Annotated in this window: 101 protein-coding genes; 44 read left to right on the forward strand and 57 right to left on the reverse strand. The window is 65.0% G+C overall.

All coding sequences use genetic code 11. The annotated features are described in order from the left end of the window. Window positions 1-27: 27 nt before the first annotated feature. From flgL to AC5P56_RS09650, 12 genes are all read right to left on the reverse strand, one after another. Window positions 28-1,230, reverse strand: a complete 1,203-nt coding sequence (gene flgL / locus AC5P56_RS09595) for a flagellar hook-associated protein FlgL (RefSeq protein WP_111206877.1) — start codon at window positions 1,228-1,230, stop codon at window positions 28-30. Further along, window positions 1,227-3,107 carry a flagellar hook-associated protein FlgK gene (gene flgK / locus AC5P56_RS09600; RefSeq protein ID WP_049439354.1) on the reverse strand — a complete coding sequence of 627 codons (1,881 nt, stop codon included), beginning with the start codon at window positions 3,105-3,107 and terminating at the stop codon, window positions 1,227-1,229. The genes flgL and flgK overlap by 4 nt, the downstream gene beginning before the upstream one ends. A gap of 8 nt (window positions 3,108-3,115) precedes the next feature. Further along, a complete protein-coding gene (flgJ, locus tag AC5P56_RS09605) occupies window positions 3,116-4,315 on the reverse strand; it encodes a flagellar assembly peptidoglycan hydrolase FlgJ (RefSeq protein ID WP_481452420.1) in 1,200 nt (399 codons plus the stop codon). A gap of 1 nt (window position 4,316) precedes the next feature. After that, on the reverse strand, window positions 4,317-5,453 hold the full coding sequence (locus AC5P56_RS09610; RefSeq protein ID WP_041863393.1) for a flagellar basal body P-ring protein FlgI: 1,137 nt from the start codon (window positions 5,451-5,453) through the stop codon (window positions 4,317-4,319). 2 nt (window positions 5,454-5,455) lie between these two features. Next, the gene (gene flgH / locus AC5P56_RS09615) at window positions 5,456-6,148 is read right to left on the reverse strand and encodes a flagellar basal body L-ring protein FlgH (protein WP_014647061.1); all 693 of its coding nucleotides are present in this window, start codon (window positions 6,146-6,148) and stop codon (window positions 5,456-5,458) included. 22 nt (window positions 6,149-6,170) lie between these two features. Continuing rightward, a complete protein-coding gene (gene flgG / locus AC5P56_RS09620; protein WP_005409571.1) occupies window positions 6,171-6,956 on the reverse strand; it encodes a flagellar basal-body rod protein FlgG in 786 nt (261 codons plus the stop codon). 103 nt (window positions 6,957-7,059) lie between these two features. Beyond that, window positions 7,060-7,809 carry a flagellar basal body rod protein FlgF gene (locus AC5P56_RS09625; RefSeq protein WP_032961905.1) on the reverse strand — a complete coding sequence of 250 codons (750 nt, stop codon included), beginning with the start codon at window positions 7,807-7,809 and terminating at the stop codon, window positions 7,060-7,062. A gap of 32 nt (window positions 7,810-7,841) precedes the next feature. Then, window positions 7,842-9,065, reverse strand: a complete 1,224-nt coding sequence (gene flgE, locus AC5P56_RS09630; protein ID WP_014647063.1) for a flagellar hook protein FlgE — start codon at window positions 9,063-9,065, stop codon at window positions 7,842-7,844. Between the two features lie 32 nt (window positions 9,066-9,097). Continuing rightward, window positions 9,098-9,781 carry a flagellar hook assembly protein FlgD gene (locus tag AC5P56_RS09635; RefSeq protein ID WP_014647064.1) on the reverse strand — a complete coding sequence of 228 codons (684 nt, stop codon included), beginning with the start codon at window positions 9,779-9,781 and terminating at the stop codon, window positions 9,098-9,100. A 23-nt stretch (window positions 9,782-9,804) separates the two neighbouring features. Further along, window positions 9,805-10,212: a flagellar basal body rod protein FlgC gene (flgC, locus tag AC5P56_RS09640; RefSeq protein ID WP_005416461.1), complete on the reverse strand. Its 408-nt coding sequence runs from the start codon at window positions 10,210-10,212 to the stop codon at window positions 9,805-9,807. Between the two features lie 3 nt (window positions 10,213-10,215). Next, window positions 10,216-10,611, reverse strand: coding sequence for a flagellar basal body rod protein FlgB (gene flgB / locus AC5P56_RS09645; protein WP_005409576.1), 396 nt, complete (start codon window positions 10,609-10,611; stop codon window positions 10,216-10,218). A 151-nt stretch (window positions 10,612-10,762) separates the two neighbouring features. Further along, on the reverse strand, window positions 10,763-11,707 hold the full coding sequence (locus tag AC5P56_RS09650) for a chemotaxis protein (protein WP_014037130.1): 945 nt from the start codon (window positions 11,705-11,707) through the stop codon (window positions 10,763-10,765). Window positions 11,708-11,966: 259 nt separating this feature from the next. On the opposite strand from AC5P56_RS09650, the gene flgA reads away from it, so the two are divergent. The 4 genes from flgA (at window position 11,967) to AC5P56_RS09670 (ending at window position 14,651) form a co-directional block, all read left to right on the forward strand. Continuing rightward, entirely contained in the window at window positions 11,967-12,623 is a 657-nt protein-coding gene (flgA, locus tag AC5P56_RS09655) for a flagellar basal body P-ring formation chaperone FlgA (RefSeq protein ID WP_032961903.1), read from the forward strand. Window positions 12,624-12,698: 75 nt separating this feature from the next. Continuing rightward, complete coding sequence (gene flgM, locus AC5P56_RS09660; RefSeq protein ID WP_014647067.1) at window positions 12,699-13,004, forward strand: flagellar biosynthesis anti-sigma factor FlgM; 306 nt, start codon at window positions 12,699-12,701, stop codon at window positions 13,002-13,004. Next, window positions 13,001-13,339 carry a FlgN family protein gene (locus AC5P56_RS09665; RefSeq protein ID WP_014037132.1) on the forward strand — a complete coding sequence of 113 codons (339 nt, stop codon included), beginning with the start codon at window positions 13,001-13,003 and terminating at the stop codon, window positions 13,337-13,339. Before flgM ends, AC5P56_RS09665 begins: the two co-directional genes overlap by 4 nt. A gap of 91 nt (window positions 13,340-13,430) precedes the next feature. Next, complete coding sequence (locus tag AC5P56_RS09670) at window positions 13,431-14,651, forward strand: ATP-binding protein (RefSeq protein ID WP_014647069.1); 1,221 nt, start codon at window positions 13,431-13,433, stop codon at window positions 14,649-14,651. A 326-nt stretch (window positions 14,652-14,977) separates the two neighbouring features. Here the strand turns inward: AC5P56_RS09670 and AC5P56_RS09675 are convergent, their stop codons facing one another. Further along, a complete protein-coding gene (locus tag AC5P56_RS09675) occupies window positions 14,978-16,750 on the reverse strand; it encodes an EAL domain-containing protein (protein WP_014647070.1) in 1,773 nt (590 codons plus the stop codon). Window positions 16,751-16,754: 4 nt separating this feature from the next. Beyond that, window positions 16,755-18,857 (reverse strand): sensor histidine kinase, encoded by a 2,103-nt coding sequence (locus AC5P56_RS09680; RefSeq protein WP_032961901.1) that lies wholly within the window; start codon window positions 18,855-18,857, stop codon window positions 16,755-16,757. A gap of 130 nt (window positions 18,858-18,987) precedes the next feature. Between AC5P56_RS09680 and AC5P56_RS09685 the strand changes: the two genes are divergently transcribed. Continuing rightward, the gene (locus AC5P56_RS09685) at window positions 18,988-21,747 is read left to right on the forward strand and encodes a bifunctional diguanylate cyclase/phosphodiesterase (protein ID WP_134808847.1); all 2,760 of its coding nucleotides are present in this window, start codon (window positions 18,988-18,990) and stop codon (window positions 21,745-21,747) included. 124 nt (window positions 21,748-21,871) lie between these two features. Here AC5P56_RS09685 and AC5P56_RS09690 read toward each other — a convergent pair whose 3' ends face one another. The 7 genes from AC5P56_RS09690 to AC5P56_RS09720 all read right to left on the reverse strand — a co-directional run bounded on the left by AC5P56_RS09690 (window position 21,872) and on the right by AC5P56_RS09720 (window position 26,855). Beyond that, window positions 21,872-22,378, reverse strand: a complete 507-nt coding sequence (locus tag AC5P56_RS09690) for a hypothetical protein (RefSeq protein WP_111206874.1) — start codon at window positions 22,376-22,378, stop codon at window positions 21,872-21,874. Window positions 22,379-22,445: 67 nt separating this feature from the next. After that, a complete protein-coding gene (locus tag AC5P56_RS09695) occupies window positions 22,446-22,661 on the reverse strand; it encodes a hypothetical protein (protein WP_014647074.1) in 216 nt (71 codons plus the stop codon). A gap of 98 nt (window positions 22,662-22,759) precedes the next feature. Then, a complete protein-coding gene (locus AC5P56_RS09700; protein ID WP_005416472.1) occupies window positions 22,760-23,950 on the reverse strand; it encodes a methyl-accepting chemotaxis protein in 1,191 nt (396 codons plus the stop codon). Between the two features lie 218 nt (window positions 23,951-24,168). Then, window positions 24,169-24,783, reverse strand: coding sequence for a high frequency lysogenization protein HflD (gene hflD / locus AC5P56_RS09705; protein WP_049439883.1), 615 nt, complete (start codon window positions 24,781-24,783; stop codon window positions 24,169-24,171). Further along, window positions 24,780-25,922, reverse strand: a complete 1,143-nt coding sequence (gene mnmA / locus AC5P56_RS09710; protein ID WP_049403980.1) for a tRNA 2-thiouridine(34) synthase MnmA — start codon at window positions 25,920-25,922, stop codon at window positions 24,780-24,782. Before mnmA ends, hflD begins: the two co-directional genes overlap by 4 nt. Further along, window positions 25,919-26,380 carry an NUDIX hydrolase gene (locus AC5P56_RS09715; RefSeq protein ID WP_014647078.1) on the reverse strand — a complete coding sequence of 154 codons (462 nt, stop codon included), beginning with the start codon at window positions 26,378-26,380 and terminating at the stop codon, window positions 25,919-25,921. Before AC5P56_RS09715 ends, mnmA begins: the two co-directional genes overlap by 4 nt. Window position 26,381: 1 nt before the next feature. After that, window positions 26,382-26,855: a hypothetical protein gene (locus AC5P56_RS09720; RefSeq protein ID WP_014647079.1), complete on the reverse strand. Its 474-nt coding sequence runs from the start codon at window positions 26,853-26,855 to the stop codon at window positions 26,382-26,384. Window positions 26,856-26,967: 112 nt separating this feature from the next. On the opposite strand from AC5P56_RS09720, the gene clpS reads away from it, so the two are divergent. Next, window positions 26,968-27,294 carry an ATP-dependent Clp protease adapter ClpS gene (gene clpS, locus AC5P56_RS09725; RefSeq protein WP_005416477.1) on the forward strand — a complete coding sequence of 109 codons (327 nt, stop codon included), beginning with the start codon at window positions 26,968-26,970 and terminating at the stop codon, window positions 27,292-27,294. 161 nt (window positions 27,295-27,455) lie between these two features. Here the strand turns inward: clpS and AC5P56_RS09730 are convergent, their stop codons facing one another. Next, window positions 27,456-28,268 (reverse strand): APH(6) family putative aminoglycoside O-phosphotransferase, encoded by an 813-nt coding sequence (locus tag AC5P56_RS09730; protein WP_495231561.1) that lies wholly within the window; start codon window positions 28,266-28,268, stop codon window positions 27,456-27,458. A gap of 138 nt (window positions 28,269-28,406) precedes the next feature. Here AC5P56_RS09730 and clpA point away from each other — a divergent pair, with 138 nt between their 5' ends. Beyond that, window positions 28,407-30,692 (forward strand): ATP-dependent Clp protease ATP-binding subunit ClpA, encoded by a 2,286-nt coding sequence (clpA, locus tag AC5P56_RS09735; protein WP_014647082.1) that lies wholly within the window; start codon window positions 28,407-28,409, stop codon window positions 30,690-30,692. 72 nt (window positions 30,693-30,764) lie between these two features. Here the strand turns inward: clpA and AC5P56_RS09740 are convergent, their stop codons facing one another. Next, entirely contained in the window at window positions 30,765-31,139 is a 375-nt protein-coding gene (locus tag AC5P56_RS09740) for a hypothetical protein (RefSeq protein ID WP_141098667.1), read from the reverse strand. On the opposite strand from AC5P56_RS09740, the gene AC5P56_RS09745 reads away from it, so the two are divergent. Next, on the forward strand, window positions 31,132-31,293 hold the full coding sequence (locus AC5P56_RS09745; protein WP_154344210.1) for a hypothetical protein: 162 nt from the start codon (window positions 31,132-31,134) through the stop codon (window positions 31,291-31,293). The genes AC5P56_RS09740 and AC5P56_RS09745 overlap by 8 nt on opposite strands. Before the next feature lie 55 nt (window positions 31,294-31,348). On the opposite strand, the gene infA is transcribed toward AC5P56_RS09745, so the two are convergent. Both infA and aat read right to left on the reverse strand, forming a co-directional pair. Further along, entirely contained in the window at window positions 31,349-31,567 is a 219-nt protein-coding gene (gene infA / locus AC5P56_RS09750; protein ID WP_005409596.1) for a translation initiation factor IF-1, read from the reverse strand. An 86-nt stretch (window positions 31,568-31,653) separates the two neighbouring features. Next, entirely contained in the window at window positions 31,654-32,394 is a 741-nt protein-coding gene (gene aat, locus AC5P56_RS09755; RefSeq protein ID WP_014647084.1) for a leucyl/phenylalanyl-tRNA--protein transferase, read from the reverse strand. A 72-nt stretch (window positions 32,395-32,466) separates the two neighbouring features. On the opposite strand from aat, the gene AC5P56_RS09760 reads away from it, so the two are divergent. Then, the gene (locus tag AC5P56_RS09760) at window positions 32,467-33,735 is read left to right on the forward strand and encodes a hypothetical protein (RefSeq protein ID WP_049439875.1); all 1,269 of its coding nucleotides are present in this window, start codon (window positions 32,467-32,469) and stop codon (window positions 33,733-33,735) included. Window positions 33,736-33,825: 90 nt separating this feature from the next. Here AC5P56_RS09760 and AC5P56_RS09765 read toward each other — a convergent pair whose 3' ends face one another. After that, window positions 33,826-34,950 (reverse strand): GNAT family N-acetyltransferase, encoded by a 1,125-nt coding sequence (locus AC5P56_RS09765; RefSeq protein WP_241886792.1) that lies wholly within the window; start codon window positions 34,948-34,950, stop codon window positions 33,826-33,828. Window positions 34,951-35,143: 193 nt separating this feature from the next. Between AC5P56_RS09765 and AC5P56_RS09770 the strand changes: the two genes are divergently transcribed. After that, on the forward strand, window positions 35,144-36,676 hold the full coding sequence (locus AC5P56_RS09770; RefSeq protein ID WP_241886793.1) for an N-acetylmuramoyl-L-alanine amidase family protein: 1,533 nt from the start codon (window positions 35,144-35,146) through the stop codon (window positions 36,674-36,676). A 78-nt stretch (window positions 36,677-36,754) separates the two neighbouring features. Here AC5P56_RS09770 and trxB read toward each other — a convergent pair whose 3' ends face one another. Further along, window positions 36,755-37,726: a thioredoxin-disulfide reductase gene (trxB, locus tag AC5P56_RS09775; RefSeq protein ID WP_014647087.1), complete on the reverse strand. Its 972-nt coding sequence runs from the start codon at window positions 37,724-37,726 to the stop codon at window positions 36,755-36,757. 233 nt (window positions 37,727-37,959) lie between these two features. Between trxB and AC5P56_RS09780 the strand changes: the two genes are divergently transcribed. From AC5P56_RS09780 to lolA, 3 genes are all read left to right on the forward strand, one after another. Beyond that, window positions 37,960-40,320: a DNA translocase FtsK gene (locus AC5P56_RS09780; protein WP_014647088.1), complete on the forward strand. Its 2,361-nt coding sequence runs from the start codon at window positions 37,960-37,962 to the stop codon at window positions 40,318-40,320. 39 nt (window positions 40,321-40,359) lie between these two features. After that, entirely contained in the window at window positions 40,360-42,297 is a 1,938-nt protein-coding gene (locus AC5P56_RS09785) for a DUF3857 domain-containing protein (RefSeq protein ID WP_049439869.1), read from the forward strand. Between the two features lie 111 nt (window positions 42,298-42,408). Then, entirely contained in the window at window positions 42,409-43,047 is a 639-nt protein-coding gene (gene lolA, locus AC5P56_RS09790) for an outer membrane lipoprotein periplasmic chaperone LolA (protein WP_005413289.1), read from the forward strand. Between the two features lie 311 nt (window positions 43,048-43,358). Here lolA and AC5P56_RS09795 read toward each other — a convergent pair whose 3' ends face one another. Then, entirely contained in the window at window positions 43,359-44,531 is a 1,173-nt protein-coding gene (locus AC5P56_RS09795) for a hypothetical protein (RefSeq protein WP_495231562.1), read from the reverse strand. A 320-nt stretch (window positions 44,532-44,851) separates the two neighbouring features. Here AC5P56_RS09795 and AC5P56_RS09800 point away from each other — a divergent pair, with 320 nt between their 5' ends. Together AC5P56_RS09800 and AC5P56_RS09805 are read left to right on the forward strand one after the other, a co-directional pair. Then, complete coding sequence (locus AC5P56_RS09800; RefSeq protein ID WP_229767350.1) at window positions 44,852-46,129, forward strand: replication-associated recombination protein A; 1,278 nt, start codon at window positions 44,852-44,854, stop codon at window positions 46,127-46,129. A 225-nt stretch (window positions 46,130-46,354) separates the two neighbouring features. Then, the gene (locus AC5P56_RS09805) at window positions 46,355-46,726 is read left to right on the forward strand and encodes a DUF805 domain-containing protein (RefSeq protein WP_111206867.1); all 372 of its coding nucleotides are present in this window, start codon (window positions 46,355-46,357) and stop codon (window positions 46,724-46,726) included. A gap of 74 nt (window positions 46,727-46,800) precedes the next feature. On the opposite strand, the gene AC5P56_RS09810 is transcribed toward AC5P56_RS09805, so the two are convergent. Then, entirely contained in the window at window positions 46,801-47,175 is a 375-nt protein-coding gene (locus AC5P56_RS09810; protein WP_014647092.1) for a hypothetical protein, read from the reverse strand. Between the two features lie 281 nt (window positions 47,176-47,456). Here AC5P56_RS09810 and AC5P56_RS09815 point away from each other — a divergent pair, with 281 nt between their 5' ends. The 9 genes from AC5P56_RS09815 to AC5P56_RS09855 all read left to right on the forward strand — a co-directional run bounded on the left by AC5P56_RS09815 (window position 47,457) and on the right by AC5P56_RS09855 (window position 57,569). Next, on the forward strand, window positions 47,457-48,485 hold the full coding sequence (locus tag AC5P56_RS09815; protein WP_495231563.1) for an alpha/beta hydrolase: 1,029 nt from the start codon (window positions 47,457-47,459) through the stop codon (window positions 48,483-48,485). A gap of 122 nt (window positions 48,486-48,607) precedes the next feature. Further along, window positions 48,608-49,984 carry a YncE family protein gene (locus AC5P56_RS09820; RefSeq protein ID WP_262225156.1) on the forward strand — a complete coding sequence of 459 codons (1,377 nt, stop codon included), beginning with the start codon at window positions 48,608-48,610 and terminating at the stop codon, window positions 49,982-49,984. A gap of 51 nt (window positions 49,985-50,035) precedes the next feature. Continuing rightward, on the forward strand, window positions 50,036-51,082 hold the full coding sequence (locus tag AC5P56_RS09825; protein WP_014647095.1) for a heme/hemin ABC transporter substrate-binding protein: 1,047 nt from the start codon (window positions 50,036-50,038) through the stop codon (window positions 51,080-51,082). Beyond that, window positions 51,079-52,122, forward strand: coding sequence for a FecCD family ABC transporter permease (locus AC5P56_RS09830; protein ID WP_288496374.1), 1,044 nt, complete (start codon window positions 51,079-51,081; stop codon window positions 52,120-52,122). The genes AC5P56_RS09825 and AC5P56_RS09830 overlap by 4 nt, the downstream gene beginning before the upstream one ends. Further along, window positions 52,119-52,880, forward strand: a complete 762-nt coding sequence (locus AC5P56_RS09835) for a heme ABC transporter ATP-binding protein (RefSeq protein WP_111206864.1) — start codon at window positions 52,119-52,121, stop codon at window positions 52,878-52,880. The genes AC5P56_RS09830 and AC5P56_RS09835 overlap by 4 nt, the downstream gene beginning before the upstream one ends. A gap of 63 nt (window positions 52,881-52,943) precedes the next feature. Further along, a complete protein-coding gene (locus AC5P56_RS09840; protein ID WP_262093987.1) occupies window positions 52,944-53,693 on the forward strand; it encodes a hypothetical protein in 750 nt (249 codons plus the stop codon). A 448-nt stretch (window positions 53,694-54,141) separates the two neighbouring features. Further along, window positions 54,142-56,178, forward strand: a complete 2,037-nt coding sequence (gene fusA / locus AC5P56_RS09845) for an elongation factor G (RefSeq protein WP_014647099.1) — start codon at window positions 54,142-54,144, stop codon at window positions 56,176-56,178. A 252-nt stretch (window positions 56,179-56,430) separates the two neighbouring features. Further along, complete coding sequence (locus AC5P56_RS09850) at window positions 56,431-56,703, forward strand: hypothetical protein (RefSeq protein WP_005409616.1); 273 nt, start codon at window positions 56,431-56,433, stop codon at window positions 56,701-56,703. A gap of 110 nt (window positions 56,704-56,813) precedes the next feature. Further along, a complete protein-coding gene (locus tag AC5P56_RS09855; RefSeq protein WP_032961063.1) occupies window positions 56,814-57,569 on the forward strand; it encodes a SapC family protein in 756 nt (251 codons plus the stop codon). Here AC5P56_RS09855 and AC5P56_RS09860 read toward each other — a convergent pair whose 3' ends face one another. From AC5P56_RS09860 to AC5P56_RS09915, 12 genes are all read right to left on the reverse strand, one after another. After that, window positions 57,570-59,897 (reverse strand): ATP-binding protein, encoded by a 2,328-nt coding sequence (locus AC5P56_RS09860; RefSeq protein WP_495231564.1) that lies wholly within the window; start codon window positions 59,895-59,897, stop codon window positions 57,570-57,572. Continuing rightward, window positions 59,894-60,544 (reverse strand): response regulator transcription factor, encoded by a 651-nt coding sequence (locus AC5P56_RS09865; RefSeq protein WP_232503899.1) that lies wholly within the window; start codon window positions 60,542-60,544, stop codon window positions 59,894-59,896. The genes AC5P56_RS09860 and AC5P56_RS09865 overlap by 4 nt, the downstream gene beginning before the upstream one ends. 242 nt (window positions 60,545-60,786) lie before the next feature. Further along, a complete protein-coding gene (locus AC5P56_RS09870; RefSeq protein WP_495231565.1) occupies window positions 60,787-64,260 on the reverse strand; it encodes a DEAD/DEAH box helicase in 3,474 nt (1,157 codons plus the stop codon). A 310-nt stretch (window positions 64,261-64,570) separates the two neighbouring features. Next, window positions 64,571-65,104 (reverse strand): lipocalin family protein, encoded by a 534-nt coding sequence (locus AC5P56_RS09875; protein WP_111206860.1) that lies wholly within the window; start codon window positions 65,102-65,104, stop codon window positions 64,571-64,573. 8 nt (window positions 65,105-65,112) lie between these two features. Beyond that, the gene (locus AC5P56_RS09880; protein ID WP_014647123.1) at window positions 65,113-66,186 is read right to left on the reverse strand and encodes an SAM-dependent methyltransferase; all 1,074 of its coding nucleotides are present in this window, start codon (window positions 66,184-66,186) and stop codon (window positions 65,113-65,115) included. Next, on the reverse strand, window positions 66,183-66,968 hold the full coding sequence (locus AC5P56_RS09885; RefSeq protein WP_241886803.1) for a DUF1295 domain-containing protein: 786 nt from the start codon (window positions 66,966-66,968) through the stop codon (window positions 66,183-66,185). The genes AC5P56_RS09880 and AC5P56_RS09885 overlap by 4 nt, the downstream gene beginning before the upstream one ends. After that, window positions 66,965-67,510 carry a DUF2878 domain-containing protein gene (locus AC5P56_RS09890; protein ID WP_046430505.1) on the reverse strand — a complete coding sequence of 182 codons (546 nt, stop codon included), beginning with the start codon at window positions 67,508-67,510 and terminating at the stop codon, window positions 66,965-66,967. Before AC5P56_RS09890 ends, AC5P56_RS09885 begins: the two co-directional genes overlap by 4 nt. Window position 67,511: 1 nt before the next feature. Then, window positions 67,512-68,771: an SAM-dependent methyltransferase gene (locus tag AC5P56_RS09895; protein ID WP_049405283.1), complete on the reverse strand. Its 1,260-nt coding sequence runs from the start codon at window positions 68,769-68,771 to the stop codon at window positions 67,512-67,514. After that, the gene (locus tag AC5P56_RS09900) at window positions 68,768-69,535 is read right to left on the reverse strand and encodes a DUF1365 domain-containing protein (protein ID WP_014647127.1); all 768 of its coding nucleotides are present in this window, start codon (window positions 69,533-69,535) and stop codon (window positions 68,768-68,770) included. The genes AC5P56_RS09895 and AC5P56_RS09900 overlap by 4 nt, the downstream gene beginning before the upstream one ends. Continuing rightward, complete coding sequence (locus tag AC5P56_RS09905; protein WP_495231566.1) at window positions 69,532-70,809, reverse strand: NAD(P)/FAD-dependent oxidoreductase; 1,278 nt, start codon at window positions 70,807-70,809, stop codon at window positions 69,532-69,534. Before AC5P56_RS09905 ends, AC5P56_RS09900 begins: the two co-directional genes overlap by 4 nt. Before the next feature lies 1 nt (window position 70,810). Further along, entirely contained in the window at window positions 70,811-71,761 is a 951-nt protein-coding gene (locus AC5P56_RS09910; protein WP_014647129.1) for an acyl-CoA desaturase, read from the reverse strand. Between the two features lie 81 nt (window positions 71,762-71,842). Then, the gene (locus AC5P56_RS09915) at window positions 71,843-72,610 is read right to left on the reverse strand and encodes a hypothetical protein (RefSeq protein ID WP_495231567.1); all 768 of its coding nucleotides are present in this window, start codon (window positions 72,608-72,610) and stop codon (window positions 71,843-71,845) included. A 134-nt stretch (window positions 72,611-72,744) separates the two neighbouring features. Here AC5P56_RS09915 and AC5P56_RS09920 point away from each other — a divergent pair, with 134 nt between their 5' ends. The 3 genes from AC5P56_RS09920 to AC5P56_RS09930 are packed head-to-tail and all read left to right on the forward strand — an operon-like array spanning window position 72,745 to window position 74,745. Next, on the forward strand, window positions 72,745-73,368 hold the full coding sequence (locus tag AC5P56_RS09920) for a sigma-70 family RNA polymerase sigma factor (RefSeq protein ID WP_142234702.1): 624 nt from the start codon (window positions 72,745-72,747) through the stop codon (window positions 73,366-73,368). After that, window positions 73,365-74,039, forward strand: a complete 675-nt coding sequence (locus tag AC5P56_RS09925) for a ChrR family anti-sigma-E factor (RefSeq protein WP_495231568.1) — start codon at window positions 73,365-73,367, stop codon at window positions 74,037-74,039. The genes AC5P56_RS09920 and AC5P56_RS09925 overlap by 4 nt, the downstream gene beginning before the upstream one ends. Before the next feature lie 13 nt (window positions 74,040-74,052). After that, window positions 74,053-74,745 carry a Rossmann-fold NAD(P)-binding domain-containing protein gene (locus AC5P56_RS09930; protein ID WP_032961090.1) on the forward strand — a complete coding sequence of 231 codons (693 nt, stop codon included), beginning with the start codon at window positions 74,053-74,055 and terminating at the stop codon, window positions 74,743-74,745. 2 nt (window positions 74,746-74,747) lie between these two features. On the opposite strand, the gene AC5P56_RS09935 is transcribed toward AC5P56_RS09930, so the two are convergent. The 3 genes from AC5P56_RS09935 to AC5P56_RS09945 are packed head-to-tail and all read right to left on the reverse strand — an operon-like array spanning window position 74,748 to window position 79,841. Further along, entirely contained in the window at window positions 74,748-77,147 is a 2,400-nt protein-coding gene (locus AC5P56_RS09935) for a PAS domain-containing protein (RefSeq protein WP_495231569.1), read from the reverse strand. Continuing rightward, window positions 77,140-77,607: a response regulator gene (locus AC5P56_RS09940; protein WP_014647135.1), complete on the reverse strand. Its 468-nt coding sequence runs from the start codon at window positions 77,605-77,607 to the stop codon at window positions 77,140-77,142. Before AC5P56_RS09940 ends, AC5P56_RS09935 begins: the two co-directional genes overlap by 8 nt. Continuing rightward, entirely contained in the window at window positions 77,604-79,841 is a 2,238-nt protein-coding gene (locus AC5P56_RS09945) for an ATP-binding protein (RefSeq protein ID WP_197620884.1), read from the reverse strand. The genes AC5P56_RS09940 and AC5P56_RS09945 overlap by 4 nt, the downstream gene beginning before the upstream one ends. Before the next feature lie 263 nt (window positions 79,842-80,104). On the opposite strand from AC5P56_RS09945, the gene AC5P56_RS09950 reads away from it, so the two are divergent. Continuing rightward, complete coding sequence (locus tag AC5P56_RS09950) at window positions 80,105-80,398, forward strand: hypothetical protein (RefSeq protein WP_014647137.1); 294 nt, start codon at window positions 80,105-80,107, stop codon at window positions 80,396-80,398. 16 nt (window positions 80,399-80,414) lie between these two features. Here AC5P56_RS09950 and AC5P56_RS09955 read toward each other — a convergent pair whose 3' ends face one another. Beyond that, window positions 80,415-80,900: a TspO/MBR family protein gene (locus AC5P56_RS09955; RefSeq protein WP_053494703.1), complete on the reverse strand. Its 486-nt coding sequence runs from the start codon at window positions 80,898-80,900 to the stop codon at window positions 80,415-80,417. 71 nt (window positions 80,901-80,971) lie between these two features. Beyond that, entirely contained in the window at window positions 80,972-83,167 is a 2,196-nt protein-coding gene (locus AC5P56_RS09960) for an AsmA family protein (protein ID WP_495231570.1), read from the reverse strand. 133 nt (window positions 83,168-83,300) lie between these two features. Between AC5P56_RS09960 and AC5P56_RS09965 the strand changes: the two genes are divergently transcribed. After that, complete coding sequence (locus AC5P56_RS09965) at window positions 83,301-83,780, forward strand: GNAT family N-acetyltransferase (RefSeq protein WP_046430525.1); 480 nt, start codon at window positions 83,301-83,303, stop codon at window positions 83,778-83,780. 22 nt (window positions 83,781-83,802) lie between these two features. On the opposite strand, the gene AC5P56_RS09970 is transcribed toward AC5P56_RS09965, so the two are convergent. Then, on the reverse strand, window positions 83,803-84,921 hold the full coding sequence (locus AC5P56_RS09970) for an ATP-binding protein (RefSeq protein WP_495231571.1): 1,119 nt from the start codon (window positions 84,919-84,921) through the stop codon (window positions 83,803-83,805). A 1,415-nt stretch (window positions 84,922-86,336) separates the two neighbouring features. Here AC5P56_RS09970 and AC5P56_RS09975 point away from each other — a divergent pair. The 4 genes from AC5P56_RS09975 to AC5P56_RS09990 all read left to right on the forward strand — a co-directional run bounded on the left by AC5P56_RS09975 (window position 86,337) and on the right by AC5P56_RS09990 (window position 90,013). Continuing rightward, complete coding sequence (locus AC5P56_RS09975) at window positions 86,337-87,434, forward strand: site-specific integrase (RefSeq protein WP_495231572.1); 1,098 nt, start codon at window positions 86,337-86,339, stop codon at window positions 87,432-87,434. A 129-nt stretch (window positions 87,435-87,563) separates the two neighbouring features. Further along, entirely contained in the window at window positions 87,564-88,370 is an 807-nt protein-coding gene (locus AC5P56_RS09980; protein ID WP_495231573.1) for a competence protein CoiA, read from the forward strand. Window positions 88,371-88,597: 227 nt separating this feature from the next. After that, the gene (locus tag AC5P56_RS09985) at window positions 88,598-89,272 is read left to right on the forward strand and encodes a helix-turn-helix domain-containing protein (protein WP_495231574.1); all 675 of its coding nucleotides are present in this window, start codon (window positions 88,598-88,600) and stop codon (window positions 89,270-89,272) included. An 81-nt stretch (window positions 89,273-89,353) separates the two neighbouring features. Continuing rightward, window positions 89,354-90,013 (forward strand): DUF6988 family protein, encoded by a 660-nt coding sequence (locus tag AC5P56_RS09990; protein ID WP_495231575.1) that lies wholly within the window; start codon window positions 89,354-89,356, stop codon window positions 90,011-90,013. A gap of 966 nt (window positions 90,014-90,979) precedes the next feature. On the opposite strand, the gene AC5P56_RS09995 is transcribed toward AC5P56_RS09990, so the two are convergent. Together AC5P56_RS09995 and AC5P56_RS10000 are read right to left on the reverse strand one after the other, a co-directional pair. After that, on the reverse strand, window positions 90,980-91,549 hold the full coding sequence (locus tag AC5P56_RS09995; RefSeq protein ID WP_495231576.1) for a cyclin-dependent kinase inhibitor 3 family protein: 570 nt from the start codon (window positions 91,547-91,549) through the stop codon (window positions 90,980-90,982). 47 nt (window positions 91,550-91,596) lie between these two features. Then, complete coding sequence (locus AC5P56_RS10000; RefSeq protein ID WP_495231577.1) at window positions 91,597-92,076, reverse strand: NIF family HAD-type phosphatase; 480 nt, start codon at window positions 92,074-92,076, stop codon at window positions 91,597-91,599. Window positions 92,077-92,247: 171 nt separating this feature from the next. On the opposite strand from AC5P56_RS10000, the gene AC5P56_RS10005 reads away from it, so the two are divergent. Beyond that, complete coding sequence (locus AC5P56_RS10005; RefSeq protein WP_495231578.1) at window positions 92,248-92,493, forward strand: helix-turn-helix domain-containing protein; 246 nt, start codon at window positions 92,248-92,250, stop codon at window positions 92,491-92,493. Between the two features lie 159 nt (window positions 92,494-92,652). Here the strand turns inward: AC5P56_RS10005 and AC5P56_RS10010 are convergent, their stop codons facing one another. Continuing rightward, window positions 92,653-93,327 (reverse strand): hypothetical protein, encoded by a 675-nt coding sequence (locus AC5P56_RS10010; protein WP_495231579.1) that lies wholly within the window; start codon window positions 93,325-93,327, stop codon window positions 92,653-92,655. Window positions 93,328-93,514: 187 nt separating this feature from the next. On the opposite strand from AC5P56_RS10010, the gene AC5P56_RS10015 reads away from it, so the two are divergent. Then, the gene (locus AC5P56_RS10015; protein WP_495231580.1) at window positions 93,515-94,213 is read left to right on the forward strand and encodes a hypothetical protein; all 699 of its coding nucleotides are present in this window, start codon (window positions 93,515-93,517) and stop codon (window positions 94,211-94,213) included. Between the two features lie 288 nt (window positions 94,214-94,501). Here AC5P56_RS10015 and AC5P56_RS10020 read toward each other — a convergent pair whose 3' ends face one another. The 3 genes from AC5P56_RS10020 to AC5P56_RS10030 form a co-directional block, all read right to left on the reverse strand. Next, window positions 94,502-96,265 carry a hypothetical protein gene (locus AC5P56_RS10020; protein WP_495231581.1) on the reverse strand — a complete coding sequence of 588 codons (1,764 nt, stop codon included), beginning with the start codon at window positions 96,263-96,265 and terminating at the stop codon, window positions 94,502-94,504. Between the two features lie 138 nt (window positions 96,266-96,403). After that, window positions 96,404-97,267, reverse strand: coding sequence for an ImmA/IrrE family metallo-endopeptidase (locus tag AC5P56_RS10025; RefSeq protein WP_495231582.1), 864 nt, complete (start codon window positions 97,265-97,267; stop codon window positions 96,404-96,406). A 2-nt stretch (window positions 97,268-97,269) separates the two neighbouring features. Further along, the gene (locus AC5P56_RS10030) at window positions 97,270-97,668 is read right to left on the reverse strand and encodes a helix-turn-helix domain-containing protein (RefSeq protein ID WP_495231583.1); all 399 of its coding nucleotides are present in this window, start codon (window positions 97,666-97,668) and stop codon (window positions 97,270-97,272) included. Between the two features lie 245 nt (window positions 97,669-97,913). Here AC5P56_RS10030 and AC5P56_RS10035 point away from each other — a divergent pair, with 245 nt between their 5' ends. The 5 genes from AC5P56_RS10035 to AC5P56_RS10055 are packed head-to-tail and all read left to right on the forward strand — an operon-like array spanning window position 97,914 to window position 102,367. Continuing rightward, the gene (locus tag AC5P56_RS10035) at window positions 97,914-98,138 is read left to right on the forward strand and encodes a DUF2188 domain-containing protein (protein WP_495231584.1); all 225 of its coding nucleotides are present in this window, start codon (window positions 97,914-97,916) and stop codon (window positions 98,136-98,138) included. Then, window positions 98,138-99,130, forward strand: a complete 993-nt coding sequence (locus AC5P56_RS10040) for a CBASS cGAMP-activated phospholipase (protein WP_495231585.1) — start codon at window positions 98,138-98,140, stop codon at window positions 99,128-99,130. Before AC5P56_RS10035 ends, AC5P56_RS10040 begins: the two co-directional genes overlap by 1 nt. A gap of 8 nt (window positions 99,131-99,138) precedes the next feature. Next, complete coding sequence (locus AC5P56_RS10045; RefSeq protein ID WP_495231586.1) at window positions 99,139-100,281, forward strand: CBASS cGAMP synthase; 1,143 nt, start codon at window positions 99,139-99,141, stop codon at window positions 100,279-100,281. After that, the gene (locus AC5P56_RS10050; RefSeq protein ID WP_495231587.1) at window positions 100,278-101,900 is read left to right on the forward strand and encodes a ThiF family adenylyltransferase; all 1,623 of its coding nucleotides are present in this window, start codon (window positions 100,278-100,280) and stop codon (window positions 101,898-101,900) included. Before AC5P56_RS10045 ends, AC5P56_RS10050 begins: the two co-directional genes overlap by 4 nt. Continuing rightward, the gene (locus AC5P56_RS10055) at window positions 101,897-102,367 is read left to right on the forward strand and encodes a Mov34/MPN/PAD-1 family protein (protein ID WP_495231661.1); all 471 of its coding nucleotides are present in this window, start codon (window positions 101,897-101,899) and stop codon (window positions 102,365-102,367) included. Before AC5P56_RS10050 ends, AC5P56_RS10055 begins: the two co-directional genes overlap by 4 nt. 110 nt (window positions 102,368-102,477) lie before the next feature. On the opposite strand, the gene AC5P56_RS10060 is transcribed toward AC5P56_RS10055, so the two are convergent. Continuing rightward, window positions 102,478-103,173: a hypothetical protein gene (locus tag AC5P56_RS10060; RefSeq protein WP_495231588.1), complete on the reverse strand. Its 696-nt coding sequence runs from the start codon at window positions 103,171-103,173 to the stop codon at window positions 102,478-102,480. Window positions 103,174-104,500: 1,327 nt separating this feature from the next. On the opposite strand from AC5P56_RS10060, the gene AC5P56_RS10065 reads away from it, so the two are divergent. From AC5P56_RS10065 to AC5P56_RS10075, 3 genes are read left to right on the forward strand one after another with little or no spacing between them, the layout of a single operon-like run. Beyond that, a complete protein-coding gene (locus AC5P56_RS10065; RefSeq protein ID WP_495231589.1) occupies window positions 104,501-105,238 on the forward strand; it encodes a hypothetical protein in 738 nt (245 codons plus the stop codon). After that, entirely contained in the window at window positions 105,235-107,082 is a 1,848-nt protein-coding gene (locus tag AC5P56_RS10070; protein WP_495231590.1) for a hypothetical protein, read from the forward strand. Before AC5P56_RS10065 ends, AC5P56_RS10070 begins: the two co-directional genes overlap by 4 nt. An 11-nt stretch (window positions 107,083-107,093) precedes the next feature. Continuing rightward, window positions 107,094-108,080 (forward strand): ATP-binding protein, encoded by a 987-nt coding sequence (locus AC5P56_RS10075; protein WP_495231591.1) that lies wholly within the window; start codon window positions 107,094-107,096, stop codon window positions 108,078-108,080. Window positions 108,081-109,325: 1,245 nt separating this feature from the next. Here AC5P56_RS10075 and AC5P56_RS10080 read toward each other — a convergent pair. After that, the gene (locus AC5P56_RS10080) at window positions 109,326-109,733 is read right to left on the reverse strand and encodes a BrxR family transcriptional regulator (RefSeq protein WP_495231592.1); all 408 of its coding nucleotides are present in this window, start codon (window positions 109,731-109,733) and stop codon (window positions 109,326-109,328) included. A 181-nt stretch (window positions 109,734-109,914) separates the two neighbouring features. On the opposite strand from AC5P56_RS10080, the gene AC5P56_RS10085 reads away from it, so the two are divergent. Next, on the forward strand, window positions 109,915-110,445 hold the full coding sequence (locus AC5P56_RS10085) for a Wadjet anti-phage system protein JetD domain-containing protein (RefSeq protein ID WP_495231593.1): 531 nt from the start codon (window positions 109,915-109,917) through the stop codon (window positions 110,443-110,445). Between the two features lie 148 nt (window positions 110,446-110,593). Here the strand turns inward: AC5P56_RS10085 and AC5P56_RS10090 are convergent, their stop codons facing one another. After that, complete coding sequence (locus AC5P56_RS10090; RefSeq protein WP_495231594.1) at window positions 110,594-111,811, reverse strand: MFS transporter; 1,218 nt, start codon at window positions 111,809-111,811, stop codon at window positions 110,594-110,596. Next, a complete protein-coding gene (locus AC5P56_RS10095; RefSeq protein WP_495231595.1) occupies window positions 111,808-112,764 on the reverse strand; it encodes a zinc-binding dehydrogenase in 957 nt (318 codons plus the stop codon). The genes AC5P56_RS10090 and AC5P56_RS10095 overlap by 4 nt, the downstream gene beginning before the upstream one ends. Window position 112,765 lies beyond the last annotated feature (1 nt).

Raw genomic sequence — 112,765 nt, forward strand, 5'->3', positions numbered from 1 at the left:
CCTTTCGGGACTGACGCGGGCGGCGCGTCAGCGCAGCTTGTTGAACAGCGACATCGACTGCATCTGCGAGAAGATCGTCTGCGCCGCCTGCAGCGCGGTGCTCTGCAGCTGGTACTGGCTCAGCGCATCGGCGTAATCCAGGTCGCGCATCTGCGACAGCGTGGTCTTCAGGGTCACGCCATTGGCCTCGCGCATGTCGGCGGCATTGTCCAGCGCCTTCAACTGCGCACCGCCTGCGGCACGCGAATCGATCATCCGCTCGGAAGCGCGCGCCACGTCGCGCAGTGCGCTCTGCAGCTGGTTCTGCTGCGCGGTCATCTGCGCGGTGGTACCGGTGTCGGCACCCAGCGCCGCCACCAGGTTGTCAATGGTGGAGAAGATGTCGCGGCTGCTGGCGGCCTGTACGCTGAAGCTGTCACCCGCCGCCGGTGCGCCGGTGATGCGCAGGCGCACACCGTTCACTTCCAGATCGTCGCCGGCCTTGTAGGTGCCGGTTCCGGTCACGTTGCCCGCACCATCCACCACCTCGTACTGGTTGCCAGTGGTGAAGCGCACGCTGAAGCCCTGGCCGTTCCAGCTGTCGCTGCCGTCGCGGGTGATGTTGGTCAGCACGCCGTTGCCGGTGTTGCCGGCCGCGGCGCTGCCGTCGACGAAGCCATCGCCGGTGGGAATGCGCATGAAGATCTCGCTGCCGGGCAGCGCGTCCTTCACGTAGGTATCCGGACCGACTTCGACTTGGCGCTGGGTCTGGTCGCCACGGTAGACCACTTTGCCGTTGATCTTGGCAAACGGCGGGTCGCCGTCGTTGGTGCCACCGAACACGTAGCGGCCGGTGCCATCATCGGCGTTGGCCAGCGACAGCAGGCCGTCGCGGATCTGGTTGACCTCGGTGATCAGCGTCTTCTTGTCCGCCGCGCTCAGCGCCGGATTGCTGGCCTGGATGGTCAGATCGTTGACGCGTGCCATCAGGTCGTTGACCTGTGCCAGGGTGTTTTCCTGCACGCCCAGGCGGTTCTGCACGTTGCCGGCATTGAGCTTCATGCGGTCCAGTGCAGCCAGGCTGCGGTCAAGGCCGACCGCGGTGCCGGCGGCAACCGGATCGTCCTTGGCGCTGACGATCTTGCTGCCGGTGGCAATCTGCTGCTCCAGGTGGCTGAGCTTGGCCTGCTTGGCCATCATCAGCGACACCGACTGGTTGAACATCATGCTGGTGGAGATGCGGCTGCTCATCGGCGGACGGCTCCCAGGATGGTCTGGAACATGCTGTCGGCGGTCGAGATCAGCTGCGAGGCGGCCTGGTAGGCCTGCTGCAGGCGCAGCATGTCCGCCGCTTCCTCGTCCAGGTTCACGCCGGAGACTTCGTCGCGGGCTTCCTGCGCCTTGTCATTGATCACCAGCTGCGCGTCGAGCGAGTACTCGGCCGAGCGGGCGGCGGCGCCGACCTGGGTGGTCAGGCCACCCAGCGCGCCGTTCAGTGTCACCGTTCCGGCGTTGAACGCCTTCGCGCTTTCCACCTTGGCCAGCTTCGACGCGTTGCTGTTGTCCGACGAACCGGCCGGGGTCGGGGTGATGTTGAAGGTATCGCCCACCTTCGGTGCACCGTCCAGCACGAAGCTCCAGCCGTTGGCGCTGATGGTCTGGCCGGGCGTGTAGGTCTGCGGCGGCCCACCGTCGATGGTGTAGGTGGTGGCCGAGGTGAACACGATCGCCGACGGATTGCGCAGGTTGGCGTTGGTCGAATCGGTGACGGTGACACCGCTCAGCTTGCCGGTACCGGTGTTGGCGGTGGCGGCCGCGCCCTTCACCGCTGCAGCGGCGGCGATGCGCGACGGATCGGTGATTGCCACTTCCATGCTGCCGGCCACGCCCGCGGTCGGCTGCAGCAGGAAGCGGTCATTTGCAGCCGGCGTACCGCCGACGACCAGCTTGACGCCGTTGATCACCAGCGGATCGGCGGCAGTGCCGGTGCCGGTCAGCGGGATGCTGGCGCCGGTGTCGGCGCGGCTGGCCTTCCAGTTGGTGCCATCGAACTGCAGCACCACGTTCTGCGCGTCCAGCTTGCCCAGGTCGCCGTAGGTTGCGCTGAGGCTGGCGGTGCCGGTATTGCTGTTGTTGCCGGTGACGCGCGGGTTGCCGATGGTGAAGAAGTCCCCGCCCAGCTGGCCATACAGGTCCACGCCCTGGTGGTGCGCCTGGTTGAAGCTCTCGGCCAGGCCCACCGCCAGCTTGCCCAGTTCAGCCTGGGCAGGGGTCAGCACGGTGTCGCGGAATTCCAGCAGGCCACCGATCTGGCCGCCGACCGCCTTCGGGTCGAGGCGGATGGTGTTGCCCTGGGTCTCCAGCGCCAACTGCAGGCGTTCGGGCTGGTACGGGTCGGCCACGGTGGTGACCTTGGTCGCCGTGGTACCCACCACCAGCGCGTTGCCGCCGGCGGTGTAGACATTCATGATGCCGCCGTCCTGGATCACCGCCGTGCCACCGGTGTAGCCGATCAGCTGGGTGATCAGCTGGTCGCGGCGGTCGAGCAGATCGGGCGCCGCGGTGGCGACGTTGGTGCCGATGGCGCCGTTGATCTGCGCGATTTCCTGCGCCAGGCGGTTGACCTCGGTGGCACCGGCCAGCAGGCCGTTGTTGACCTCGCTGTTGAGGTTGTTCAAGTGCGTGTTGAGCTGCACGAAGCGGTTGGCCAACGCCTTGCCGCCGTCGAGCATGTTCTGGCGGTCGGCGGTGCCGGCCGCGTTGGACGACAGGCCACTGACCGAATCGAAGAAGTTCGACCAGACGCCGGCCACATTGGTGGCCGCATCGGAGAACAGCGCGTTGACCCGGTCGGCCATGCCCGAAAGCTGTTTCAGGCGCGCCAGTTCACCGCTGCTGTCGAGCAGGCGCGAGATCGCCAGCTGGTCGGCAGTGCGGCGGATGTCAGTGATCCGGGTGCCGTTGCCGACCGTGCCATAGCCGTAGTTCTGCGGGTCGGCGGTAGCGAAGTTGACCTTCTGCCGGCTGTAGCCGGGCGTATTGAGGTTGGCCACGTTGTGGCTGGTGGTCGCCAACGCACGCTGGAAGGCGAGCAGGGCACCGGTACCGGTGGAAAGTACGCTGGACATGGGGTTCCTCAACGACGGGTGATACCCAGCGCCGCGGTCGCGGTGCTGGCGAAGGTCTGGCCAAGGCGCGCGCCGGCGTCGGTCACGGCCGCTACGGCACGCTCGATGGTCGGGCCGCCGGCGATCGCGGCGATCTTGGCCGCATAGCGCGGGTCGGTGGCATAGCCGGCGCGCTGCAGGCCACGGGCGAAGCCCTGCACGTCGGTGCCGGCCTGCAGGGCCTGCTGGTAGCGCGGGCTGGTCTTCAGCAGGCGCACGTAGTCGGCGAAGCTTTCGGCCGGCGAGCTGTAGGCGCGGAAGCTGGCGGTTTCGTTGCGGCGTACGCCATCCACGTATTCGTGGGTGCCGGCTTCAACGCGCTGGCCGCTCCAGCCGGTGGCCTTGATGCCGAACAGATTGTGCGAGGTACTGCCGTCGGACTGGCGGATGTGGCGCTTGCCCCAGCCGGTTTCCAACGCGGCCTGGGCGACCAGCGCACGGGCATCCACGCCCAGTTCCCTGGCCGCGCTCAGCGCGTGCTGCCAGATGCTGGCGACGAAACCTTCCGGCGTGTGCGGCCCCAGCTGGGCCACGGCGGTGCGGGTAGCCATCGCATCGGCTTGGCTCATGGCCGTACCGCGGTTACTGGCCGTCGCCGACCACTGGTCGTTGTTGGTGGACCAGTCCTCGCCCTGCAGGTTGCCGATGTACGGATCCTCGGTGCCCAGCGAGCGGTGCAGGCTGCTGCTTTCGCGACCGGCGATCAGGTCCAGTGCCTGTTCCATCGGTGCCAGCGCGGCCTGCGCGCCGTGCTGTGCGCCGGCCGCCATCTGCTGCAGCATGCGCACGGCCTGGCTGCCATCTTCCAACGGCAGCGACGGTGCCGGCTTGTCCGGCGCGTTGAGCTGGTAGGCGCGGCTGGCCTTGGCCGGAGCCACGCGGGTATCCAGCGCCGGGCCGTCGGCGGCCTGGCCGGACAGCTGGCGGCTGATCATGCCGGACAGGCCCAGCCCCTTGCCGCGGGTCATCGCCTCGGCGATCTTCTGGTCGTACATGTCGCGGAACATCTTGTTCTCGCCGGGAAACAGCGAGTCGCCGAAACTGGCATCACGCATGCTCTTGACCAGCATCTGTGCGAACTGGCCTTCCAGCTGGCGTGCGACCTTGTCGATCTTCGCCGGGTCGTTCTGCTGCGCCGGGTGCAGGTCGAATGCGGGATTGATGCGCATGTCAGATCACCTCGAGCTCGGCACTCAATGCGCCGGCCTGCTTCAGGGCTTCCAGGATCGCGATCAGGTCGCCCGGCGCCGCGCCCACGGCGTTCACCGCGTGCACGATCTCGTCCAGGGTGGTGCCGCCGCTGAACTTGAACATGCGGCTGCCGTCGTTGGTGGCGGTGATGGTCGACTGTGGGCTGGCCACGGTACGGCCACCGGACAGGGCATTGGGCTGGCTGACGTTGGTGTTCTCCTGGATCGTCACCGTCAGCGAACCATGCGAGATCGCGGCAGGGCCGACCCGCACCTGCTGGCCGATGACCACGGTGCCGGTGCGGGAATTGACCACGACCTTGGCCGGGGCGCTGCCCGGGGTCAGCTCCAGGTTCTCGATGCGGGCCAGCAGGCCGATGCGTGCGCCCGGATCGGTCGGCGCAGTCACGGCCACGGTCACGCCGTCGACCGCACGCGCGGCGCCTTCGCCGAACGCGTTGTTGAGTGCGGCGACCATGCGCGAAACGGTGGTGAAATCGTTGTTGTGCAGATTCAGCGTGATGTCGCCGCCATTGGCCAGCGGGTCGGGCAGGGCACGCTCGACCGTGGCGCCATTGGGAATGCGGCCCACGCTCGGTACGTTCACCGAAACCCGCGAACCATCCTTGCCCTGCGCACCAAAGCCGCCGACGATCAGGTTGCCCTGCGCGATCGCATAGATCTGGCCGTCGGCGCCGCGCAGCGGGGCCATCAGCAGCGAGCCGCCGCGCAGCGAGACGGCGTTGCCGATCGACGACACGGTGATGTCGATCGGCTGGCCCGGCTTGGCGAACGGCGGCAGCTCGGCATGGATCGCGACGGCCGCAACATTCTTCAGCTGCGGATTGACGTTGGCCGGTACGTTTACGCCCAGCTCGCCGAGCAGGTTCTTCAGGCTCTGCACGGTGAAGGGCGCCTGGCTGGTGCGGTCGCCGCTGCCATCCAGGCCGACCACCAGGCCGTAGCCCACCAGGGCGTTACCACGCACGCCGCCGACCTGGGCCAGGTCCTTGATGCGCTCGGCGCTGGCCGGGGCTGCCACGACCAGCAGCATCAGCGCGACGAACGACGCCACGCGGCGCTGCCAGGAAGAAGAGGGGAGGAGTTTCATGGCCATACTCAGAACGGCGTCAGGCCGGAATTGAAGAAGCGGCTCAGCCAGCCCATCGCGTTGGACTGCGCGACCGGGCCGCGGCCGCCGTAGACGATGCGGGCTTCGGCCACGCGGCTGGAAGGAATGGTGTTGTCCTGGCTGATGTCGCCCGGACGCACGATGCCCTGCACCTGCACCAGTTCATCACCCTGGTTCAGTCGCAGGTTCTTCTGCCCCTGTACCACCAGGTTGCCATTGGGCAGGCGCTGGATCACCGTGACGGTGACACTGCCCTGCAGGCGGTTGCTCTGCGCGCTGTTGCCCTTGCCGGTGAAGTCACGCGCGCCCTTGGCCGTCGCACTGAGGATGTCCTTGCCGCCCAGGGTGACCGGCGCACCGAGGATGGACGGCGTGCCCAGGCTCAGGTTGGATTCCTTGTTGGTGGCCGTGTTGGCGCTGGTCTGCGCGGTGGTGTTTTCCAGCAGGGTGATGGTCAGCAGGTCGCCGACATCGCGTGCGCGGCGGTCCGAGTACAGCTGCAGGGTCGGGCCGGCAGCGTAGATCGCACCGGCGGTCGGCGCGGCCTGCGGCGGCATGATCGGCTGGATCGGTGCCATCGCCGCGTAGGGGCGCACGTCGCCGGCGATCACGCAGCCACCGAGCAGGGCGACCACGGCGCAGGCGAGGGCAGTGCGGGTGAATCTGGAAATGGGCGACATGGCGGTTTCCCGGTTGGGCCGGTCAGAGCTTGTTGTTGAGATAGCCGAGCATCGAATCGGTGGTGGAGATTGCCTTGGCGTTCATTTCGTAGGCGCGCTGGGTTTCGATCATCGACACCAGCTCTTCGACCACATTGACGTTGCTGCCTTCCAGCGCGCCCTGCACCACGGTGCCGAGGCCGTTGAGCCCGGGATTGCCGTTCTGTGCCGGACCGGAAGCGGTGGTTTCCAGGAACAGGTTCTCGCCGCGCGCCTGCAGGCCGGCCGGATTGACGAAGTCGGTCAGGGTCAGCGCACCCACTTCCACTGACGCCGCGCCGTCGGCCATCTTCACGCTGATGGTGCCGTCGGTACCGATGGTCACCGACTGTGCGCCCTCGGGAATCTGGATGCCGGGCTGCACCGGGTAGCCGCTGTTGGTGACCAGCTCGCTGTCCTGGTTGATCTTGAACGAGCCATCACGGGTGTAGGCCGAGCTGCCGTCGGGCATCTGCACTTCGAAGAAGCCGCGGCCGTTGACCATCACGTCCAGCGCACGGCCGGTCTGCTGCTGGCCACCCTGCTCGAAATTCTTGGCGGTGGCGACCACGCGTACGCCGGTACCCAGCTGCAGGCCGGTCGGCAGCTGGGTCTGCGCCGACGAAGAGCCGCCGGGCTGGCGCACCTGCTGGTACAGCAGGTCCTCGAAGCTGGCACGGTCCTGCTTGAAGCCGGTGGTGTTGGTGTTGGCGAGGTTGTTGGAAACCACCGACATGCGCATCTGCTGCGCATCCAGTCCGGTTTTCGCGATCCACAATGCCTGGTTCATCTTCGGTGTCCTGTCTGGGTAAAGCCGGCCGCGCGATGCGGCCCCTGGTAACGGGTGTGCAAGCGGTGTGCCAGCGCCGCGCCCGGGCGGCGCCGGAATTCCGTCAGCTGCCCAGGCGCAGCAGGCTGTTGGCACTGCGCGCGTTGTCGTCGCCGTGCTTGATCACCTGCACCTGCATTTCGTACTGGCGCTGCAGCTGGATCATCTGCACCAGTGCACCGGCGGCATCGACGTTGCTGCCTTCCAGCTGGCCGCTGTGCACGGCCGTGCCCTGTGCCGGTGCGAACGGCTGCAGTGGGTCGGTGTTGCGGAACAGGCCATCCAGGCCACGCTCGAGGCGCTCGTCCGGCGCCTGTACCACCTTGATCCGGCCGATCTGCGCCATGGTCTGCGGGCCTTCGCCCTGCGGGATGATCGAGAGCGTGCCGTCGGCACCGATTTCCATCGCCTGGTAGGGCGGAATGGCGATCGGGTTGTTGTTGTCATCCAGTACCGGACGGCCGCTGGAGGTCACCAGCTGGCCGTTCGGGGTGACCGACAATGCAGCGCCGCGCGTGTACGCCTCACTGCCGTCGCTGGACTGCACGGCCAGCCAGGTGCCGGTCTGCAGGGACAGATCCAGCGGCTTGCCGGTGATGTGCTGCGAGCCGGGCGTACGGTTGAAGCCGGCGTCGACGTGCAGCGCATCCACCCGCGAGGCAAAGCCCGGGCCCTTGATCGGGAACGCTTCGGTGTTGGCCAGCGCTTCCTTGAAGCCAGGGGTGTCCGAGTTGGCGAGGTTGTGGCTGAGCGTTCCCTGCGCCTGCAGGGAGGCGCGGGCACCGGTCATCGCCACGTAAAGAGCTTTATCCATGCGGGGAGTTCCGTGACAGGGTCAGCAGCTCATCAACGGATGTTGATGACGGTCTGGGTGATCTGGTCCTGCGTGGTGATCATCTGCGCGTTGGCCTGGAAGTTGCGCTGCGCGGTGATCATGTTGACCAGCTGCTCGGTGAGATCGACGGTGGACGCTTCCAGCGAGCCGGCCTGGATCTTGCCGAGGTTGGAGGTGTCCGGCATGCCGGTGCGCGGCGTGCCCGATTCGAAGGTCTCCACCCACAGGTTGTTGCCCTTCGATTCCAGGCCCTGCGTGTTGTTGAAGGTGGTCAGGGCGACCTGGCCCAGCGGCTTGTCGTCGCCGTTGGAATAGCGGGCGTAGACCACGCCGGATTCGGACACGGTCACTTCGTTGAGCTTGCCGGCGGCATAGCCGTCCTGCTGGGTATTGCGCAGGGCGAACTTCTCGCCGTACTGGGTGGAGCCGCTGATGTCCAGCGTCATGTTCAACTGGCCGGCACCGGTGGTCGGGGTGAAGGTGCCGAGGCTGACCTTGCCGTTGGCAGGTGCGACCAGCTTGCCGCTGTTGTCGAAGGTGACCGGGGTCGGTGCGCCGGCCGGCTGGCCATCGACGTAATTGCGCACGGTCCATTCGTTGGGGTTGGCGCCCTTGACGAAGTACGAGACCTGGATGTGGCTCACGCCCAGCGAGTCGTACACGGTGATGCCACCGCTGGAGTGGTTGTAGCTGTTCGAATCGGCCGGGTCGAAGGTCGCCACCGTCGGTTGCTTGGCGTTGGCCGGCAGGGTGAAGCCAACCTTCACTTCGCTGGTCTGCTTCGGCGGGCTGTCGGTGGTCAGCAGCTGCAGGTCGACCAGGCGGCCTGCATCGAAGTTGGTGCCATCGGCATTCGGCGCGAACACCTGCAGGCGCGCACCCTGCGGGTTGACCACGTAGCCGGCCGAGTCGGTCTGGAAGTTGCCGGCGCGCGAGTACACGCGCGAACCATTCATGTTCATGGTGAAGAAGCCTTCACCGGAAATGGCCATGTCCAGGCTGCGCCCGGTCTGCTCGTTGTGGCCCTGGATGAACTGCTGGGCGACGTTGGAAACGCGCACGCCCGAGCCGGTCTGGTTCTTCGACAGGCCGTAGCTGGTCGAAGCGAACAGGTCGGCGAACTCCGCGCGCGACTGCTTGAAGCCGGTAGTGTTGACGTTGGCGACGTTGTTGGCGGTGACGCTCAGGTCGGTGTTGGCGGCGTTGATGCCGGACAGCGAGACATTGAAGCCCATGGGATGCTCCTGGTTGATGCGGAAGGTGCGGCTCAGCTGACGCGGAGCACGTAGTCGATCGGGGCCGTGCCCAGGCCCTTGAGGTTCAGGTACAGGCCGTCGGAACCAACGGTCACGCTCTCCACCGGCGCCTGTACGTAGGTGGACAGCTTGGTGCTCTTGCCGGCGGTGTCGACATGGTTGGCGACGATGGAGTACTTGCCCGGCTCCATGCGCTTGCCGTTGGCATCCTTGCCGTCCCACTGGAAGGCGGTTTCGCCGGCAGCCTTGGCTTCCACGCTCAGCGAGGTGACCTTGGCGCCGTTGGCGTCGGTGATGTCCACGGTGATGATGCCGGCCGACGGTGCAGCCACCGTGCCTTCGACATTGCCTTCCTTCTCCAGCACCAGCTTTTCCGACGGCACCAGCACCTGGTGGCCGACCAGCGCAGCGCCACGCAGCACCTGGTCGCTGGCCATCGACTCCTGGAAGCCCTTCACCGTCTTGTTCAGATCGGTGATGCCCTGCACGGTGGACATCTGCGCCATCTGCGCGACCATCTGCGTGTTGTCCATCGGCTTCAGCGGATCCTGGTGCTGCAGCTGCTCGGTCATCAGGCGCAGGAAGTCGGCCTGGTCCAGCGTGTTCTTCTTTTTCGTGGCGTTGCTGTTGGGGGCGTTCAGGCCCAGCGCGGAATAGACGTCCTGGCTGGTCTGGTTGTTGACGGCGGTGGTCATGGCGGTATCCGGTGCTGCGGGCCTCAGCGGCCCATGGTCAGGGTGGCCAGGGCCAGTTCCTTGGCGGTGGTCAACATCTCCACGCCGGCCTGGTAATTGCGCGAGGTCGAGATCAGGTTGACCATCTGCGCCACCGGATCGACATCGGGCTGGTAGATGTAGCCATCGGCGTCGGCCAGCGGGTGGCCTGGCTCGTAGCGCTTGATCGGCGCGGCCTCGCTCTGGGTGATCTCCTTCACCTTCACCGAGGTGATGTTGGGATCGTTCTTGCTGGTGACGGCCTGGAAGATCGGTTCCAGCGGCTTGTACACGGCGTCGGCGGAACCGGCGACGGTGTCGGCATTGGAGAGGTTGGAGGCGATGGTGCTCATGCGCACCGACTGTGCCTGCAGCGCGGAGCCGGCGATGTCGAAGATCGGCAGGTTGCTCATGGCTTATTGCCCCGTGATCGCGGTCAGCATGGAACGCACCTTGCTCTCGACGAAGCTGAGCGAGGCGCGGTATTCCAGTGCGGCGCGGCCATAGGCGGCACGCTCGGCATCGGGGTCGACGGTGTTGCCGTCCAGGCTGGGCTGCACGCCTTCGCGCGCGATCTGGAACGGGTTCAGGCCACTACTGATCTCGTAGTGCTGCTCATGGGTGGTGGCCATCAGGCCATTGGCATCCTGCCCCTGGGCGTGGCGCAGGGCGGCATCGAAGTCCAGGTCCTGGGCCTTGTAGCCGGGAGTGTCGGCATTGCCGAGGTTGCTGGCGATCAGCTTCATCCGCTGTTCGCGCAACGGCATGGCCTGGGCGTGGACGCCCAGGTAGTCGGTAATCAGGTTGCGCACGGTGCACTCCCACGGGAACGTTGCCCGGGAAGCTGCAAGGGGTGTGCCAAATGGAGAGGGGGTCAGATCCCCGCAGGGGCTCTGACCCCGTGGTTGACGCGTTGCGATGCGGGGTCGGAGCCCGTCCCGGGATCCGACCCCTCGGCGGGCCTTACGCCGCCAGCGCCACCTTGCGCAGGCGGTCCAGCACGAAGTCGGCCAGCTCGTGCGGCGAGTACTTGGCGACGAACGCATTGGCGCCGACGCGCTCGACCATGGCGTTGTTGAAGACGCCCGACAGTGAGGTGTGCAGCAGCACGTACAGGCCGGCCAGGCCCGGGTGGCGCCGGATTTCCGTCGTCAGCGTGTAGCCATCCATGGCCGGCATCTCGATGTCCGAGATGACCATGGCATAGCGCTCGGCCGGGTTTTCCCCCGAGGCGTGGACCTGCAGCAGGTGGTCCAGCGCCTGCTTGCCGTCGGAAAGCAGGGTGGCACCCACGCCCAGCTGGTCCAGCACGCTGCGGATCTGCTGGCGGGCCACGCGCGAGTCGTCCACCACCAGCACCTGCAGCTGCGGGCCGTCGGCGGGCATGGCCATTGCCGGGTCGAGTACCGCTTCTCCGCGCACCTGGGCGATATCGGCCAGCACGCTCTCAACGTCGATCACCTGGATCAGCTCGCCCTGGAAGCGGGTCACCGCGGTCAGGTAGCTCGACTCGGCGCCCAGCTCCGGTGGCGGGTGGATGTCTTCCACCGCGATGTTGACGATGCGTTCGACGCCACTGACCAGGAAGCCCTGGATCGAGCGGTTGAATTCGGTGACGACCAGGTAGCCGGGCGAGGTGTCCGCGTCCGGTTCGCGCTCGGGGTGGCCGATCGCCAGGCCCAGGTCCAGTACCGGCACCGAGCGGCCGCGCACGTCGGCCACGCCGGAGAACTGGCTGGGCAGGCCGGGCACCTGGAACAGCTCCGGGCGGCGCAGGACTTCCTGCACCTTGAAGACATTGACGCCAAAAAGCTGACGTCCGCCGAGGCGGAACAGCAGCAGCGCCAGGCGGTTGTGGCCGGCCAGTCGGGTCCGCTGGTCGATCCGGTTGAGCAGGTCATGGGACATGGCTGCTGTATCGGCGTGGTGGGGGCGGAACTTGAGGGCGCTCTGCCGCCCGCGCGGCCCGCACCGCGTTTGTAGAGTCGACTGTCAGTCGACTGCTCTTCGATCCGATCACGGGAAACCCCGCGCTTCGCGCGAAAGTCGACTGGCAGTCGACTCTACCCATCCGGTCGAATCCCCATCCCGGATCCGATCAACGGGACCCGGTCTCTGGCACACCCCTTGCACGCTGCTGGGCCAGATCCCATCGACAGGAGGCGCCATGCGCCGGGTCACATCGCTGTTCGCCATCGCGCTCGCCCTGGCCGCGCCGTGGGCGGGCGCCACGGACTGGCAGCCGGTGGCCAGCATCCGCACTGCGGCGCTGTCGACGCTGCCTGCCGGCAGTGAAGGCGAGGCGCAGGTGGCCGATGCGCTGCGCCTGCCGAAATGCGGCAGCGCGTTGCAGGTGCAGCCCACCGCCAACACCACGGTGGAGGTGAGCTGTCCCGATGCGGGCGGCTGGCGCCTGTTCGTGCCGGTGAAGGTGCGGCGCAACCAGACCGTGCTGGTGCTCAACCGCGGAATCGGCACTGGAGAAACCCTCACGGCCGCCGATATCACCACTGCCCAGCGTGACGCTGCCCGGATTGCCGGCGCGGTGCTGTCCGATCCCAATGCAGCGATCGGCCGCATCGCCCGCCGTCCGTTGCAGGCCGGAGCCCTGCTGTCGAACAACGATCTGGTGGTCCAGCGTCTCATCAAGCGAGGAGACAATGTAGCCCTGGTGTCGCGTCGCGGCTCGGTCGAGGTGCGCATTGCCGGCCGTGCGATGGGTGATGCCGGTGAGAACGAGCGGGTCTCGGTCGAGAACCTGTCCTCGCGGCGGATCGTGCAGGGCACGGTCGACGCCGCAGGTGACGTAATCGTGGCGCGTTGATTTACCGCAAAATATCCCTAAAGATCACGGCCCTGCGGCCGTTATCCCTTGTGAACGGCAACTCCAGGACACCCCATGAGCCAGAAAATCGACGGCAACCTGCAGGTCCCCCAGGCACTGCGCAGCGTGACGACCCCGGCCAGCAAGCCCGGCGTCAGCACCGATGCGGCGGCGCGCCCGGTCGAGGCGGCCGACAGCCTGCGCCTGACCGGCGAGGCCACCAATCTGCAGGCCATCGAGCGTGAGCTGACCACCGCCCCGGCGATCGACGCCCAGCGCGTGGCGGCCGTGCGCGAGTCACTGCAGAACGGCACCTACAAGATCAATCCGGACGCGATCGCATCGCGCATGCTCGATCTGGACCAGCAGCTGCACGGATGACTGCGGCGATGAGCGAGCCGCTGCAGCGCCTCGCCCAGGCCCTGGACGTTGAGCGCCAGGCCCTGGTCGAGCACGACGTGCACGCCCTGATCCGGGCCACCGGCGCCAAGCTGGAAGCGCTGCGTGCGCTGGAAGGCGCGCCGCCGGTGGGCGAGGGCGAACAGCTGCAGGAACTGGCCGAGCGCAACCGCGCCAACGGCGTGCTGCTGTCGCGCCGTCGCCGCGAGGTGAACTGGGCGCTGCGCCAGCTCGGCCGTACCGAAGATGCCTCGGCCTACGATGCCAAGGGCCAGTCGCACACGGTCAGCATCGGCCGGCCACTCGCCGTCGCCTGACGCGACGGCGGTCGCACACCCCCTCCCGGTGGGCTGAAGCCCGCTGCATGACCGCGTATATTGGGCGCCTGTTCGAACGCCCCGAGTCGCCGTGTCCGCTGCCAACGCCCTGGTTACCGCCCCCCTTCCGCCGCAGCCGGTGCTGCAGGCCCTGCTTGAGCGCCTGCGCGAAGGCCTGCTGCTGTTCACTGAAGACGGGCAGGTGGCCCTGGCCAACCCGGCCGCGCAGAACCTGCTGGCCAGTGGCTCGGACGGCGGATTGCCGCCGCCGCAGCGGCTGCGCGAGCTGCTCCCCCCTGATGCACTGGAGCAGGCCCGCCAGCATGGCCACTGGAATGGCAGCCTGCCGCTGGGCGAGGGAGTGGTCATCGCCCACCTGTACCACCATGGTCCGGTCGGCGAAGGGCATTTCCTTGCGTTGTTCCGCCACATCGAAGGGCAGGAAGACTACGAGCGCGAACTGCAGCAGCGCCACGCCGAGCTGCGCCAGGCCTACCTGCGCCTCAATGGCACCCAGGAAAAGCTGCTGCAGTCGGAGAAGATGGCCTCGATCGGCCAGCTCGCCGCCGGCGTCGCGCACGAGATCAACAACCCGATCGGTTACGTGCACTCCAACCTGGGCAGCCTGCAGGAGTACCTGCGCAGCCTGTTCACCGTGATCGAAGCCTACGAGCGCGCCCTGCGCGCGCCGGACCCGAAGGCACTGATTCCGGAAATCGATGACATCCGTGACCGCCTGGACATCGACTTCATCAGCCGCGACCTGCCGCAGCTGATGGCGGAATCGCGCGAAGGCATCGAGCGCGTTACCCGCATCGTGCGCGACCTGAAGGACTTCTCGTATTCCGGTCGCGACGAATCGTGGAAGCTGGTCGACCTGCACGCGGGCCTGGAATCGACCATCAACATCATCTGGAACGAACTCAAGTACAAGGTCACCCTGGTACGCGAATTCGGCCAGTTGCCGCTGGTGGAGTGCCTGCCGTCGGAGTTGAACCAGGTCTACATGAACCTGCTGCTCAACGCTGGTCATGCCATCGCCGAGCGCGGCACGATCACCGTGCGCACCGGCGTTGATGGCGATCACGTGTGGGTTGAATTCGAAGACACCGGCGGCGGCATCTCGCCGGAACTGCGCCAGCGCATCTTCGATCCGTTCTTCACCACCAAGCCGGTCGGCAGTGGCACCGGTCTGGGCCTGTCGATCTCCTACAGCATCATCAACAAGCATCACGGCCGCATCGACCTGGACAGCACCCCGGGCGTGGGCTCGCGCTTCCGCGTGGTGCTGCCGGTGAAGCAGCCGCGCTGACCGCTTCCGAAGTGGAACCGGACACCCAGAGCAGCCGGCCAGCGGCCGGCTCTACCGGGGCCCATCGATGGTAGTGCCGGCCGCTGGCCGGCAACCTCATTGAAACCGGACACCCAGGGCAGCCGGCCAGCGGCCGGCTCTACCGGGGCCTATCGATGGTAGTGCCGGCCGCTGGCCGGCAACCTCATTGAAACCGGACACCCAGGGCAGCCAGCCAGCGGCCGGCTCTACCGGGGCCTATCGATGGTAGTGCCGGCCGCTGGCCGGCAACCTCATTGAAGCCGGGCACCCAAGGCAGCCGGCCAGCGGCCGGCTCTACCCGATCATCACCGCAGCGGCCGATCCTCGCCACCATCCCCGGTTTCCACCGGTGCCGGGCCGGCATTGCTACGGCGCTGTTCTTCGTACGTGCGGAATGCCTGGTGGATGTGCTTGCGCAGCTCGTCGTCGTTCCACGGCTTGGTCAGGAAGCGATAGATCGCGCCGCGGTTGATCGCATCGGTCACCGTGTTCAGATCGGTGTAGCCCGACAGCACCAGGCGGATCGTATCCGGGTACAGCATCTTCACCCGGCCCAGGAACTCGGTGCCGCTCATATCACTCATGCGCTGGTCGGACAGGATCACCTGCACGTCGTTGATCGCCAGCAGATCAAAGGCGTCACGCACGTTGCCAGCGGCCAGGATGCGGTAGCCGTCGCGGCGGAACAGGCGCACCAGCGAGCGCAGCACGTTCTCCTCGTCATCCAGCAGCAGCAACGTGCGGTCCGGGCGCGTTTCGGCGAAGGCTTCCGGGCGCAGGTAGCGGCGGCGCAGGGTCATGCCGGCGGCATCGGCCGACATCGGCTCGCCGAACAGGTAGCCCTGGAACACATCGCAGTCGTTGCGGCGCAGGAAGCCCAGCTGGGCCTGCGATTCCACGCCGTTGGCAATCACGGTCATGCCCAGCTGGTGGCCCATGGCAATGATCGCGCGGGCAATGGCTGCTTCGCGATTGCCAGCCGGTGCGCTCTTGATGAAGCTGCGGTCGATCTTCAGCTTGTCCACCGGATAGCGCACCAGCGCGCTGAGGCTGGAATCGCCGGTGCCGAAGTTGTCCAGGCTCAGGCTGATGCCTTCGTTGCGCAGGTTGGCCAGCGTTTCATGGACGAAATTGACGTTGTTGGTCAGCGCGCTCTCGTTGATCTCCAGCGTCAGCATGTGCGCCGGCACGCCCGCGGCCTGCAGCAGGGACATCACCTCGGCGAAGAAGTTCGGCCGCAGCAGCTGCAGGGTGGACACGTTCACCGCGATGGTGAAGTCATCAAAGCCCTGGTCGCGCCACAACCGCGCCTGCTTCAATGCGCCTTCCAGCACCCAGGTGCCGATCTGCACGATGATGCCCAGGCGCTCGGCGGTGCGCATGAAGCGCTCCGGCACCAGCATGCCCAGGGTCGGCGACTGCCAGCGCAGCAGCGCTTCCATGCCGACCACGTGGCCGTCGCGGGCGCTCACCAGCGGCTGGTAACGCAGCTTCAGCTCGCCATTGGGAATGGCATCGACGATCTGGCGCGCGATGATGCTCTCGCTGTGCGCGCTCGGCGGGGTATCCACGGCATGGATGCGCACGGCATTGCCGCCTTCGCGGGCGGCCTGGTACAGCGCATCTTCGGCATGGTCGAGCAGGCGCGAGGCGCTGCTGGCATGTTCCGGGCACAGGCTCACGCCCAGCTTGCCGGTCATGAACAGCGTGTATGGAAGCACCGACAGCGGCAGTTCCATCTGCTGGCGGATCTCTTCAGCGAAGTCCTCCGGCAGCGGCAGGTCCGCGGTGCGGGGCACCGCGATCAGGAACTCGTCGCTGCCATGCCGCCACAGCTTGCCACGCCCGCGCAGGTAGGACTGCAGGCGCTGCGCCACCAGTACCAGCGCCTGATCGCCCACTTCGGCACTCATGTTCTCGTTGACCGATGCGAAGTGGTCGATGTCCACGTGCATCAGCATCAGCGCAATGCCGCCGGAGGCCGCCTCGGCAACCATCGCCTGCAGCTCGGGGTTGCCGGCGCCAAGGCGGTCGGGGGCATCATCGATGCTGACCGGGGGCAGGTTGGGATTCCACATAGGCTCAGTATTCCGGTGAATCGACGGCGGCCATGCTGGTCGCCTGGTAGGGGAGGTGGACGTCGATCAGGGTGCCCTCGCCATGCGCGGATTCGATCCGCACGTGGCCACCGACGCTCTGCGCGCGCTCGCGCATCACGATCAGGCCGAGGCCGCGCGGGCCGTCCGGATCGAAGCCTTCACCATCATCGCGGATCTGCAGGTGCAGGCCACGCTGGCTGACGTCGCGCAGCTGCAGCAGGACCTGGCTGGCGCGCGCATGGCGCAGCGCATTGGTCAGGCTTTCCTGTGCGATGCGGAAGCAGGCTTGTTCGATGCTGTTGTCGGGGCGGTGCGGCAGCGGCTCGATCTCGGCCAGCAGCTCCACCGGCGAAGAGCGGAACAGCACCCGCGCCTGCCAGCTCAGCGCCGCCTCCAGGCCCAGTGCATCCAGCTGCGGCGGGCGCAGCAGGGTGGAGATGTCGCGCAGCTTGGCCACGGTGGTGTCGGCCAGGCTGACGATCTGCGCCAGGTCCTCGCCACGACGCTTCGGATCGTCCTCATCCTGCGCCGCATGCGCCGACAGCTTGATCGCGGTAATGGCCTGGCCGATGTCATCGTGCAGGTCGCGCGAGATCGCGCGACGCTCGTCCTCCTGCAGCGAGAACAGCCGCCCGGCCATCGCCTGCAGCTCGCGATTGCTGGTTTCCAGCGCCCTGCGGGTGCGTTCGGAATCGCTCAGGTCGCGTACGATCAGCAGCTTGCAGTCACGACCGCCGTAGCGCACTTCGCCCACCGCCAGGCCGGCATGGAAGCTGCGGCCGTCCGCACGCTGCATGGCCACCACGCTGCTGTGGCCCGGCCCCAGGTGGGGCTGGCCGGCGCGCAGCTGGCTGCGCACCCGTGGCAGGTCGGCGGCAGCGACCAGTGCCGACAGCGGCTCGCCCAGCAGGGTGTGGCTGCCGTAGCCGAACAGGCCGGCGGCCCAGGCGTTGGCGTACAGCACGTGCTCGTCGGAGAGGATCACCACGCCGTCGGGCAGTACCCGCACCAGCTCGCGGAACTGTTCCTCGCGCTCGCGCAGCAGGCGCCGCGACTGCTCGCGCTCGGTCACGTCCTGCAGCGTCCCCAGCACGCGGCTGCGGCCGGCTTCGTCGATACCGCTGGCCGCCCGCAGGTGCACCATCAATGCACGGCCGTCCATCGACAGCAGCGGCAGCAGCACGTCCACCTGTACCGGCTCGCCGGAGCACAGTTCGGCCAGCAGCTGTTCGGTCTGGGTGGCGGTGGCCGGGTCGGCCGGCACCAGCAGCTCATCGAAGCGGTGCCAGCGCCGGGCCTCGGGCGGGCGGCGGCCGAGCAGGCGATAGACCTGGTTGGAATAGCGGCCCAGCCCGGTGGACGGGTCCAGTTCCCAGGCGCCGATGCGGGCCAGCTCATGGGCTTCCTCCACCCGGGCCAACGCCTGGTCGCGGCGCAGCTGGGCCAGATCCTCGGCGGTGCGGTCGATGGCGATCAGCAGGCGGGCGTTGTGGCCGTCGTAGCTGATGGCGTTGGAGCGCAGCTCCATCTGCCGCAGCGCGCCATCGCGCAGCTGCAGCTGAGCGCGCAGGATGCACAGCTCCTCGGGCGCCTCGCGGATCGCCTCCAGCTTGGTCTGCAGGGCCTGATCCTGGCCCGGCGGCCACAAGGCGTCGATGGTCTGTTCCAGCAGTTCGTCGCGGTCCCAGCCGAAGGCGCTGCAGGCGGCGGGGTTGGCATCGAGGATCGCCAGCGTGTCCAGGTCGTAGACGAGGATCGGCCCGGGGTTGCCCTCGAACATCTGCCGCAGGCGCAGCTCGGAGGCCTGCTGGCGCGCATGGGTATGCAGCACGTGTTCGGCCAGCGGGCGCAGCAGCAGATAGAGCAGGCCCGCGCTGGCCAGCGCGAAGAACGAGCCCTTCAGGCCCTGCCACAGGGCCGCCTGCTGCGGATCGGGCACCAGCGCCTGCACCACGCTGTCGGTGGAGATCATCCAGGCCAGCGCCATCACCAGGTAGCTCAGCACCACCCGGCGCCGGTCACGGCTCAGCGCCTGCGCCATCCGCGGGTCGGGAACTGGGGCGTTGCCGGTCGGTTCTGCGGGCATGGACGGGGCGGGTGACAGGGGCGCCGGTCATCTTACCCCGCAGCGTGCCGTGACCACTCAATTATCCGCCGCAGGCGCCGTTAACCACTGCGTGCCCCGCTGACGGGCGTGTCATCCGGAGCAAGATCGCGTGGACCAAGGGATCATCGCCAGCCTGCTGCAGCACCCGCTTGCGTCGGCGCTGGTCATCGTCGACCGTGCCGGGCGCCCGCTGGCGGCCAATCCGGCCGCGCGCGAGCATGGCCTGCCGGCCACCGTGGCGGCCTATGCGCCGATGCTGGAAGATCTGCGCCTGATGGCCGCCGATGGTGGCATCGTCGCCTGCACGCTGCCGGGCGGCCCGCGGGGGCACTACGACGGTCACCTGCGTGCGGTGCACGACGGTGCCGGCAACCTGCTGGCGTTCACCCTGAGCATTCCCGAGCCGGTGCCGGTCGATGCGGGCGGGCGCTGGGAGCTGGCACTGGACAGCGCCGGCCACAGCCTGTGGGACTGGGACATCCCCAGTGACCGGGTGGCGCGCACGCCGGCGCTGGGCGACGAGACCGCCACTGAATTGCTGTCTCGCGTGCACGGCGAGGACATCGCCCAGGTGCGCGCCGCGCTCGACGAGCACCTGCGCGGGCACAGCGAGCAGTACAGCGCACAGTTCCGTTTCCGCCAGGCCGATGGCCAGTGGCGTTGGGTGCTCGATCGCGGCCGCGTGGTCGCTCGCACCGCCGATGGCCAGCCCCTGCGCATGGTCGGCACGCATACCGATATCGAGCAGCAGAAGCAGCTCGAATCGCTGCTGCAGGAACAGCAGCTGCACCTGAGCGAGGCCCAGCGCATCGCCAGCATGGGCAGCTGGTCGTTTGATCCCAACAGCGGGCATTTCTGGTGGTCGCCGGAACTGCGTTCGCTTCTGGCACTGGAGCAGGGCGCCGTTCCGGGCCAGCGGCGGTGGCTGAAGCAGCTGCATCCACGCTCCCGCGGCGCGCTGCGCGCGGCATGGCGGCGGTTGTGGCGCGATGGCCGCGCTGCCAACCTCGAGCTGGAGCTGACCCGCGGCCATGAGCCTTCGCAGCACCTGCGGCTATGGATGCAGCCGCTGCTGGACATGGACGGGCAACCCAAGCGCCTGCTCGGCCAGGTACAGAACATCACCGAACAGCACCAGACCGATGCGTTGATCCGCTGGCGCACCGAACTGCTGAACCGGGTCTCCGCGCTGGGCCGCATCGGCGGCTGCGAGATCGAAGTGCAGACCCGCAGCATGCAATGGACCGAGGAGTGCTACCGCATCCATGGCCTGCGCAAGGAACCGATCACCCTCGACCAGGCGCTGGCGCTGTACACGGAGGACTCGCGCAACGCGTTCGAGGCGGCGCTCGCCCGTATCGCCAACGGCGGCCTGCCCGAGCAGCTGGACCTGTGCTTCTACCGCCAGTCCGGCCTGCGCGTCTGGGTGCAGGTGCTGATCGAACTGGACCGCCGTGACGGCCTGCCGCCGCGGTTCGTTGTCCTGTTCCGTGACATCACCCGCGAGCGCGAAGCCAACGAACGCATCGAACTGCTGGCCCACTACGACCTGCTGACCGGCCTGCCCAATCGCGTACTGCTCGGCGAACAGACCGCCGAAGCCATCGAGGAAGCACGCGACCGCGGAACCTCGCTGGCCATGCTGTTCATCGACCTGGACGGCTTCAAGACCATCAACGACAGCTTCGGCCACGCCACCGGCGATGCGCTGCTGAAGGCCGCAGCCACCCGCCTGCACCAGAACCTGCGCAACAACGACCTGTTCGGCCGCTTCAGTGGCGATGAGTTCATCGTGGTGCTGCGCGACCTGGCCGAGCCGGAAGATGCCGGTCATGTCGCCCGCAAGCTGATTGCCTCGCTGGCTGAGCCGCTGCGCCGTGGCGAGACCACGTTGAAAGTCGGCGCCAGCGTCGGCATCGCGATGCTGGGCGATGCGCAGACCGATTTCGACTCACTGCTGCGCGCGGCCGACGCCGCGATGTATGCGGCCAAGGAAGCCGGGCGCAACACCTACCAGTACTACAGCCAGGACGCCCTGGCCCGCATCCAGCGCCGGCTGGACGTCGAGCATGCCCTGCATGGGGCGATCGAGCGCGACGAGTTCAGCCTGGCCTACCAGCCGCTGCTGCACGCCCACCACGGCGAGCCACCGGCGATCGAGGCACTGTTGCGCTGGCACCGCCCCGGCATCGGCTACTGCAGCCCGGCCGAGTTCATTCCCATTGCCGAAAAGTGCGGCGAGATCGTGCGCATCGGCGACTGGGTGCTGAACGAGGCCTGCCGCCAGGCGACCGCCTGGGACCGTGCCGGACTGCACTTTGATCGCATCGCGGTCAACGTGTCGGCGGTGCAGCTGCGTGATCGCGGCTTCGCCGAGCGCGTGATCGAGATCTGCCATGCCCATGGCTGGCCGCCGCAACGGCTGGAACTGGAGCTGACCGAGTCGGCGCTGATCCGTGATACCGACATCCTGCGCCATTGCTTCGACGTGCTGGAACGGCATGGCGTGCCGCTGGCGGTGGATGACTTCGGCACCGGCTTCTCCAACCTCAATTACCTCAATCGCTTCCCGGTGGGGCGCCTGAAGATCGACCGCAGTTTCGTGCAGGGCATGCTGCATGATTCGGGCACGGCCGAAGTCACCCAGGCCATCGTCCACCTGGGCCACGCGCTGGGCATGAAGGTGGTGGCCGAAGGCGTGGAAACCCACCAGGAAGAAGACATGCTGCGCCGCCAGGGCTGCGACGAGATCCAGGGCTACCTGTACTCGCGCCCGCTCAGCCCGCGTGATCTGGCGCAGTGGCTGCGCCAGCAGCGCCCGGCGCCAATGCGCACCGACGCCAGCGGCGAAGCGGTGCTGGTGCGCTGAGGGTCTGCGCTGGCGGATGCCGGCGCGGTGTGGCCTGACTCTGGTGCGCCCAGCCCTGGTGGGTGCCGACCGTTGGCCGGCACGGATGCCCTGGCGCTCGCGATCATCCACGCATGGCGTGGAACTACCTGGGAAACTCCGCCTTCAACTGCATGCGCAGGGCCTCGACGATGGCCGCATAGCGCCGCTTCTGGACCAGGTAGCTGGCCAGGAACAGCGGCAGCACCAGCAGCATCGGTGCCACCATCGGGCGCATCGCCACCAGTGGCAACAGCAGCAGTGACAGGATTGCCACGAACCAGCTGCACAGGCCGATCACCCGCACCTCGTGCCGTCGCGCGTTGAGAACGATGCGTCCACGCATCACCGGGAAGTAGCGCAGGCCGAAGCTCGGTGCGAAGCTCTCGCGGAACGCCATGCTGCCATCGGGCAGCGCATGGAAGGCCAGTCGCAGCCACTTGTCCTGCGGCAGGTCACGTTCCAGGCTGCCCAGCGAGAGCCGGGCCTGCATGGCCGGTGACGCCGCGATGCGTTCGTTGAACAGGGTGATGCCCCAGCTGAAATAGCCGGCCACCCAGGCCATCAGAAGGACGGCTTCGAACAGGAGCACTGCGATCAGGGCGATGGCCATCGGTCTTCCATGAACGGGACCGGTGGATCATGCCATGCGGGACGGCCCATCCACGCAGGACGTGGATCTACTTCAGGGCTTCGCCATCCAGGCCCAGGTCCCATGCCAGGCCCAGCAGTTCATCGTCGGCTCGGGAGGGGGTGGGGCGCGCATCGGCCAGCTGCTGCAGTTCGAGCAGTTCCTCGCGGGCCACGTCTTCCAGCCGCTGCAGCTGCTCACGCACGCTCGCGTTGCGCGGGCGCTCGGTGTCGGTGAGGGCGGGCAGGGCGCGGATCAGGGTCATGGTGCGCGTACAGGATGCATCCAATGGCAGGTTACAGGCAAAGGCCCCGGACGAACCGGGGCCTTGCGGGCTGCCGGCGAGGGCAGCGGACATCAGGATCAGAACAGCTCGACGGTGCCGGCGCCCATGCTCTGCTGGGCGACGGGCTTGTGCGGCGGGCGTTCCCATTCGCTGCGCAGCTCGCGCAGGCGGTTGCCGGTGCGCTGCAGCGCGGTGGCAATCTCTTCGTCGAACACGCCGCCATTGCGGTGCAGCAGTTCCTGCAGGGCCACCGCTTCGCGGTTGATGGCAGTCAGGCGGTCCAGGTGGGTGTGCACGCCGCCCAGCGCCTGGGTGGCGATGTCTTCGAACTGCAGGGCACGCACGGCTTCGGCCACGCTGCCATCGATCGCACGGGCGCACTCGGACACTTCGCGCATGCCGTCGCCCAGCGAGGCGTTGATCTGCGCGACGTTGTCGAGCATCGCTGCCGCTTCCTGGCGGGCTTCGCGGGAGCGGTCCATATCGCGCGAGGCCATGTGCGAGACCGTCTCGCGCACCTTGGCAATGGCGTCCTTGGAGCTGTGCGCCAGCTTGCGGATCTGCTCGTTGAAGGTGGTCGAGCGCTCGGACAGGTTGCGCACTTCGTCGGCGACCACGGCGAAGCCACGACCGGCTTCACCGGCGCGCGCCGCTTCGATGGCCGCGTTCAGCGCCAGAAGGTTGGTCTGGTCGGCGATCGACTTGACGTCTTCCAGCAGCGCGAAGATGCCATCCAGGTGCTGCGCCATCTGGTCGATGTGCTGCACGGTGGTGCTGCTCTGGCCGCTCACCTGCTCCAGCGCTTCCACCAGCTGTTCCATGCGGTGGCTGGCGTGCTGGGCGAAACGGGCAACGTCGAGGCCGGCATTGCCTTCATCACCGGCGCGGTCGACGATGCGCGACAGGGCCTGGCTCTGCTGGCGCGACTTGCGGTTCATGGCATCGAAGCTGCCGCCCAGGCTGGAGACGGCCTGGCGGATCAGGTCACGGGCGCGTTCCACTTCGCCACGCGAACCGTCGATCTCGTTGCCGACGAAGTTGCGCAGCTCGGTCAGCAGCTGGTCCTGTTCGCGCAGGACACGGGCGTGCTCGGGGGAACGATGTGCCTGGGCGCGGGTGGTCCACCACGCAAAGCCGAGCCAGCTCAGCGTCATCGTGGTCAGGATCGCCCAGCGCAGGGCGGCCGGCCATTCGAAACCGATGGCGAAGGGGAGCAGCAGGGTCAGAGCCAGGGGGGCGGCCAGACGGATGAAAATGCGTGAGTACATGGACGTTCTCGGGAGGTGCACGGAGGATGTATCGGCCGTACCCCCTTTCTCTTTAACGTCGATGTGCCTCGAAGTGCATTCTGAATGCGCCGGTTTTCCGGCGCCTTGGCGGCCTCGGGGTCAGAGCCCTTTCCGTGCCGGAAAGGGATCCGACCCCTTGGGCAGGCGCAACGGGGTCGGATCCCTTTTCCATGGAAAAGGGCTCTGACCCCACACCCTCAGGCCAGCAGGCGGTCCACGGCCTCGATCATCGCCTTGCGGCTGAACAGGAAGTCCCAGTAGCTGCCGCCCAGCTGGCGCCACAACACCGCCGAACGCACCGCGGCCAGCAGCAGGGCACGGATCTCCGCCACCACGCCGGCCTGGCCCAGGTAGTGCGGGTTGCCCTGCACCATCACCCGCGGTTTCAGGTGGCTGATGGTGTCGGCATACAGGCCGCCGAGGTTGGCCAGTACGTCCGGGTGGCCACTGTCGCCCAGTTCGGTGGCCTGGCGCTGGGCGCGCTCGATGCCCGAGGCGACCTTGTTCACGGTCGCCCCATCCTGCACGAAGCGGCGCTCCAGCTGCAGCACCGACAGGGCCAGCTTGGGCAGCATCGGGTCCTGGCCCTGGCTGCGGAAGTAGTTGTGCAGCAGGCGCAGGCCGGACTTCAGTGCATGACGGTCACCGAACACCGCCTGCGGCGAGGACGCATCCACGCGGAACACGCTGTCCACGGCGGTGCGCACGGCGGCGGCGTCGGAATGGCCGGTATCGGCGATGCGGCGCACCTGCTGCAGGGCCTGGGCAATGCCGGCCAAGGCCAGGACGCGGTCGTCGACAGTGAAACTCATGCAGCGATTACCTCAAAAGGGGAGGGGGTGGTGCGCAGGCGTTGTTCCAGCGGCGCATCGGTGGCGGCGATCACCGCGCCGCCCAGGCACACATCACCGTCATACAGCACCAGCGATTGACCGGGGGTAACGGCACGCTGCGGGCGCGCAAAGGTGACCAGCACGCTGCCATCGTCCAGCACCTGGACCGTACACGGCTCGTCGGGCTGGCGGTAGCGGGTCTGGGCGGTGCATTCGAAGCGCCGTGCCGGCGGTGAGCCGGCGATCCAGTGCGCGGTTTCCGAACGCAGGCGGTCGGACAGCATCCACTTGCTGTCGCGGTCCTGGTCCACGTACAGCACGTTGCTGGCCACATCCTTGCCAACCACGTACCACGGCGCGGCCGGGCGGCCACGCACGCCGCCGATGTTCAGGCCCTCGCGCTGGCCCAGGGTGAAATAGAACACGCCCGGGTGTTCGGCAATCACGCTGCCGTCGGCCGGGTCGAGGATCTGGCCGGGCTTGGCCGGCAGGTAGCGGCCGAGGAATTCGCGGAAGTCGCGCTCGCCGATGAAACAGATGCCGGTGGAGTCCTTCTTGGCGTGGGTCGGCAGGCCGACGTCGCGCGCGATCCGGCGCAGGTCGCTCTTTTCCAGGTCGCCGATCGGGAACAGGGTGGCTGCCAGCTGTTCCTGGCCCAGTTGATGCAGGAAGTAGCTCTGGTCCTTGGATCGATCGGCGCCGCGCAGCAGCAGCCACTGGTGGCCGCGCTGGGTCACCCGTGCGTAATGGCCGGTGGCGATGCGCTCGGCGCCCAGCTCGCGGGCGGCGTCCAGGAAATGCTTGAACTTCACTTCACGGTTGCACAGCACGTCCGGGTTCGGGGTGCGGCCGGCCGCGTACTCGGCCAGGAAGTGCTCGAACACGCCCTGCCAGTACTCGCTGGAGAAGTCCCGGAAGTGGAACGGGATGCCCAGCAGGCCGCACACGGCCACCGCGTCGCGACGGTCATCCTCGGCACGGCAATCACCGCTGCCATCGTCGGCCCAGTTCTGCATGAACAGGCCGGCCACGGCCTCGCCCTGCTGTACCAGGCGCCAGGCGGCGACCGAGGAATCGACGCCGCCGGAGACGCCCACCATCACACGCGGAGTGCTCATGCGACCTCCCGGACCAGCGAAAGCGGGTGGCGCTGGCCACCCAGGTAATCCGCCACCACCTGCCACACCAGCGGGCTGCGCTGGCGCTCGCCGGCGGCCTGCAGCTCGGCCGGGGTCAGCCACAGCGCGCGGTCGATGCCGGTGTCCAGCGGCTGCGCCGGATCGTGCGAAACCGGGCGCGCCGCGTAGCAGAAGCGCAGGAAGGCCGTGCCGTCGCCGGCAGTCCACTGGTAGCAGCCGATGAAGTGGGTCAGCTGCACCGTCCAGCCGGTTTCCTCGCGGGTCTCGCGCAGGGCGGCCTCGGCCAGGCTTTCGCCCGGCTCGAGGTGGCCGGCCGGCTGGTTCAGCACCTGGCGGCCGTCAATGGTCTCCTCGACCAGCAGCACGCGGCCGCCGTCGATCACCACGGTGGCAACGGTGGCGTGCGGTGCCCAGCGCGGGTCCGGCGTGGCGTTCAACTCAGAACTCGTCCTTCTTGGTCAGTTCCAGCTCCATCGCGTCGGCGGTGCGGATGGCCGCATCGATGGCGTCGCTGAGCTGGTCGGCGGTGGCATCGGCGTCGATCTTCACCACGAACATGGCGGTGGTGTCCTGCTTTACCCAGCCGCCCATCTTGGCGTCCTGCGAATCTTCCAGCAGGCGGTTGGCCACGGCCACCGGGAACTGCTTGGTCTTGGCGCTGTAGGCCGGCGACCAGATCTCGCGGATGTTGTGGCTGCCGAAGTCTTCCACCGCCGAGCGCACGTAGACCATCTGGGTGCGGTCACCCTCGACGTCGAAGACCATGCGGTAGTCGCCATCCTCGTCGACCTCGTAGGTGTAACCCAGCTTGTCCAGGTGGCGGGCCACGGACTTGTCGGCCTGGGGCGCGGCGGTGGCAGCACCGGCAGCGGCCAGGGTGATCAGCAGGGCGGGCAGAAGGGTCCTTTTCATGAAGATCCTGTGAAGCAGTGTTGAAAGAAGCTGCAATTGTGACGTTGGGCGTGCGTGCCGTCCAATCTGCGGCGAGCCGACGCAGGCGCGGTGCAACCTCTATAATGGATGGATGCCCCATGAGTCCTCCCCCGATTCCCAGCACGAGCACGGCGTTGCCGTGGAGCCCGCGCGCCCGGAAGTGGCGCCGCCGCCGTTCTACCAGGTGATGCTGCTCAACGACGACTACACCCCGATGGATTTCGTGGTGGATGTACTGCAGCAGTTCTTCAGCATGGACCTGGACAAGGCCACGCAGGTGATGCTGCACGTCCATACCCGCGGCCGCGGGGTCTGCGGCGTGTTCACCCGCGAGGTCGCCGAGACCAAGGTTGCCCAGGTCAACGAGTATTCGCGGATGAACCAGCATCCGCTGCTGTGCACGATGGAAAAGGCCTGACCGGCTGCCGATCCTCGTCCGGGTACATCGACTCCGGACACGGCGTGCCCACCAAGGTGGGCACCTACCAAGGCAGAAGCCTGTAGAGCCGAGCCCATGCTCGGCTGCTTTTCGTCCCGGCGCAATGATCCCGGATGGAGTGCGCCCACCACGCGCGGAGGTCACGCCTCCGCCAACGCCTCCAGCGCCATCCGCGCCACCGCCTCGTCGATGTCGGCGGGGTCGCCATCGTCCCGGAACCACACCGCCGACAGCGCAGTGCTGGCCGCGATCCAGCGCAGCAGGCGCGTGCGTTCCAGGCCGGCCAGTGCGCTTACCTGTTGCAGCCGGGCGGCAAACCGCTCGGGCCGGGTGGCCACATGGATGCCCGGGCCACAGAGGTCCGGGTTGCTGAACATCGTCGTGTAGTCGAACGCGCGGTCGCCCAGCAGCCGCTTCGGGTCGATCGCCAGCCAGCCACGCGCGCCGAAATCCAGCACGTTGTCGTGGTGCAGGTCGCCGTGCAGCGGCCGGATCTCGTGTTCTTCCCGCAACACCCGCTCCGCCAGTGATCTGCACTGTTCCAGCAGTGGCGGCAGCGCGGCCCTTGGCTGCAGCAGGTCGGCGAACCATGTACGCAGGCAGACCAGTTCCGCTGGCGGCGCGCTCCGTGGCCGGTGCAGCTGCCGCAGGACCTGGCACAGGATCGTGGTACAGGCATCATCGTCGCCCTCGATCGAACGTTGCCGCAGCGAATCGCCGTCTGCACGCTCGATCAGGATCGCCGGCCCCTCGTGGGCCAGCAGGCGGGCGGCACCATCGCCGTCCCACCAGCGCAGCAGGCGATGGCCGTTCCGCTCCTCGGTTTCGCTGCTGACCTTCAGCATCGCCGGTTCGCCGTCGGCGGTCAGCACCGGCCAGAGCTGGGCGTGGGGCGTCTCGATGGCCGCGCCATCACGCCGCAATCGCCAGCGGCTCAGGTAGGGTTCGCTCATGCTGGGTGGGCTGTCCTGGAGTGAATGAAGATCAAGCGATCTGCACTGCTAACGCCATCTGAACGCAGCAATCCGCTAGGGTGATGGAAATCGCGTAGTCAGGCCGCATATTGTCCCCATCTGCCGCCGGAGTAATCCATGTTCAGCAAAGACCTCGAACACACCATCGGCCAGTGCTACAAGCGCGCCCGTGAGGCCCGGCATGAATTCATGACGGTCGAACACCTGCTGTTGGCACTGCTCGACAACCCGTCCGCCCAGGCCGTACTGAAGGCCTGTGGTGCCGACGCCGAACGCCTGCGCCAGGAGCTGGAGCAGGCCATCGAGGCTTCCGTGTCCCGCCTGGCCGAAGATGACGGCCGTGATACCCAGCCGACCCTGGGCTTCCAGCGCGTGCTGCAGCGGGCCGTGTACCACGTGCAGTCCTCGGGCAAGAAGGAGGTCACCGGCGCCAACGTGCTGGTCGCCATCTTCGGCGAAAAGGACTCCCATGCCGTCTATTACCTCAACCAGCAGGACGTGACCCGTCTGGACGTGGTCAATTACCTGTCCCATGGCATCGCCAAGCTGGGCGAGGAAGGCGAGCAGCCGTCCTCCTCCTCCGATGGCGAAGGCCGCATCGAAGGCGGGGAGGGCGAGCCGAAGGGTGATGCCCTGACCGAGTTCGCCAGCAACCTCAACGAACAGGCGCGGTCCGGCCGCATCGATCCGCTGGTCGGCCGTGCCGACGAGATCGAGCGCACCATCCAGGTCCTGTGCCGCCGCCGCAAGAACAACCCGCTGTACGTGGGCGAGGCCGGCGTGGGCAAGACCGCGATTGCCGAGGGCCTGGCCCGCCGCATCGTCGAGGGCTCGGTGCCCGACGTGCTGGCCGACGCGGTGATCTACTCGCTCGACCTGGGCGCGCTGGTGGCTGGCACCAAGTACCGCGGCGACTTCGAGAAGCGCCTGAAGAGCGTGCTGACCGCACTGAAGAAGGTCCCCAATGCGGTGCTCTTCATCGACGAGATCCATACCATCATCGGTGCCGGTTCGGCCTCGGGTGGCACCATGGATGCGTCCAACCTGATCAAGCCGGCGCTGGCCTCCGGCGAGCTGCGCTGCATCGGCTCGACCACCTTCCAGGAGTACCGCGGCATCTTCGAGAAGGACCGGGCGCTGGCCCGCCGCTTCCAGAAGATCGACATCGTCGAGCCGACCGTGGGCGAGACCTACGAGATCCTGCAGGGCCTGAAGTCCAAGTACGAGCTGCACCACGGCGTGACCTATTCGGACGAAGCGCTGCAGGCGGCGGTGGATCTGTCGGTGAAGCACATCGGCGACCGCCTGCTTCCGGACAAGGCCATCGACGTGATCGACGAGGCCGGTGCCCGCCAGCGGCTGCTGCCGGAAGGCCAGCGCAAGGAGCTGATCGACGTCGAGGAAGTGGAGGCGATCGTGGCCAAGATGGCGCGCATCCCGACCAAGCAGGTCAGTGCCACCGACAAGGATGTGCTGCAGCACCTGGAGCGCAACCTGAAGATGGTGATCTTCGGCCAGGACCCGGCCATCGAGACGCTGTCCTCGGCGATCAAGCTGGCCCGCTCGGGCCTGGGCAATCCGGAAAAGCCGATCGGCAACTTCCTGTTCGCCGGCCCGACCGGTGTCGGCAAGACCGAGGTGACCAAGCAGCTGGCGCTGCAGCTGGGCATCGAGCTGGTCCGCTTCGACATGTCCGAGTACATGGAGCCGCATTCGATCAGCCGCCTGATCGGTGCCCCTCCGGGCTATGTCGGCTTCGACCAGGGCGGCCTGCTGACCGAAAAGATCGTCAAGACGCCGCACTGCGTGCTGCTGCTGGACGAAATCGAAAAGGCGCACCCGGATATCTTCAACATCCTGTTGCAGGTGATGGACCGCGGCGTGCTGACCGATACCAACGGGCGTGAGGCCAACTTCAAGAACGTGGTGCTGGTGATGACCACCAATGCCGGCGCGGCGCAGGCCTCGCGGCGCTCGATCGGCTTCACCAAGCAGGACCATGCCACCGACGCGATGGAGACCATCCGCCGTAGCTTCACCCCGGAATTCCGCAACCGCCTCGATGCGGTGGTGCAGTTCCAGGCGCTGGGCTTCGAGCACATCCTGCGCGTGGTCGACAAGTTCCTGATCGAGCTGGAGATGCTGCTGCAGGACAAGCACGTCAGCCTGTCGGCCACGCCGACCGCGCGCGACTGGCTGGCCCACCACGGCTTCGACCCGCTGATGGGTGCGCGCCCGATGGCCCGCGTGATCCAGGACAAGATCAAGCGTCCTCTGGCCGACGAGCTGCTGTTCGGCAAGCTGGTCAACGGCGGCAAGGTGAACATCGATGTCCGCGACGACGAGCTGGTCGTCGAGACCCAGGCCGAGCCGGAGCGCCTGCTGCCGGTCACGGTGGAGTGAACTGACGCCGGGCGTGGCCCGGCGGACCTGAAATGACAAGGGCGGCTTCGGCCGCCCTTGTCATATGCGCCATCAACGGCCGCGCTGGCGGGCCTTCTTCTGGAAGGTGGCTTCGTCGATCGGTTCGATCTGCGCCACCCGGCAGTGGTCGGCATCGGTGCGCAGCTGGCTGCGGCCGGCGCTGCACAGCAGGCCCTGCTGGCCTTCGGTGATGAAGCTCAGTTTCCGCGAGTAGCCGGCAGTGGAGCAGTCGTTCTGGAAATGCACCACATAGTGGTCCTGGCCATTGCGCAGCAGGATGTTCCGCGAAACGCCGGCGCGCACGATCTGCTGGTCGCTGCCCAGCTGGATGCAGTCACTGGCCGTGGAGGGGGGCTCGGCGGCGCGCACAGGCGATGCGCTGGCGGACGTGGCAACGGCGACGAGCAGGGCGGTCAACGTGAGCATGTTCATGGCGAGGCAGGGGAATGGCGATCCGGACTGGATCGGGTCCCACGATGCCGCCACGGATGAAGATGCGAATCTGCCGCAAGCAGGGCTGACCGACGCCACGGTGCGTTCGGTCACGATGACCTCCGGCAGGGCCGGATTGCAGGCATGACAAAAGGCCAGCAACCAGGGCTGGCCTTGTCGAAGTGGCGCAACGCGCCGACCGCTTACTTCATGCGGTAGGTGATACGACCCTTGGTCAGGTCGTACGGGGTCATTTCAACCTTGACCCGGTCACCGGTGAGGATGCGGATGTAGTTCTTGCGCATGCGGCCGGAAATGTGGGCGATGATTTCGTGCCCATTTTCCAGGCGAACGCGGAAAGTGGTGTTCGGCAGCGTCTCGCTGACGGTGCCCTCGAACTCGATGGAATCGTCTTTCGACATGTAGTCCTGTGCGGTTCAGAAAACGGCCACGCTGGGCCTAAGGCGCAGTATTTTACGCGTGACCGGCCCAGCTTGCAAAGTTTGTGTTAACCCCCGGCCAAACGCTGTGCCGGCAGGCGTCCGACCGCCTGCGTCCACGGGCCTTCACGGCCGTCATGGCGCACCGCGTGGCGGACGTGCTGCAGGAACGCCGCGCGCGGCAGGTGCTCGGCGCCCATCCGCAGCAGGTGCGGATTCTCCACCTGGGCATCGATCAGCGCCCAGCCCCAGCCGTGAAGCGTGGATGCCAGCGCGGCCAGGGCGATCTTGGAGCCGCCGCTGGCGCCACTGAACATGCTCTCGCCGAAGAACATCGTCCCGATGGCCACCCCGTAGATGCCGCCGACCAGCGTCTGCCGGTCCCAGACCTCGAAGGAGTGGGCAAAGCCGAGGTCATGCAGCTGGCTGTAGGCCTCGACCATGTCGGGGCTGATCCAGGTGCCGTCCTGGCCGGGCCGCGGTGCCGCCGCACAGGCGCGCATCACCCGGCTGAAGGCGGTGTCGGCGGTGACCTCCCATGTGCTGCCGCGCAACTGGCGCCGGAAGCGGCTGGACAGATGCACGCCATCGGTACGGAACACCATGCGCGGGTCGGGCGACCACCACAGGATCGGCTCGCCCTCGCTGAACCATGGAAAGATGCCGCCCGCATACGCGTTGAGCAGGCGCGCCGGATGCAGGTCGCCGCCCACGGCGAGCAGGCCGTCGGGCTGGCGCAGAGCGGTCTCGGCCGGCGGGAAGGGGGCGTCCGGCGCGTCGGCCAGGCGCCAGGGCAGCTGGCGGGTCATGCCGGCATTGTATTCGCCGTGGTGATGGATGATGTCTGGCACCATCACGCTTCACCGGCAAGGAGCCTGCGAATGAGCGACCCGATCTCAGCCATCCTCGACCTGCATGACACCCCGCGCACGCGCAACGACAGCCAGGGCATGCTGCTGTCGCTGGCCACCGAGCATCCGCACCAGCTGGGTGAGTTGATGCTGCAGGCCATGGCGCGTCGCTCGCCGGGCTCGGCCTTCCTCGATATGGCGCTGGACCTGCTGCCGGACGAGGCGGTGCCCGCAGTCGCGGCCGAGGCCTGGCGCCGCTATCGCGAGGGCGAGCGAGGTGAACTGCTGGCCAGCGTGATGGAGTTCGCCAGCTACCAGGCGCCGCAGGTGCTGCAAGACGATTGGGAGGCGTTGCTGGTGGTGGCCCATGAGGATGAGGTGCAGTTGGCCTCGCAGGTCTGGCGGGGCTTGCCCGGCGCGATTGCCGCGCACTGGGCGCAGTTGCTGGCCGAGGCCGGGGACGATCGGGAGATGGTGCGCGCGAGGGTGCTGCTGCTCGCTGCTCAGCCCGAAACCTATGCCGTTGCCCGGGGCTACCTCGTCGACTGGGGCCAGCTGGATGCCGACATCTGGGCGCACTGGGCTGGCGTGGCCAACGGTCCGCGGCCGCGTCGCCTGCACGGCGAGAAGCCGCTGCACATCCGCTTCGGCCGTGAGCAGCACCGCGCGCAGTTGGCCGACGAGCCAAGCTGGCGCAAGCGCATCTGGCACCTGCACCCGACCTGGAATGGCGGACAGGTGCAGCACGCCGGCCACATGGGCGGACCGCTGGAAGCGCTGTGTGGCAGCTGCCATGCGCCGCTGCAGCGCCTGCTGCGAACCGATGCTGCCGCGCTGCAGCCGGGCGCGGCGGGTGAGATCACGCTGGGCCTGTGCCTGGACTGCTGCGGTTGGGAAGATCCGCCTGTGCGTTTCTATCGCCACGATGCTGCCGGCCTGCCCAGCTGCCACCCCAGCCAGCGTCTGGAGGTGCCGGCCACGCCGACCGACAGCGGTGATCTGATGCAGGCCGAGGTGGGTCTGGCCGCCATGGACGGTGCGCGCTGGCAGCAACAGGACTGGGGCCAGTCCAACCATCGGCAGAACCTGTCGCGTGTGGGCGGCGCGCCCAGCTGGGTGCAGAGCGCCTGGTATCCGGCATGCATCGACTGTGGCGAGGAGATGCCCTTCGTGATGCAGCTCGATTCGACGCTGCCGACCACGGGTGAGGGCACCCTGCTGTGGGGCAGCGGCGGCATGCTCTATACGTTCTGGTGCGCGACGTGCCGGGTGAGCGGACACTTCTGGCAGTGCACCTGAGCCTGGCGCGCGCCATTGCTCTGGCAGACGCCAACGTTGTCCCCGCCCAATGCACTGGTGGGTGCCAACCTTGGTTGGCACGCCTTCCCGCTACGGCTCTACGCGGAACGGCCCATGCCCCTGCAGCTCCTGCTGGTAGCGCCGCACATCGCGCCGTTCCTGCCGGCACCAGTCCTGCAACGCCTCGGCGAACTCCGGATCGGCTACCCAGTGCCGGCTGCGCACCAGTGTAGGCAGGAAGCCGCGCGCCAGCTTGTGCTCGCCCTGTGCGCCGGGTTCGAAACGGCTCAGGCCTTCGCGCAGGCAGTACTCGATGCCCTGGTAGTAACAGGCTTCGAAGTGCAGGCCGGGCAGGGCGGCGCCGCCCCAGTAGCGGCCGTACAGCGTGTCACCGCCGCGCAGGCACAGCGCGCCGGCAATCGGCTGGCCTTCCTGCTCGGCCAGGAACAGCACCAGCCCGCGTCCCAATGAAATGGCCAGATGGCGCAGGAAGGGCTCGGTCAGCGCCGGGGCATTGCCGTATTCCAGGAAGGTCTGCAGGTAGAAGCGGTACATCGCCTGCAGGTCGGCGCGACTGGCCTCGTCGCCGTGCACCACGCGGAAGCTGATGCCCTGGCGGGTGACCTTGGCCCGTTCCTGGCGGATGTTCTTGCGGTGCTTGTGGTTCATCGCGCCGAGGAGCTGGTCGAATGTCGCCCAGTCACCCGGGTTCTGCCACTGGAACTGCACGTCCTCGCGCAGCAGCCAGTCATCGCCGAACAGCGCTTCGTCCGCTGCGGTGTGGAAGTTGATATGGGCCGATGACACCTCCAGTGCCGGCAGTGCATCGCGCAACGCCGACAGCAGCGTAGTGCGCTCTGAATCGTGACGGGCCAGCAGGCGCGGCCCGGTGACCGGCGAGTACGGCACCGCGCCCAGCCACTTCGGGTAGTAGTCGCGGCCATGGCGGGCATAGGCATTGGCCCAGGCGTGATCGAACACGAATTCGCCGTGGGAGTTGGTCTTCAGGTAGCCCGGAATTGCGCCGATCAGGCGCTCGCCCTCCCACAGCGTGAAGTGCCGGGGTTGCCAGCCCCAGTCCTCGCGCAGGCAGCCGTGCTCTTCCAGGCCTGAGAGGAAGGCGTGGCTGATAAACGGATTCTGGCCGTCGTGCAGGGCATCCCAGTCGGTGGCGGGAATGGACTGAAGGGAGTGGAGGAAGCGGGTGGAGGGCATGGTTGGCAAGGATAGGCCAGGTGGATCGCGAACGGTGTTGGCGGAGCTGGGTTGGTTTGTTTCGGTTGGAGGTGAGGAAAATTTGAATTCTCCATCCGTGTGCGCTGTGTTGCGGAATCGCCGTCGCGCGGCTGGGCAGGGTGGCGGGACGCCGCATGAGCGGCGTGTGTCCCACCACATGGAGGAATCAACAATGAAGGGATTGAAGCTTGCAACTGCCGCGGTCGCGTGCGGCCTGATCTTTGTGCCGCCCGTGTTGGCTTCTGGAGATCAGCCGGCGAAAGTGCTTGAGGATGCAGGTGCTCACGCGGAGGCGGTTGCGCTGTTGGAGCGTGAAGCTTCGAACCAGCTGACGCGTCATTTGCAGGAGAGGGGTGAACTGCGACAAATCAGCGTCAGCATCCGTCTGGATGTGAAGGCAAGATCGATGGTGATCAGCTTTGGGCCTGGATACCTTCCCGGCCCGGATCGCGGTTATGACGAGCTCTTCCTGATTCCGATGGCGTCTACGTTGAGGTACTACGCCGAGAAGTCGGGACTGGATGTGAATGATATTGACTTCCTGTTTGACGGAAAAACCCTTGAGGAATACTACCCCGAGGATCTGGCCGTTCCGCCGAAGACGAACGAGAAGTCGACGCATACATCAGCTTTGGTGTCAGCAAGCCATGGCTACATCAGCTTGCATCCCAGCAGAGAATGGAAGTTTCAGCGCCCAGCGCCTCTCGGCATTCAGGAAGACACGCTGAGTCCACTGTTTGGTGACGAACTGCAAGGATTGATCGAACAACGTAGCGGTTTGACGGTGCACCGGGCACGCAGCCGCTCCACGGAACTCCATCCGGAGTCCGGGAAGCCATGGGAGCACATGTCATCCCGCTACCACCTCAAGGCGCTTTTCCCCGAACGCACCGACATGTGGAATGAGTTTCCGAACAGCCCAGAGTCTGCTCGCGAAAAGGAAGAGGACATACGGGCTCGCCCCAACTACGCAAACCATCTGGGTGTGGATGTGATGCTGAGCCTGCACACCAATGGCAGCGATTCAGCCAGTCTGCGTGGAACCGAGGTCTACTATCATCAGGACAAACCGCAGGACAAGGCGCTGGCGGATAGCATTCTCTGTGGGATGCGTGAAATCATCCGAGCGCAACCGGGCTATCGGGATTTCCCGATTCGCGAGAGTTCGACCTCGGCCAGGCACGGCGAGAACCGCATCGGGAAGATGCCCTCGGTGATCATCGAAACCGCCTACCACTCCAATCCTGACGATGTGGCCGCCTTGCAGGACCCCGTCTTCCGCTCGGCGTCGATGAAAGGGGTGGAGAAGGGCTATCGCCTGTGGGCAACAGGAAAGACGTGTGAGCCGCTGTCCGGGCAGCCGATCGCAGATGTCGACGTTCCATCCGGCGACTCGCGCGAGGTGGACGTGGCGTTTGCGGGCCATCCGCAATTCCCGATCAGCCTGATCACCCGCAATACGCTGTGCCCATCAGGGTGGAACTGCAGCGGACGGACGGTGGTCATCGATTCGCCTGACCAGCCCAGCAGGATGCAACTCAGCTGCGGTCGCGACAGCGTGGGGACGCTCGGCTGGGAGACGCATGTGTTGGATGCGGATGGGGTCAAGTCGCAGCCCGTGCCTCACACCGTTCGTTGTGTTCCCGGTGCGGCCGGCCCTGATCGAAATGGCTTGCCTGAGAATACGGCTGCCGCAGGGATGTAACGAGAAAGGCCGACGCTTTCGCGTCGGCCTTTCTCCTGAGTCGAGCATGGCTCGACTCTACAGAGCATAATCAGCGCTTCAGCTGGCCTTGCCCTGCGCGTCCAGATAGCGCTCGGCGTCCAGAGCGGCCATGCAGCCGAAGCCGGCCGAGGTGATCGCCTGGCGGTAGTGCTGGTCGGCCACGTCGCCGGCGGCGAACACGCCTTCCACCGAGGTCTGGGTAGCGTTGCCGCCCAGGCCCGAACGGATTTCCAGGTAGCCGTTGTTCATCGCCAGCTGGCCGTCGAACAGGGTGGTGTTCGGGTGGTGGCCGATGGCCACGAAGAAGCCGTGGGCATCGATGTCGCGGGTGCCGCCGTCCAGGGTGGACTTCACGCGCACGCCGGTCACGCCGGCGTCGTTGCCCAGCACTTCCTCCACCTGGTGGTGCCAGACGGTCTCGATCTTGCCTTCGGCCACCTTCCTGAACAGCTTGTCCTGCATGATCTTCTCCGCCTTCAGGGTGTCGCGGCGGTGGACCAGGTAGACCTTGCGGGCGATGTTGGACAGGTACAGGGCCTCTTCCACCGCGGTGTTGCCGCCGCCGACCACGACCACGTCCTGGTCGCGGTAGAAGAAGCCGTCACAGGTGGCACAGGCGGACACGCCGCGGCCCTTGAACTCGTCTTCGGTCGGGATGCCCAGGTACTTGGCGGTGGCGCCGGTGGCGATGATCAGCGCGTCGCAGGTGTACTCGTGGCTGTCGCCGATCAGCTTGAACGGGCGCTGCGACAGGTCGGCGGTGTGGATGTGGTCGAAGATGACCTCGGTCTCGAAGCGCTCGGCGTGGGCCTGCATGCGCGCCATCAGGTCCGGGCCCATCAGGCCGTGGGCGTCACCCGGCCAGTTGTCCACCTCGGTGGTGGTCATCAGCTGGCCGCCCTGCTGCAGGCCAGTGATGACGACCGGCTTCAGGTTGGCACGGGCGGCGTAGACGGCGGCGGTCCAGCCGGCCGGTCCGGAACCGAGGATGACGAGGCGCTGGTGGCGGGAGGGCAGGCTGGTGCTCATGTAGACTCGCGAAAAGGTAGATGGGACAAGGCGCTGGCGATGTTTGCGCAGCATCCGTGGCTGGTCATAGAGTGGCGGCTGGGGCAGGGCGATTCAAGCCGATGAACAGAACGCCGTCATCCAGCGGTGGTTTCGGCCCTGTCCGGGCCCGGTCAGAAGTCGCATAACTGAAAACTGACGCCGTCTCATTTATTATCAATCACTAACAGCGCATTCCAAAGGTATGGTCTAAGGTGGCGAAGCAGGTCCCTGAACGCTCCAAGTCGGACGACAGCAAGGCGTCACGTCGCACGGCCGCGGCGGCGACGACCGACAATCCACGCCGCCAGCGCCTCTGGCGCGACCTGGGCCTGATCGCGATCGCGCCGGCCCTGCTCTATCTGGCGGCGAGTCTTTTCACCTATTCAGCGACGGATCCGGGCTGGTCGCACACCGGCAGCGTGGTCGCGCCGGTGCACAACCTCGGTGGTCGCGCGGGCGCCTGGATCGCCGACGTGCTGCTGCAGTTGTTCGGCTACATCGCCTTCCTGCTGCCGGTGGTGCTCGGTGCGCTGTCGTGGATTGCCATGTTCGGCCTCAAGCGCGAGAGCAAGGGCGAGAACGACCTGGACCCGGCGCTGCGCCTGGTCGGCCTGGTCGGATTCCTTATCGCCGGCACCGGCTTCCTGCATGTACGCCTGTTCAGCGGCGATGTCTCCAGCGCCGGCGGCATTCTCGGCAAGCTGGTTGGCAATTCGCTCACGGTGGGCTTCGGTGCGCTGGGCGCGAACCTGTTCGTGCTGGTGTTGCTGCTGGCCTCGATCACCCTGGCCACCGGGCTGTCCTGGTTCACGGTGATGGAAAAGATCGGCCGCGGCGTGATGTCGCTGGCACCGTTGCTGGCGCGCAAGAAGGAAGAAGTCACCGAGTGGCAGCAGACCCGGGTGATGCGCGAGGAGCGCCAGGAGGTGCGCAAGGCCGATGCCGAGGTCCGCGCCAAGCGCGAGCCGGTGAAGATCGAGCCGCGCCCGGAACCGGTGATCGAGAAGAGTGATCGGGCCAAGCGCGACACGCAGATCCCGATGTTCCGTGGCGTCAACGGCGACGGCTCGGACCTGCCGCCGTTGGCCCTGCTGGACGACCCCAAGCCGCAGCCGGTGGGCTACGACAAGGAAACCCTGGACGCGCTGTCACGGCAGATCGAGTTCAAGCTGAAGGATTTCCGCATCGACGCCCAGGTGGTCGGCGCCAACCCCGGCCCGGTTATCACCCGCTTCGAGATCGAGCCCGCGCCGGGCATCAAGGTCAGCCAGATCAGTTCGCTGGACAAGGACATCGCGCGCGGCCTGTCGGTGAAGTCGGTGCGCGTGGTCGACGTGATTCCGGGCAAGTCGGTGATCGGCCTGGAAATTCCCAACGTCACCCGCGAGATGATCTACCTGTCCGAGCTGTTGCGCTCGAAGGAATACGACAAGTCGGCCAGCGTGCTGACCCTGGCGCTGGGCAAGGACATTGCCGGGCGCTCGACCGTGGCCGATCTGGCGCGCATGCCGCACCTGCTGGTGGCCGGTACCACCGGTTCGGGCAAGTCGGTGGCGGTCAACGCGATGGTGCTGAGCCTGCTGTTCAAGGCCTCGCCGAAAGATCTGCGGATGCTGATGATCGACCCGAAGATGCTCGAGCTGAGCGTCTACCAGGGCATCCCGCACCTGCTGGCGCCGGTGGTCACCGACATGAAGGAGGCTGCCAACGGCCTGCGCTGGTGCGTGGCCGAGATGGAGCGCCGCTACAAGCTGATGAGCGCGGTGGGCGTGCGCAACCTGGCCGGCTTCAACAAGAAGGTGAAGGAAGCGCAGGATGCCGGCCAGCCGCTGATGGACCCGCTGTTCAAGCCGAACCCGGAGCTGGGCGAGGCGCCGCGTCCATTGGAGACGCTGCCGTTCATCGTCATCTTCATCGACGAATTCGCCGACATGATGATGATCGTCGGCAAGAAAGTGGAAGAGCTGATCGCGCGCCTGGCACAGAAAGCGCGTGCGGCGGGCATCCACCTGATCCTGGCCACGCAGCGCCCGTCGGTGGACGTGATCACGGGCTTGATCAAGGCCAACATCCCGACCCGTATCGCCTTCCAGGTCAGCTCCAAGATCGACTCGCGCACCATCCTCGACCAGTCCGGCGCGGAGACCCTGCTGGGCCACGGCGACATGCTGTACCTGCCGCCGGGCACCGCGCTGCCCGAGCGCGTGCATGGTGCGTTCGTGTCCGATGACGAAGTGCACCGCGTGGTCGAGCACCTCAAGGCGATGGGCCCGGCCGACTATATCGACGGGGTGCTGGACGAGGTGCAGACGATGGGCGACGGCGTGGTCGTCGGTGCCACCGGCCTGCCCGAGACCAGTGCGGCCGGCGACGAGTCCGACCCGCTGTATGACGAAGCGCTGCGGGTGGTCACCGAGACCCGCCGCGCCTCGATTTCCGGCGTGCAGCGCCGGCTCAAGATCGGCTACAACCGTGCAGCGCGACTGATCGAGGCCATGGAAGCGGCCGGCGTGGTCAGCCCGCCCGAGCACAACGGCGACCGCACGGTGCTGGCACCGCCGCCGCCGAAGTAAGGCCCGACGTATCCCCCACGACGTCCAAGGAACCGACGCATGCTTCACCCCGTACCAAGCGCGCTGGCGCTGGCAGCCTTCCTGGCTGCCGGCCCGGCACTGGCAGAAACCGCCACCTCCGCGCCCGCCACGGCGCCGCCTTCCACCAGCGGCGATACCGAAGCCAGCAATAATTTCAGCATTGTCCGTTACCGCGCCGACTACCAGGTGCGGCCGGATGCGGGCAATGTGCAGACCGAAACCTACGAAGTCCTGCTCAAGACCAAGGCTTCCGTCGAGCAGTTCAGCCAGGTGCGGCTGAGCTACAGCGAAAAGATGGAGACGCTGGAAGTGCTCGGTGCCTACACCATCACCGCCGATGGCCAGCGGCGCGACGTGCCGGCCGATCGCATCTACACCCAGGAGAGTTACTCCAGCGCCTCGGCGGCGATGTATGCCGACCGCAAGGTGCGGGTGATCGTGTTCCCGAACCTGGCCCCGGGCACGCGCCTGTACTACCAGGTGCGCCGCACCCAGGCCACGCCGTACTTCCCGGGCTATTTCGGCCTGTGGGAGACCTTCAACGTCTTCACCGAGTACGAAGACGCCGAGGTCACCCTGACTGCGCCGGCCAACCTGCCGATGTTCGTCGACAGCCGCGGCGTGCAGGGCAGCGATCGCCCGACGGTGAAGAACGGCCAGGCGCAGTGGCGCTGGCGCTACCAGCGGCGCGAAGCCATGCCGGCACAGAACTGGTCGGCGGCGGGCTGGGAGTTCGGCCCGAACATCATGGCCAGCACCTATCGTGACTGGTCGCAGATGGGACGCGCCTACCAACTCAAGGCCGGCCCGGCGGCCGACGTGACCCCGGCGCTGCAGGCGCTGGCTGATGAAATCACCGCTGGCATCAGCGACCGGCGCGAGCAGGCCGATGCGCTGTACCGCTGGGTGGCGCAGAACATCCGCTATGTGGCGGTGTACCTGGGCAATGGCGGCCTGGAGCCGAACAGCGCGCAGAGCATCCTCGACAACCACTATGGTGACTGCAAGGACCATGTGACGATCCTTGAGGCACTGCTGGCAGCCAAGGGCATCGCCAGCTCGCCGGTGCTGATCGGTGCCGGCGGTGGCCCGACGCTGCCGAAGATTCCGGTGCTGGGCCGCTTCAACCACGCCATCACCTACATCCCGGAATTCGATCTGTACCTTGATTCGACCACCGCGTGGGCCCGCTTCGGGCAGCTGCCGGAAGGCGACCTCGGCGCACCGGTGATGCGTACCCGCGACGCCTCGTTGGCGCGCACCCCGGCCAACACGCCAGAGCGCAACGCCACCTCGATGGAGGTGCGTTTCACCTTCGACTCCAACGGCAACCTGCGCGGCGAGACCATTCCGAAGCTTGGCGAGAACGCCGAGATCGGCATGCGCGCCCAGTTCTCCCAGCTCAACGCGCAGAACCGTGCGCGCGCCGAGGAGCAGATCATGGCCGCGTCCGGTTTCGACGGGCGAGGGCAGCTGCAGATCCAGGGCGTGCCGGTCGACCTGACCCGGCCGTTCGGCTATCGCATGGCCTTCCAGGCCGAGGACTACGCCGACTTCAGCGTGGCCGGCGGCATGGCCGTGCCGGATCCGCCGGGCGGCGAGTCGGTGCGTGGCCTGTACGCCACCGCTTCTGCGCCGGCCAACGAGACGCCGTTCTACTGCAATGCCAGCCTGCGCGAGGAAACCTATCGCCTGCAGTTCCCGGCCAATGCGCCGATCATCGCCATCCCGGCCAACCAGCGTTTCACCAACGCCGCTGGCGAGTACCGCGTGGACTGGAGCCGCGAGGGGCAGGACGTGATCGTGCGCCATCGCTTGCAGCAGAACGCGGTGCGTGGCCCGGAGGCGCTGTGCCAGCCGCAGGACTACACCGCGTTCCGCGCGTTGTATCGCGAAGTGCGGCGTGGCTTCCGTGGCCAGGTGCTGTACGGCAAGCTGCCGGGCTCGGGCGGCTGAATCGCCGATGGACGTTCAGGGCGGCATAATGTCGCCCTGATCGCCCATTCATCTTTTCCCGGGCACACTGGCAACCACCTTTCCTGGCGCCCGCGCCCACAGGATTCCCGCATGAACTTCCGCTTCCGTCGTTTCCTTGCCACCACCACCCTGGCCGTGGCCTGCGCCGCCGCCGGCAGCGCCTGGGCAGGCGCCCGCGATGACCTGAAGACCTTCACCAGTGGCCTGAAGGGCCTGGATGGCCAGTTCAGCCAGCAGGTGTTCGACAGCCGCGGCAAGGTGAAGGAATCGACCAGTGGCCGCGTGGCCCTGTCGGCGCCGCGCCTGTTCCGCTGGGAATACGTGCGCCCGCACGAGCAGTTGATCGTGGCCGACGGCAAGAAGGTCTGGATGTATGAGCCGGACCTGGAACAGGCCACCGTGCGCGAGCAGGGCAAGGAAGAGCAGAACAGCCCGCTGACCGCGCTGATCAACCCGGCGCTGCTGGAGCAGCAGTACGACGTCAGCGAAGAGGCCGCGCAGCGCGATGGCCTGCAGTGGCTGTCGCTGTCGCCGAAGCGCGAGACCGAAGCCAGCTTCCAGTATGCCGCGCTGGGCTTCAATGCCCAGGGCCTGGCCAAGATGGAAATCACCGACGCCGTCGGCCAGCGCACCGTGATCAGCTTCAGCGGCTGGAAGCGCAACCCGGGCTTTGCCGCCGGTACCTTCAGCTTCACCCCGCCGAAGGGCACCGACGTCATCGGTAATTGACCTGTGGGCGGAGGCGCCTTGGTGGGTGTCAACCTTGGTTGACATGCCTTTGATCTGCCGGCCAGCGGCCGGCACTACCGATCCTGTGGCCTGATCTGCCGGGCATGGCCTGGCCCTACCTGCTCTGGTGGGTGCCAACCGGGACCGCCTTGGTGGGTGTCAACCTTGGTTGACATGTTTTGATCTGCCGGCCAGCGGCCGGCACTACCGACCCTTGCGGCCTGATCCGCCGGGCAGGGTTCGGCGCTGCCGCAATCCGACCTGACCCGCTCTGGTGGGTGCCAACCTTGGTTGGCACGCGCTCGGCCAGCTCATCCGTTGTCCGGGTGAACGATCACCTGCCACGCGGTGCCATCAAATCGAATCAGGTCCCAGGGCGTCAGCACCCACAGCACGCTACCGACGGAACTGATATCAACAATCGTTGCATCTCTCAGTTCTTCGGGGATGCCTTCCAGCAACGGTTCAACTACGCCGGTTTCTAGACTGTAGACGTAGAGGCCGCCATTCTCCGAGCCGATGTAAACCTGTTGCTTGTACTGGCACGCAGAGTTGAAGTTGATGCCTTCGCCGACTTCGTGTTGGAGGCACTCGAATCCAGTGGAGATGTCGCCCGTAACGATGGTGCCGTGCATTCCTACAAGGACGAGGCGGCCCTGGTCGGTCCTGCAAGCATGAAGCAGCTCCGCAGTAGTGACTTGTTCGGGCACGGTCCAGCTCGAGCCATCCCAGTGCGCAATCAAGCCTTGGGAGCCGATTGCGTAGAGGTCAGCAAAGCCCGTTCCGCAGAGGTCGTTCACGCTGCCCACGCGGAACTCAGCGAGTAGCTGGTTGAATCGCTCATCCTCCCGGACATGGGTCATGTGGGCGCGCCAATCGGCGAATCTCCGGCGAAGCTCTGCGTCGCGTTCCATCGGATCTCGAGGAAGTGCGGGAGCATCGCCCAGTTCGAGCAGGTGGCCGAAATCTTCGAGCCAACTGTCGAAGTCATCCAGATCCGACTCGTCTTCGTCCTCCTCGCAGAAGGCAGTCGCGAATTGGGTTGGAAGCTGCCGCCATCCGCCGTCGCCCCGATGATAGATCTGTCCTCTTGGGCCCGCGCAGAAAAGGGCGTCGCCCAGCAGTCGCAAACGGGTAAGACCTCCGGGGAAGTCGGCGCCTTCCGCCGAGACGTACTCGATCGTGGCCCCAGCACGGGAGTAATCTTCCAGCTGCCCATAGAAATCAAGGGCAAGCACACGACGGGGGCGACCGCCTTCTTCCTCTGGGACAAGCTCTGTGGACATGACCTGGAAGTCCTGCAGGTCATGGTAGAACCACTCCTCTTTGGGGGTGCGGCCAAAGACGAACATGCGGGTGGGTGGGCCGGGATCCGGGTCGTAGTATTCATGCCCAGGGCCAAGGGCTGCAGCCAGATAGTAGATGTCCGCATCGACCGCGCAGCCAGCAATGAACTCAAAGACATTGGATTCGGGATCGCGCACGAATGGGTCCTGAATGGTTGAGTTCCAAATTCTCGGTTACTGATGAGGACACAAGGGCCCCGCGAAAGCATGCTCCATGTGAATCAGCGGCTTACCGGTGGATTGGCTGCGCCGGCTTCGGTTCATTTCCGACACATCGCGGGGCTGCCGGCCAGCGGCCGGCACTACCAGACATCGCGTCCCGCCCGCCGGGCACGGCCCGGCGCTACCGTTGGGCGGCGCGGTACAATGACCGGGTGGCAAGACATCGTTCAACTTCCTTCCCTGGTCCCGATCTGCTGAGCGTCGATCGGGAACACCTGCGCCCGCTGGCCGAGCGCATGCGTCCGCGCACTCTCGACGAAATGGTTGGGCAGAAGCGCCTGCTGGCGCCGGACAGCGCGCTGCGTCGCGCGGTCGAGTCCGGTCGCGTGCATTCAATGATCCTGTGGGGGCCGCCAGGGTGTGGCAAGACCACGCTGGCGCTGTTGCTGGCCGAATACTCCGACGCAGAATTCCGTGCCATCTCCGCCGTGCTCTCCGGCCTGCCGGAGGTGCGCCAGGTGTTGGCCGAGGCCGCGCAGCGTTTCGCCGAAGGCCGCCGCACCGTGCTGTTCGTGGATGAGGTGCATCGCTTCAACAAGGCGCAGCAGGACGCCTTCCTGCCGCACATCGAGCGCGGCACGATCCTGTTCGTCGGTGCCACCACCGAGAATCCGTCGTTCGAGTTGAATTCCGCATTGCTGTCGCGTTGCCGCGTGCATGTCCTGGAAGGCGTTTCGCCCACCGACATCGTCGAGGCGCTGGAACGTGCGCTGGGTGATCGCGAGCGCGGACTGGGCGAGGAGGGCATCGAGGTCGCCCCCGAACTGCTTCTGGAAATCGCCACCGCTGCCGATGGTGATGTGCGCCGTGCGCTGACCCTGTTGGAAATCGCCGCCGAACTGGCGGGCGGCGAGGGCGGTCGCATCACGCCGCAGACCCTGGCCCAGGTGCTGGCCGATCGCACCCGTCGCTTCGACAAGGGCGGCGAGCAGTTCTACGACCAGATCTCGGCGCTGCACAAGTCGGTACGCAGCTCCAACCCGGATGCCGCGCTGTACTGGCTGACCCGCATGCTCGATGGTGGCTGCGACCCGTCCTACCTGGCGCGCCGGTTGACCCGCATGGCCATCGAGGATATCGGCCTGGCCGATCCGCGCGCGCAGAGCATGGCGCTGGAAGCCTGGGACATCTACGAGCGGCTGGGCAGCCCGGAAGGCGAGCTGGCGTTCGCCCAGCTGGTGCTCTACCTGGCCAGCACCGCCAAGTCGAACGCCGGCTATGCCGCCTTCAACCAGGCCAAGGCCGACGTGCGCGAGAGTGGTACCGAAGAAGTGCCGCTGCACCTGCGCAATGCACCGACCAAGCTGATGAAGGAGCTCGGCTACGGCGCCGAGTACCAGTACGACCATGACGCCGAGGGTGGCATCGCGCTGGACCAGACGGGTTTCCCGGATGCGATGGGCGAACGGGTGTACTACAACCCGGTGCCGCGTGGCCTGGAAATCAAGCTGAAGGAAAAGCTGGACCGGCTGCGTGCCGAGCGCGAAGCGGCGAGGGCGGCAAAGGGTCGCTGACCCGGTTTATGTAGCGTCGAGCCGCGCTCGACTCCGCTCTGGACCGGGCCAGCAGCGCCTGCGGCAACGGCAGCCGAGCATGGGCTCGGCTCTACAGGGCCAATGGCAGCCGAGCATGGGCTCGGCTCTACAGGGCCAATGGCAGCCGAGCATGGCTCGGCTCCACATTGTTCCCGGCGCCGGTCTTTGGCACACTGCGCGGCCACTTTTTCAAGGATTGATGCCGTGCAGGAAATGATTCTGCCGTTGCAGCGCTACGCCCAGTTCGAGGGGCGTGCCAACCGTCGTGAGTACTGGATGTTCCAGCTGTTCATGCTGATCGTCTCCGCCGTCCTGATGGTGCCGCTCGTTGCCGGGCTGGTGATGCAGTCCGACGTCCTGGGCATCGCGTCGATCATCCTGTTTGTCGTGTTCTGGCTGGCCACGTTCGTGCCGGTCATCGCCGTCACCGTGCGCCGCCTGCACGACTGCAACCAGTCGGGCTGGATGTACCTGCTGGCCTTCGTTCCGTTCGGCGGCCTGGTGATCTTCGTATTCGCGCTGCTGCCGGGCACGCCGCAGGAAAATGCTTATGGTCCGGTGCCTTCGGGGCCGTGACATTTCGCGAGTCGAGCATGGCTCGACTCCACAAGAGGCAAAGAAAAGAAGCCGGCATTTCGCCGGCTTCGTCTTTACTTGATGGTGCAGTCGCCGAAGGACAGGTAGTCCGTGCCGGAACTGAACTGCAGCGTGCAGCTGGCGGTGAACGTCGCGCCTTCTTCCAGTGCGCCCAGCTTGGCCGCCTGCTGTTCGTCGTCGCTGGTCAGTCGGGCCAGGACATTGCCCTGGTCGTCGCCGGCCTCGATCAGCGGCTCGCCCGCCAGGTTGCTGGAAACGCTCAGGGCTACGGCAGTGAATGTCACCGTCTGGTTGAGTTGGTCCATGCCCAGTGACGAATTGCCGGCTTCTTCAAAGGCCTGGTAGAGCGTTGGCAGGTCCTGTGCGGCATGGGCGGCCAGCGGCGCAAGCAGGCCGAGGGAGAGGGCGATCAGGGTGGTGTGCTTCAAGGGAGTCTCACAATCATGGGATCCAATCCCATGCCGGTTGTGTGCAGATGAACGCGACCCGGATGGCGGCAAGTGCCCGCCATCCATGGCTGCGCTGGAAGCGGGGCGATCCAATGCCCCGATGGGCGGCAAAATAGGGGAATTGCTGCCCCTTGCGCAACCCGGGCATGCGCGCGCGTGATACACAGCGTGACGTTTGATCGATGTGATAATCATTCGCGTTTAAGGTAGACTGCGGTCCCTTGTGAACCGGCGGCCCTGGGCCGCTTCTGCCGCCGCTGATGAAGCACTTTGTTCCGCCTTCGCGCCGTGGTCCGCTGGCCCGCGGCCTGGTCGCCTTGATGATGGGTCTGCTCCTGGTCACCCCATATGCCCATGCACAGCAGCGCAACCCGCTGCAGAAGATCGGCCGCACCGTGCTCGACGAGCCGGCGGCCAGCTATCGCTTCGAGCATTTCGTGGTGGACAGCCCGGACCAGCAGCGCCGTTGGCGGGTGAACCTGGCGATCCCGGCCAAGGCCGGCAAGGTGCCCTCTCCGGTGCTGTACGCGCTGGACGGCAACGCCGTCGCGATGGTCCTGGATCAGCCGTTGCTGGCCGAGCTGGCCGCGCGCAAGGCGCCGCCGGTGCTGGTGCTGATCGGCTACGACAACGACCTGCGCATCGATTCCAAGGCGCGCACCCGCGACTACACCGCATGGATCGACCGTGCCGACGACGAGAGCGGTACGACCCAGGCGGTTGGCGGTGGGGCTGCCGCGTTCCTGGATGTGATCGAGCGCCGCATCAAGCCGGAAGTGGAGCGTCGCGCACGCATCGACACGCAGCAGCAAGCGCTGTGGGGCCACTCACTGGGTGGATTGTTCGTGCTCAATGCGCTGTACACGCGTCCGGCCGCCTTCCAGTCCTATCTGGCCGCCAGCCCGTCGCTGTGGTGGAGCCAGGGTGCGGCGCTGGGGGATCCGGAACAACAGTTCGTGCAGAACGTGCACGGCCAACCGGCAAGGCTCTGGCTGATGCTGGGCGGTGCCGAGCGTGTCGGTGATCGCGGCAAGCGCGACATGAACAATCCGCGCGTGGTCGCGCACCTGCGCCGCATCGGTGGCGCCACCCCGGATGCGGCGATGCAGCTGTCCGAGCGCTTGGGCAAGGTGCCGGGCCTGAGCGTGCAGTACCGCGAGTTCCCCGGCCTTGGCCACGGCCCGATGCTGCCGGCGTCCTTCCATGCGGCGCTGCATGAGCTGTACGGCGTGACCGATCGCAGCGCCGGCGATGGCGCGCCCAATGGCGGTGACAACGCCGCCGAATGAATCCCTTCGCACGCGCTGCCGTGCGACCCCACTACCCAGGCGAGGCTGCCGACGTGCAGCGGCCCAGGCAACCGATGACCCCCGCGCCACGTGGCGCGGCCTACGTGTGCAAGGAGCCTGCCATGTCGTTCCGTCCGTCTCTCCGTCTTACCTCTCTCGCTGCCGGCCTGCTGCTGGCAGTGACCGCCACCGCGCAGCCGGTGTTCGACCAGCCGGCCAACGCCACCTTCAAGGGTGAGGTCGTCTCACGCGGTGAGAACGTGGTTCCCGGCAGCACCGCCGACGTGGTCGGCCGTGGTTTCGTGCCGGGCCAGAAGGTCAGCCTGCTGCGTGGCGACAGCGTGCTCAACGCACAGCCGGTGGTGGTCGATGCCGATGGCAACTTCAAGACCCAGCTGAGCATTCCGGCCAACGCGGTGCCGGGCACCCACCCGGTGGTGGTGCGCGCCAGCCAGCCGGCTGCGGCCACGGTGCTGAAGCTGCGCGTGTCGCCGCAGTTGCCGCTGTCCGGCCAGGCGCAGTTCGCCACCCGGTCCAGCAAGCTGGTGCCGGGCCTGTACCAGTCCGCCTACAGTGCCGCCAGCAACGCAGTGTTCGTGACCTCGGCGGTGGGTCGCCCGCCGGTGACCCAGTCGCAGCTGCTGAAGCTGGACCCGACGTCGCTGAAGGTGACCAGGGCGATCACCCCGGCGCAGGTGCCGGGCAGCACCAATGGTGCGGTGTACGCGGTCTACGGCGTGGGCGTGGATGACACCAACGGCAATGTCTGGGTGACCAACACCCGCCAGAACTCGATCGCGGTCTACCGGCAGAAGGACCTGTCGCTGGTCCACCAGTTCCCGGCCGACACTGTGCCGCACGCGCGCGACGTGGTGGTCGATGGCACCCGCGGCAAGGTGTTCGCCTCGGCCACGGGCGAGGACCACCTGTCGGTGTTCGACGCCAGGACCTTCAAGGAGCTGCCGGCAGTGACGCTGGAATCCGGCGTGGACGACGGCACGTTCACCCCGATGAGCCTGGTACTGGACGAGAAGGGCGGCAAGCTGTTCACCGTCAGCATCGGCACCCCGGAAGCGGCGGTGATCGATGTGGCCAGCGGCAAGGTCGAGAAGGTCATCGATCTGGGCAATTCGATCAGTGCCTCGGGCGTGGCCTTCGATGCGGCACGCAACCGCCTTTACGTCGCCTCGCAGGGCACCGACAACCTGCTGATCGTCGACGTGGCTGCCGGCAAGGTGCTGCATGACGTGCCGGTCGGCGCCGGTGCGCTGAACGTCGCCTTCGATGATGCCTCCGGCCTGGCCTATGTCAGCAACCGTGGCGCTGGCACGGTCACCGTGGTGAATGGTGACGGCAAGGTGGTCGCCAATCTTGATGGCGGCACGCTGCCGAACCACGTCCGCGCCGATGGCAAGGGCAACGTGTTCGCGGTGAACAAGTCGCGCGGCGCTGAGGACCCGAAGGGTGACCGCATCACCCGCATCACCCCGAAGCAGTAAGTCACACGGTGGGGCGGCGTGCGCGCCGCCCTGCCAGCAAGGAGAACGAGCATGAACATCGCGTCCCGTCTGCGCCTGTGTGCGCTTCCGTTGGCTGTTTCGCTGGTACTGGCCGCCTGTGGCGGCGCGTCGACACCGCCTGATGGCCAGAAGGCCGCCGAGCCGCCCGCCGCACCGGCCGCTGCCGAAACCGCGTTGCCGGCAGGCTGGCAGCGCGTGGCCGGTGCCGAGCTGCCGGCCGTGCATGACCAGAAGGCGGTGCTGCCGGCCAAGGTGCATTCCGATGACGGCGCCGATATCGAGGTGACCGATACCAGCCGGATCATTGCCGGTGGCGACGACGTCATCGCGGTGATCGAAGCACTGGGGCTGGGCACGCAGGTATTCGCCGCGCCGACCAACACCACCACCCAGGCCGGCCTGGCCGCGCCGCACCAGTTCCTGTTCAACCGCACCACCGGCGTGGAGGGCGTGCTGAGCCTGCAGGGCTCGCTGTTCCTCGGCAACAGCCTGCGCCGCCACACCGAGCTGGCCAAAAAGCTGCGCGAAGTCGGTGAGCCGGCGGTGGTCATCGATGATCTGCAGCCGGCCCCGGACAAGGTGCGCAAGGTCGCCGCCGCACTAGGGCTGGCCGAAGCGGGGCAAACATTGGCCACGCAGGTGCAGCGCCAGCTCGACGAGGCTGCAGCGATTGGCAAGGGCCTGGGCCATGCGCCACGACTGATCCACGTATCGGCCACCGGCGCTGGCGGCTCGCCCACTGTTGCCGGTGCCGACAGCGCGTCAGCGCAGCTGATCGCGCTGGCCGGCGGCATCAACATCGGCACCGAGGCCGGGGTGAAGAACTACTCGCAGCTGAGCAACGAGGGGGTGGTCGCCGCGGCACCGGAGGTGATCCTGGTGACCGAGCATGACCTGCGGCTGTTCGGCGGTGCCGAAGGCCTGTGGAAGGCGTACCCGACGCTGAAGCAGACGCCGGCCGGGCAGGCCAATCGGGTCTGGGTGATGCCGGATGTGCAGCTGAAGTACACCAGCGTGGGTTCTGGTGCGGGCGCGCTGGCGCTGGCCAAGGCCCTGGCAGCCTTGCCGAAGGCATGAGTCCGGCGGATCGGCGCCGCCGTCGCGGGCGGACGATGTTGATGGTGGCGTTGCTGGCACTGCTGGGGGCAGTGCTGGCGTCGTTCGCCGTGGGTCCGTTGCGGTTGCCGCCGCTGGAGGTGATGCAGGCGCTTGCGGTGAAGCTGGGCCTGCTTGACCCAGGGGCAGTCAGCAGCCGTGATCTGGCCGTGGTCTGGCAGTTGCGCATTCCGCGCGCCCTGTTGGGCGCGATGGTCGGTGCGTCGCTGGCGATGGCCGGTGCCAGCCTGCAGGGCCTGTTTGGCAATCCGCTGGCCGACCCCGGCATCGTCGGTGTCAGCCAGGGTGCTGCGCTGGGTGCGGTGGCTGCCATTGTTCTCGGCGCTGCCGGTGCGGCCGGCTGGCTGGTGCCGCTGGCAGCCTTCGTCGGCGGCGCGCTGGCGATCGGCCTGACCTATGCGCTGGCCCGGCCCGGCAAAGGCAGTGGGAATGCCACGCTGCTGCTGGTCGGCATCGCGATGGCCGCGTTCTGCTCGGCGCTGATTGGGTTCCTTACTTACATCGCCAGCGAAAGCGAGCTGCAGTCGCTGGTGTTCTGGCAGATGGGCTCGCTGGCGCGCGCCAACTGGGCCGACGTGGTCGCGGTGGTGCCGCTGTTTGCGCTCGGCGTGTTTGCGCTGCAGCGACTGGCCACGCCGCTGGACATGCTGGCGCTGGGTGAGCGCCAGGCGCAGCACCTGGGGCTGGACGTGACCCGTACGCGGCGTCGCCTGGTCGCGTTCAGTGCGCTGCTGGTGGGCGCAGCGGTGGCGTTCGCGGGCTCGATCAGCTTCGTCGGCCTGGTGGTGCCGCACGTGGCGCGACTGCTGGTCGGCCCGGGTCATCGCTGGCTGCTGCCGTTGTCCGGGCTGCTCGGTGCGCTGCTGATCGTGGTGGCCGACACCGCCGCACGCACGCTCGATCCACCTGCGGAGATTCCGCTGGGCCTGTTCTCGGCCGCGCTGGGTGCGCCGTTCTTCCTGTGGCTGGTGCTGCAGCAGCGCCGCAAGGCGGCGCCATGAGCGTGCTGCTGAAACTGCACGAGGTGGTGGTGCGCCGCCAGCAGCGCGAGATCCTGCATGGCATCTCGCTGGCGTTCGAGCCGGGCACGGTGACCGCGCTGGTTGGCCCGAACGGCGCGGGCAAGTCTACGTTGCTGGCGGTGGCGGCCGGTGACCTGCGCGCCGATGCGGGGGAGGTGAGCCTGCTGGGCAAGCCGTTGGCCAGTTACAAGGCGGGGCCGCTGGCACGCGAGCGCGCGGTGATGCCGCAGGAACATGGCGTGCGCTTCGCCTTCAGCGTGGAAGAAGTGGTGGCGATGGGACGGTTGCCGCATTCGCCGGATCCGCGTGTGGACGATGCACGGGTGGAAGCTGCCATCGATGCCGCCGAACTGCAGGCGCTACGCCTGCGCGAAGTGCAGCAGCTGTCCGGTGGCGAGTCCGCCCGGACCACGTTCGCGCGCGTGCTGGCGCAGGACACGCCGCTGCTGTTGCTTGATGAACCGACCGCGGCGCTGGATCTGCGCCACCAGGAGCGTACGTTGCGCAGTGTGCGTGCCTGTGCCGAAGCCGGTGCGTGCGTGATCGTGGTGCTGCACGATCTGAACCTGGCCGCCGGCTATGCCGACCGCATCGTGTTGCTGGAACAGGGCAGGGTGGCCGCCGATGGCACGCCGCTGCAGGTGCTCACCGAAGACAACCTGCAGCGGGTCTATCAGCAGGATGTGGTGGTGCTGGAGCATCCGCGGCGCGGGGTGCCGTTGGTGGTGGTGACGTAGTCCGGATCTGCTGCCGTCGCCGCGTATCATGTCTGACCGGTATTCCCTCAATGGACTGATGCAATGATCTGTAGCATTTCGCGCGGCACGCTGCTGGCCGTGTTGGTTGGCTTCGCAGGCGCTGCGACTGCGGCTTCCACCTCTCCGGTTTCGCTGACCGATGCGGCGGAGAATGCCTCGCTGATCGAGATACGGCATTCCGCTGGCGCGGGTTCTCCTGTTGCGTCCATCCGGACGCAGTACTTCGCCAGCGAGGAAATGTCCGTGAGTTGGGATGACCAGCAGGTGCTGGTGCTTTGCAAGGAGGCGGCATACCTGCAGATTCCCCCTGCCAAGCTCAAGGCCGCTGCGTTGAGCACCGAGCAGCGGCAGATGATCGTCTACCAGGCGCTGATGTCCGGCCTGGGTGCTGTCGCGGGCGTGGTCGGGCCGGCGGGCGAGGTGGTGGCTGTGGCGGATGACGGAAGCGAGACCCGCAGCATTGGTGAAAGCCATTGGGCGTACGGTATCGAGCGCTACGACGTCACCACCCAGCGCATGCCGGGCGGCGCGCTGCGTGTGCATTCCCGCAAGACCGAGACCGTGAACATGACGCCCCCGGCGAGCCCGGACGACACGTTCAGCACCGAGGATGACCAGGCGGCACGCCTGTCCGAACTGGCGCCGGTGGGGAGCTGGACCGAGGTGCTGATCCATGGTGGCCCGCAGCTGCCGCACATTGACCCGGCGACGTCGCTGAAGGGGTGGATTTCGATGGGGGATGACCAGGCGGCGACCGTGGCCGAGGCGCGCACGCTGCACGGCTGCAAGTAAAGGCTGAGAGGGGTCAGATCCCTTTGTCCAGGGGCAAAGGGATCTGACTCCGATCATTGTCGGCCTCATCGTTCCATTTATGTTTGCAATATTCACTTGCGCGCCAGATTGGCAGGTCTAGAATGCGCCCCATGAACCGGATGCCGCTCCTGAAGTTTTTCACCCTGACCCGCGCCAACGCGGAACGGGCGTGTCTGCCTGGAGCCCCACGAGGCCGTTGAAGCGGCCATCGCTGGACCTTCGACAGAGCGCCCCCCGGGGCGCTCTTTTTGTTTTTGTTAGTCGACTAACAGTCGACTCTACCCAGTCGACGCTACCCAGCCGACGCTACCCAGTACCGCAAAGGAGAACGTGCCATGCACCAGATCGCCGAGACCGAACGCTAGCCGCGCACCCTGCCGCCAACCGGGGGCGCGGCCCCTGAAGTTGGCTTTGCAGGAATCTCTATATGAACACCCAAGTCCTTTCCCGTCGTCGCAACCTTGGCATCATTGCCCACATCGACGCCGGCAAGACCACGCTGACCGAACGCCTGCTGTGGAAAAGCGGCGAGATCCACCGCGTCGGTGAAGTGCACGACGGCAACGCGACCACCGATTTCTCGGCGATCGAACGCGAACGCGGCATCACCATCGGCGCTGCCGCCGTGCAGGCGCAGTGGGCGCCGCGCGACCTGCCGCCGCATCGGCTGACCCTGATCGACACCCCCGGCCACATCGACTTCGCCATCGAGGTCGAGCGTTCACTGCGCGTGCTCGACGGCGCCGTGGCCGTGTTCTCGGCCGTGGATGGCGTGCAGCCGCAGTCCGAAACCGTGTGGCGCCAGGCGCGTCGCCACCGCGTGCCGTTGATCGCTTTCGTCAACAAGATGGACCGCGTCGGCGCTTCGTTCGAGCGCGTGCTGGAGCAGCTGCAGGACAAACTGCGGGCGCGGCCGTGGGCGCTGGGCGTGCCGTTGGGCAGCGAAAGTGGCTTCAACGGCTGGGTCGATCTGGTCGATGAGCGCGTGCTGCAGTGGCAGGATGGTGCCGCAACCACGGTGACCCCGTGGGACCAAGCGGCGCGGGCCCAGTGGCAAGCCCAGCGCGATGCGCTGGTCGAGGCCGTGGCCGATCACGATGAGCAACTGGCCGATGCCTGGCTGGAAGGTCGCGTGATCGACGCCGGGCAGCTGCGCGCGGCGATCCGCCGGGCGACGCTGGCGGGTGCGGGCGTGCCCGTGCTGGCCGGTGCTGCGTTCAAGGACAAGGGTATCGAGACGCTGCTGGACGCCGTGGTCGATTACCTGCCGTCGCCGCTGGATCGCCCTGCCGTCAGCGCCGAAAGCGATGAGGGCGAGGTCGTGCTGCCGCCGGACCCGGACGGTCCGCTGGCCGGCCTGCTGTTCAAGATCACCCACCAGCAGCACGGCGCGTTGAGCTTCGTGCGGCTGTACTCGGGCACCTTGAAGGTGGGTGATGCGGTGGCCAGTTCGCAGCATCCGCAGGGGCGGCGTGTCAGTCGCCTGGTGCGGGTGCAGGCCGACCAGACCCACGACATCGAACAGGCCGTGGCCGGTGACATCGTTGCAGTGCTGGGCTGGAAGGATGCGGTCAGTGGTGAAACGCTGAGCGGTCGCGCGCAGCCGCTGCGCCTGGAGAACATCCAGGCACAGGCACCGGTGCTGGCGTGGCGGTTGGAGCCGGCGCGTGCGGCCGACCTGATCCGGATGGCACAGGGTTTGGCCAGCCTGGCCCAGGAAGATCCCTCGTTCCGCGTCGAAACCGATCGCGACACGGCGGAGACCCTGGTCTGGGGCATGGGCGAACTGCACCTGGAGGTGATGGTCGAGCGCCTGCGCAGCGAATGGAAGGTCGACGTAGGCGTAGGTGCGCCGCGCGTGGCCTACCAGGAGACGCCGATGCGTGCGATGACCGGCGTCGTCGGGCGGCTGGTCAAGCAGACCGGCGGCCAGGGCCAGTTCGCGCACGTGGTGCTGGATGTATCGCCGCGCGAAGACGACCAGGTCGTATTCAACGACCGCATCGTCGGTGGCGTGGTGCCGCGCAGCTTCATCGCGGCGGTGGAGAAAGGTGTGCGTGCTGCGCTGTCGGAAGGCCCCCAGGGCCATCCGGTGGTCGGCATCGAGGTCAGTCTTGTCGATGGCCAGACCCATGCCAAGGACTCCTCGGAGATGGCGTTCCATCGCGCAGGCGCCGAGGCGATCAAGGCGGCGCTGGCCGAAGGCGGCACGCAGCTGCTGGAGCCGGTGATGGCGGTGACGGTGCATTCGCCGTCAGCGTCGGTGGGTGATGTGGTCGGCGACCTCAACCGCCGCCATGGTCGCATTGCCCGCATCGACGATCAGGATGGTCGCGCCGAGGTCAGTGGCTTCGCACCGCTGGCGCAGCTGGTGGGCTATACCACCTCGCTGCGTTCGCTCAGCCAGGGGCGGGCCAGCAGCGAGGCGCACCTGCATGGCTACGAGCCGGTGCGCGCTGCATGAAGAAGGTGAGGGGAGCCCGTTCGCGGGCTCCCTTTTTTGTGGGTTCGGGTTTCCGCATCCATGCATGGCGTGGATCTACCGGGTGATCGGGTCGCGAGCTCTGCACTAGATCCACGCCATGCGTGGATGGGGCCCTCGCGATGCGTTTTTTTGCATTGCGATGCAACAAAACGGCAGAAAAAGCTGGATTAAAGTGATGCCTCACGATAAATTGCGCACCCCCCGTTGCTCGCCGCCGCCCGCACCCCTCTCATGCGTGATGACAAAGACCCCGGAACCCTGGAGCTGACCCTGCCGCGCAAGCGCGGTCGTCCGCCCAAGTTCGGGTATGCGATGAGCGATGCGCAGCGGGCCGCACGCTATCGTGCGCGCCGGGCAGGGCAGGCCAACCACGCCGATGTGCGCTCCTGCAGCGACATGGTGCTGCTGGACAAGATCCGTGCAGCGGTGAGCGCGCGCGACACCGAACTGGCCGGATTCCTGGTCCACGTGCTCTGGCAGCGCTACCCCCTGCAGCTGAAATAGTTCGCTGGCGGGGTGGCCGTTGTCATCGAGCTTGTTGATAATGCGGGATTCAGGTTGTTCCCGCTGGCGTGCCCGGGATGGCAGGCGCGCATGATCGAACGGTTCCCAAGATGACCACCACCAGCGACACCACCACCGAAGCGGCGCCGAGCGGCGCTCCCCTGTTCTATACCCGTCCGGTGCCGCTGCAGGCCGATGTGCACGCCGATCTGCGCATCCTGCCGGGCAAGCTCGAGTTCGCCGCCGGCAACAACGCCATTCCGCTGGTGCTGGGCGAGTTCTCGCTGGCGCTGCATCATTTCCCGATCCTGTTCGCCGGCCCCGGTGCGGTTCCGATGGCTGCCGTCGGCGTGTCCGACCAGAACCTGTTCATCAAGGACGGCCTGTGGGAAGACGAGGCCTATATTCCGGCCTACCTGCGCCGCCACCCCTTCATCTTCATCGACACCGGCGCGGAGAATGACTTCCTGCTGGGCATCGACGAAGAAAGCCCGCGCGTGGTCAAGGGCGGCGAGGAAGGCCAGCCGCTGTTCGTTGACGGCAAGGCCACCGAAATGGTGCAGCAGGCGCTGGAGTTCTGCGGCCAGTACACCCGCGAGCACGAACAGACCTTGGCCTTCTCCAAGGCCCTGACCGACAACGGCCTGCTGGTCGAGCGTAACGCCACCGTGCGTACCCCGGATGGCCGCGAGTTCAACCTCAATGGCTTCCTGGTGGTGGACGTCGAGAAGTTCGTTGCGCTGCCGGAAGCCACCGTGGTCGAGTGGCACCGCAGCGGCTGGCTGGCACTGATCCACCAGCACCTGATGTCGCTGGGTCGCTTCAATGACCTGACCCGTCGCCAGGTCGAGCGCCTGGCCGCCTGATCAAGGCATTGGCAGGGTTCCCGCTGGGCGGGAGCCCTGTCCGGCCTTCAGCACGTCCAGCAGGCGCCGCGCATCGGCCCAGTCCGGCGCGGCGTCATGCGCCAGGTCGACCAGCTCCGCCGCGATGGCCGCATGCTCGCATTGGCCCAGCATCTGCAGCGTGCCCTGCAATCGGTGCGCGTGATGGCCCAGTGCCGATGCATCCGCTCGATCAATAACCCGCTCCATGTTGCCGAGCTCATCGTGGATGTCGGCGATGTAGGCCGCGTCCATGTCAATCGTCTGCGCGGCTGCGCCCGGGCCCTCTGGTCGCGCAATGCCGAGCGCAGGCAGCAGCTGGGCGGCGCGCAGCGGCTTGGCCAGCACCGCGTCGAAGCCCGAGCGGTGGCAGCGTGCGCGATGACGCCGTCCGGTGCGGGCAGACAATGCGATCAGGCGAACGGTGCGCCCGGCAGACCCGCGTAGCTCGCGCGCCAGCACGTGACCATCGGCGCCAGGCAACCCAATGTCGATCAGAGCAACGGAGCGGGGCTGTCGTGCCTGTTCGGCCAGGGCACTGGCCGCATCTTTCACGGCGCACACCTCTGCGCCCCAGCGCCGCAGCTGTTCGGCGATCACGTGGCGATTGAGCTCGTGGTCCTCGACCAGCAGCAGGTGCAGTCCGGCCAGTGGCGTATCGCCCACGGGCATGTCCTGGGCATCCACGCCGGTGCCAGCCGGGCACACCGGCAGGCGCAGGATGAAGCGACTGCCACGGCCCAGCACGCTGTGCACGGTGAGGTCGCCGCCCATTGCGCGGGCCAGCTCGCGCGCGATGGAAAGCCCCAGCCCACTTCCGCCACGCCGCTGTCCGCTGCTGCCTTGCTGGAAAGGCTGGAACAGGGTGGCTACCTGCGCCGGCGCGATGCCGATGCCGCTGTCGATCACCTCCAGCAGCAGCGCCCGAGGACGCGCCGCCGGCATCAGTTGCAGGCGCAGCTCGATGCGGCCGGAATCGCTGAACTTCACTGCGTTCGCCAATAGATTGCTGGCAATCTGGCGTAGCGCATCGGCGTCCACCAGGATGTTCGACGGGGATGCGCCCTGGGCATCGAGATGCAGCTGCAGGCCTTTCCGCTGGGCCTGTGGCCGGATCGCCTCCAGAGCCTGCCGGCACAGCTGGGTTGCATCGCAGGGTTGCGCATGCGGCTTGAAAGCGCCGCTCGCAAGGCGCGAAAAATCCAGTGCGCGATTCAACAGGCTGCGCAGGGATTGGCTGGCGCTGCTGGCAGCGGCGAGCAGGTCACGCTCGCCCTTGGGCAATGTCGATTGCCCCAGCAGCTCGATCGAGGTCAGCACGGCCTGCGCCGAGTTGCGCATCTCGTGGCTGATCACGCCGATGGCATGCGCGCTGCTTCGGTCACCGCGCGCCCGGAGGTGGCGCATTGCGAGCCACAGCAGCGGCAGGGCAATCAGCAGTGGGGCCAGCAGCAGCCACCCGCGCGGGGGCGACGCCTGCATCCAGTCCAGTGCATTCCCGGCCGCGGCAGGCAGGGTCTGGCCTGCCCATAGGTGGAGCAGGCCTGCGTGCTCTTCCAGTGTGATCTCCCGCAATGCCTGTTCGATGCGCCCAAGCAGTTGCTGGTCTTCCCGGCGAACCAGCAGGTAAAGGTCGGTGGAGAAGCCGCTATCGAACGGCTGCAGGCGCAGGCTGCCATTGAAATGGCGTCGAACCAGGGGGCGCAGCGTGGGCTCCAGGCCAATCGCCACGTCCGCCAGGCCGGTTTCGACTGCCGCCAGTGCTGCATGCCGGTCTGGCAGCTGCCGCAGCCGGACCTGCGGGTGATGCGCGTGCAGCCAGCTGGCGTAGGGCCCGCCTTCAACGACGGCGATGACCCGGCCGTCGAGTTCGCGCATCTCCCGTGGCAGCCACTCGCCGGCGCGTCCGGCCAACAGGGTGGCGCCGCCACGGAACGGGGTGGACGCGGCAAGGCCGGGGCAGGGCAGCGCCTGGTGCCTTGCGCCGCCAAACACCATGACCAGGTCAGCCTCGTGATGGCATACAGCGAGGATTGATGCGGCGGTTGTCGGGTAGGGGTGTTCCAGGAAACGGAATTGGGCGTGCCGCGCCACCAGGTTGGCATAGCCATGGGCGAGCGTTGGCGGTGATGACGGATCGGCCAGGGCCGCGGGCAGGGGGCGCAGGGAGGGAGTCGTGGCGACCCGTACAGTGCTGCCCGGCAGCCAGCGTGGCGAGCGGATATCTTCGGCCGAGGCAGCCGGCAGGAGAAGGAGCGCCAGCAGCCCCGTGGACAGGAAGCGGCGGCGCAACGGCGGCTGGCGCCTCACGGTGTCTCCAGTCGTTCGCGCAGTGCGTAGATTTCCACGTCGCTGCGCAATCCCAGCTTGCGCAGCACAGCAACCTTCTGCGTGCTGACAGTCTTGATGCTGCGGTGCCGCCGCAATGCGATCTCGGAGACCGTCAAGCCTTCCAGCAGCAGGCCCAGCACTTCGCGCTCGTTGCGGCTGAGCTCGCCGCGATCGCCGGCCAGCCTGACGTCCGGTGGAACCCGGGTCAGGCCCTGGGAAACACGTACGATGGCGTCGGACAATGCAGCAAGCGGTTCGGCCTTGCTGACGAATCCGTTGAGTCCGGCATCGATCAGGCTGTTGAGGTTGGTGGTGGGGCAGAGCGTGGCGAAGGCCAGCAATGGCGTGCGCGGAAATTCCCGGCGCAGCAGCGCAACCAGCTCGAGGCTACCCAGGTCGTCACGGGCAAGCGTGAGATCGATGATGGCCACATCCACTGGTGTGCGTTGCAGGCTGCAGAGCAGTTCGTTGCTGCAACCGTGGCTGGCGACGATGTCGAAGCGGAGATCGCCTGACAGGTGCAGGGCGGTGCCGCGACGGACGACTTCATGATCGTCCAGGAGCGCCAGGCGAAGCCGACGCGGTGCAGGAAATCCATTCATGCGCGGGAGGTGGTCGGCGCCCATGGGCGTGGCCGCCATTCTGGCGCCGCTGTCGCGTCGAACATCGAATTCGTTGCGTTTTTACGACTATTCCTAAAGATCGATGGACGCAGTTGATCGGCCGGGGCTTACGCATTCGTGACGTAAATGGATGGGGTGCTGCAGGCGTCCCGTCGTGGCTGCCGGAACCATTAATGTGACGCGTCACGCTGGCGTGACCCTGCGCCCCTGACCTGACTGGTTGACGCCGTCAGGGCAGGGCAGGGCTATCGAGTCTGCACGCGGGGGATCGACATGCGACCCAGGAACTGCGCCGGGGTGATGCGGGGCAACTGTTTGGCATGGGCGTCTGAGAAGTGGCGCAGGCCGCCCCAGAGTGCGGTGTCTCCGATCAGGAAGCAGCGGTGCTGGGCACGGGTGACGGCGACGTTGAGCAGATTGGGCTTGCTGGAGGCCCAGTGCGCCGCGCCCACCGTGTCCGTGTCGCAGCCCAGGACCATCCAGACAATGCTTTCCTCCTTGCCCTGGAAGGTGTGCACGGTGCCGACGCGCTCCCTGCACCACGTGCGCAGTTCGGTGGTGCGTGGCGCCTGCGTGCCGGGTGGGGCATCCGGGCCAAGCCAGGCGTCCTGGCTCCGCAGTCGCTCGAGCAGGGCATTCTTGATGCGCTTGAAGGGCGAAATGATGTAGACCGGGGGAAGGCTTCCGGTGCTGTGGTAGAGCGCGGCCAACGCCTGCTGCACCAGGTCGATCTGGCACGGCACGACCTGCTTGTCGCTGGTGCGGCCGGGGGCGTGTACCCAGGCGCTGCTGCCGATGTCCAGGCTGTCGGCGGGTGGCCGCGCCGCACTGGGTTCCCAGGGGTTGGAGAAGATCATCTTCCCCTCGTAGGCAATCGTGTTGGCAATGGAGAACATCGGTTCGACGCAGCGACGGTGCACGCGCAGCGGACTGCCGATCCAGAGCGGCGAGCCGCCGGACTCCATGCGGGCACCGAGCGGGTTGGCCTCGTCGGCCAGTACCTGTACGGAGGTCTTGTCGGGCGAGACGTTCACGCCTGCGGGCAGTGCGCTGGTTCGGCCCAGCGCCTGCAGCAGCTTGACCGGCACGGTGAACACCGGCTCGATCTGCAGCGGATCACCCACCACGACCGCGCGCCTGGAGCGCAGCAGTGCACCGACCGCCGCCTGCGGCACGGCCTGGCCAGCTTCATCGATGAACAGCCAGCCGATCGAGTCCGGCCCCAGGTGGCGGAACTGGCGTGCGACCGAGGCGAACGTGCTGGAGACAACCGGCACGATCATGAACAGGCTCTGCCAGATGGCCAGCGCATCGCGTGGCTCCTGCAGCCGCTTGCCACTCAGCAGGTGGCACAGTGCAATGACGTTCTGGGCGAAGCCGCCGCCCTTCTGCACGACTTCGTGCAGCCAGGCCTGGTGAAGCTGCAGTGCCGCCACGAAGAGGTTGGCGCGCTGCTCGTTGAGCTGCTCGCTGTTCCAGACTCCCTTGATCTGCCAGTCCTGATCTTCCAGTTCGGCCGCGTCGGCGGGATGGGACGCGGTGCCGAATTCGGCTTTCAGTTGTTCGAGCTGTTGCGTCATTCCAGCCCATTGCTGCGCCCGTGCCTGCGCGGCGGCCGATGCCTCGGCCAGGGTGCTCGCGGTTCGGCCCAGGTGCTGTTGCGCCGTATCACATTGCGTCCCGAGTTCGAGCCCGCGCTGGGTCCATCGGTGCTGATGATCTGCGTTCTGCACCATTGCGGCCGCATGGCTGTGCGCGCGCTGCCGGTCAAAGATGCGGGCCCACCAGCCAGGCTTCTCTTCCTTGAGCAGGATGCGTTGCGCCTTGAGCAGGGCGAGCTGTTCATCGGATCTGCTGCGCTGGCCCTCGAGTGCACGGCACTGCTGTGCAGCTTCCTCATGCGCGCGCTGTGCATCGCGAAGCTGAGAAGTCGTTTTCCGGCAGAAGCTCTCCTCATCGTTGCCGCTGATTTCACGGCTGAGCGAGGCAAGCCGATCCAGCTTTTCGACCAGGCCATTGACGATCGCATCGACCTTGCCGAACGCCTGCCTGGCCTGCTGGAAGCTCATGGCTGCTGGGTTGTCCCGCCACTCCCAGAGCGACTGGTGGCGGGCGCGGTCGTAGCCCTTCGGGGTTTTGCCATCTTTTGGGGCGCTCCTGCTGATGGCCCGCACAAGTGCCTCGCGGTTGGCCTTCCTGCCCAGCGCGCAGCTGATCAACCCCCAGGCATCGCTGTCTGCCGCCGGTCGTTCATAGGCGCCCCTGCCGTTCCATTCGAGCAGGTTGCGGGCCAGTGGCCGCAGGTAGTCGAAGGTCACGTCCCCTGTGCTGTTGCGCCAGCGCGACCCTCCGGGCTTGCCCAGTGACCGGCTCTTCGGCAGGTCACGCGAAATATTCTCCACGGCGGCATTGTTCGACGATGCGACCACCATCTCGAAGCCGGTCAGGTCGGCCTTCAGTGGCGAGACCCTGCACGGCTTCTCACCTTCGAAGTTCACTTCGCGGGCTGGGCCGAGCGCAGCGGCTGGCGTCGCGTACTGTGACAATGCACGTGCACGCCGCACGATGTTCTCAGCGAAGACCTCACGCAACAGCGTGGTCTTCCCGGTTCCGGGTGGGCCATTGACCGAGAAGATGCCTGAATCGCGCACCTGCTCGAAGATGCTGTTCACAGCGAACTGCTGCATCAGGCTCATCGTGTGTGCAGGATCGCCGGGCCAGTGGCCCCGATTGATGTGGCGCGGGCGCAGCCGGTCGGCAATCAGCGCATGGCCTTCTGGGGTGTAAAGGTCTTCGCGTCGGCTTTCAGGCAATGGGCTCAGATAGGCGCGTAGGGGCGCACTGGCCTTGCCCTGGTCGAGTGCGCCGATGGCCCGCGCGATATCCTCGACGAAGAAACTGTTGAGGATGCTGATCTCCGCGTCCTCTTCGGGCTGGGCCTCGTCGTCCTCGGCGTCGTCCGCTTCCGCCGTTGGCTCGTTGTCCGGCCCTGGGGGTGTGGCTTTTGCTGCCCGTCCCGGCTTCGGCTTGTCTTCAACGCTTTTCGCCCGGATGACCAGCAGCGGAGCGGACGCGTCGCCCGCGGAAGGGTCATGACCCGACCAGTTGCACAGGATGTCGAGCAGGCGCAACAGGTCGTCGGGGCTGCAGGGCGTTGGGCCCTCACCCTGTCCGGCGGGGGTGGCAGCGGCGCTGCGGAACGTTGCTACGTCGCGCTTGAGTGCTTCAAGGCTTGCCTGGAAGGCGTCGAAGTCCAGGCCCTGCAAGCCACGCCTGGAGATCGTGCCCAGTGCCCACGGAACGGTCGATACCGAGATTTCACCCAGCTGCAGCACGCCCTCGGCGCTTGCCCGCAGGCTGGCCGCGCAGGTCAGGCCTTCCAGTTCGGCCCGTTCGTCCTGTTCCAGCGACTCGTCTCCGCTTGGCGTCTCAGCCAGTACCCGCTGGGTGATATCGGCCAGCTGGGCTTTGTCGAATATGCCGAGGTAGACATCGAATCCGCTCAGCCTGCGACCGAATGGCAGGGGTGGGGACCACAGATCCTTCGGGTCCAATCGCTCGAGCTGATCCCTGGACAGCTGCCGTACGCTCCAGTCCGCGTCCTTCGACTCAAGGACCTGGCCCTGCAGATCGTAGGGTATGAAGAACTCAACCCTGTGCCAGAAGCTGAGGATCGCGCGATGACTGGCCTGCAACGCGTTGCGTCGTTCTTCCTTCAACTGCCTGTTCCTTCCATTGTGAAATCGGCTGCGGCCGGGATGCACCCATCGCCGGCCATTGTGGCCGGCGCGCACAGCCCTGCATTGGCCATTAGCGGCCGCCGCGGGCGAGTCTTGAGCGTTCGCGACCCCGGCGCCAGCTGCTGCAGGCAGGCCAAGGGCGGCGCCGCTGTCTGTACGCACGGTTCCGGCAGCGGCTGCGCGCGTGCCGGATGAACGATGTGGCAGCGGTGATGAATGCGACATCCGGCGCAAGCAGATGTCGACACGCCCTGCCGTCAGCAGGTGCTGCGTGGGGATGACCGATGGCTCAGCGCACCGACTGCGGCACGCGCCTCAGCTTTGCGGTGTCGTAACCCATGGCCGCGATGCGCTGCACGGCCTGCTGGTAGTCGCTCTCGGACACCTGTGGCGTGCGTGCCATGTACCACACGTAGTCGCGCTTGCTGCGCGCGACGATGGTCTGGCCGTAGTCATCGCGCAGCCAAGCAATCACATACTCGGCCTGGATCGGCCAGATGAACTGCATGCCCCAGATGGCGCCGTTGCCGTCCTTCTCGACCCGTCCCACAGGGTGCATCGACTTCTGGGGGGCGTCGAAGCTGCCCTTGCGATAGGTGAAGGTGGTCTGGATGCGCCCGTCGGGCTTCAATGCGTAGCTCTCCACCGCGTCGAAAGCTTTGCGCTCCGGCCATGAGGGGATGTGGGCGATCACATACCAGTCGCCCATGAAGCGTGGCACGTCCACTGAGGGCGGGCGGGGCAGGGGACGGGTATCGGTGGAACTGCAGCCGGAACCAAACAGGCTCAATGCCAGCAGGGGAAGCAGCGAGCGCATGCGCATGTCACACCTCAACGGGGGCGGAACAGATAGTGGGCGACCAGCCACTGCTGGCCGTCGTCGTAGCCGAACAGCTCGGCGCATGCCATCCAGAACATGCGCCAGCGCTGCCACCAGATCTTCGCGGCGGCCTGGCCGTAGGTCGCGACCAGCACCGGCATCACCGCCTCGCGTGCTGCATCCTGGTTGGCCAGCCAGTGGTCGGCCGTGCGCTGGTAGTGGGTGCCGTCCAGCAACCAGCGCTGGTCAAGCCGCAGGTCGCGCTGGAAATGCAGCAGCGTGTCGGCCGCCGGCATCAGGCCACCAGTGAAGAAATGGCGGCCCATCCAGTTGTCGCCGCCCTCGGTCTCGAACGGGTACATCAGCGTGCGGTGGGCGAAGATGTGCACGAACAGCGCGCCGTCGGGCTTCAGCCACTGGCTGATGCGCGCCAGCAGGCGCTCGTAGTTGCGCACATGCTCGAACATTTCCACCGAGACGCAGCGGTCGAAGCGTGCGGTTGGCAGCTCGAGCTGGTTGACGTCGCGGGTGATCACCTCGACGTTGTGCAGCCCCCGGGCCTGGCACTGCGCCATGATGTGCTGGCGCTGGCTGTGCGAATTGGACACGGCGGTGATCGCGGCGGTGGGATAGCGCTCGGCCATCCACAGGGTCAGCGAACCCCAGCCGCAGCCCAGTTCGAGGATCTGCTGGCCATCGGCCAGTCCGGCGCGCTGGCCGTACAGCTCCAGCATGGCGTCCTCCGCCTGGTCCAGCGTTTCGCGCCCGGTGGGGTAGTAGCAGCTGCTGTACTTCAGGCGCCTGCCCAGGCAGGCCTGGAAGAAGGCCGCCGGAACCTCATAGTGCTGGCGGTTGGCCGCGTCGGTATGCAGCGCGAGCGGGCTGTCGGCCAGCTCGGCGATGCGACGGCTGAAGCGTGCGGACTGTGCTTCGATACCGCCCAGCATTTCCTCGTGCAGGCGTTGCGCGCACAGGCGACGGATGCCGGCGCGCAGCGCGGCATCGGGAACCAGGCCGCGTTCGGCCCAGGCGATCAGCCCGGTTTCCGCGTCGTCGGCCGGGGTCAGTGACGGAATCGCGCTCATGCGGAATGCTCCTTGGAAGGACGAGGGAACCAGGGGAAGAACATCGGCGTGCTGCGCTGGTAGGCGCGGTAATCGTCGCCGCGGCTGCGCAGCGCCTGCTTTTCGGTGAACGGAATGCCGCTCAGGTAGCGCAGGAACACATACATCAGCAGCGGGCCGGACCACGCCAGCCACCACAGCGGCGAGCCGACCGCGAGCAGGACATAGCTGAACCAGTGCAGCCACTCGAAGAAGTAGTTCGGGTGGCGGGAGTAACGCCAGAGCCCGTCGCGGCAGGTGCGACCCTGGTTTGCCGGATTCGCGCGGAACCGGGCCAGCTGATGGTCGGCCAGGCTCTCGCCGCCGACGCTCAGCAGCCAGACGAGTGCGGCGGCCACGACCCACAACGTCATGCTGGTCTGTGGATTGGCAGCCACCGCGACGAAGGGCAGGGCGAACAGCACGACCAGCAGTGCCTGGGCCATGAAAAAGCCGAAGATCTTGGCTTGATGCCCTTGCCAGTACTCGCGCAGATAACGGTAGCGACCGTCTTCCTGTTCATGGCGGACCCGATGCCACAGGTGCAGTGCCAGTCGGCTGCCCCACAGGCCACCGAGCACGCCCAGTGCAATGCGTGGCGCCGCCGCACCATCGCCGAGCCACGCCAGCAACAGGGCCGAAGCACCCACGCCCTTGGCCCAGAGCACATCGACCACGCCGATGTTGCGGTGGCGCCGCTGCCAGGCCCAGCCCCAGCTCATCACCAGCACGGCATACAGCAGTACCCACACCAGATTGATCATGACGGCGCTCCGGCCAAGGGCGGTGGAATGGTGCGGGAGCCGCGACGAGCGGCCATGCACAGCAGCGAAAGCGCGATGCTCCAGCCCACCCCCAGTACCAGCAGGCCCTGCCACAGCGGCGTAGTGAATCGAACCGCATCGAAACCGCGCGCTGCGGAGAGATAGGCCAGCGGGGCCAGCAGCAGGCCGAACGCGGCTGGCAGGGCAGGGTGGCGAAGCAGGAAGCGCATCGAAGTGGTCAGCGTCATCGCAAACGCGGCCCACAACGCCATGATCCAAAGGGGTGGCGTCCAGCCCAGCGGGGCCGCGGCGTAGCGTACGGTGCCGCTGGCGGCGGCACTGGCGTCGACCAGCCACGCGCAGGCCATCGCCAACAGCATCAGCCGAAGATCCAGCCGAGGTTGCGGCGAGGTCAGCAGCTGGCTGCCGATGTAGAGCGACGCTGCCAGCAGCGCCGGCCATTGCCAGCCGCGCCCGGCGCCGGCCACGGCGCACAGCCAGACCAGCTGGTTGCCAAGCAGATTGGCCCAGAACCGGCGCACCTCAGCCGCCTTGACCCGATGCGCCAGCGGGACGATGCCCGGGGCGCGCCAGCAGCAGATGCGAAACGCCGATCGAACGCTCCAGGAAGCCGCCCTCGCAATAGGCCAGGTAGAACTCCCACATCCGGCAGAAGCGCGTATCAAAGCCCTGTGCCTGCACAGCGGGCAGCTGGGCAAGGAAGCGTTGGCGCCAGGCGCGCAGGGTCAGTGCGTAGGAGTGGCCGAAATCCTGCTGGGCGACCAGCTGCAGGTCACTGGATCGGGTCTTGGCCGCCATGATCGCGTTGATCGACGGAATGAAGCTGCCCGGAAACACATAGCGCTTGATGTAGTCGACGCTGCGCCGTGCCTGCTCGTAGCGGTGATCTTCGATGGTGATGGCCTGCAGCAGGGCGACACCATCGGGCTTGAGCAGGCGCTGCAGCGTTGCCATGTAGGTGTCCAGGTATTCGGCGCCGATGGCTTCGATCATCTCGATCGATACCAGCTTGTCGAACTGGCCCTGCAGGTCGCGGTAGTCCTGCATCAACAGCGTGACCTTGTCCTGCAGCCCGGCGACGCGGACGCGCTCTCTGGCCAGTGCATGCTGCTCGGCGGAGATCGTGGTTGTGGTGACGTGGCAGCCGTAGTGCTGCGCCGCGTGCAGCGCAAAACCACCCCAGCCGGTACCGATCTCCACCACGCGGTCGCCCGGCTTGAGCTGCAGCTGCTGGCAGATGCGGTCCAGCTTGCGCCGCGAGGCGGATTCCAGCGACTCGCCCTCTTCGGCGAACAGGGCCGAGGAGTACATCAGGTCCGGTGACAGGAACAGGGCGAAGAAGTCGTTGCCGAGGTCGTAGTGCGCGGCGATGTTGCGGCGGCTGCCTTCACGGCTGTTGCGGCGCAGGCGGTTCCAGCCGCGCAGCAGCCAGCCTCCCACGCGCGCCGGGCCGTGTTCCATGCTGTCGAGCAGATCGCGGTTGCGCACCAGCAGCCGGATCAGGGCGACCAGGTCGTCACAGCGCCATTCGCCATGTATGTAGCTTTCGCCGGCGCCGACGCTGCCCTGGGCCGCCACCTTGCGATAGAACGCCGGGTCCTCGATGGTGACGGTGACATGCAGCTCACCGCGGGCATCGCCCAACCAGACTTCGCCCAGCGCGTCGCGCACGCACAGGCGGCCGTCGCGCATCGGGGCGAGCTGGGCCAGCAGGCGGCGGCGCAGGAAGGCATCCAATGCGCCGGGGCGCGGCAGCGCGACCGAAGGAATCATCGAATTCATCGCGGTTTCTCGGCAAGGGTAGGGTGGTCGTGTACGGGATTGCGTTTCAGCCACAGCCGCAACGCATGCCAGTGGATGGCGGCCACCACCTGGGTGGTCATCAGTGGATAGCAGGCCAGGACGCGGGCCAGCCCGCGGCCATCCAGGGGGTGTCGTTGCATGACCTGGGTGGCATCAAACTGGCGCGCGCCGTCGCGCCAGACCTGCATGTGCACGCGCAGGTCCTCATCAGGGCAGTTGAACCGCCAGTCGTAATGACAATCCATCGGCATGAAGGGCGAGACATGGAAGCACTTGTCGAACCGCCAGCGCAGCGAGGTGCCTTCCTGCGTGGCCGTTGCGACCGGCAGCACGTAGGCGTGACGTTCCTTCCAGGGTGTGTTGGTGATCTCGGCGACGATGCAGTCCAGCGTGCTGCCATCGGCCCGGTAGCAGTAGTAGAAGCTGACCGGGTTGAACACGTGACCGGCGAAGCGCAGATGGGTGAGCAGGCGGACCGGGCCGGTGGGCCGGTAGCCCAGGGTTGATGCAGCGTGGTCGCGCACTGCATCGGCCAAGGGCCGCGCGGGATCGCCGAAGTAATCGCTGCGACGGAACTCGGCCAGATTGCGGCGATTGATCGACCACAGCCAGCGCCCGGCGAACACGCTGTCGAGTTCATCCAGGTCGAGCAGCAGCTGTGCGATCGGATAGCGGAACGCATGCGGGTGTGGCAGGTGCCTGCGGTGCGCCACCTGCCCGAAGTAGAGCGCACTGGCGCTCATGCGGCCACCTCGCCGGGAGCCGCCATGACGTGGTGCGGTTCACAGGTGCGCAGTGCATCGACCACGCGGCGGGCGCTGCGGATGCCGTCCTCATGGAAGCCCCAGCCCCAATAGGCGCCTGCGAACCAGGTGTGGCGGCGGCCCTGCAGCTCGGCCCAGCGCTGTTGCGCGCGCACTGCGGCATGGTCGTGCACCGGGTGCGCATAATGCAGGGTGCGCAGCACCTTGCCCGGGTCGATTGCCTCGCTGCGGTTGAGCGTTACCACCAGGGGCGTGCTGCCGGGCAGGCCCTGCAGCTGGTTCATGCAGTAGCTGACCGTGCAGGGCGCAGCAGGGTCGCGGGGCACATGGGCATTCCATGCCGCCCACGCCTTGCGGTTGCGCGGCAGCAATGACGCGTCGGTGTGCAGCACCGCTTCGTTGGCCTGGTAGCGGATGGCGCCGAGCACGTCGCGTTCGATGGGGTCGGCGTCACGCAGCAGCGCCAGGGCCTGGTCGCTGTGGCAGGCCAGGATGACCTCATCGAAGCCTTCCACGCCGGCCGCGCTGTGCACGCGAGCGCCCCACGGCATGCGCTCGACCGACTGTACCGGGCACTCCAGCCGCTCATGCACCCGCCAGCGGGCGCGCAGGGCGTCGACATAGCTGGCCGATCCACCGCTCACCACCCGCCACGGTGCACGCCCGGTCATCTGCAGCATCTGGTGGTTGGCCATGAACTGGGCCAGATAGCGCGCCGGGAAGTCCATCACCGTGGCCGTCGGGGACGACCACAGCGCGGAGGCCATCGGCAGCAGGTGCTCGTCGATGAAGGCATCGCCGTAGCGCTGGCTGCGCAGGTACTGCCCCAACGTTGGGCCCTCGTCTTCTGCCAGCAACAGGGGGGCATCGCGGTAGAACCGGCGCAGGTCGGCCAGCATGCCCCAGAACCGCGGCGACACCAGGTTGCGGCGCTGGCAGAACAGGCCATCCAGCGAGGTGGCGTTGTACTCCACGCCGCTGCGCTCGCTGTGCATCGAGAAGCTCATCGTGGTCGGCTGCGAGGCTACGCCCAGCTCGTCGAACAGTGCGGTCAGCAGCGGGTAGTGCTGGGGATTGAACACGATGAAGCCGGTGTCCACCGCCATGCGGACGCCATCCACCTGCACGTCGTGGGTGTGGGTATGGCCGCCCAGATAGTCGTTGGCCTCGAACAGCGTGACGTCGTGTTCGCCGTCCAGCCACCAGGCGCTGGCCAGTCCGGCAATGCCCGAACCGATGATCGCGATGCGCATGTCAGTACCTCGCCTTGGCCAGCACCCACTCGGGAATCGGCTTGAGCCCTTTGACCAGCCCAAGCGCCGCCATCGCGCGCAGTCCATACCAGGTCAGGTCCACTTCCCACCAGCGGAAGCCCTGGCGGACGGTGCCCGGGAAGAAGTGGTGGTTGTTGTGCCAGCCTTCGCCGAAGGTGAGCAGCGCCAGCCAGAGATTGTTGCGGCTGTCATCGCGGGTCTCGAAGCGGCGGCGACCGAAGCGATGGGCCAGCGAATTGATGGTGACCGTGGCGTGGAACAGCACGATGGTGGAGATGAAGAAGCCCCACACCAGCAATTGCGAGCCGGAGGTATGCAAGCCTGGCGCCCAGCGCTCCAACCCGGCGCCCAGTGCATACAGCGCTGCGGCCAGCAGTACCGGCACAGCCGTATCGAAGCGGTCCAGCCAGCGCAGCTCCGGGTAGCGCGCCAGGTCGGGCACCCGCGACAGGTCGGTGGCAAAGGCCTCGCGGGTCAGGAACCAGCCCATGTGGCTGCGCCAGAAGCCGCCCTCACGGGGGGAGTGCGGGTCCAGCGGCTGGTCGGCGTGACGGTGGTGGTGGCGATGGTGGGCGGCCCACCACAGCGGCCCGCGCTGTACGCTGGAGGCGCCTATCACCGCGAACACGAACTGCACCGGCCGCGATGCCTGGAAGGTGCGATGCGAGAAGTAGCGGTGGTAGAACGCCGTGATGGCGAACATGCGCACCGCATAGAGTGCTGCAGCCACGATCACCGCTGTCCACGAGATGCCCACCCAGATCACTGCGATGCAGGCCAGGTGCATCAGCACGAAGGGCACGGCGCGCACCCAGTCGATCCGCCCCGGCCGCTCGCCGGTGGCCTCTGCGGCGTTGCCGGTATCGAACCAGCGCTGCAGCGTGCGCAGCAGGCGCCAGCGTCGACGGGGGAGGGGCGCTACAGAGGCCATGGCGGATCTCGGCGGGTTTCGTGTCTTCCTCTACGCGGCAGAAGGCCCACTGGATGCGGAGCGCGGCAGGAAATTTAGATTTCACCTGGCCGTAACGGTGCAGCGATCTGTCAGCGGCTGCGCCCAGGCCTGCTGCCATTCGCTGGCGGGGCGACCAGCCGCTGCGGCGATGAAGCGCACCGTCACCTGTGGATAGGCACCGCGTTGATCGCGCAGGTTGCTGGTGCCACGGAACTCCAGCAGGCGCTGGTCAGCGCTGGCATATACCAGCGCAAGGCGTGGCGCGATGCCGCCGTACCAGGTGTCCAGGCTGACCTCGATCGACTGCGCATCGATCCCCTGCCAGCGCTGCGGGCCGGTGCGCCTTACCTGTACCGGGAAGTAGCGCTGCCGCGCTGGAACCAGGAAGGGCAGGGTCACACGCTCGCCGCGCATGAGCGCCTGCCAATGCAGGCGCACCGCCGCGTCGAACCCTGCGTCGATGACCGCGCCGGTCGGCAGGTCGAGCTCGCGCTGCACCGGTGGGCTGCCGGCATCCTCCTTCCACGCGATCGAGACCCTGCCGCTGGCGGCCTCGACGTCGGCCTTCTGGCCGCTGCGCCGGTCCTCCAGGGTATAGCCGCGCGCCTGTGGGGCCGCGCTGGCCGGCAGGTGCTTGCGGGCGAAAGGCCGCCCGTCCGCGCATTGGTACAGCACCCAGCGCTCGGCACCCTCGGCCGCATCGCGTCGCCAGTGCACCTCGCGGTAGAGCAGGTCGCCCCGCGACGACGTTGCTACCCCCTCGCTTCGCAGCCAGGGCGCGGCCAGCGCGACATGGGGCAGGCACAGCAGCAGCCAGGCGGTACGCATCGCGTTCATCCGGGAAAGGAGGGCTGAGGTCATACGGCGGGGATGGGCGGTTGGATGCGCCTGCAGCGGCTGCATCCAATCACGGCCCCTGCGCGTACAGAGGACAGACCTTCACCCGCCCGCCGCGAACGCCGATGTACCCTGACGCCGCCAGCAACCCCCTCAACTTCGATACCGCACGCATCGTGTCCAGTTCCCAGCAGCCGAGCAGCGAGCCGACGAACTGGGCCGGTGACATGGACGGCGTGGCACGGCTTCGTGACCGCGACTGTTTCATGCGGATCTATGATTACTTCATGCCGCGGCTGTGCGTATACCTGCGGGGCCTGGGCGTGCCTGACGCGGTGGCCGAGGAACTGGCGCAGGAGAGCCTGCTGCGGCTATGGCTGCGCGCGGCCGACTTCGATCCCGCGCAGGGTGCGCTGAGCACGTGGCTGTATCGCATCGCCCGTAACCTGCACATTGACCGCATCCGCCGCGAGCGCAGCTGGATGCAGGTGCAGGCAGCCGTCGAGGACGCAGCAACCCTGGATGTGATCGAACGCAGCAGCGCCGAACAGTTTGCCGACCAGGCCCGGCTGCGCCAGCGCATCAACGAACTGCCCGCCGTGCAGGCGCGCTTGCTGCGCATGTCCTATTTCGAGGCCAAGAGCCACAGCGAGATCGCCGAGGCGATCGGCATGCCCTTGGGCACCGTCAAGTCGCATCTGCGGCGCGCGTTCCTGCAGCTGCAGGCCAAAGTGGGAGGTGCGCTGTGAACCCGCGCCACCACCTGCACGAATCGACGTTGATGAGCTATGCCGCAGGCGCGCTGCCCGCGCCACTGAGCGTGGTCGCTGGTACGCATCTGGAGCAGTGCCCGCACTGCCGCCAGCGCCTGCGCGAGGCCGAGGCGATCGGCTCGGTGCTGCTCGAGCAGACCCAGCCGCCCGCGCCTGATCCACGCCGCGAACGGCTGCGCGAGGCCATGCTGATGCAGCTGGCTGCGGAAATGCCGATTGCCATGGACCAGGCCGCGCGTCCCGTGCCGAAGGAGCGGCCCGAGGCCGACCCGGACCATCTGCCTGCCTCGCTGCACCCCTACTTCGGGGCATCGCTCAGTGGGTTGCGTTGGCGCTGGATGGCACCCGGCGTGCACTGCATCCGTGCCGAGCAGATGCCTTCGCTGATCATGCTGAGGATCGCCCCGGGCAAATGCCTGCCCATGCACAGCCATGGCCGCAGCGAGCTGACCCAGATCCTGCGCGGTTCCTACAACGATGCGCTGGGGCTGTTCGCACCCGGCGACGTGGCGGACCTGGATGAAGACGTGGAGCATCAGCCGGTGACCGCGCCGGGGGTGCCGTGCATCTGCGTGTCGGCGCTGGATGCACCGCTGGTGTTCAGCGGGTGGCTGGCGCGCAAGATCCAGCGGTTCGTGAAACTCTAGTGCGGCCCTGGCCATGGCTCAGGCACGGACATTGCGGATTCTCCTGACCGGCGCTGCAGGCTTGGTGGGGCAGGGCGTTGCCCTGGCCTGCCAGCGTTCGCCGCAGGTTGCCGGCTTGACCGCGCTGGTGCGGCGCCCGGGCAGCCTGCGCGGACCCGGCAGCGAACGGGTGGTCCCGGACTTCCTGCACATCGACGCGCAGCGTGATGAACTGGCCGGGTACGACGCATGCTTCTATTGTGCCGGTGCGCCACCGGTTGGCACTGCCGAGGCCGAGTACCGGCGCGTGACCCTGGACACCACACTGGCAGTGGCCCGCGCCTGGGCTGCGGTGAATCCGCAGGGGTCCTTCCTGTATGTCTCCGGCGCAGGCGCGGACCCGCAAAGCCGGCTGATGCCGCTGCGGGTGAAGGGCGAGACCGAGCGGGCGTTGCAGGCGCTGCCGCTGCGCGCGGTGATGCTGCGTCCGGGCGGGGTCCGGCCGGTGCCGGGGACAGGTACCCGGCATGCCCTGTTGAAACCCCTGTACTGGGGCGGCGCACCGTTGATGAAACTGGCCGGTGCGCTCGCGCCCTCGCTGATGACCAGCAACCTGGCGCTGGGCATGGCCATGATCGCCCTGGCCGGAAGAGAAAACCCGCCGGCCACGATCGAGTGCGCGGATATCAACCGGATCGCGGCAGGCATGCGCGATGCGTCCGCCTGACCTCAGCGCGGCGCAGCCTCCAGCGCGGTGCGCACTGCCAGCGCAAGGTCACTGCGGGTAAATGGCTTTGGCAGCAGGGCGGCTGCACGCCCCTGCGCGCCAACCGCATCGTGGTCGCGTGGATAGCCTGACGTGAACAAGACCGCGATTGCCGGCCAGCGTTCACGCACCTCACGCACCAGCTCCCAGCCGGACATGCCCGGCATCACCACGTCCGAGAACAGCAGGTCGACCTTGGTGTCCGGCCGTTCCAGCAGCCGCAACGCCGAGGGGCCGTCGTGCGCTTCCAGCACGCGGTAGCCCAGCAGGCGCAGCGCATCGACTGTATGCGCACGGACATCGTCGTTGTCCTCGGCCACCAGCACGGTTTCCTCGCGTGGCGAGTAGCCGGCCAGGCCCGTCTGCGGGACGCGAGCCTCGGAAGGCAGCGCCAGAGGCGAGCGCGGGAACATCATGGTGATGCTGGTACCGCCGCCTTCCACCGAATCGATCAGCACGTGGCCACCGGACTGCTTCACGAAGCCGTGCACCATCGACAGGCCGAGCCCGGTGCCGCGGCCGACCTGCTTGGTGGTGAAGAACGGCTCGAACACGCGCGCCAGGGTGGCCGCGTCCATGCCGTGGCCGTTGTCGCGCACCCGCAGCATCACATACTCGCCGGGGGAAGCATCCGGGAACAATGCGGCGTAGTCGTGGTCGAGGTGGCTGTTGTCGACTTCGATCACCAGGCGGCCGCCGTGCGGCATCGCGTCGCGCGCATTGACCGCCAGGTTCAGCACCGAGGCTTCCAGTTGGCTGATGTCGATCTCCACGCACCAGATGTCCTCGGCGGTGCGGATGTCCAGTTGCACCAGTTCGCCCAGCGCCCGCCGCAGCATGTCCTGCATGTCCAGCAGGCACTCGTTGAGGCTGGCTGCCTGGCTGTGCAGCGGCTGGCGCCGGGCAAAGGCGAGCAGGCGCTGGGTGAGGCTGGCGGCACGGCCAACCCCCTTCAGGGCATTGTCCAGGGCACGGCTGGCCATCGCGCCGGCTTCGCCGGCCCGTTCGCTGAGCAGCATGGCGTGCTCGATGTTGCCCGAGATCACCGTCAGGATGTTGTTGAAATCATGCGCGATGCCGCCGGTGAGCTGGCCGACCGCCTCGATCTTCTGCGACTGGCGAAGCGCATGCTCGGCCTGCCGCCGCGCAGTAGTTTCCACCGCCTCCGATACCACGGCAGTGGCCACGCCGTCGGCGTCCAGCAGCGGGCGCAGCGAGACATCGAAGCTGCGCCGGCCGGTGGGCAGTTCCAGCTCGAGGGAATGCAGCGAGTTGCGACCCTGCGCCGCCGCGGCGACGGCCTGGTCAACCACCGCGCCGACGCCGTCGGTGTTGGCGAACCACAGGGATTCGCCGAAGCGCTGGCCGACAATGTCCTCCTTGTCCGCCAGCACGGCGGCCAATGAAGCGTCATTGGCATCGACCACGCGCCCGGACAGATCCAGCAGCACCTGATGCTGGAAGCTGGATTCAAAGATTGCCTGCAGCCGCCGTTTGCTGGCCCGCAGTTCGGCGGTGCGCGCCTGCACCTGCTGCTCCAGGGCCTGGTTGTCCTCACGCAGGGCCAGTTCGGCCTGCTTCAACACCGATACGTCGCTGCCCATGCAGATGTAGCCGGCCACGCTGCCATCGGCGGCATGCTCCGGCACGCAGTCCATCTGCACGAATCGTGACTGGCCGCTGCGATGCACGAGCTCGACCTGGAAGCTGGTGCGCTCGCCCTGCAGCACGCGTTCCAGGCTGGGGAGGGCACGTTCGAAGGCGCTGATGCCGCTGACATCGCGGGCAAGGCGTCCCAGCAATTCGGCCTGGCTCACGCCATGCCAATCCAGGAACGCCTTGTTCGCGAAGCGGTAGCGGTGGTCCTTGTCGAGCCGGGCGATCAGCGCCGGAACGGCGTCGGTCACCTGCTGCAGCTGCGCCTGGCTCTCATTGAGCGCAGCCTGCGCCTGCACCAGCTGGTTGCGCTCGTGGGCTTCCTGCCGCGCGCGACGGATGGCATCCGGCAAGCGCTGCAGGCGCTGCTTCACCACATAGTCGCGTGCGCCGCGGGTCAAGGCCTGCACGGCCAGCTCTTCGGTCAGGGTGCCGGAGACGAAGATGAAAGGCGTGTGCGGGATGCGCTCGCGCGCCAGCGCAAGGGCGGCATCGCCATCGAATCCGGGCAGTACGTGGTCGGCCAGGATGATGTCGAAGGGGCGATTGTCGATCGCCTCGATGAACGCATTGCGGGTCCACAGCCGCTCGGCCTCGAAGTCGAGGCCTGCGCGCTGCAGCTGTGCGCTGATCAGCTCCGCGTCAAGCGCGCTGTCCTCCAGCATGAGGATGCGCAGGCGCTCACTGCGGCGCGATCCATCACGCATGGTGCTGCCCCGAACCGTTGGGCCGGTGCGGCGGTGGCTGGTTGGTGATGCCCCAGAACATGCCCAGCCCCTGGATGGCATCGAAGAATTCCTTGAAATCGACCGGCTTGACCACGAATGCATTGACGCCCAGTTCGTAGCTCCGCACCAGGTCCTGTTCCTCGCGCGAGGAGGTCAGCATCACGATCGGGGTGCTGCTCAGCTGCGCGTCGCCACGGACCTGTTCGAGCACTTCCAGGCCATTGACCTTGGGCAGCTTCAGGTCCAGCAGCACCACGACCGGGCCGCCGTGCATGGCGCCGGCGAACTTGCCTTCGCAGCGCAGGTAGTCCAGCGCCTCGGCGCCATCGCGCACGTGGATGACGTCGTTCAGCAGCTGGCAGCGTGACAACGCGGCCATCGTCAGCTCGGCGTCTTTGGGGCTGTCCTCGACCAGGAGGATCGGCCGCAGGTCCCTCATGGGTGATCTCCTGTGGAACGGGGTAGGGTGAAATGGATCGTGGCGCCCTTGCCGGGTTCGCCCTCGGCCCAGGTGCGGCCGCCGTGGCGGCCGATGATGCGGCGCACATTGGCCAGGCCGATGCCGGTGCCTTCGAATTCCTCGACGTGATGCAGGCGCTGGAACACGCCGAACAGCTTGTCCACGTAGCGCATGTCGAAGCCGCAGCCGTTGTCGCGCACGAAGAAATGGTCTTCGTCGTCGTTGCGTTCGTGGCCGACCTCGATAACCGCCTGCTCGCGCTCGCGGGTGAACTTGATCGCGTTGCCCAGCAGGTTCTGCCAGACCAGGCGCAGCATGGTCGGATCGGCCTCGACTTCCGGCAGCGGCGCCAGCGTCCACTGCACCTCGCGGCCGGCATAGTCCAAGGCCAACGTCCTGCGTACGTCCTCGGCCAGCGCAGCCATGTCCAGCCGCACCCTGCCCACCGTCGAGCGGCCCATCTGCGAGAAGCTGAGCAGGTCATCCACCAACGTGCCGGCCGATTTCGCCGATTCCACGATGGTGTCGAGGAAGCGGCGTTCGGTGTCGTTGAGGCGCTCGCCCGCAGAGCTGCCCAGCAGCTCCGAGTAGCCGACGATGTGGCGGAAGGGAGCGCGCAGGTCGTGGCTGACCGAATAGGAGAACGCTTCCAGTTCCTTGTTGCTGCGCACCAGCTGTTCGTTCAGCTCCGCCATTTCCTCGGCCTTGCGCAGCACGATGTCGACAATGGCGGTGCGCATTTCGTGCGCGGCATCGCAGTCGGCATCACTCCAGGGCAGGCTGCGCTGCTGCACGGTCTCCTTCCACGCCTCGAACGAGTTCCGCGGCGACAGGGCCACGCCGGGTGCCTCGGTCTTGCGCGGGTCGCCCCCCCAGCGCACGGTGCGCACGACCTCCGGCCGGAACCACATCAGGTAGCTGTGATGGAGCTGCGAGATCGACACCGCCAGCAGGCCACTGGCCACGTCGGTCAGGTGCGCGGCAGGCGACCAGTCGCCGGCGAGATGATCGGTGCAGTACATTTCCTGCCCGGCGTGCTGGTTGGCCAGCCAGTCGGCCAGGGCCAGCACCTCGCTGGGGGGCGGGCACTGCCCCACGCGCATGCAGTCCCCCTTGTGCACGATGGCCGCGCCGGCCGCGCCGGTCAGGGACAGCAGGCTGGCCTCATCGTGGCGCAGCGCCGCCATGAACTCTTCGTCCCCGGCCATGCGTGCCAGCAGCTTGACCAGCACCGAGCGACGGGCCACGCGTTCCTCGATCGCGCGCGCGCGCTCCTTCAGCGCGATCTGCAGCGACAGGATCTGGCCCATGAACTCACAGGCCGTACGCACGTGGTACGGCAGGCGGCGCGGCTGCACCGCGTGGCAGGACACCAGGCCCCACAGCCGCCCTTCGTGCACCAGCGACACCGACATTGATGCCCCGGTGCCCATGTTGCGCATGTACTGCAGGTGCACCGGCGAGACGCTGCGCAGCACGGCCAGGCTCAGGTCGGTGGGAGGCGCGTCGCGATGCGCTTCCGCGCGCAACAGCGGCGCAGGGGTGTAATCGCTGTCCGCAATCAGGCGCACCCGGTTGCGGCGGTACAGCTCACGCGCCTGGGCGGGGATGTCCGATTCGGGGAAGCGCAGGTCCAGATAGGATGGCAGCAGGCCGTTGCCATCCTCGGCCACCACCGTGCCATTCCAGCCTGCATCGAACTGGTAGACCAGGGTGCGGTCGAAGCCGGTGAGGCGTCGCACATGCGCGGCGGCCAGCCTGCACAGGTCTTCGACCGTCGTGGCGGTCTCGATGCCGGACATCAGCTCGCGGATCGCCGGGTACAGCTCTTCCAGCGAACCGGGCTGGCCCGGAACCGGCGCCTCCAGTTCAACCAGAAGGTCGGTTGCAGACCGGTGCACGAGCAGCTGGTGGCGGCCATGGCCATCCAGATGCACCGCGCCCACGTGTGCGCTGCTGCCGACCGTGGCCTGCTGCAACACCGCCTGGAACGGCGCCAGCACGCCACCCAGCACCTCGGCGACGTGTTGCATCAATGGCTCGCCGAACTGCTGCAGCAGGGCGGGGTGGCTGATGGCGCGCTCACGCACCTGCAGCGAGTGCGGTTCCACCACCAGAAGCACACCGTACGGCTGGATCGCGCCGGGGGTATGGATCGGTTCGCGCGCGCAACGCGACAGGGCAGCGTCGTGCGTGGGCTCAGCAGAAGGCATCAAGGGCGGGACTCATGATTCGTGAAGGGCAGGAACGACCCAGCGGTGTATCCGGTAACCATGGATGGTGAAGCAAAAGAGCGTATCCGCCTACCTCCCTGTGCATGTGGCGTGTCCTCCATCTGAAACTGAATTCTTCATACAAGCAGCGATGCGCATGCGGCAGGCGTCTCTGCCGGCTTCGCGGCCAGTGCATCTGCGCTGCACGCCGGCTCGACAGCGGCTGCCCTAGGGTGGTTCGACTTCCGTCGGATAACACGCCCGTGAACCTGCAGACCCTGCCTTCTACGCCGTACCGCATGCTGGCTGACAGTTGCCAGTTCGAACTGCTGGATGTGGATGCCCTGCAGGACCCCGCCAGTGGCCGGTTGCTGCACCTGTATTCGCTGGTGGCCCGTTGCCTGTCCTGCGAGACGGTGTTCAAGGCCGAAGAAGGACAAGGCCTGGTCAGCCATTCGTCGGCGCGTGTGGTGCGTTGCCCCACCGGCTGCGGGCAGCAGGCGTTCAAGCCGGCACTGTTGAGGAACTGGCGCCCACAGGTCGTGGCCCAGGCGTAAGCGATGCGGCGCGCTATCACAGCAGCCCGGGGTTGGCACGCCAGACTGCGAAGTTGAGCGCCGAGGCGAAGCAAATCCAGGCCAGATAGGGCAGCAGCAGTACGCCTGCCATCGTGCGGACGCGCACGAACGCGAGCATCGTCGCGCACACCAGCGCCACCAGCACCAGGATGTCGGCGAAGGCGAGGGCGCCCAGCTTCCAGCCGAAGAACAGCCAGCTCCACAGTGCATTGATGGCCAGCTGCACCAGATAGAGCCACAGCGCAGGCCGCGCGCCGCGCCAGCCGCGCTCCCGCCAGACCAGCCACGCCGCAATCGCCATCATGGCGTACAGCAGGGTCCATGCCGGGCCAAACACACCGGCAGGCGGCGCCCATGCAGGCAGGACGAGGGTGGCATAGAAGCTGGCGGCGGACGTCGAGGCCCACGCGCCCAGTGCGGCGGCAGCGAAGGTGATCGCCACCCATCCCAGAAGGCCATAGGCCTGTGTGCGCTTGTTCATTGCGTGCAACTCGTCAATTGGGGCGTCGGTGTATACGCACCGGGGCCGGCAATGGATGCAGACGGTTGCCTTCAGTGCGACGAGCCTGCAGCACCCGTGCCCTGGCCCGCTGGCAGCAGCGAAGGCTGCTGGTCAAACCACTCGCGTGCCTTGGCCAGATGCCATTGGCGCTGGTCGCCGTCCAGCTCGATGCCCGCACCCAGCAGCCCCCACCGTAGATAGAGATCACCGCGCTTGCGCTGTTCCAGCAGATCCAGCCGCGCGCGTACCGACAGGCGGTCGTTCTCGGCCTGCAGGCCATCGATGACCAGATGGCCAGGGCGCCAGCGCAGCGTCGCCTGCGCCTGTACCTGTCCGGAATCCAGCAGGGACAAGGTCCAGCGCGGGTAGTCGGTGCGCTCTGCGAACAGCGCCAGCAACGGTCGCGCATCGCTGAGATCGAGGTCCGTGGTGGCATCCACCTGGAACGGCGACTGCGCATCGATGCGCCCACGCCTGAAGTCCACGCGGCCTTTCCATGCCGTCGAGCCCTGCGTGCCCGCCACCTGCACGTTGCGTAGCTCGACCGTGGTGCCGGACAGATCGAAATGACGCTGGTTGAAGTCTCCCCGGCGCAGTGTTGCGTTCACGTCGATATCGCCGCCCATGTCCAGCCCTGCCACCTTTGCACTGGCGTTGCGCCCCAACAGCCGGGCCGTGCCATGGCCGACGCGCCCGTCGGTATCGAGGGTCGCATCACCACTCACGGTGCCGGTGCCACGGAGCAGTCGCACCTGGGGCGAACCCAGGTAGCGGTTGTAGGCGGTCAGATCAGGGATGGTGGCTTCACTGAAGCGCAGCTGCGCGCGGACGCCTTTGCGCAGTTCCTGCAGGCGGCCATCGCCGGTCAGGTCCAGGGCCAGATCCCGGCCGTCGAACAGGCGTACGTCCTTGGCATCGCCTGGCCGCGCGGTGAAGCGGGGCAACCGGACGGCCAGCCGCGCCTGGCTGGGCGTGCCGGCCTTCAGTTCGCCGTGGGCACTGGCCGTGCCCGCCAAGCGCACACCCGCCACCTCGGCCACGGCTTCGGCTGCAGGAATGTCCACGGTGCTGCCTTCGGTCAGCTCGCCGTTGCGAAGGCGCAGGTCCGCCTTCAGCGTGCCGCCGCCATCCAGCTGCAGCCACGGCTTGCGCACGAACAGGGCAGGGATCCAGTTGAGCGAGGTGAACGTCCATTCGCCGCGCACTGTGCCAGAACTGCGTTCCAGCAGCTGTGCGGGCTGTTGGAAGGGAATGTCCCGGCCACTGATATGCAGATCGGCATCCACCTCGCTGCCTGAACCGGACTTTTGCGGCAAGCGGGCCTGCAGGCGCAGGTCCTTGGCCACATTGAGTTGCAGCGCCAGCATGCCGCGATCGGGGGCGCCGTCGCCCAGGTAGAGCGGCACCTGCCACAGCGCTTGGTCGCCGGGCTGCAGTTGGCCATCGATCAGGTGGAGTGCGGCCTGCAGCCGTCCGGGCACTGGTGCGCTGGAGATCTTCGGCGTTGTGGCATGGGTGTCCATGCGCAGGCCCTGGCTGCGGGCATCGACCTCGAGCTGGGCATGCAGCAGCTTCAACTTGGCCAGGCCGGGCGCCTGGTCCCGATAGTGGCGCGGATAGCTGAAGCGCGCGGTGAGATCCATGTCGCCCAACAGCTGCACGCCGTCAAAACTGGTGTCCGCATCGCTGAATGCAACCTCGGATTCGAACAGTTCCGACGGCCCGCCGCGCAGCTGCTTGAGGAAGCCCACCGTGCCCTGGCCCTGGCCGATGATCAGCAGCCTGCCGAAACGTGCGCTGCGGATACTATCGCTGTGGATGGCGTCGAAGCGCAGGGTCCAGCCCCGGTCGCTGCGCGGCGGTGGCGGGATGGCCTCTTCCACGCGGCTGATCTCGGCCGAAACCCCGGTGGCCTGCAGCCGGGGCACCCGCACCTCGCGCTGGAACAGGGGCAGCACCGCCAGACGAGCGCTGGCGCGGTCGGCGTGCAGCACGTAGACCGTGTGGTTCACATGGCCGCGCATGTGCACGTTCCAGGCGATGACATGGCCTGGCAGCACGGTAATGGCCGGCCCAGTGGTCATCACGAACTTGTGCGGCTTGCGGTTGGTGACCTGGTCAAACAGCGGTGTGTTGAGGAAGATGTTGCCGGCCAGCAGGTACAGCAGGTAGATGCCCAGCAGGACGCAGGCAGGAACACGCCACCGTCGAAGCCGGTGCGGGATGTGCGCGGAAACAGGAGGCATCTACTGCTCTGAAAGCCGGAATATCTGCAACTATTGCCGAGCCGATGGCGGTGGCGCGTGAAGCAGCTACGGAGCAGGCGTTGGATTCTGGTAGTGTCCGGCCTGGTCACCACCACAGATCTGCAGGAGTCGCATGGATATCCGGCCCGCCCGTGCAGGCGATTTCGACGTGATGTGGGGCATGTTCAAGCAAGCCATTGCGACGCAGGATGCACTGCCCTTTGCTGGCTCTTTCGCCGTCGAGACGTTTCGCGCGCATTGGTTCCAGGCCCAGGCACCTCATGTAGCTGTGCTGGAGGGCCGGGTTGTGGGCATGTACAAGATGGGCCCGAATTTCCCTGACCTTGGGGCGCATGTGGCCAGCGCCACGTATGTGGTCGACGCCGCGACACAGGGGCGGGGCGTGGGCCGAGCCCTGGTGGAACACAGCCTGGAGCGGGCGAGGGCGGAAGGGTTCCTGGCCATGCAGTTCAATTACGTGGTCAGCACCAACGGCCCGGCGGTGGCGCTGTACCGGAAGCTGGGGTTTGCGGTGGTTGGAACGCTGCCAGAGGCCTTCCGGCATGGCAGGCGCGGGTTGGTCGATGTCTTCGTGATGCACAGGTTCCTGTAGTGCCGTCGCCAGGTCGGCCGCATCAATCAGCATTCTTCGGGAGTGTGATGACGAATGAGGTGCGGCCATCACGCCATCGTCCACGAACAGTGCCGCGGTGCGCGTGGCAGATTTCCCGCACCAGGAACAGGCCGAGGCCAAGGCTCGCGTGTTCTCCCTGTGACGCGTTGTGCGAGCCTCGGCGCAAGGGATCGAACAGGCTGTTGAACGCTTCGTCCGACAGTTCGGCCCCCGCGTTGCTCACCGTGATCAGGGTCTGGTCGGCGAGGCTCTCAAGGCTGATCCGCACATCGGTGCCGTGTTCGCCGTACTTTGCGGCGTTGGTCGTGAGGTTGTGAACCGCCTCGCGCAACGAAGAGGCATCGAAGCAACCGCGGGCATCGCCTTCAACCTCATACGTGATAGGGACGTGGGGCAGGGCAGCGCGAAGCAATTCGACTTCCTCGCCAAGCGATTGGGCAAGATCGCAGTCCACCGGATGAATGGCCATCCCATCGCCCAGCTTGCTGCGGCTGTAAGCCAGCAGGTCGTCCAGCAGCTTTTTCATGCGCATGCTGCCGTTGATGATCCGCTCGGCCTGCTTGGCCAAAGCTGGGTCCTGCAGCCCACTGGCCAGGGTGTCTGCCGAGAAGATGATCGCTGCCAAGGGGCCTCGGAGATCATGCCCGAGCGCCGCGAGGAAGATCTGCCGCCAGGATTCGACCTCGGCAGAGAACTGAGCAAGGGATTCGGCCACCGCCTGGTCGATGGCCTCATTGAAACGAAGGATGTCATCGATCGATGAAGTGACCAGCCGCTGGTCGGATGCCCATCGCCGAAGTACCGAAGCCCGAAGCGCTCGATACTCAGCCACCATCTGGTTGAGGCCAAAGCCGGCGATGGCGCGGGTTCGGCCATGATAGGACGCGGCGGACTCGGGACCGGGTTTCAACGGTGCAAGCCCGTGGGACTTTGCGAGCTGCTGGGAGTCTGTCTGCGGCGATCTGAGATCGTCTATGACCGCCTGAAGAATCTGGGGAAGATGATTCCGAAGTTGCTTTGCGCTGAACTCGACGGTATCGGGTGCCTGCGTTTCGGCGAATGCCACCGCGTCGTCGAGGATTTCCCGCGCATTCCGTTCGATAAAATCAGCCAGGCGCATCGCCAAACCCGTCCTTAAGTGGTGCGCCGAGCCTACACGACGGCGTTTGGATACGGGGTGAGAAAGGCTCGGCCTGTGGGGCGCGGTTCTGCCGGTGTTGGGGCGGCCATATGAAGGGGGAGCCTGCGGCGCGGGTCGGGCCCGGGCGGCGGTCGCCCGGGCCAGTCTGGCTAGAACATAATATACATTATGCGAAATGCTGTATCGGGCGTGATCCGGTTCGTCGGCTCGATCTGGCAATGGCTGCGGCTCTGGCTTGGCTCTTGCCTCCCTGTTGGCTCCCCCGACAAGGATGAGATCGCAGCATGAGCAAGATGGATCCCCTGTTGTGCGCAGCCAAGTTGAGGCGTCTCATGCAGCAACATGAAGCATTCCATGCAGCCGAGGCGGTCACTCCCAACGACCTGCAGCCAACTTGGTGCGTCCACAACGCGCCGCAGCGAACTTGATGCATTGCCAAACATCTGCCGCCTTGTTGGCACATTGCCGACATTGCACTAGCTGCTTGCGTATGCCGTGTGCTGACGAGGTTCAGCCATTCCTTCAGAGATATCCGTGGTTATGGAGCCTATCACGCCGTGCCTGCCTTATCTGACGGAGCAAGGCAAATTCCAGGCGACCGATTGCGGTTCACGCCGGCGCAAGTTGGCGCATCCCCAACGTAACGCAGCGAAGTTTGCGCAGCCACAACGACCGATGAGCTGATATCCGACTACAGAATCGATGAGAGTTTCCGACAGGCTCAAGCGGGACAATGGGCGGCGCTTAACTCGCGGGTGATTGGCGCCCATCAGCAAGCGCAGCGAAGTTGGTGCATTCGTCAACGCAAGGCAGCCAAGTTGGGACATTGTCAATGAAACAGCTCGAGTTGCTCGCTCCGTCGAACGAAGACGTGCTAGGGGGACTTGGTGCCATGGAGCACCAAGTCCGCATACACTGGAGCTACAGTCGTTGAGTGATCCAAGTAAACGTAGCAGGTCTCATGAATCCGGTGTAGCTGCCGTTAGCGAGCCTAGCAACAAAAATGGCATCGTTAGCGTCGAGCCTTAGCCTCAAGTCTGCGCTTAGCGCTTCCACGGATAGATTCGTTGATATCCACCTGACAGTCTCCAAATTTGGATCAGCAACGTTGTCATGCCGGTTCAGGTGGTTGAGAAAAGCAGTTCTCTTGGCGGCGTAGTTTGCTTCCCGATTCAAGTTCCATGTAACGACGTAGACAGCCATTTCGATCCTTCGAGACTGACACCGATTGTGTCGGCGGCATCTTAGTAAATGTGACGAGAGTCACGCAATGCTGACAAGGTTGGCGATCCGAAGATGTGCGATAGATGCCCCCTACCCCATGTTTTCAGGGCTGCCGATAATATATATTTATCGGAACCATTGGATTATTTTGCTATTGGATTCAGTGCCTTATGAGCTTCCCCCTGCTTCCTGAGAACCCTCCCTCCTCGGGGCTGAGCCCAGGTGCGCTGTCGGTGGCAGCGGTCGACGCCGTGCGCGAGGTGTTCGCTGAAGCGGCGTCGGCCAACACGACCCGCAGTTACGCCACCGCACTGCGCTACTGGGCGGGCTGGTATGTGGGGCGTTACGGTCAGCCAATCGAGATGCCGCTGTCGCCGTCGTGCGTAATCCAGTTCATCGTCGATCATCTGGCCCGGCGTTCCGGTGAGACGCTGGTCTGGGAGCTACCGCCGGCCCTGGATGCAGCGCTGGTGGCGTCCAAGCTCAAGCAACGTCCGGGGCCGTTGAAGCTGCCGACCATCGTGCATCGCGTGGCGGTCCTCTCCAGTGCTCACCAGTTGCTCAAGGTGTCCAACCCATGTGACACCACAGAAGTTCGCCAGCTGTTGGCCAAAGCTCGGCGCGCGGCGCATAAGCGTGGCGAGCGACCTAGCAAGAAGACGGCCATTACCGCGCACGAACTTAGGGCCATGATCAAGACCTGCGATGAAGACCTTGTAGGCATGCGCGACCGTGCCCTGCTCTTTTTCTCGTTCGCTAGCGGGGGGCGTCGACGAAGCGAGACTGCCAGTGCCCGGGTTGAGAACCTGACTCATATTGAGGATGGTTACCTGTACCGCTTGGATGTGGGCAAGACCCTCCAAGATGGCGTGAAAACGGGCGGCTCACCTGACAAGCCGATCGTTGGCGAGCCCGCTCAGGCGCTGCGTGCTTGGCTGCATGCTGCCGGTATCCAACAAGGCCCCCTCTTCCGCCAGTTGGCGCACGGCCGGGTCGGCGGCGCACTCTCGCCAAAGTCCGTGGCCACGATCATCCAGAATCGGGCTAAGGCCGCAGGCTTGGCCGGTGACTATGGCGGGCACAGCCTGCGTTCTGGTTTCGTCACCGAGGGCGCTCGTCAAGGCATCGCACTTCCGGCGATCATGGCCATGACCGATCATCGGTCGGTCGTGAGCGTGATTGGCTATTACAATGCGGGCGCGGCAGAAATCAACCCGGCTGCCAGATTGCTGGAAGGCGATTCGCCGACGCAGGTCCAGCCAGAGTAATTGGGCGCAGTTCAAACCCTGAGTCATTGGTTTCAGCCGGAATCGGCAAGAGTCCGACGGCGTGTTCATTGCAGATATTCTTGCCTCATCCGTACACTAGGCGAAGCTTGGGTAGGAGGCGATCAGGGAATGGAAATCGCATTGGTACAAGGGCAGCGGACGCTTCCGAGCGTCGGGCTCAGGGGAACTTGTCCAACATGTGGCGCGGCGATGATTGCCAAATGTGGCGAAAAGCTCATCCACCACTGGGCCCACGCCGGACGGCGAAACTGTGATCCGTGGTGGGAGAATGAGACAGAGTGGCATCGGGAGTGGAAGGCCCATTGGCCCGTCGAGTGCCATGAGATCAATCATGTTGCGCCAGATGGCGAGATTCATCGGGCGGATGTCAAGACGCCCAGTGGCATTTACGTGGAGGTGCAGCATTCTGCGATGACGGATGCAGAGCGCCAGTCACGCGAGGACTTCTATCAAAACCTCGTGTGGATCATTGACGGCAGGCGGTTCCAGAAGAACTTCACCATCCACCACATACTCCCCGATCCCTCCCTACCCTGGGCCCAGGACTGCCGGTGGTTTCCCATCGCCCATCGGACACATCGCGGAACCACGCAAGGGATGTACCACAAGCTTTCAGAAGTTGTGGAGGACCGAAAGCGCTCGCCCAACAGCAGCATGCATCGCGTCTATTTTTTTGTAGATGATCGCGCCAAGTTCGAAGCGGCCGACGTCGGTTATCGCAATTTCTGTTGGATGAGACCGCATACCACTTGGCTGAATGCGACCAAGCCGGTGTACATCGATTTTGGCTCTGACGTAATGGTTCGACTTGATCTGTATCCAGTCGAGATGCTGCGTTGTGTTCGTTTGGTCAGTAAATCCAGGCTTATCCATGATCTTGGCACCCTGCCCCATGCATCCGAGGTCTGCGCATAGGCGCGAGCCAGCGTCGCGGCAATGGATGGCTTGCGGCGCACTCCTCAGGCTGCCCGATTAGCGTATGTGGCCTCGCGTTCGGCAGTTTCCTGAAAAGGAGGGCAAATTCTGTCCCGATAAGCATCTGGACATTTAACTCCCTGTCGGACACCTGTCGGGTCACTGTCGTGTTGCCAGGCCCGCCGCCCTCTTACTCTGGGTTACCTACCCTGACGGAGTGACCTTCCATGACTACCGCGAACCCGCCCCGGCTGTTGACGCCTGATGAGGTTGGCGCCTGCATCCGTCAGTTCCGCCAAATGCGCCATTGGTCGCAAGAGCAGCTGGCGGAGATCTCGGGCCTTAACGTGCGGACTGTTCAGCGGGTTGAACAGGGCGATTCGGCCAGCTTCGACACCCGTCGCGCCTTGGCCCGTGCCTTCGAGCTCAATGACATCGATGCGCTTAACAAGCCCTTCTCATTGCCTACGGACGAGGAGCTGAAGGCAGCGCAAGAGCAGTTCGAGCGTGACCACGTCACCCTGGCTGTGTCGCCCCTGACTACGGGCCGCCAGCTGGCCAGCTTGGTCACCTCCTGCGAGATGGACCTGTCCGAGCCAGCCATTGAGCTACCGCGCGAGGCGGCAGCCGAGTTTGCTTCGCTCGTCGACTACTACCGAGAGTATCGCGAGTACCACGACCTGTACTCTGAAACCGATAAGCTTGAGATCTACGACGACCTGCAGCGGCACATCGACACGCTGAGGGTGTTAGGCGTGTCGTTGACTTACGGTCAACGGGGGGTGGCCCTCCGGATGGGTTCGGGTCTGCCAATGAGCGCTAGTTGCCTGTACGTCGTGGCGTTTTGTCTCGGCCAAGAGCCGAGTCAGATCGTCACCCCTAAGGCGGCGCATATCGGCTAGCTTTTTGCGGACGTTCTCTCTGACGGGTGAGCCAGTGGACTCTGTATTCTTGAGGCTGGATCATCCTTTAGAGGGGGCTTCGTGTCTGAACTGGCGGGCGAAGGATTAGCATCAACGCTTTCGAGCTCGGCAGAACTGTTGAGCGAAATCCGAGGTGCCTGGGGAGATGTGGCCGCCGGGTCGGATCCTCGATGCAGAGCCGCGATGGCATTGTGCCAAATGTCGCTAGACCACGCCTCGGCCGTCCAAGCCCTGATCTGCACCCTGCCGCAGTCGGCAATTTCTCTGGTCCGGCCACAATATGAGGCGCTGGTTCGTGCGACTTGGGTGTTTCATGCCGCGAGTCCCCAAGACCTAGAACGGTTGCTGAGCCCCCTGAGTCTACATAGTCAACAGGAAGCCAAAAAGCTTCCTGGCGTTCAAGAGATGCTCAAAAAGCTCGAGACGTCAGGTCCGCGGGGAGCGTCGCAACTTCTGGGTAGGGTCCGGGAAAACCTGTATGGAGGACTGAACTCATACCTCCATGCCGGCATTCACCCGTTGGCCAGGCAACTCACCGGATACCCGGAGCCGCTTCTAGTTGGGGTGCTCCAAAACAGCAATGCTCTGGCCATGCTGTCCATCATCATCATGGCGGAACTTTTGCCTGATCAGGCGATAATGCCGTGGATGCACGTACTGCATCATAGCTTTGCGAACGTTCTGCCCCCGCTAGATCCACTGGATGTATCGTCAAGTTGACTGCTCCCCTGCCCTCCAGGCCGGGGCATCAGCGGGATTGAGGCCTCCAGGTTCAACCTCCCTCGAATATCTGAAAGTTAGATAGACAGGCCGGAGTGAGATTGATACGCTGACAGCTGGAAGCGCGATTGAGGGCTCTGTGGCCTATGTCGTTAACCAACCGACCCTCATCGTGCCGTGGCCAGAACTGGACGAATTCGTTCGGTCCATTGGTCCATTCCTGGCGTGCGCGTGGTGTGCGCTGGAGCGATCAAGAAGCTTAAGCGCCCCGATTGCCTCTGGAGGGTTGGCCTCTGATGCGCTGGATACGCTTGCAACGTTGCGAGTCCTGCATCGAGTCCCATTTGGGCATGCGGCGGGCACCTTCAGGTCTTTGTATGAGCCTCTGGCATGGAGCTATCAGCCTGCCTGGCTGCGTCCTGATGTAGACATCGAAGCTGTGCTGACCAGAACGCTCGTGCGGTGGGCTAGTGAATGCAGTTCTAGCGCTAAGCGTAGTCTGGGAGTAGCACTGGGTGATGCTGAAGCGCGCGCGTACCTAGCAAACCTTCTCCGTAAGCACCGGCTGGATTCGACGCTGGCAGACGACTTGCGCTCAATCAGTCAAGGAGAGTGGGCGGCATTGAGCTTGGGTCGTAAGCGATACGTTCTTTGGGCAAGTATGCGCAGTGCCGCTTCAGAGTGTCTGCAGAACGACTTGAGTGAGCAGATCGCCCGACGAGTCCTTGATCGGGAGATCGGCCGAAGGTCGGCTTGGCTAATTGAACGAGCTAAATCGGGCTCCATCGCGCCAACCGATTTTTGCTTTCTGCCGAGCCAGGGCTGGCGACAGCCGCTCATCCTAGATGTCGCAATGGAAACATTCCTGCCCTTGGGTCGGCTCTACTGGCTCGAGCCGAGCAGCCAGTGGAGGTTCTGAGTTTCCGATACGTTGCAACCGGACTCACCACGGTATCCGACACACTCTCAACGAGGATGATGACGGAGTCGATGGGCCCAATGCTCAAGGAAGTCTTCTTGAGCCTTGGTCTCAATTGCACCAGGCCGGACCGACCGGACCATGCGGATTGCATCTGACGCTTCGAGGGTCCTCCCGGTCTGTAGCAGCAGCATGGCAGCAACTGTTCCGGCTCGCCCGAGACCTCCCTTGCAGTGGATGACGACCCTTAGTCCACTTAGAAGGTCAGCGACGAGCTCAAGACTAAGCTGTGGCCATTGCTGGAGCAGCCTTCCATCAGGAGCTGCTCCATCCGTGATTGGCAGCCCGTGCCAAGAGATCCCCTTCCCTGCCGCGACCTCTGGCAGGCCCTCGATACGGAGCTCCCTGAACTCCCAGGGTTCCAGTAAGGAAATCAGATGCTTGGCACCCCAGCGGCGAACTGTAGAGATATCCATATCAAGATCTCTCGCCCATGCTCCGGTCATGGCGATTTCCTGATACTTGCCGGGTGCAAATGTCACGCCCACGGCGCCCCCCTTGTCTCCTATCGGCAACTCCGCGATCACTAGTGGGTGACTGAAACTGGTGCGCATCATTGGGCTCTCCTCGGCCGCGATTACGTGCCATTTGGTGCGTTCAAGCTTTAGGATTGAGGCTCCGAAGGGTCTTTTCCGAAACGCCGATCCGGCTGGTGATTGACACCCAGACGCTCTCTGATCAGACCAAGCGCCACTTCCAGGCCTCGATCGTCCGCATGGTAGGGAGCGCCAAACAAAGGTACTTGGACCCAGCAGTCCCCTTGTCCCGGGTGCACATAGGCACCGTAATCATCCAGAAGAAGCGCTGATCCCGGATCCGAGGACACACGTCTTAAGTCCTTCGTAGACTTGTCCCAGTCCGTGTATTGCAGCTCAGCGAACCAAGCTGGGGCACAGCCTTCCGCCACTAGAAGTAAGGCGAGGTTCCGATATGTCGGCTCCGGCACAGTTGTGTACACCACCAAGCGTTCAAACAGCTCGTTGACCGCTTCGAGGAACTGGAGCAGCCCTGGGCGCGGGATCTGGCTCACCGCGTTTGATATCAGGGTCCCTTCGAGATCCATGGCAAGGACGGTTGGGCGCATTGGTCTCTGACCCTCCGAGGTGCGTGAAGGAGGGCGAACGGCTTAGCCTGCCCGGCTTTGCCATTGCCCTTTGCGGCAGCTGGTCGAAGCTGCACAGACGCAAGAATATCGTGTTTTTAGATATCTGAGAACTGGATATAGCTTCTTGGGTCGCTCAACTAAGGCGCGGCCGTGTCGAAGTCCATCCATCGCAAAGAGTACGTCGCACTGATTGAGGCTGTTCGCGATGCGCGGGTGGCGGCGGGGCTCACCCAGGCCCAAGTGTCAAGCAAGCTGGGGCGGAGTCAGTCTTTCATTAGTGATGTGGAGACAGGCAAGCGTAGGGTCGACGTGGTTGAACTCCGCGACATCGCTCGTCTGACAGGCCTGTCGCTGGGAAGGTTGATAGCAGATTTTGAGAAGCGACTGAAAGACTGACATCGCTGTCTTGCCCAATGTGTAGCTAACGCGTTTTCGGATCCCTGTATCTTTTCCGCCCGAGTTCACGTTTGGATCAGCTATTGCTGCGATGCTGTGAATGCGGGATCAGCAGTGACGCAGCTCTGCATCGCCGCGCTCAACGTTGCCGTTAGAGAACTAGCTGCTCCTCAGGATCAATGCGAGAGCGTCTCGGGCTTTCGCTGCAGTTTCTTGGGCTTGCATGAAACTAGATGAAATGTCACCGGGATCGTTCATGACGCCTTGGTATCTGTTTTCGTGGTCGCGATACTCCCCACCATTCCTGTAGTAGTCGTTGAAGTAAGACACTTCATGCCTAAGATCGTTGACTGCCACAATGAGCGATCGTATTTCGTTCCCTGCCCGGGACACCTCATGCATTTGAAGGAGCATTTCAGTAATGCCCTCCGGAATGGTCAGTAGATCGTTGATATCCTCTTCCGCGAAGGGACTTCTGCTCCATCGCCGATGGGCAGCAGCTATCTGTCCTCCTATCTGGTCGATTTCCGGAAGCATGACGAAGGCGTAACTCTGGGCCCTTGCCATGCGCTCTGCCGTCCGTTCAACTCGATCGCGGGCGTCGCGCTCGGCCAAGTCTGCGCGCGTTTGAAGTGCGAGACGCCATGGGACGACCACGGCAACGACTATTGCCATGATGCTACCGATAGCCTGCACCCATGACGGCCAATCAACTACTACTTCTGGCCTAGGCTGAGGCGGATGCTTGCTCAGCAGCGCCCAGGTAACGAGTGCTCCGGCCAAGAAGGTCATTGCGGCCACGACGGCCCAATCCCGATCAGTACGTCCCTGCATTCATCCATCCTCCCTTTCGTTGCGCATTTTACCGCGCTTGTCTGGGCCGTCAGCAACGGAGCGCGCTGGAACTCCGGTGGTCTGGTATCGACTACGCCGGCGTGGATTCTGAACGAAACTAGCGTGCTCCTAGTTCCGAACAGTACCTCCGGGCATCACCTACCGCCACGATGGCGAGGGCTACCGCTTGGTCGCGGGCTACTACCCCACCTCCACACCGGACGGCAAAGGCATCAGCCGCGATGGCGCGCGCTATTCCACTGCGTTCGTGCAGGGCGACAGTTACGTACCGAATGGCACCAGCACCTCCGAGCGCGACCTGGTGGCGGCCACCGTCGACTGGGATCTGCTCAAGCATGACGATGTCACGGTGACTGCCGCGGTATCCGGTCTCTACTCGCGCCTGCAGGACGAGAGCGGCACGCCGCAGGGCGACGGCACGCGGCGCGCCCTCGCCGCAAGCGTGAAGGTCAGCAATGGGGCCTGGCGCGGCAAGGTCCTGGTCGCACGGCAGGACATCAGTCTGCCGGCATCGCGCGACACCCACGTCATCACCGTGGGCGGCTTCGATGCGTCCTACAACATCGCCACCAAAGGTACCGTCGTCTTCGCCGAAGTGGGCCGGCCGCTGACGGTCGGCGGGCAACCGTTCGACCTGTATGCCAGCCTGTCACGTTTCATCAAGGACGAGGCCAACTTCAAGGACAGCCAGCGGCTGACCCTGGGCGCGGCATGGACCCACGGCCGTCTGCACGTTTCCAGCGAACTGCTGGTCGGCCGCAACGATCCGTTCGTGGGTGCCGGTCAGTACATCAGCGGCGCTGCCGAGGGCGGCGACGACCGCTACAAGACCTCGCTGTTCACGGTTACTGGCTACCGGTTCTGACGTTTGAGGGACGCCGCAAAACTTCATGTGATACGCCAACGACGACAACATGGCTGTGTCTGGCGCTGGAAGGCGCTGTCGTACCAGACGTAAACATACTCATGCCACGCGGGGCTCTTCACCCGGAGGTTAACGCTCAAGTTTGGATTGATCTGATAGCTGGAACTGTTATCCAGTGCAGCGAAGCTGCCGCCCTCACCGACCACATCCCCAACTTACCGATGAAGGTCACCCATGCGCGGACCTGCTGGCTGACCTTCGGCGGATAAATGGCGCAAACAATTCCCATCAGGCGTCGATAAGATGCGCTAGCTGCGCGTTAAGCTCCGAAATAGAACCTACAACGCCGTCCATCACGAAGTCCAAAGCAAGTCCGTAGCCGTCATTCAAGTGTGCCGTATCAAACCCCATGTCTTGCAGGGTGCCAATGCACTTTCCGAGCGCTTGATGCGCGTCGGCTATGCGAAGATCGTTGTTGAGGAACAGCGGTGCCAAAACTGGATTCTTGTCATTCCACCCTTCAGGCTCGGTGCTGGACGTAAAAAATTCCAGTGACTCTTGGTCAGTGTTCATGCGCTCCAGAACGTTCAAAAGCGCCTGCAGGCACTTCAGTAGTCCAAGCGAGTTCACATCCTTTTGGGGACAACCAGCCTTGATCAATAGCTTTTTGACAAATCCGTTGGGCACTCTCTGGAGAATCTCGTGAATCTGCTTGCATCTGGAAAGGAAGGCCTCCTGCGTCATTGCCAAAGGAGCGACCTGTGCGAGCTTGCTGATGGAGGGGTAGTTCGTCCATCCGTCTGCCCTCAGCCTCTCCGCGGAGAAGCCGGTCAGCTGCTCTGCCGTCTGATGGATGTCGACGCTTTTCGCCAGCGCGGACAAGTTCTCACCCAGCATCAGGATCTGATCCAGCAGATGCTGTGTCTTTGAGACGATGTGCTCCGCGCCAAGGTCCAGGTGCGCGACGGCCTGAGGACCCAAAGCATGCTTGTGAGCATGAAGGATTTCACGGTCTGGAATGGCGTTGTAGAGCTGCCGCACAGGCACTGAGATCAGGTTTCGTCCAACTCTGACGCAATCCGTAAACGACCATTGCCCCTTGTAGGATGGGCTGCAGTCCCAATCACCGCCCACGTTGCAAGGCGTTGTCTCGTAGAACGCGTTTTGCTCGTAACGCTCCAGGAAGCTATCGTTCAGGTAGATGTGTTGACCCGAGATCAGCGAATTGGCCAGATCACGCGTCATCGGCTCACCGATACCCGGCCACACAAGACCATCTACGCTCAGCTCTGGGCACAACTTCGGATCTGCAGCCTCTACACAGGCCCAGACCTGCATCAGTAGATGCCCTCGGTGCTTGGAAATATTCAGCTCGTACCAGACCGGACCCGTGCCTGGCTTCCGCTCAATGTGGCTCTCGGAACCCATTAGCGCGCGAACGGACGGGTGATCCGGAAGGCGCGCTCTGTAGTAGAACGAGCGCACGACACGCGCCGACCGCAGCCATAGATACTTGCGCAAATAGTCGTTTCTCATCGACCATCTGATGCTCCGGTTCGACTTCCAGTAGTACTCGCTGGAAATCTCGCCACCAGCAATTCCGACCTCTGGCAGCGCAAGATCATCGTAGATCATCTTCTGATGATCATTGCCGATACATCGCGGGCTGAGGCCCAACGTCATCCACACCTTCTCGGCCAGGTTGAACGTATAGAAGGAGCCATTCCCCCAGGAGGCCACCATGTAGTCATGACCGGAGATCGAGGGGTTGAAGATCGAGGCGGCACCCGGCTTATCGACTGGAACGGAGAACTTCACCACACCGCCGCCCGTCTCTCTGAAGACATCTAGCGGGCCTTGATGCTGGCCGTGCACCACGGCCATCTGCATGTACAGTCGCTCATCATCAACCGTGCTGTCGGGTGACTCGTAGAACCGCGCGATCTCCACCTCTTCTCGCGGATCCAAGCCGACCGGGGTCAGTAGCCTGCGGAGCTGTTCAGGGATCACATCCGTGGGCAGCGGAAATGCCTCAAGGTAGTCGTGCGTCATTGGTTATTTCTCGCCGTATCCATACGGTTCGGCAATGATCACGCATTGTGGTGGACTCAGGAAGTCTCATCTCAGGGCGTGCTTCCTAGAATCAATCCATCGACCTGATCATCGCCTCTGCCCGTTTACTAGGCATCATTAACGTTTCTTCCTGTCCCACGACAGGTGGCCTGTGAGCTCTTCCAGCCCCTCATTCTCTTGGATGGGTGCGCCGAAGCGGTCAAGCTCCCGATCGGGTAGCTCGTCTTCATCAAACCAAATTAGCGATACTGTGGTATCGCGACTCCGGAAGTGGCGGCTGATCTCCCACAAAGTGCTGCCGCTCTCCCAGTCGTCGAACCAGATATCTTGAGCTACTTCGCCGGAGGCGGCGGCGCTGGATCCCGCATCACGTAAGCGTCTAGCCACCGATCCTGCCGGGATCGTTGATCGAGCAGAGACCCGGGCGTTGATGTTTCTTAAGGATGTCGAGCGTGAGGCATATCGTATGGCACCGCGTTCCATGGTGACAAAGGCGCATGGTCGCGGACTGAGACTCGCGTATCGTGACGCGGCTGCAGGGAAAGAAGTACCAAACTGGGCGGAGAGCTTCTCGATGACTTCCATGCATGGGTCGTCTGAGGGCACCTGTCCCAGCCACAGCTTGTAGGGCATCAGCAATTCTGATGCAAACGTGTCACATGCCACTTCGTTCGGGTGCCGCTTGGCGTAAGACCAAGCTGGCACCTCTTCGTGACTAGAGGGAAGCTCCAGCAGGATGTGGGCGATCTCATGGCAGATCGTAAAGCGCTGGCGCTCCAGCGTTTCAGCGCTGTTGACCGTCACGATGTGACGGCCATTCGGCTTTGTAATGGTGTACCCGGACTCGCCCGGTTCAAGCTCCTCATGTCGGAGCTTGGCATTGATTGCATCCAGATAGGGTGTCAGATCTCCAAAGACCGACGGCAACGTCACCTTGGCAACGAACCCGCGCGCCTTTTGCCTAACCCACTGCTCGTCCATGCTCAGTCGTCCTCGTCCTCGTCATCGTCCTCGAATGCCCGCCTCACTCTTGCGATCAAAGTGGCTGGGTCCGGCCTGACCGTTCCTCGATGCTTCATTCCTGCTGCGGCCGAGAATACCTCCAGGCTGACAGCTTCGTCTTCCATTACGTAATTGACCAGGTTGACGTCGGCTTCGGGATGGTCCATCAGCCAGTAGACGATACCCGCATCGCGTTCACTTGGCCTCAGTACGGCCAACAGCTTGGCTACGAGTTCCTGTGAGGGGCTGTCCTTCTCACCCGTTTCCAACCGATGGACGTAGGCATGGTCGATTGAGGAGCGCTGACCAATTTCCCTCAACGACATCTCATTTCGCTCTCTAAGCGTCTTTAGGGCAACGCCCAAACCGGTCTGCGGCATTTCTTGACTCCCGATCAATGCAAAGGCACGCCACACATGGCTTTCCACCCATATTAGGTGCCTGAGTTGCTTTCGCGCTCAATGCCTGATAGCGTGTTGTCCATCCAGACAACGGCCTCGTTCCCTTGAACGGGGTTAGCCATTCCCAAGCCGTTGTCTGGACAAGCAACACATTGTGCTTCATTGCAGTACCCGCAGCAAGCTGGTTCTCAACGTGGTCCGTACCACCCAAACAGGAGCTCGTTATGACACGCAAAAATCAACATGTTGTACCCCATCAGGATGGCTGGGCCGTCCGCGGAGCCGGCAATCAGCGGGCAACCTCCGTCCACCCGACCCAGCAGGAGGCCATCGACGCCGGTCGCGAGATCGCCCGCAACCAGCACAGTGAGTTGGTGATCCACCGTCCGAACGGTCAGATCCGTGACAAAGACAGTCACGGCCATGACCCCAACCCGCCGAAGGGCTGATGACCATGGCTGACATCCCGACCTACCACGTGCTCGCACTGTCAGGAGGCGGCTATCGCGGCCTGTACACGGCTACGGTACTTGCTGAGCTGGAGGCGGTACTGGGGCGACCCATCGCCGCACATTTCGACCTGATCTGCGGAACGTCGGCAGGCGGGATGTTGGCCCTGGGCTTGGCCAACGAGATCCCTGCCTCAGAGCTCAAAGGAATGTTCGAGGACCAGGGGAATCGTATCTTCGGTCGACGTAGTCTTGCGCGCCGGCTTTTTGGATTCTGGCTGGCGGCCAAGCACGATTCGGCAGGCCTTCAGGGCGTGCTTGACGAGCGCTTTGGGGCCACGACCATCGGCGATCTTAGGCATCGGGTCCTGATCCCAGCAGTGAACTACACCACGGGACGTGGCCAGTTCTTCAAAACTCCCCACCATCCCACCTTTGAACTTGACCATCGCATGCGCGTGACGGACGTGGCGATGGCGACAGCTGCGGCACCGGTCTACTTCCCGCTGTCAAGAAATGACCGGGGCGTGTTCGCAGATGGCGGCTTGGTGGGTAATGCCCCGGGATTGTTTGGGTTGCATGAGGTGCGGACATTCCTGGCACCTGACGGCCTGGCCGAGATACGGGTTCTCTCCATCGGGACCATGACCATTGGGGCCACCCTGCGCGGCGATGCAAGTCTGGATCGTGGGTTCGGCAAGTGGCGGGGTGGGTTATTCGACCTGGTCATTTCTGCTCAGGAGTCCTCGGTGGACTACATGCTGCGGCAATCACTCGGCAACAAGTACCTGCAGATCGATGACCAGGCTACCCCGGACCAGTGCCGAGATATCAAAGCGTTGGATCGCGTGTCCGTCGGTGCCACCAACACCCTGAAGGATCGAGGCAAACATGCAGCCCAGCGGGCACTGGGGAATCCGCTTTTCAGACCTTTCCGTGACCACCTTGCTGCCTCGCCCGTGTTCTACCACGGCCATCTCAAGAACGCATAGGAACCCATATGCTCAACCTCAGCCCGCTGTTGTACACCACGGTCGCCAATGAGGCGTGCCTCCATTCCAATTTGGACTTGAGCGACGCCGAGCGAGCGCTCATTGCAAGCGCCCGCGCTGAGGTTCGAGACTGCCTGCGTACGGGCATTCCTCGCGTTCTGTCTGAACGTGGATACACCGATACGGTGCCTCAGCCGCGATTCTTCACGCAAGGCTCCTGGGCGTACAAAACGCTCAACGCACCGGCAAAAAAGCCGCAGCAGGCAGACGTTGATGATGGCTGCTACTTGCCGATGAGTTTCGTCTCTCAGGGCACGCGGCCGAGCGTGGCGTCCACCATCTTCTTCGAGGCCGCGGAGCAAGCACTCGCTCCGTTGATCGAGCGGAAGAAGTGGAAGCTTGTGGACAACAAGGACACTTGCATACGAATCGTGATCTGCGGCTTTGCGCACATCGACATCCCCCTCTATGCCATCCCGGACAGTGAGTTTGCGGCATTGACCAAGGCGTCCATGGAGAAATATGGATTCGACTCCATCGCCGAGGCAGCCGTCTTCGCTGAGCGCGACGCTTGGACTGCCCTGCCCCGCGACAAGGTGCTTTTGGCCCACCGCAAATGCAACTGGATGGCCTCAGACCCCCGCCCCGTCAAAGAGTGGTTCCTGCAGGAGGTTGACGATAAGGGCGAGCAGTTCCGTCGGGTGATTCGCTATCTGAAAGCTTTTCGCGACTGGCACTGGGAGAGCGGTGGGCCCTCCTCCATCCTCCTGATGGCAGCTGCAGCCCCAATTTTCGAGAAGCGTGACCGGCGCGATGACCTGGCGCTGCTGGACGTCGTAGCTGGGCTGCCGGCGCGCCTGCGGGCGGGGGTGGTGAACCCGGTGGAAAGTGGCGAGTCACTGACTGATCGTTTGGGGAAGCGCGGAGTGGAAGATGCCGCTCGGGCCTTCGAGTCTCTTGAGGTTACGCTTCGCGGCTGCGTAAATGCGTCCAGTCCTTCTCAGGCCTGCGTGTGGATGCGCAATGAATTCGGCGATCGATTCCCTGCCGATGAGGAGCGCATCAAGGTGGTCTCGGTTGCCGCGACAATCAGCGCTACCTCGCCTCAGCCTGGACCCAGCGAGCTCGTCGGCCGGAGCAAGGCGGGGTGAGCCGCGCGACGCCTAATCAGGTGATTGAGGCCTTTGGGCGCGAGGGCTTCGACTTCGCCGGCAAGGCCGATAATGGATGGTTCCGGGTTTCTGGGCGCCTGTTCTCGGACGCTAAGCCGGACGGTGTGCCATGCGAAATCGAACTGGATCCCAACTTCTTCGAACTTCCTCGCGTTCGGTTACTCGAGATTCCTACCCATCTTCCTGGGGCGGTCCCCCATCTCAATGCCAAGGGCATGCTTTGCTACATTGCCAGCGGCACAGTGACATTGGACATTTTTGACCCGATTGGCCAGTCGCTGGCTTGCCTGCGTCAGGCTCAGCTCGTGTTCGATCGGATCATGCGAGGGGAGATGGTTGAAGACCTTGCCGAGGAATTTTACGCGTACTGGAACGGCGCGTACTGCTTGTCGGACCTCGACGGAAATGCCCAGGGGCGCAAGGAGTGCTTTGTCGTGGATGGCAACGAGCGCCCAATCTGGTTCGTCACAAACAACCTTGCGCGAACCAAGAAGAAGGCCGAATTGCTGGGGTTCAACCCAACCGATAGAACCACACCAACATACAGCATCAAAACTACTGCACAGCCCCGCCCTGTCCCAGGTGCCTGGCCGCCAAAGACGGTGAGCGAGCTCTTGTCGTGGCAAGGCCAGTTGGACCGTCGCTGCAGACGAAGCATCCATCGTCGCATCCAGCAGGGTGAGCGAGATCGTCTCAACGCACTCCTTATTCTGATCGACTCCCCCAAGATGACGTATGCATTCGGGGTCATTTATGAACGAGATGCGCGCGCACCTAAGGTGAAATTGGCAGATCGGCGGGATCGGACGCTGGGATTGTCTGTACTTCCCTTTGCTGTGTTCAGGATCGATGAGCGCTACATCGCCGAGCGCAACATTCCCAGCCGCAACACGCTTGCCGGAAAGGCAATCGCATTAATCGGCTGTGGGACCATTGGCGGCTTCCTTGCCGAAATGCTGGTGAAGGCAGGTGCTGGAACCCAGGGCGGCACGCTAAAGCTGATCGATTTCGATACGCTCGTGCCACAGAACCTAGGGCGGCACCGATTGGGGTTTCCCTCCCTGCTTCAGAAGAAGGCCGTAGCCATGGCCGATGAACTGGAGCGCTTGGCACCTGGCGTATCGATAGAATCAATCACCTTGGATGCTCGCGACGTCGACCTATCAGATCAGCACCTTCTCCTTGATGCGACCGGCGAGGAGGCGCTAGGCCATTGGCTGGCGGACTACTACCCGCGCCCGACTCAAGTGCTCTCCGTATGGATTGAAGGTCCTGGAGTCGCCGTGCGATCGTTGCTTCGAACGGCGCAGGGCGGCTGCTATCGATGTCTCTGGCACTTCACGCGTCGCGGAGAGATGTGCTCGACCAGAGAGCCATTGCCCAACGTTCTGGCCGGGCACGGGTGCGAGGGTTTGTACGTGCCCTTTAGTGCCTCCGCCTCCGTTCAAGCAGCTAGTCTGGGCTTGGACGCTGCGCTTGACTGGGTCAATGACATCGCCTCTCCCGCGCTGCGCACGCGGGTCTTGGACAGTACGTTCACACAAGCCACACCGGATGGCGAACTGCCCATTGAACCCGGTTGCCCAGCATGCCAATGACGAATGACTGGTCCAGCTCCGATCGCCGCAGGCTACTGCATGTCTCGCCGGCCGCCCTGGACGTGTTTGCCCGCTACGTGCAAGGTAGTGACCAAGCTCCTGAGTCAGGCGGACTGCTGCTTGGAACGGTTCATGGAGAGCATATGCTCGTCGAGCAGGCAACCGAGCCAACTGTCTGGGACCTGAGACTGCGCACCTTCTTCCATCGCTCCGCTATAGGTCATGCCAAGCTTGCACTTGATCGATGGCGCGCCTCCCGCGGCACCGTGCGGTACCTAGGTGAATGGCACACCCACCCGGAGGACTACCCCACCCCGTCTGGGTTGGACCGCGCGGAGTGGCGCAGATTGGCCGCGGGGAGAAGAGACGAGCGACCACAGCTCTCGATCATCGTTGGACGTGCTGGTCTCCATGTCGAGTTGGTTGGTAGTGATGGCGCAGGCTGTGTTTTTCGGCCCCATCAGTAGCGGGACTGACCGCCAGCGATCCAGTCAGGATCAATGGATCGGCGCATGCTTGAAAGGCACGAAGAGGATTCCCTGGCCGTTCGAACCAGTGCTCATGCGTCCAGTGTGACTCACGGGATCGCGTCGCCGCTGCGATGAGCAATCATTGCGGCGGCGGTACTGACGCGGGAGTGCCGCGGGCGAATGCTTTGAGGATTGGGCAGAAAGTGAGCCAGATGAGCATAGGCTTCGTTGATGTGCTTGAACTGGTGAAGATGGGCTAGCTCGGCTTCACAACTGTCCTCGGGAACATCCAGCAAAGTGTCCAAGCCACTGGCCATGTTTAATCCGTCAGGCGAAAGCTCTTGCCTCTCGTGATCGCTAAGCTGAGACAGAACCACCGCTGGTAGCGCCAGCGCCTCAGAGAACTTGCCGTGGTGGGCAGGAAAACCGGTAAAGAACTCTTGGCTCTCACTGCTGTAGGGAGCCACGGGGAGCATGCACGGCAGGTCGTCTGTAAGCCACGTGCTGTCCTCAAAATCAGGGTGGTCAGGTGGATGGGATGCCTGGCCGAGGGGGTACCCCAGCAATTTCGCCGGTAGGGCACCATGCCGGCGCCGGATGATCCGTTGTTCGACCAGGATGCTGAAAGCGCGGCTGGCGTCTTTGCGTACTCTGTGTGTTGTGCAGAATCGGGCTACGCCCCATCGCAATACTTCTCGGTGCCCGATAGCCGCTTCGAGCCGACCGCAATCCAGCGCGAGTAGGTAGTTGCAGGCGCACACGCCTAGAGCATCCAAGGAGCCGCCCTCTACGAGGTTGTACATGGACTCCACCACGTCCAGCTGACTGGGCGCGTATGTACTAAAGCCTGGGACCTTGTGGTAAGCGGCTACCAATCGCTCAAGCACAGTCGGGCGGTGTAGTCCTAGCTGCTCCATCAGCGTGCGACGAACACCGATTAGGTGCTCGGGCGTGCATTGCAGTGGCCCGCTGATCTTCCAGATGGGGTGCTCATACGACCACTTTGCGGCGCAGAAGCGTGGGTCTCCATGAACGGTATCGACCAGTTTTCCACCACCGAGACTTGCCGGGTCTTGTCCCGTGCTGAAGTAGCGGTAAAGCGTCCTGGGACGTGTTCCCTCATCCCCCTGCCCAAGTAGGCCGGCTAGGGCAAGCAGCCCCTGATCAGCTTCGTCCCAGGTCAGGGCCTTTCCCTGTTGCTGTCGAACCAGCCAAGCCCAGATGGAGTTCCTTACAGCTTCGGCCCCGTCAGTGGCAATTCTTCCAGGCGGCATAGTCTTGGATTGTTTTTTGGGGGCTTAAAAAATCCCCCTTCGCGGGGCAGAAATTGTGCATCATCGACATCAAGTGTTGAAAGAGGTGCAGTTGTGCCCGACCAGACCTCGGTTCCGTCCAGTGCCACCAACTACACGCAGGAGCTGCTGGAGCGACATGGGGAGCTCATGGGCGGGAGCGATTTGCAGAGGAATCTCGGCTACGTGAATGGGCGTGCCTTCGGTCGCGCCGTCCAGCGGAACCTTGTGCCAGTGCGGACCTTCCCCCTACCAGGTCGTCGAGGATGGTTTGCCAAAACACGAGACGTTGCCGAGTGGCTCGAATCGCTTTAGCCCGCCGTCTTGAGAAGGCGCGGCAATTTGCGTAGTAGACAGCGAGGAACACCGGGCGACCGAAGTGCGACTGAGGTCGAGGGCCGGTGGAGCCTGTCCGGGCCGTTAGTGAAGATCAGGGAGGTTTCTAAAACCCCAAGTTAACCAAACTCCGGACTACGGAAACGAAATCGCCCCCGCGTCAACGGGGGCGATTGTCTCTCGCCGGAGCGAGAGATGGCGAAGCACTACGACCACACTCGTAGGCTCCCTCAATTCCGACTTCGTGTCAAGCAGCTTAGCTGCTTGCTCAGGCACCTGTGCGTCTCCGAAGCCCTTCTGGCCAATTCGGACACCGCGTGCTGCCCTCCCCTTTCCGGCAGGTCTGCTTTGGATCCGCCGAGCGCCCATTAGCGGGCACAAAAGGAAGTCGACGAATGATTGCGAGTTTAGCTAGACCACGCGCGGAGTCCTTCCAGCGCTGCGCGCGTGACTTTGATGGTGCTGGTTCGATCCGCGGTTCCCGTGGCCACGGGGACCAAAAATGAAGCTCGATTCCGGTCTCCTTCCTTTCCAAGGCGCCCGTTCTGCCGAAGTGGCTCAGCCGCTCCATAATCCTCTGCGCCGCCCCATGGTGTCCCGAGAGCTTTCCGCAAGCCAGATTAAGCGCGGCGATGTCTTCATGTTCTTCAGCCCGAAAGAGGCCCGTCGAGTCAGTGTGCTGGGGCCTCTGCAGCTGGCACTTCGACTTCAGCTGGAGTTTGATCCGGTTGTGGTCGCGGCAACCGAGCGCCCCCGCACCATCCTTGTAGGAACCGAACAAGTGGAGCTTCACTTCTGGTGGCAGTGCTTGGGCGGAAGTGAGTTCTACGCCTTGGTAGTCCCGAACGCGCAAACGGTACCGGGCACTGACGGCCAGCGCCGCCCGAGGCGTTTGGAGCGCCTCCAGGCGGCCGCTCGGGATGCGTCGATCTCGCTAAAACTCATCACGGAGGACCAACTTAAGAGGCCTCAGGGCAGAACCGAGCTTTGCTATCAGCTCCTTGGCATCTGCCAGTCCGCGCGGGATCTCGGCAGTGCCTTGGTTCTCAGGAGCGAGGTCGCGGCCATCGTCAATCGGAGCGGGCGCATCACGATCAGTGAGGTGCTTGGAGAGCTCGCCAACTTCCCGCAGACGCATGTCCAGGCCGCCATAGTGGAGCTCCTGCATATTGGGTATCTCTGCACAGACGCAAATCCACGCATGTCAGGCCGTGCACGGATCTGGAGGGCGGAAGGATGAGCGGCAAGATCACCATCGACGATATCAACGCTATCCGGGCAACCGCCAAGCCTGATGAAGCATCGGTTCGCCTAGAAGATCGCAAGGTCTTTGGCGCTCGGGTAATGGCTCTGGACGCCTGTCTGGATGGCGCGACGATTGTGAGTGCGGCCAAGCGCTTCGGTGTTTCGCGAAACACCTTGTCCCGGATGATTGAGAATGCGCTCCGTCTCGATGCGACGCATGCCAGGATCGGGTACCGGGCATGCGTACCACACATGCGCTTCGCTCAGTCAGACCGAAACGCAGCCATCGTCCCGGCCAGCCCGCACGCCTTTGCCATTGACGCCGTGCTCAATGCCGTTCCGGGACTTCGAGAGCTCGTGGAAAGCTATCGGGGAACTCTTCCAAGCAAGACAAAGCGTAGTCGAGGATTTGATCGAATACACGCACAATTCATCAAAGTCCTCAGCCAGGAGGGTTACCGAAACATGTATCCCTTGAACACTGGCGACAAGGGGCGTCGCCCGCTGATCGGGTATATCAAACGGCTCAGGGGGGTGGAGCAAGCCGAGCTGACTGCAGAAGTAGCAGAGGACCCGAGTGCCACCCGAATCGAGCACCTGTTTACTATTCGGCCTTTCGACCGCGTCGAGTACGACGAGCATGCGATCGACATCGACGCTTGGGTAGCCATGCCGATGGCTGATGGATCTTTGCGATACGAAAAGATCAGTAAAATGTGGCTGCTTTCGATCATTGATGTAGGCAGTGGAGCCATTCTCGGATGGCGTCTTGTCACAGGCCGAAAGTACGACCGGCATGATGTGCTGGCACTGTTCGCCGAGGCGATGGCACCTTGGGTGCCGCGAGAGCTGAGCCAGAGCGAGATGCAGTATTCGCCAAACGCTTGGATGCCCTCAACGTACTTGACTGACAACACAGTGATGCGCAGCACCATGGTCGCCATGGATAACGATTCCACGCATTTGGCCAAACAAAGCGTGGATAACGTCATGGACAATTATATGGGCATCCTCCACTTCGGTCGCTCTGGCATGGGAGAGGGACGCCCCTACATCGAGGCCTTCTTCAAGAGGATCGAAGATGGTCTGTTCCGGTACGTTGCAGGCGGATACTCGCCATCTACCGATGTCAATGAGAAACAAGTCACAAGCACCTTGGAAGGCAAGAAATATCCTGTGCTCCTGGAAGTCTTCGAGGATCTCGTGGACACTTACGTCACGGCGCACAACGTAACCAGCCGATCTACGCGAGAGCCCAGGTCGCCGAAGCGGCTGATTGACGAACATCTTGCTAGTGGCGCCTGGGTTTGGCACGCGCCGGGAGCAGCGCGGAACATCCGCCAGATGACCGTTTTTCGGCAGCGTGTGACGATACGAGGATCAAAGAGAAAGGGCGTTCCACCCCTCGTCTACCTTAATCATGCCCGCTATCGATCACCCAAGCTCTCCGGCCAATGGGATCTCATTGGTAAGGAATTTGACGCGACCTATGAAGACTGGCAGGACGTCCGACTGCTGACGCTCTGGAAGGATGGAGAGCGGATGGTGACCCTGCACGCTTTGGCCCCCTACTCGGCCTGTGCCCATACGCTTTCCGTCAGGCTTCGTGCAGCAAGGTGGGCCAAGCACCCTGAGGCCAAGGATCAAGAGTCGTTTGACGTCACGGACAATGTGCTCGCGTACCACGACGCAGTACGTAAAGCCGCGACAGGCATTAAAGATTCCGCTGCAAGGCTCGCCGCCGGCGAGGTTCCCAATGCGCGCTCGACTCAGAAGGTGGAGATTGAGACCCCTCTTAAGGGGGTGCGTCAGGGTGTCACCTCCATGAGGCTTCGCTAATGAATGAGCCTATGGATCTCTCTTCCCACCCAATGAATCAACGGGATCGCCCCACGATCCAAACGTTGCCGGTGGTCCGCCTGGCACTGGCGACGTCACTCTGCCTTGAGTACGGCCGGCCCAGCCTGCGCATCATTGGCGATGGGCGCGCCGGCAAGTCCACCGCGACATTGATGCTGGAAAGGACAACGTCGTGGCGCCCATTCTCATGCGGCTTCCTTCGTATGGTGATCGGACGGCCAGCCGTCGCCAGTGAGGCGAACTTCTTTCGCGAGGTGGCCTTAGGGTTGGGCATGAAGGTGCCGCGAATCACTACCACACAGGACTTGTTGTTGCGAATCATACGAGCTTTTGAACAGGAGGCAGCACGGTCTGGGTCCGAGGTCGTGATGCTGGCAATCGACACTGCCGAGAACCTCACGTTGAAGGACTACGAGCACCTCGCGAAGCTGCAGAACCACTTCCTGGGTAGCGTTGTCCAGCCATTTTTCCTGTTCATCCACCAAAGTGACAGCCAGATCGAGGGTGCTGATGATCTCGGAAAGGCAGCGCCGCCTCACCTGTATGGAAGGTTCTTCGTGGATAGTCACGACTTCACGGGCCTTCTGTGGGCGATCCCCCCGGAGGATTCTGACCAGGATGCCTGCGATGTCGCGCTAGCTTTGCGTGAGTTCGATCAATCAATGAGGTGGCCAGAGATCACGGGGCCAACCTACACAGAGGCATTCGCGCCGCTAGCATATAGGGCCGGTTGGCGTCTGGAGAAAGAGACAGATGCGATTAGGCGGCGCATTGAAGTGCTTTGTGCGAAGCACGGGCATGCAATGAGCAGGGACTGGCTCATGGTCTCCTTTGGCCCCTTTGTGTTCGATCTGTTGACTAAGGTAGTTGCTGGTCGTGCAGACTTCATGGCCCTTACCGAGGATGACATTGACACTGCCCTAAGGCGCAGTGGGTTTATCGGCTTTGAGAGTGCAAGGCGGAGGGCGTCACGATGAGTGAAGTTCCCCTGGTCCGCGGATCATTGGTTGGTGACGATCTAAGCCTTGTGCCTTATCAATCAGCCTTCGGCTGCGCAGTTCGTCTCGCGCGCCTGAACCAGATCAGAGCTCCTGCTGAGTACAAAGAGCTTCTTGGCATCAAGACAAGCGAATCGCAGACCCTGTTGCAGGTGCTGTCCACTTCTTGCGCCCAACAACAGGCGTTGGCAGATGCTGTAGGTATCGCACGCCCACGTGAGTGGGAGCCGGCGCAGTGGTATCCGTTTCAGACTAGCCTACCGAACGAAACTATCTTCTCTCGATTTCGCTATTGCCTTGCGTGCATCAGGCTGGGCTTCCATTCGATCTTGCAGCAACTTCCCTGGATCCACGTCTGTCCGTGGCATCGAACTCGTCTGCGCGTAGGTTGCCCGAGCTGCGGGCAAGAGCCTTGCACCTCGGCAAGATCTAGAATCCGACTGTTGACTTGTGCCTGTGGTTTTGATCTGGTCAACGAGTCGGCGTCCGCTCTGCAGCGAGACGCAGCCAGTCATTCGGCGGAGCTGCAACTGGCCTATCTAGAGTGGTGCGGTCATGCGAGGGAGATTACACACCTTATTTTTGCACCTGGAGTACCGATTGACAGGGAACAGCTTGGCCGGCTGATTCCTCCACCTTGGTTGAATGACCGGCCCAGGTCCCACCACGCGAACGTCAAGTCTTACTGTCCCGGCAAGCGCCCAACAAACCCTCACACATCGCATGAGCTTGGGAGTCTAGCTCTTGGTCGCGCTGTATCCATTCTTGACTCCCAGTTCCCGGCGTTTGGGTACATCGCCGGTAACGTGGCTAAGATGCCCTGCATACCCCGACTTTCAAGGCTGGACCTTGTCCTTCTTGGGTTGCCCGAGCTTCTGGGTGGCGAAAAGCCGATCGACCCTACGCTGAGTAGGGTCTTCGAGAGACGAATACTCCATCCGCAGCTTTTGCACCCTGCCCAAGCTAACTTTCTGATCCGAATGATTGAGGCGTGCGATAGGCGTGGAGACAGTGATGACGCTACAACTCATCACACCACTACATTGGTTCACAGGGTCCATGACGCTTTGCTGTGCAGGGCCTACGCAGAAGGAATGACGGTTGTGGCGTGCGGTACCGACGGCCACAACCTGCCGCGCCGGTATCGGCGGCCCTCCCCTCTGGCCTTGATGGTGCTGGACTCAGATCCTCGCATACACATTGTGCTGTAAGCCTACCGGCCCACTAGGCTGCGGTGGACGAGCCTGGCATGGGCATAAACGGATTCCGGTGCGGATCCGGCCCCATCCATTCAAGCGGACATTGAACCCGACCTATTGGCCGGCCAAGCCAATCTCTGCGCCGCGCCCCCCAGATCGAGCCCGCTGGCAGGGATGCGGGCTGCTCCACCATCAGGATGTACTCTGGGGGCTGGTGGTGTTCAGGATCCAAGCCAGCTCGGTAGGCTTGTATGACGTAGTGAACCAATGGCATTTCAACCTCAAATACAAGCGCGGTCGTGCCCTGCATGTATTCATCAGGGACCATCTGTCTCTGCGCAGGGCTGAGCAGAGGGTGCGGAACTAGTCTCATAGTCACCTTGGTCCACCACTGAGCGTCCTCGTCGCCGGCAGGCATGCCGGACGAGTCCATAGTCTCTACTTGGGTAATTCGCCCCAGGTTGAAATCACGGAACGCCGAAGCCGTCGTACGGCTTGAGCTTTTCAATCAGCTTGGTCTAGTTAAGGAGCCCCACCCGTTCCTTGTCGCTGGATCAGGCGTTCTTCGACTCCAATAGGATCAGGAGGCGACGGTTCTTAGCCCCTTCCTTGGTGTGGCTAGCAAGACCATCATTGGCTATTCGGGAGCCCCCGCGTGGATCCTTAGCGTCGAGAACCTGACCACGTTTCACCTTCGTAGTCAGTTGTCTGAAGCACGCCATGGCCTGATTGTGTACACAGGTGGAATGCCCTCCCCTGCCTGGGCGAGCGCGTACACCGCGATACTGGATGATTGCCCGCCCGTAATCCCGATCTTCCACTGGGGCGATATCGACGCTGGCGGCTTCCGCATAGCCGCCCGAATAAGAGAGATTGTCCCTGGCACGCACCAGTTGCTTCCATGGCTGATGGATCCAAGGAACTTCAGCCCTGTATCGAAAGCCAGGAAGCTGAACCTGCGACGAGGTCCCATATGGTCCGGCACGCCGTGCGCGCAGGCTGGCCAGACCTGGCAGCTGGGCTCGATGGTAGATGTGTTGAACAGGAGGCGATTGAGCCGCAATTGCCCTCAAAATGAACGCCCCCTCCCCCGGGCGCGCCTCGGCAAGAGGGGCGTCCAAGCAACCGTAACCGAGGACCATTAGGCGTGGGTAGCTTTTGGCTCTCGCCAAGCGCGCGGCCATGCTCCTCATCAACCGTCTGATTTCGGCCAGAAGCGTACATGCCTGCGCAGGCCGGCCGCACGTGGCAGGCGCTGCTGGCGCACGCCGTGCTGCTCGGTGTGTCGCGCAATCAGCTCCGGTCCAGCGGCATGCGTCTGGCGGTTACCAGCAAGGCAGCCATGGCCAGCGCCAGTGGGACGAACGAAGACCACAGGACAACATGCCAGCCATGGCGCGCGAGGATCCATCCCGACAGGAACGAGCCGACCGCCATCACCGCAAAGATCAGGAAATCGTTGAATGCCTGGACACGCCGCTTGTCCACGTTTCCATGGCATTCCAAGACCAGCGCCGACGCGCCCAGAAATCCGAAATTCCAGCCCAGCCCCAGCAGGATGAGGCTGAGGGAGAAGTCGAAGACTTCCATTCCATGCAAGCCAGCGACAGCGGCGGCGCCCGTCAGTACGAGGCCGGCAGCCGCAACGCGCTTCGCACCCACGCGCGCGATCAGCTTGCCGGTAAAGAAACTTGGCAGGTACATCGCGATGACATGCCATTGCAGGCTCAGGTTGGACGACTCCTGCGCGTGGCCGTGCATGTGCATGGCCAGCGGAGCGGCCGTCATCATGAAATTCATCAGCATGTACGACACCGCGCCACAGATCACCGCAGCGATGAAACGCGGGTCCAACAGGACGGAAGACAGTGGTTCGCGGGACATGCCGCTTGCCCGCGCGACATGCGGCAGCCGCACACCGGCCAGCAGGCCGGCCGATACGGCGGCGACCACCCCTTGGAACAGGAACGTCGCTGCGAACAGGTGACCGGGCCAGAGATGCATGGTGAGTGACACCAATTGCGGCCCCACCACCCCAGAGGCGACGCCGCCCGCCATTACCATGGAAAGCGCTCGCGCCCGCTTCTGTGCCGGTGCGCCATCAGCGGCGGCAAATCGGAACGACAGCACGACGGCTGCATACGCCCCGCCCAGGAATGTAGCCGCACACAGCAGCCAGAAGCTGGACACGAGCACCGCAAGCGTGGCCACGACCCCGGCAGCAACACCGGCAGCCGTGCCTGCGAAGAACGCTGTACGGCGGCCATGATGCTCGGCGATCCAGCCTGCAGGTAGTGTGCAGAGGGCCATGCCGACCACGAAGATTGAAATGGGCAGCGTTGCCAGCGTCTGCGAGGGGGTCAGATCACTGCCGACAACGGCAGCCGTCGCGTAGATCACTACGGAGTTCGCACCGGCGAGCGCCTGCGCTAGGGCCAAGCGCCATACATTACTGCGATGCTGGGCGGGTGGCAGCAGCTCAGTATCGTTTTGCGTCGTTGCGTGGTTCACTCAATCGACTCCCGTGTCGACGCCTGCTCATCGGGCACCAGCACGATGCGGAACGTTGCATCGCCGGACATCAGTCGTTCCAGCCCTTGCTGCGCCTGGGACAAGGGAAGGCATTCGATCCAAGGCATGGCATTGGTCAGCTCGCTGAATCGCAACGCCCGCTCGCTGTCATCGGGTGATCCGGTCATCGAGCCCTGGATGGTCCGCTCGCCCCCAACCAGGTAGCCACTTGGAATGGACAGCGGGGTCTTGCCGACCCCGAGCACCACCAGGGTGCCGCCCGCGGCCAGGCCAGGCAGCAGCAGCTGTACAGCCTCGGCGTCACCGACAGAGGTGATGATGGCCTGCGCCCCGCCGAGGCGCTGCAGCTCTACGGCCGCATCTGCATGGTTCGTGTCCAGATAGTGGTGCGCACCCAGCTCGATGGCCGCAGCGGCAATGTCATCTCCCCGTCCCACGGCAATGACCCGAAACCCCATGCGGCGAGCGTACTGGATGGCCATGTGGCCCAAGCCACCCACACCGTGGATCACGACGGTGTCGCCGGGCGCTGCGCCACAGCGGCGCAGGGCGTTGAACGTCGCCAGGCCGGCGCACAGGATGGGCGCTGCAGCCGTAGACTCCATTTCATCAGGGATGGACACCAGGCCGGTCGACGTTGCAAGCATCAGCTCTGCGTAGCCACCATCCTGGGAAACGCCAAGCACTTTCTGATCCGTGCACAGCGCGAATCGGCCCTGTCGGCAGTAGGCGCACGCATTGCAATGCCCGCCCAGGCGGCCCACGCCTACACGCTGCCCTACTTGCCAGCGTGCCGGGACGTTGCTGCCGCGATGGATGATCCTGCCGATCACTTCATGGCCGGGCACCCGACGCTGGTGTGATGCGTCGGGTCTCGCGATGTCAGAGACATCCGCGCCGCACATACCGCACGCCTCGACCTGCAACAGCACC

Source organism: Stenotrophomonas sp. YJH_SMC_131, assembly GCF_059367975.1.

Excerpts from the sequence above, each read along its gene's own strand:
- flgL (WP_111206877.1), bottom strand. The coding sequence starts at position 1,230 with ATGAGCAGCCGCATCTCCACCAGCATGATGTTCAACCAGTCGGTGTCG.
- flgK (WP_049439354.1), bottom strand. The coding sequence starts at position 3,107 with ATGTCCAGCGTACTTTCCACCGGTACCGGTGCCCTGCTCGCCTTCCAG.
- flgJ (WP_481452420.1), bottom strand. The coding sequence starts at position 4,315 with ATGCGCATCAATCCCGCATTCGACCTGCACCCGGCGCAGCAGAACGAC.
- AC5P56_RS09610 (WP_041863393.1), bottom strand. The coding sequence starts at position 5,453 with ATGGCCATGAAACTCCTCCCCTCTTCTTCCTGGCAGCGCCGCGTGGCG.
- flgH (WP_014647061.1), bottom strand. The coding sequence starts at position 6,148 with ATGTCGCCCATTTCCAGATTCACCCGCACTGCCCTCGCCTGCGCCGTG.
- flgG (WP_005409571.1), bottom strand. The coding sequence starts at position 6,956 with ATGAACCAGGCATTGTGGATCGCGAAAACCGGACTGGATGCGCAGCAG.
- AC5P56_RS09625 (WP_032961905.1), bottom strand. The coding sequence starts at position 7,809 with ATGGATAAAGCTCTTTACGTGGCGATGACCGGTGCCCGCGCCTCCCTG.
- flgE (WP_014647063.1), bottom strand. The coding sequence starts at position 9,065 with ATGGGCTTCAATGTCTCGCTGTCCGGCATCAACGCCGCCAACACCGAC.
- AC5P56_RS09635 (WP_014647064.1), bottom strand. The coding sequence starts at position 9,781 with ATGACCACCGCCGTCAACAACCAGACCAGCCAGGACGTCTATTCCGCG.
- flgC (WP_005416461.1), bottom strand. The coding sequence starts at position 10,212 with ATGAGCAACCTGCCGATCTTCGACATCGCCGGCTCCGCGCTGCAGGCA.
- AC5P56_RS09650 (WP_014037130.1), bottom strand. The coding sequence starts at position 11,707 with ATGTCCCATGACCTGCTCAACCGGATCGACCAGCGGACCCGACTGGCC.
- flgA (WP_032961903.1), top strand. The coding sequence starts at position 11,967 with ATGCGCCGGGTCACATCGCTGTTCGCCATCGCGCTCGCCCTGGCCGCG.
- flgM (WP_014647067.1), top strand. The coding sequence starts at position 12,699 with ATGAGCCAGAAAATCGACGGCAACCTGCAGGTCCCCCAGGCACTGCGC.
- AC5P56_RS09665 (WP_014037132.1), top strand. The coding sequence starts at position 13,001 with ATGACTGCGGCGATGAGCGAGCCGCTGCAGCGCCTCGCCCAGGCCCTG.
- AC5P56_RS09675 (WP_014647070.1), bottom strand. The coding sequence starts at position 16,750 with ATGTGGAATCCCAACCTGCCCCCGGTCAGCATCGATGATGCCCCCGAC.
- AC5P56_RS09680 (WP_032961901.1), bottom strand. The coding sequence starts at position 18,857 with ATGCCCGCAGAACCGACCGGCAACGCCCCAGTTCCCGACCCGCGGATG.
- AC5P56_RS09690 (WP_111206874.1), bottom strand. The coding sequence starts at position 22,378 with ATGGCCATCGCCCTGATCGCAGTGCTCCTGTTCGAAGCCGTCCTTCTG.
- AC5P56_RS09695 (WP_014647074.1), bottom strand. The coding sequence starts at position 22,661 with ATGACCCTGATCCGCGCCCTGCCCGCCCTCACCGACACCGAGCGCCCG.
- AC5P56_RS09700 (WP_005416472.1), bottom strand. The coding sequence starts at position 23,950 with ATGTACTCACGCATTTTCATCCGTCTGGCCGCCCCCCTGGCTCTGACC.
- hflD (WP_049439883.1), bottom strand. The coding sequence starts at position 24,783 with ATGAGTTTCACTGTCGACGACCGCGTCCTGGCCTTGGCCGGCATTGCC.
- mnmA (WP_049403980.1), bottom strand. The coding sequence starts at position 25,922 with ATGAGCACTCCGCGTGTGATGGTGGGCGTCTCCGGCGGCGTCGATTCC.
- AC5P56_RS09720 (WP_014647079.1), bottom strand. The coding sequence starts at position 26,855 with ATGAAAAGGACCCTTCTGCCCGCCCTGCTGATCACCCTGGCCGCTGCC.
- clpS (WP_005416477.1), top strand. The coding sequence starts at position 26,968 with ATGCCCCATGAGTCCTCCCCCGATTCCCAGCACGAGCACGGCGTTGCC.
- AC5P56_RS09730 (WP_495231561.1), bottom strand. The coding sequence starts at position 28,268 with ATGAGCGAACCCTACCTGAGCCGCTGGCGATTGCGGCGTGATGGCGCG.
- clpA (WP_014647082.1), top strand. The coding sequence starts at position 28,407 with ATGTTCAGCAAAGACCTCGAACACACCATCGGCCAGTGCTACAAGCGC.
- AC5P56_RS09740 (WP_141098667.1), bottom strand. The coding sequence starts at position 31,139 with ATGCTCACGTTGACCGCCCTGCTCGTCGCCGTTGCCACGTCCGCCAGC.
- infA (WP_005409596.1), bottom strand. The coding sequence starts at position 31,567 with ATGTCGAAAGACGATTCCATCGAGTTCGAGGGCACCGTCAGCGAGACG.
- aat (WP_014647084.1), bottom strand. The coding sequence starts at position 32,394 with ATGACCCGCCAGCTGCCCTGGCGCCTGGCCGACGCGCCGGACGCCCCC.
- AC5P56_RS09760 (WP_049439875.1), top strand. The coding sequence starts at position 32,467 with ATGAGCGACCCGATCTCAGCCATCCTCGACCTGCATGACACCCCGCGC.
- AC5P56_RS09765 (WP_241886792.1), bottom strand. The coding sequence starts at position 34,950 with ATGCCCTCCACCCGCTTCCTCCACTCCCTTCAGTCCATTCCCGCCACC.
- AC5P56_RS09770 (WP_241886793.1), top strand. The coding sequence starts at position 35,144 with ATGAAGGGATTGAAGCTTGCAACTGCCGCGGTCGCGTGCGGCCTGATC.
- trxB (WP_014647087.1), bottom strand. The coding sequence starts at position 37,726 with ATGAGCACCAGCCTGCCCTCCCGCCACCAGCGCCTCGTCATCCTCGGT.
- AC5P56_RS09785 (WP_049439869.1), top strand. The coding sequence starts at position 40,360 with ATGCTTCACCCCGTACCAAGCGCGCTGGCGCTGGCAGCCTTCCTGGCT.
- lolA (WP_005413289.1), top strand. The coding sequence starts at position 42,409 with ATGAACTTCCGCTTCCGTCGTTTCCTTGCCACCACCACCCTGGCCGTG.
- AC5P56_RS09800 (WP_229767350.1), top strand. The coding sequence starts at position 44,852 with ATGCGTCCGCGCACTCTCGACGAAATGGTTGGGCAGAAGCGCCTGCTG.
- AC5P56_RS09815 (WP_495231563.1), top strand. The coding sequence starts at position 47,457 with ATGAAGCACTTTGTTCCGCCTTCGCGCCGTGGTCCGCTGGCCCGCGGC.
- AC5P56_RS09820 (WP_262225156.1), top strand. The coding sequence starts at position 48,608 with ATGTCGTTCCGTCCGTCTCTCCGTCTTACCTCTCTCGCTGCCGGCCTG.
- AC5P56_RS09825 (WP_014647095.1), top strand. The coding sequence starts at position 50,036 with ATGAACATCGCGTCCCGTCTGCGCCTGTGTGCGCTTCCGTTGGCTGTT.
- AC5P56_RS09830 (WP_288496374.1), top strand. The coding sequence starts at position 51,079 with ATGAGTCCGGCGGATCGGCGCCGCCGTCGCGGGCGGACGATGTTGATG.
- AC5P56_RS09835 (WP_111206864.1), top strand. The coding sequence starts at position 52,119 with ATGAGCGTGCTGCTGAAACTGCACGAGGTGGTGGTGCGCCGCCAGCAG.
- AC5P56_RS09840 (WP_262093987.1), top strand. The coding sequence starts at position 52,944 with ATGATCTGTAGCATTTCGCGCGGCACGCTGCTGGCCGTGTTGGTTGGC.
- fusA (WP_014647099.1), top strand. The coding sequence starts at position 54,142 with ATGAACACCCAAGTCCTTTCCCGTCGTCGCAACCTTGGCATCATTGCC.
- AC5P56_RS09850 (WP_005409616.1), top strand. The coding sequence starts at position 56,431 with ATGCGTGATGACAAAGACCCCGGAACCCTGGAGCTGACCCTGCCGCGC.
- AC5P56_RS09855 (WP_032961063.1), top strand. The coding sequence starts at position 56,814 with ATGACCACCACCAGCGACACCACCACCGAAGCGGCGCCGAGCGGCGCT.
- AC5P56_RS09865 (WP_232503899.1), bottom strand. The coding sequence starts at position 60,544 with ATGGGCGCCGACCACCTCCCGCGCATGAATGGATTTCCTGCACCGCGT.
- AC5P56_RS09875 (WP_111206860.1), bottom strand. The coding sequence starts at position 65,104 with ATGCGCATGCGCTCGCTGCTTCCCCTGCTGGCATTGAGCCTGTTTGGT.
- AC5P56_RS09880 (WP_014647123.1), bottom strand. The coding sequence starts at position 66,186 with ATGAGCGCGATTCCGTCACTGACCCCGGCCGACGACGCGGAAACCGGG.
- AC5P56_RS09885 (WP_241886803.1), bottom strand. The coding sequence starts at position 66,968 with ATGATCAATCTGGTGTGGGTACTGCTGTATGCCGTGCTGGTGATGAGC.
- AC5P56_RS09895 (WP_049405283.1), bottom strand. The coding sequence starts at position 68,771 with ATGAATTCGATGATTCCTTCGGTCGCGCTGCCGCGCCCCGGCGCATTG.
- AC5P56_RS09900 (WP_014647127.1), bottom strand. The coding sequence starts at position 69,535 with ATGAGCGCCAGTGCGCTCTACTTCGGGCAGGTGGCGCACCGCAGGCAC.
- AC5P56_RS09905 (WP_495231566.1), bottom strand. The coding sequence starts at position 70,809 with ATGCGCATCGCGATCATCGGTTCGGGCATTGCCGGACTGGCCAGCGCC.
- AC5P56_RS09910 (WP_014647129.1), bottom strand. The coding sequence starts at position 71,761 with ATGGCCTCTGTAGCGCCCCTCCCCCGTCGACGCTGGCGCCTGCTGCGC.
- AC5P56_RS09915 (WP_495231567.1), bottom strand. The coding sequence starts at position 72,610 with ATGCGTACCGCCTGGCTGCTGCTGTGCCTGCCCCATGTCGCGCTGGCC.
- AC5P56_RS09920 (WP_142234702.1), top strand. The coding sequence starts at position 72,745 with ATGTACCCTGACGCCGCCAGCAACCCCCTCAACTTCGATACCGCACGC.
- AC5P56_RS09930 (WP_032961090.1), top strand. The coding sequence starts at position 74,053 with ATGGCTCAGGCACGGACATTGCGGATTCTCCTGACCGGCGCTGCAGGC.
- AC5P56_RS09935 (WP_495231569.1), bottom strand. The coding sequence starts at position 77,147 with ATGCGTGATGGATCGCGCCGCAGTGAGCGCCTGCGCATCCTCATGCTG.
- AC5P56_RS09940 (WP_014647135.1), bottom strand. The coding sequence starts at position 77,607 with ATGAGGGACCTGCGGCCGATCCTCCTGGTCGAGGACAGCCCCAAAGAC.
- AC5P56_RS09945 (WP_197620884.1), bottom strand. The coding sequence starts at position 79,841 with ATGCCTTCTGCTGAGCCCACGCACGACGCTGCCCTGTCGCGTTGCGCG.
- AC5P56_RS09955 (WP_053494703.1), bottom strand. The coding sequence starts at position 80,900 with ATGAACAAGCGCACACAGGCCTATGGCCTTCTGGGATGGGTGGCGATC.
- AC5P56_RS09960 (WP_495231570.1), bottom strand. The coding sequence starts at position 83,167 with ATGCCTCCTGTTTCCGCGCACATCCCGCACCGGCTTCGACGGTGGCGT.
- AC5P56_RS09965 (WP_046430525.1), top strand. The coding sequence starts at position 83,301 with ATGGATATCCGGCCCGCCCGTGCAGGCGATTTCGACGTGATGTGGGGC.
- AC5P56_RS09970 (WP_495231571.1), bottom strand. The coding sequence starts at position 84,921 with ATGCGCCTGGCTGATTTTATCGAACGGAATGCGCGGGAAATCCTCGAC.
- AC5P56_RS09975 (WP_495231572.1), top strand. The coding sequence starts at position 86,337 with ATGAGCTTCCCCCTGCTTCCTGAGAACCCTCCCTCCTCGGGGCTGAGC.
- AC5P56_RS09980 (WP_495231573.1), top strand. The coding sequence starts at position 87,564 with ATGGAAATCGCATTGGTACAAGGGCAGCGGACGCTTCCGAGCGTCGGG.
- AC5P56_RS09985 (WP_495231574.1), top strand. The coding sequence starts at position 88,598 with ATGACTACCGCGAACCCGCCCCGGCTGTTGACGCCTGATGAGGTTGGC.
- AC5P56_RS09995 (WP_495231576.1), bottom strand. The coding sequence starts at position 91,549 with ATGATGCGCACCAGTTTCAGTCACCCACTAGTGATCGCGGAGTTGCCG.
- AC5P56_RS10000 (WP_495231577.1), bottom strand. The coding sequence starts at position 92,076 with ATGCGCCCAACCGTCCTTGCCATGGATCTCGAAGGGACCCTGATATCA.
- AC5P56_RS10010 (WP_495231579.1), bottom strand. The coding sequence starts at position 93,327 with ATGCAGGGACGTACTGATCGGGATTGGGCCGTCGTGGCCGCAATGACC.
- AC5P56_RS10020 (WP_495231581.1), bottom strand. The coding sequence starts at position 96,265 with ATGACGCACGACTACCTTGAGGCATTTCCGCTGCCCACGGATGTGATC.
- AC5P56_RS10025 (WP_495231582.1), bottom strand. The coding sequence starts at position 97,267 with ATGGACGAGCAGTGGGTTAGGCAAAAGGCGCGCGGGTTCGTTGCCAAG.
- AC5P56_RS10030 (WP_495231583.1), bottom strand. The coding sequence starts at position 97,668 with ATGCCGCAGACCGGTTTGGGCGTTGCCCTAAAGACGCTTAGAGAGCGA.
- AC5P56_RS10035 (WP_495231584.1), top strand. The coding sequence starts at position 97,914 with ATGACACGCAAAAATCAACATGTTGTACCCCATCAGGATGGCTGGGCC.
- AC5P56_RS10040 (WP_495231585.1), top strand. The coding sequence starts at position 98,138 with ATGACCATGGCTGACATCCCGACCTACCACGTGCTCGCACTGTCAGGA.
- AC5P56_RS10045 (WP_495231586.1), top strand. The coding sequence starts at position 99,139 with ATGCTCAACCTCAGCCCGCTGTTGTACACCACGGTCGCCAATGAGGCG.
- AC5P56_RS10055 (WP_495231661.1), top strand. The coding sequence starts at position 101,897 with ATGACGAATGACTGGTCCAGCTCCGATCGCCGCAGGCTACTGCATGTC.
- AC5P56_RS10060 (WP_495231588.1), bottom strand. The coding sequence starts at position 103,173 with ATGTACAACCTCGTAGAGGGCGGCTCCTTGGATGCTCTAGGCGTGTGC.
- AC5P56_RS10065 (WP_495231589.1), top strand. The coding sequence starts at position 104,501 with ATGAAGCTCGATTCCGGTCTCCTTCCTTTCCAAGGCGCCCGTTCTGCC.
- AC5P56_RS10070 (WP_495231590.1), top strand. The coding sequence starts at position 105,235 with ATGAGCGGCAAGATCACCATCGACGATATCAACGCTATCCGGGCAACC.
- AC5P56_RS10075 (WP_495231591.1), top strand. The coding sequence starts at position 107,094 with ATGGATCTCTCTTCCCACCCAATGAATCAACGGGATCGCCCCACGATC.
- AC5P56_RS10080 (WP_495231592.1), bottom strand. The coding sequence starts at position 109,733 with ATGGACTCGTCCGGCATGCCTGCCGGCGACGAGGACGCTCAGTGGTGG.